Origin of the sequence: Arthrobacter zhaoxinii, assembly GCF_024385505.1 — a bacterium.
Classification (GTDB): domain Bacteria; phylum Actinomycetota; class Actinomycetes; order Actinomycetales; family Micrococcaceae; genus Arthrobacter_B; species Arthrobacter_B zhaoxinii.
Genome location: NZ_JANFLT010000002.1, coordinates 509,456 through 619,676 on the forward strand (window position 1 = coordinate 509,456; position 110,221 = coordinate 619,676).

At 66.5% G+C, this 110,221-nt stretch carries 119 protein-coding genes and 4 tRNA genes (1 of these 123 only partly in view); 78 read left to right on the forward strand and 45 right to left on the reverse strand.

Annotated features, from left to right (window positions below; translation table 11 throughout):
• Positions 1-17: 17 nt before the first annotated feature.
• Positions 18-1,091, reverse strand: a complete 1,074-nt coding sequence (locus NNX37_RS05955) for a diacylglycerol/lipid kinase family protein (protein ID WP_255791385.1) — start codon at positions 1,089-1,091, stop codon at positions 18-20.
• Positions 1,092-1,158: 67 nt separating this feature from the next.
• Here NNX37_RS05955 and serS point away from each other — a divergent pair, with 67 nt between their 5' ends.
• Complete coding sequence (gene serS, locus NNX37_RS05960) at positions 1,159-2,433, forward strand: serine--tRNA ligase (protein ID WP_255791386.1); 1,275 nt, start codon at positions 1,159-1,161, stop codon at positions 2,431-2,433.
• A gap of 120 nt (positions 2,434-2,553) precedes the next feature.
• Positions 2,554-3,402, forward strand: coding sequence for an HAD family hydrolase (locus NNX37_RS05965; protein WP_255791387.1), 849 nt, complete (start codon positions 2,554-2,556; stop codon positions 3,400-3,402).
• Position 3,403: 1 nt separating this feature from the next.
• On the opposite strand, the gene NNX37_RS05970 is transcribed toward NNX37_RS05965, so the two are convergent.
• Entirely contained in the window at positions 3,404-4,039 is a 636-nt protein-coding gene (locus NNX37_RS05970) for a hypothetical protein (RefSeq protein ID WP_255791388.1), read from the reverse strand.
• Positions 4,040-4,123: 84 nt separating this feature from the next.
• Between NNX37_RS05970 and NNX37_RS05975 the strand changes: the two genes are divergently transcribed.
• Positions 4,124-4,339 (forward strand): hypothetical protein, encoded by a 216-nt coding sequence (locus NNX37_RS05975; protein ID WP_255791389.1) that lies wholly within the window; start codon positions 4,124-4,126, stop codon positions 4,337-4,339.
• Positions 4,340-4,421: 82 nt separating this feature from the next.
• On the opposite strand, the gene NNX37_RS05980 is transcribed toward NNX37_RS05975, so the two are convergent.
• On the reverse strand, positions 4,422-4,967 hold the full coding sequence (locus NNX37_RS05980) for an inorganic diphosphatase (protein ID WP_255791532.1): 546 nt from the start codon (positions 4,965-4,967) through the stop codon (positions 4,422-4,424).
• Positions 4,968-5,185: 218 nt separating this feature from the next.
• On the opposite strand from NNX37_RS05980, the gene dacB reads away from it, so the two are divergent.
• From dacB to dhaM, 23 genes are all read left to right on the forward strand, one after another.
• A complete protein-coding gene (gene dacB / locus NNX37_RS05985; protein ID WP_255791390.1) occupies positions 5,186-6,613 on the forward strand; it encodes a D-alanyl-D-alanine carboxypeptidase/D-alanyl-D-alanine endopeptidase in 1,428 nt (475 codons plus the stop codon).
• Between the two features lie 81 nt (positions 6,614-6,694).
• The gene (locus NNX37_RS05990; RefSeq protein WP_255791391.1) at positions 6,695-7,879 is read left to right on the forward strand and encodes a zinc-dependent metalloprotease; all 1,185 of its coding nucleotides are present in this window, start codon (positions 6,695-6,697) and stop codon (positions 7,877-7,879) included.
• Positions 7,880-7,885: 6 nt separating this feature from the next.
• Positions 7,886-9,025: a tRNA lysidine(34) synthetase TilS gene (gene tilS, locus NNX37_RS05995; RefSeq protein WP_407079926.1), complete on the forward strand. Its 1,140-nt coding sequence runs from the start codon at positions 7,886-7,888 to the stop codon at positions 9,023-9,025.
• 37 nt (positions 9,026-9,062) lie between these two features.
• Positions 9,063-9,614, forward strand: coding sequence for a hypoxanthine phosphoribosyltransferase (hpt, locus tag NNX37_RS06000; RefSeq protein WP_227912540.1), 552 nt, complete (start codon positions 9,063-9,065; stop codon positions 9,612-9,614).
• 189 nt (positions 9,615-9,803) lie between these two features.
• Entirely contained in the window at positions 9,804-11,894 is a 2,091-nt protein-coding gene (gene ftsH / locus NNX37_RS06005) for an ATP-dependent zinc metalloprotease FtsH (protein WP_255791392.1), read from the forward strand.
• A 73-nt stretch (positions 11,895-11,967) separates the two neighbouring features.
• A complete protein-coding gene (gene folE / locus NNX37_RS06010; protein ID WP_255791393.1) occupies positions 11,968-12,582 on the forward strand; it encodes a GTP cyclohydrolase I FolE in 615 nt (204 codons plus the stop codon).
• 7 nt (positions 12,583-12,589) lie between these two features.
• A complete protein-coding gene (folP, locus tag NNX37_RS06015) occupies positions 12,590-13,495 on the forward strand; it encodes a dihydropteroate synthase (RefSeq protein ID WP_255791394.1) in 906 nt (301 codons plus the stop codon).
• Positions 13,496-13,499: 4 nt separating this feature from the next.
• Positions 13,500-13,910 carry a dihydroneopterin aldolase gene (folB, locus tag NNX37_RS06020; RefSeq protein ID WP_255791395.1) on the forward strand — a complete coding sequence of 137 codons (411 nt, stop codon included), beginning with the start codon at positions 13,500-13,502 and terminating at the stop codon, positions 13,908-13,910.
• Positions 13,907-14,398 (forward strand): 2-amino-4-hydroxy-6-hydroxymethyldihydropteridine diphosphokinase, encoded by a 492-nt coding sequence (gene folK / locus NNX37_RS06025; RefSeq protein WP_255791396.1) that lies wholly within the window; start codon positions 13,907-13,909, stop codon positions 14,396-14,398. Before folB ends, folK begins: the two co-directional genes overlap by 4 nt.
• Before the next feature lie 4 nt (positions 14,399-14,402).
• Positions 14,403-14,903: a DUF3180 domain-containing protein gene (locus NNX37_RS06030; protein WP_255791397.1), complete on the forward strand. Its 501-nt coding sequence runs from the start codon at positions 14,403-14,405 to the stop codon at positions 14,901-14,903.
• Positions 14,896-15,408: a PH domain-containing protein gene (locus NNX37_RS06035; RefSeq protein ID WP_255791398.1), complete on the forward strand. Its 513-nt coding sequence runs from the start codon at positions 14,896-14,898 to the stop codon at positions 15,406-15,408. Before NNX37_RS06030 ends, NNX37_RS06035 begins: the two co-directional genes overlap by 8 nt.
• Positions 15,405-17,036, forward strand: a complete 1,632-nt coding sequence (locus NNX37_RS06040) for a PH domain-containing protein (RefSeq protein WP_255791399.1) — start codon at positions 15,405-15,407, stop codon at positions 17,034-17,036. The genes NNX37_RS06035 and NNX37_RS06040 overlap by 4 nt, the downstream gene beginning before the upstream one ends.
• Positions 17,023-17,946, forward strand: a complete 924-nt coding sequence (locus tag NNX37_RS06045) for a Rossmann-like and DUF2520 domain-containing protein (protein WP_255791400.1) — start codon at positions 17,023-17,025, stop codon at positions 17,944-17,946. The genes NNX37_RS06040 and NNX37_RS06045 overlap by 14 nt, the downstream gene beginning before the upstream one ends.
• Positions 17,947-17,984: 38 nt before the next feature.
• Positions 17,985-18,884, forward strand: coding sequence for a pantoate--beta-alanine ligase (gene panC, locus NNX37_RS06050; protein WP_255791401.1), 900 nt, complete (start codon positions 17,985-17,987; stop codon positions 18,882-18,884).
• 138 nt (positions 18,885-19,022) lie between these two features.
• Positions 19,023-20,477: a lysine--tRNA ligase gene (gene lysS, locus NNX37_RS06055; protein WP_255791534.1), complete on the forward strand. Its 1,455-nt coding sequence runs from the start codon at positions 19,023-19,025 to the stop codon at positions 20,475-20,477.
• Between the two features lie 2 nt (positions 20,478-20,479).
• A complete protein-coding gene (locus tag NNX37_RS06060) occupies positions 20,480-20,662 on the forward strand; it encodes a hypothetical protein (protein WP_255791402.1) in 183 nt (60 codons plus the stop codon).
• Positions 20,663-20,753: 91 nt separating this feature from the next.
• The gene (locus tag NNX37_RS06065; protein WP_255765597.1) at positions 20,754-21,080 is read left to right on the forward strand and encodes a histone-like nucleoid-structuring protein Lsr2; all 327 of its coding nucleotides are present in this window, start codon (positions 20,754-20,756) and stop codon (positions 21,078-21,080) included.
• A 96-nt stretch (positions 21,081-21,176) separates the two neighbouring features.
• The gene (locus tag NNX37_RS06070; RefSeq protein ID WP_255791403.1) at positions 21,177-23,684 is read left to right on the forward strand and encodes an ATP-dependent Clp protease ATP-binding subunit; all 2,508 of its coding nucleotides are present in this window, start codon (positions 21,177-21,179) and stop codon (positions 23,682-23,684) included.
• 148 nt (positions 23,685-23,832) lie between these two features.
• A complete protein-coding gene (locus NNX37_RS06075) occupies positions 23,833-24,348 on the forward strand; it encodes an amino-acid N-acetyltransferase (protein WP_255791404.1) in 516 nt (171 codons plus the stop codon).
• 193 nt (positions 24,349-24,541) lie between these two features.
• A complete protein-coding gene (locus tag NNX37_RS06080) occupies positions 24,542-24,718 on the forward strand; it encodes a CsbD family protein (RefSeq protein WP_230025589.1) in 177 nt (58 codons plus the stop codon).
• Positions 24,719-24,914: 196 nt separating this feature from the next.
• Positions 24,915-25,916: a dihydroxyacetone kinase subunit DhaK gene (dhaK, locus tag NNX37_RS06085; protein WP_255791407.1), complete on the forward strand. Its 1,002-nt coding sequence runs from the start codon at positions 24,915-24,917 to the stop codon at positions 25,914-25,916.
• A 2-nt stretch (positions 25,917-25,918) separates the two neighbouring features.
• Positions 25,919-26,560, forward strand: a complete 642-nt coding sequence (gene dhaL, locus NNX37_RS06090; RefSeq protein WP_255791408.1) for a dihydroxyacetone kinase subunit DhaL — start codon at positions 25,919-25,921, stop codon at positions 26,558-26,560.
• On the forward strand, positions 26,557-27,300 hold the full coding sequence (dhaM, locus tag NNX37_RS06095) for a dihydroxyacetone kinase phosphoryl donor subunit DhaM (RefSeq protein WP_255791409.1): 744 nt from the start codon (positions 26,557-26,559) through the stop codon (positions 27,298-27,300). Before dhaL ends, dhaM begins: the two co-directional genes overlap by 4 nt.
• A 12-nt stretch (positions 27,301-27,312) precedes the next feature.
• Here dhaM and NNX37_RS06100 read toward each other — a convergent pair whose 3' ends face one another.
• On the reverse strand, positions 27,313-28,254 hold the full coding sequence (locus NNX37_RS06100) for an HhH-GPD family protein (protein WP_255791410.1): 942 nt from the start codon (positions 28,252-28,254) through the stop codon (positions 27,313-27,315).
• An 82-nt stretch (positions 28,255-28,336) separates the two neighbouring features.
• On the opposite strand from NNX37_RS06100, the gene NNX37_RS06105 reads away from it, so the two are divergent.
• A complete protein-coding gene (locus tag NNX37_RS06105; RefSeq protein WP_255791411.1) occupies positions 28,337-29,005 on the forward strand; it encodes a DUF4232 domain-containing protein in 669 nt (222 codons plus the stop codon).
• Between the two features lie 2 nt (positions 29,006-29,007).
• Here the strand turns inward: NNX37_RS06105 and disA are convergent, their stop codons facing one another.
• From disA to NNX37_RS06120, 3 genes are all read right to left on the reverse strand, one after another.
• Positions 29,008-30,084, reverse strand: a complete 1,077-nt coding sequence (disA, locus tag NNX37_RS06110) for a DNA integrity scanning diadenylate cyclase DisA (RefSeq protein WP_255791412.1) — start codon at positions 30,082-30,084, stop codon at positions 29,008-29,010.
• A 191-nt stretch (positions 30,085-30,275) separates the two neighbouring features.
• Entirely contained in the window at positions 30,276-31,643 is a 1,368-nt protein-coding gene (gene radA / locus NNX37_RS06115; RefSeq protein ID WP_255791413.1) for a DNA repair protein RadA, read from the reverse strand.
• 55 nt (positions 31,644-31,698) lie between these two features.
• Positions 31,699-32,829: an FUSC family protein gene (locus tag NNX37_RS06120; RefSeq protein WP_255791414.1), complete on the reverse strand. Its 1,131-nt coding sequence runs from the start codon at positions 32,827-32,829 to the stop codon at positions 31,699-31,701.
• A 218-nt stretch (positions 32,830-33,047) separates the two neighbouring features.
• Here NNX37_RS06120 and pstS point away from each other — a divergent pair, with 218 nt between their 5' ends.
• From pstS to pstB, 4 genes are all read left to right on the forward strand, one after another.
• Positions 33,048-34,169 (forward strand): phosphate ABC transporter substrate-binding protein PstS, encoded by a 1,122-nt coding sequence (gene pstS / locus NNX37_RS06125; RefSeq protein WP_255791415.1) that lies wholly within the window; start codon positions 33,048-33,050, stop codon positions 34,167-34,169.
• A gap of 116 nt (positions 34,170-34,285) precedes the next feature.
• A complete protein-coding gene (gene pstC / locus NNX37_RS06130) occupies positions 34,286-35,215 on the forward strand; it encodes a phosphate ABC transporter permease subunit PstC (protein ID WP_255791416.1) in 930 nt (309 codons plus the stop codon).
• The gene (gene pstA, locus NNX37_RS06135; RefSeq protein ID WP_255791417.1) at positions 35,215-36,324 is read left to right on the forward strand and encodes a phosphate ABC transporter permease PstA; all 1,110 of its coding nucleotides are present in this window, start codon (positions 35,215-35,217) and stop codon (positions 36,322-36,324) included. Before pstC ends, pstA begins: the two co-directional genes overlap by 1 nt.
• A 24-nt stretch (positions 36,325-36,348) precedes the next feature.
• Positions 36,349-37,128: a phosphate ABC transporter ATP-binding protein PstB gene (gene pstB, locus NNX37_RS06140; RefSeq protein WP_152270927.1), complete on the forward strand. Its 780-nt coding sequence runs from the start codon at positions 36,349-36,351 to the stop codon at positions 37,126-37,128.
• Between the two features lie 7 nt (positions 37,129-37,135).
• Here pstB and NNX37_RS06145 read toward each other — a convergent pair whose 3' ends face one another.
• The 3 genes from NNX37_RS06145 to NNX37_RS06155 form a co-directional block, all read right to left on the reverse strand.
• Positions 37,136-38,146 (reverse strand): inorganic phosphate transporter, encoded by a 1,011-nt coding sequence (locus NNX37_RS06145; RefSeq protein WP_255791418.1) that lies wholly within the window; start codon positions 38,144-38,146, stop codon positions 37,136-37,138.
• Between the two features lies 1 nt (position 38,147).
• The gene (locus tag NNX37_RS06150) at positions 38,148-38,765 is read right to left on the reverse strand and encodes a DUF47 domain-containing protein (RefSeq protein ID WP_255791419.1); all 618 of its coding nucleotides are present in this window, start codon (positions 38,763-38,765) and stop codon (positions 38,148-38,150) included.
• A gap of 320 nt (positions 38,766-39,085) precedes the next feature.
• Positions 39,086-39,727 (reverse strand): hypothetical protein, encoded by a 642-nt coding sequence (locus tag NNX37_RS06155; RefSeq protein ID WP_255791420.1) that lies wholly within the window; start codon positions 39,725-39,727, stop codon positions 39,086-39,088.
• A 143-nt stretch (positions 39,728-39,870) separates the two neighbouring features.
• Between NNX37_RS06155 and NNX37_RS06160 the strand changes: the two genes are divergently transcribed.
• Positions 39,871-39,943, forward strand: a tRNA-Lys gene (locus NNX37_RS06160).
• Positions 39,944-40,024: 81 nt separating this feature from the next.
• On the opposite strand, the gene NNX37_RS06165 is transcribed toward NNX37_RS06160, so the two are convergent.
• Both NNX37_RS06165 and NNX37_RS06170 read right to left on the reverse strand, forming a co-directional pair.
• Positions 40,025-40,375: a CDGSH iron-sulfur domain-containing protein gene (locus NNX37_RS06165; RefSeq protein WP_407079927.1), complete on the reverse strand. Its 351-nt coding sequence runs from the start codon at positions 40,373-40,375 to the stop codon at positions 40,025-40,027.
• 54 nt (positions 40,376-40,429) lie between these two features.
• Entirely contained in the window at positions 40,430-41,452 is a 1,023-nt protein-coding gene (locus NNX37_RS06170; protein ID WP_308206304.1) for an iron-containing redox enzyme family protein, read from the reverse strand.
• A gap of 187 nt (positions 41,453-41,639) precedes the next feature.
• Here NNX37_RS06170 and NNX37_RS06175 point away from each other — a divergent pair, with 187 nt between their 5' ends.
• The 4 genes from NNX37_RS06175 (at position 41,640) to NNX37_RS06190 (ending at position 44,201) form a co-directional block, all read left to right on the forward strand.
• Positions 41,640-42,212 (forward strand): hypothetical protein, encoded by a 573-nt coding sequence (locus tag NNX37_RS06175; protein WP_255791421.1) that lies wholly within the window; start codon positions 41,640-41,642, stop codon positions 42,210-42,212.
• Between the two features lie 18 nt (positions 42,213-42,230).
• The gene (locus NNX37_RS06180) at positions 42,231-42,569 is read left to right on the forward strand and encodes a GNAT family N-acetyltransferase (protein WP_255791422.1); all 339 of its coding nucleotides are present in this window, start codon (positions 42,231-42,233) and stop codon (positions 42,567-42,569) included.
• A 214-nt stretch (positions 42,570-42,783) separates the two neighbouring features.
• Entirely contained in the window at positions 42,784-43,467 is a 684-nt protein-coding gene (locus NNX37_RS06185; RefSeq protein WP_308206305.1) for a hypothetical protein, read from the forward strand.
• Positions 43,464-44,201: a hypothetical protein gene (locus tag NNX37_RS06190; protein WP_255791424.1), complete on the forward strand. Its 738-nt coding sequence runs from the start codon at positions 43,464-43,466 to the stop codon at positions 44,199-44,201. Before NNX37_RS06185 ends, NNX37_RS06190 begins: the two co-directional genes overlap by 4 nt.
• A 222-nt stretch (positions 44,202-44,423) precedes the next feature.
• On the opposite strand, the gene NNX37_RS06195 is transcribed toward NNX37_RS06190, so the two are convergent.
• The 4 genes from NNX37_RS06195 to NNX37_RS06210 are packed head-to-tail and all read right to left on the reverse strand — an operon-like array spanning position 44,424 to position 49,694.
• Positions 44,424-44,702, reverse strand: coding sequence for an HPr family phosphocarrier protein (locus tag NNX37_RS06195; protein WP_255791425.1), 279 nt, complete (start codon positions 44,700-44,702; stop codon positions 44,424-44,426).
• A 51-nt stretch (positions 44,703-44,753) separates the two neighbouring features.
• Positions 44,754-46,454: a phosphoenolpyruvate--protein phosphotransferase gene (gene ptsP / locus NNX37_RS06200; RefSeq protein WP_255791536.1), complete on the reverse strand. Its 1,701-nt coding sequence runs from the start codon at positions 46,452-46,454 to the stop codon at positions 44,754-44,756.
• Positions 46,455-46,485: 31 nt separating this feature from the next.
• Positions 46,486-48,684, reverse strand: a complete 2,199-nt coding sequence (locus NNX37_RS06205; protein ID WP_255791426.1) for a PTS fructose transporter subunit IIABC — start codon at positions 48,682-48,684, stop codon at positions 46,486-46,488.
• Positions 48,684-49,694 (reverse strand): 1-phosphofructokinase family hexose kinase, encoded by a 1,011-nt coding sequence (locus NNX37_RS06210; protein WP_255791427.1) that lies wholly within the window; start codon positions 49,692-49,694, stop codon positions 48,684-48,686. Before NNX37_RS06210 ends, NNX37_RS06205 begins: the two co-directional genes overlap by 1 nt.
• A 171-nt stretch (positions 49,695-49,865) precedes the next feature.
• Between NNX37_RS06210 and NNX37_RS06215 the strand changes: the two genes are divergently transcribed.
• The 3 genes from NNX37_RS06215 to NNX37_RS06225 all read left to right on the forward strand — a co-directional run bounded on the left by NNX37_RS06215 (position 49,866) and on the right by NNX37_RS06225 (position 51,904).
• Positions 49,866-50,573, forward strand: coding sequence for an alpha/beta hydrolase (locus NNX37_RS06215; RefSeq protein WP_308206306.1), 708 nt, complete (start codon positions 49,866-49,868; stop codon positions 50,571-50,573).
• A gap of 164 nt (positions 50,574-50,737) precedes the next feature.
• Positions 50,738-51,013 carry a GlsB/YeaQ/YmgE family stress response membrane protein gene (locus tag NNX37_RS06220; RefSeq protein WP_255791428.1) on the forward strand — a complete coding sequence of 92 codons (276 nt, stop codon included), beginning with the start codon at positions 50,738-50,740 and terminating at the stop codon, positions 51,011-51,013.
• A gap of 138 nt (positions 51,014-51,151) precedes the next feature.
• Complete coding sequence (locus tag NNX37_RS06225; protein ID WP_255791429.1) at positions 51,152-51,904, forward strand: hypothetical protein; 753 nt, start codon at positions 51,152-51,154, stop codon at positions 51,902-51,904.
• A 65-nt stretch (positions 51,905-51,969) separates the two neighbouring features.
• Here NNX37_RS06225 and NNX37_RS06230 read toward each other — a convergent pair whose 3' ends face one another.
• A complete protein-coding gene (locus NNX37_RS06230; protein WP_255791538.1) occupies positions 51,970-53,175 on the reverse strand; it encodes a DUF445 domain-containing protein in 1,206 nt (401 codons plus the stop codon).
• A gap of 221 nt (positions 53,176-53,396) precedes the next feature.
• Between NNX37_RS06230 and NNX37_RS06235 the strand changes: the two genes are divergently transcribed.
• Genes NNX37_RS06235 through NNX37_RS06245 form a run of 3 tightly spaced genes read left to right on the forward strand, consistent with a single transcriptional unit; the run spans position 53,397 to position 56,173 of the window.
• Positions 53,397-55,259 (forward strand): glycoside hydrolase family 15 protein, encoded by a 1,863-nt coding sequence (locus tag NNX37_RS06235; protein WP_255791430.1) that lies wholly within the window; start codon positions 53,397-53,399, stop codon positions 55,257-55,259.
• On the forward strand, positions 55,256-55,651 hold the full coding sequence (locus NNX37_RS06240; protein ID WP_255791431.1) for a DoxX family protein: 396 nt from the start codon (positions 55,256-55,258) through the stop codon (positions 55,649-55,651). The genes NNX37_RS06235 and NNX37_RS06240 overlap by 4 nt, the downstream gene beginning before the upstream one ends.
• A 3-nt stretch (positions 55,652-55,654) precedes the next feature.
• Positions 55,655-56,173 carry a metallophosphoesterase family protein gene (locus NNX37_RS06245; RefSeq protein WP_255791432.1) on the forward strand — a complete coding sequence of 173 codons (519 nt, stop codon included), beginning with the start codon at positions 55,655-55,657 and terminating at the stop codon, positions 56,171-56,173.
• A gap of 39 nt (positions 56,174-56,212) precedes the next feature.
• On the opposite strand, the gene NNX37_RS06250 is transcribed toward NNX37_RS06245, so the two are convergent.
• The 5 genes from NNX37_RS06250 to pta all read right to left on the reverse strand — a co-directional run bounded on the left by NNX37_RS06250 (position 56,213) and on the right by pta (position 62,942).
• Positions 56,213-57,559: an MFS transporter gene (locus tag NNX37_RS06250; protein ID WP_255791433.1), complete on the reverse strand. Its 1,347-nt coding sequence runs from the start codon at positions 57,557-57,559 to the stop codon at positions 56,213-56,215.
• A gap of 224 nt (positions 57,560-57,783) precedes the next feature.
• Positions 57,784-58,971, reverse strand: a complete 1,188-nt coding sequence (locus NNX37_RS06255) for a zinc-dependent alcohol dehydrogenase (RefSeq protein WP_255791434.1) — start codon at positions 58,969-58,971, stop codon at positions 57,784-57,786.
• A 133-nt stretch (positions 58,972-59,104) separates the two neighbouring features.
• Complete coding sequence (locus tag NNX37_RS06260; RefSeq protein WP_255791435.1) at positions 59,105-59,599, reverse strand: hypothetical protein; 495 nt, start codon at positions 59,597-59,599, stop codon at positions 59,105-59,107.
• A 121-nt stretch (positions 59,600-59,720) separates the two neighbouring features.
• On the reverse strand, positions 59,721-60,866 hold the full coding sequence (locus tag NNX37_RS06265) for an acetate/propionate family kinase (protein ID WP_255791436.1): 1,146 nt from the start codon (positions 60,864-60,866) through the stop codon (positions 59,721-59,723).
• A complete protein-coding gene (gene pta, locus NNX37_RS06270; RefSeq protein ID WP_255791438.1) occupies positions 60,867-62,942 on the reverse strand; it encodes a phosphate acetyltransferase in 2,076 nt (691 codons plus the stop codon). It lies immediately after the preceding gene.
• A 249-nt stretch (positions 62,943-63,191) separates the two neighbouring features.
• On the opposite strand from pta, the gene NNX37_RS06275 reads away from it, so the two are divergent.
• From NNX37_RS06275 to NNX37_RS06300, 6 genes are all read left to right on the forward strand, one after another.
• A complete protein-coding gene (locus NNX37_RS06275) occupies positions 63,192-64,706 on the forward strand; it encodes an amino acid permease (RefSeq protein ID WP_255791439.1) in 1,515 nt (504 codons plus the stop codon).
• 85 nt (positions 64,707-64,791) lie between these two features.
• On the forward strand, positions 64,792-65,133 hold the full coding sequence (locus NNX37_RS06280; RefSeq protein WP_255791440.1) for a thiamine-binding protein: 342 nt from the start codon (positions 64,792-64,794) through the stop codon (positions 65,131-65,133).
• A 33-nt stretch (positions 65,134-65,166) separates the two neighbouring features.
• Positions 65,167-65,820, forward strand: coding sequence for an O-methyltransferase (locus NNX37_RS06285; protein WP_255791441.1), 654 nt, complete (start codon positions 65,167-65,169; stop codon positions 65,818-65,820).
• A 46-nt stretch (positions 65,821-65,866) separates the two neighbouring features.
• A complete protein-coding gene (locus tag NNX37_RS06290; RefSeq protein ID WP_255791442.1) occupies positions 65,867-66,379 on the forward strand; it encodes a GNAT family N-acetyltransferase in 513 nt (170 codons plus the stop codon).
• Positions 66,379-67,272: a spermidine synthase gene (locus tag NNX37_RS06295; RefSeq protein WP_255791443.1), complete on the forward strand. Its 894-nt coding sequence runs from the start codon at positions 66,379-66,381 to the stop codon at positions 67,270-67,272. The genes NNX37_RS06290 and NNX37_RS06295 overlap by 1 nt, the downstream gene beginning before the upstream one ends.
• A gap of 129 nt (positions 67,273-67,401) precedes the next feature.
• Positions 67,402-69,615 (forward strand): catalase, encoded by a 2,214-nt coding sequence (locus NNX37_RS06300; RefSeq protein ID WP_255791444.1) that lies wholly within the window; start codon positions 67,402-67,404, stop codon positions 69,613-69,615.
• A gap of 109 nt (positions 69,616-69,724) precedes the next feature.
• Here the strand turns inward: NNX37_RS06300 and NNX37_RS06305 are convergent, their stop codons facing one another.
• Entirely contained in the window at positions 69,725-71,155 is a 1,431-nt protein-coding gene (locus NNX37_RS06305) for an NCS2 family permease (RefSeq protein ID WP_255791445.1), read from the reverse strand.
• A gap of 108 nt (positions 71,156-71,263) precedes the next feature.
• Between NNX37_RS06305 and NNX37_RS06310 the strand changes: the two genes are divergently transcribed.
• On the forward strand, positions 71,264-71,896 hold the full coding sequence (locus tag NNX37_RS06310; RefSeq protein WP_255791446.1) for a copper resistance CopC family protein: 633 nt from the start codon (positions 71,264-71,266) through the stop codon (positions 71,894-71,896).
• A gap of 3 nt (positions 71,897-71,899) precedes the next feature.
• On the opposite strand, the gene NNX37_RS06315 is transcribed toward NNX37_RS06310, so the two are convergent.
• Positions 71,900-72,541 (reverse strand): FAD-binding protein, encoded by a 642-nt coding sequence (locus tag NNX37_RS06315; protein ID WP_255791447.1) that lies wholly within the window; start codon positions 72,539-72,541, stop codon positions 71,900-71,902.
• Between the two features lie 172 nt (positions 72,542-72,713).
• Here NNX37_RS06315 and NNX37_RS06320 point away from each other — a divergent pair, with 172 nt between their 5' ends.
• Positions 72,714-73,715, forward strand: a complete 1,002-nt coding sequence (locus tag NNX37_RS06320; protein WP_255791448.1) for a universal stress protein — start codon at positions 72,714-72,716, stop codon at positions 73,713-73,715.
• Between the two features lie 12 nt (positions 73,716-73,727).
• On the opposite strand, the gene NNX37_RS06325 is transcribed toward NNX37_RS06320, so the two are convergent.
• Both NNX37_RS06325 and NNX37_RS06330 read right to left on the reverse strand, forming a co-directional pair.
• Positions 73,728-74,657 (reverse strand): cation diffusion facilitator family transporter, encoded by a 930-nt coding sequence (locus NNX37_RS06325; RefSeq protein WP_255791449.1) that lies wholly within the window; start codon positions 74,655-74,657, stop codon positions 73,728-73,730.
• 9 nt (positions 74,658-74,666) lie between these two features.
• Positions 74,667-75,026 (reverse strand): metallopeptidase family protein, encoded by a 360-nt coding sequence (locus NNX37_RS06330; RefSeq protein ID WP_255791539.1) that lies wholly within the window; start codon positions 75,024-75,026, stop codon positions 74,667-74,669.
• Positions 75,027-75,171: 145 nt separating this feature from the next.
• Between NNX37_RS06330 and NNX37_RS06335 the strand changes: the two genes are divergently transcribed.
• The 8 genes from NNX37_RS06335 (at position 75,172) to NNX37_RS06370 (ending at position 77,960) form a co-directional block, all read left to right on the forward strand.
• Positions 75,172-75,244 (forward strand) — tRNA-Glu (locus NNX37_RS06335).
• A 59-nt stretch (positions 75,245-75,303) separates the two neighbouring features.
• A tRNA-Asp gene (locus NNX37_RS06340) sits at positions 75,304-75,377 on the forward strand.
• Between the two features lie 56 nt (positions 75,378-75,433).
• Positions 75,434-75,509 (forward strand) — tRNA-Phe (locus NNX37_RS06345).
• A 110-nt stretch (positions 75,510-75,619) separates the two neighbouring features.
• The gene (locus NNX37_RS06350) at positions 75,620-76,120 is read left to right on the forward strand and encodes an Asp23/Gls24 family envelope stress response protein (protein ID WP_255791450.1); all 501 of its coding nucleotides are present in this window, start codon (positions 75,620-75,622) and stop codon (positions 76,118-76,120) included.
• A gap of 76 nt (positions 76,121-76,196) precedes the next feature.
• Complete coding sequence (locus NNX37_RS06355; protein ID WP_255791451.1) at positions 76,197-76,388, forward strand: DUF2273 domain-containing protein; 192 nt, start codon at positions 76,197-76,199, stop codon at positions 76,386-76,388.
• An 11-nt stretch (positions 76,389-76,399) separates the two neighbouring features.
• The gene (locus tag NNX37_RS06360; protein WP_255791540.1) at positions 76,400-76,768 is read left to right on the forward strand and encodes a hypothetical protein; all 369 of its coding nucleotides are present in this window, start codon (positions 76,400-76,402) and stop codon (positions 76,766-76,768) included.
• On the forward strand, positions 76,765-77,352 hold the full coding sequence (locus NNX37_RS16485; RefSeq protein WP_255791452.1) for a DUF6286 domain-containing protein: 588 nt from the start codon (positions 76,765-76,767) through the stop codon (positions 77,350-77,352). The genes NNX37_RS06360 and NNX37_RS16485 overlap by 4 nt, the downstream gene beginning before the upstream one ends.
• The gene (locus NNX37_RS06370; protein WP_255791453.1) at positions 77,349-77,960 is read left to right on the forward strand and encodes a hypothetical protein; all 612 of its coding nucleotides are present in this window, start codon (positions 77,349-77,351) and stop codon (positions 77,958-77,960) included. Before NNX37_RS16485 ends, NNX37_RS06370 begins: the two co-directional genes overlap by 4 nt.
• Before the next feature lie 6 nt (positions 77,961-77,966).
• On the opposite strand, the gene NNX37_RS06375 is transcribed toward NNX37_RS06370, so the two are convergent.
• The 3 genes from NNX37_RS06375 to nadE form a co-directional block, all read right to left on the reverse strand.
• The gene (locus NNX37_RS06375) at positions 77,967-78,821 is read right to left on the reverse strand and encodes a hypothetical protein (protein WP_227920746.1); all 855 of its coding nucleotides are present in this window, start codon (positions 78,819-78,821) and stop codon (positions 77,967-77,969) included.
• A gap of 2 nt (positions 78,822-78,823) precedes the next feature.
• Positions 78,824-79,627 carry an exodeoxyribonuclease III gene (locus tag NNX37_RS06380; protein WP_255791454.1) on the reverse strand — a complete coding sequence of 268 codons (804 nt, stop codon included), beginning with the start codon at positions 79,625-79,627 and terminating at the stop codon, positions 78,824-78,826.
• 110 nt (positions 79,628-79,737) lie between these two features.
• Positions 79,738-80,559 (reverse strand): ammonia-dependent NAD(+) synthetase, encoded by an 822-nt coding sequence (nadE, locus tag NNX37_RS06385; protein ID WP_255791455.1) that lies wholly within the window; start codon positions 80,557-80,559, stop codon positions 79,738-79,740.
• 141 nt (positions 80,560-80,700) lie between these two features.
• Between nadE and NNX37_RS06390 the strand changes: the two genes are divergently transcribed.
• Positions 80,701-81,498, forward strand: a complete 798-nt coding sequence (locus NNX37_RS06390; protein ID WP_255791456.1) for a DeoR/GlpR family DNA-binding transcription regulator — start codon at positions 80,701-80,703, stop codon at positions 81,496-81,498.
• A 75-nt stretch (positions 81,499-81,573) separates the two neighbouring features.
• On the opposite strand, the gene NNX37_RS06395 is transcribed toward NNX37_RS06390, so the two are convergent.
• The 3 genes from NNX37_RS06395 to NNX37_RS06405 are packed head-to-tail and all read right to left on the reverse strand — an operon-like array spanning position 81,574 to position 84,544.
• Positions 81,574-82,035 (reverse strand): PTS sugar transporter subunit IIA, encoded by a 462-nt coding sequence (locus tag NNX37_RS06395; protein ID WP_255791457.1) that lies wholly within the window; start codon positions 82,033-82,035, stop codon positions 81,574-81,576.
• Positions 82,032-83,510, reverse strand: a complete 1,479-nt coding sequence (locus NNX37_RS06400; protein WP_255791458.1) for a PTS fructose transporter subunit IIC — start codon at positions 83,508-83,510, stop codon at positions 82,032-82,034. Before NNX37_RS06400 ends, NNX37_RS06395 begins: the two co-directional genes overlap by 4 nt.
• Before the next feature lie 8 nt (positions 83,511-83,518).
• Positions 83,519-84,544 carry a 1-phosphofructokinase family hexose kinase gene (locus NNX37_RS06405; protein ID WP_255791459.1) on the reverse strand — a complete coding sequence of 342 codons (1,026 nt, stop codon included), beginning with the start codon at positions 84,542-84,544 and terminating at the stop codon, positions 83,519-83,521.
• Positions 84,545-84,673: 129 nt separating this feature from the next.
• Here NNX37_RS06405 and NNX37_RS06410 point away from each other — a divergent pair, with 129 nt between their 5' ends.
• From NNX37_RS06410 to NNX37_RS06430, 5 genes are all read left to right on the forward strand, one after another.
• Entirely contained in the window at positions 84,674-85,525 is an 852-nt protein-coding gene (locus NNX37_RS06410) for a class II fructose-bisphosphate aldolase (RefSeq protein ID WP_255791460.1), read from the forward strand.
• A gap of 38 nt (positions 85,526-85,563) precedes the next feature.
• A complete protein-coding gene (gene ptsP, locus NNX37_RS06415; RefSeq protein WP_255791461.1) occupies positions 85,564-87,324 on the forward strand; it encodes a phosphoenolpyruvate--protein phosphotransferase in 1,761 nt (586 codons plus the stop codon).
• Between the two features lie 28 nt (positions 87,325-87,352).
• Positions 87,353-87,631, forward strand: coding sequence for an HPr family phosphocarrier protein (locus NNX37_RS06420; protein WP_255791463.1), 279 nt, complete (start codon positions 87,353-87,355; stop codon positions 87,629-87,631).
• 65 nt (positions 87,632-87,696) lie between these two features.
• The gene (gene pyrE / locus NNX37_RS06425) at positions 87,697-88,266 is read left to right on the forward strand and encodes an orotate phosphoribosyltransferase (protein WP_255791464.1); all 570 of its coding nucleotides are present in this window, start codon (positions 87,697-87,699) and stop codon (positions 88,264-88,266) included.
• Between the two features lie 67 nt (positions 88,267-88,333).
• Positions 88,334-89,302, forward strand: a complete 969-nt coding sequence (locus NNX37_RS06430; RefSeq protein WP_255791465.1) for an alpha/beta fold hydrolase — start codon at positions 88,334-88,336, stop codon at positions 89,300-89,302.
• 27 nt (positions 89,303-89,329) lie between these two features.
• Here NNX37_RS06430 and NNX37_RS06435 read toward each other — a convergent pair whose 3' ends face one another.
• Positions 89,330-90,082 (reverse strand): HAD-IIA family hydrolase, encoded by a 753-nt coding sequence (locus tag NNX37_RS06435; RefSeq protein WP_230025572.1) that lies wholly within the window; start codon positions 90,080-90,082, stop codon positions 89,330-89,332.
• A 159-nt stretch (positions 90,083-90,241) separates the two neighbouring features.
• Here NNX37_RS06435 and NNX37_RS06440 point away from each other — a divergent pair, with 159 nt between their 5' ends.
• From NNX37_RS06440 to NNX37_RS06455, 4 genes are all read left to right on the forward strand, one after another.
• Complete coding sequence (locus NNX37_RS06440) at positions 90,242-90,910, forward strand: TrmH family RNA methyltransferase (protein ID WP_255791541.1); 669 nt, start codon at positions 90,242-90,244, stop codon at positions 90,908-90,910.
• A 126-nt stretch (positions 90,911-91,036) separates the two neighbouring features.
• On the forward strand, positions 91,037-92,056 hold the full coding sequence (gene fbaA, locus NNX37_RS06445; protein WP_255791466.1) for a class II fructose-bisphosphate aldolase: 1,020 nt from the start codon (positions 91,037-91,039) through the stop codon (positions 92,054-92,056).
• Positions 92,056-92,478 carry a DUF3151 domain-containing protein gene (locus NNX37_RS06450; protein ID WP_255791467.1) on the forward strand — a complete coding sequence of 141 codons (423 nt, stop codon included), beginning with the start codon at positions 92,056-92,058 and terminating at the stop codon, positions 92,476-92,478. The genes fbaA and NNX37_RS06450 overlap by 1 nt, the downstream gene beginning before the upstream one ends.
• A gap of 170 nt (positions 92,479-92,648) precedes the next feature.
• Positions 92,649-93,272, forward strand: coding sequence for a GyrI-like domain-containing protein (locus NNX37_RS06455; RefSeq protein WP_255791468.1), 624 nt, complete (start codon positions 92,649-92,651; stop codon positions 93,270-93,272).
• A 36-nt stretch (positions 93,273-93,308) separates the two neighbouring features.
• Here NNX37_RS06455 and NNX37_RS06460 read toward each other — a convergent pair whose 3' ends face one another.
• The 3 genes from NNX37_RS06460 to NNX37_RS06470 all read right to left on the reverse strand — a co-directional run bounded on the left by NNX37_RS06460 (position 93,309) and on the right by NNX37_RS06470 (position 95,280).
• A complete protein-coding gene (locus NNX37_RS06460; protein WP_255791469.1) occupies positions 93,309-94,028 on the reverse strand; it encodes a class F sortase in 720 nt (239 codons plus the stop codon).
• Between the two features lie 15 nt (positions 94,029-94,043).
• Positions 94,044-94,523, reverse strand: coding sequence for an excalibur calcium-binding domain-containing protein (locus tag NNX37_RS06465; protein ID WP_255791470.1), 480 nt, complete (start codon positions 94,521-94,523; stop codon positions 94,044-94,046).
• Positions 94,524-94,686: 163 nt separating this feature from the next.
• Complete coding sequence (locus NNX37_RS06470; RefSeq protein ID WP_255791471.1) at positions 94,687-95,280, reverse strand: hypothetical protein; 594 nt, start codon at positions 95,278-95,280, stop codon at positions 94,687-94,689.
• Positions 95,281-95,497: 217 nt separating this feature from the next.
• Here NNX37_RS06470 and NNX37_RS06475 point away from each other — a divergent pair, with 217 nt between their 5' ends.
• Positions 95,498-96,787 (forward strand): adenylosuccinate synthase, encoded by a 1,290-nt coding sequence (locus NNX37_RS06475; protein ID WP_227920787.1) that lies wholly within the window; start codon positions 95,498-95,500, stop codon positions 96,785-96,787.
• 54 nt (positions 96,788-96,841) lie between these two features.
• On the opposite strand, the gene NNX37_RS06480 is transcribed toward NNX37_RS06475, so the two are convergent.
• The 3 genes from NNX37_RS06480 to NNX37_RS06490 form a co-directional block, all read right to left on the reverse strand.
• Complete coding sequence (locus NNX37_RS06480) at positions 96,842-97,237, reverse strand: VOC family protein (protein WP_255791472.1); 396 nt, start codon at positions 97,235-97,237, stop codon at positions 96,842-96,844.
• Between the two features lie 107 nt (positions 97,238-97,344).
• Positions 97,345-98,340: a DUF2804 domain-containing protein gene (locus NNX37_RS06485; RefSeq protein ID WP_255791473.1), complete on the reverse strand. Its 996-nt coding sequence runs from the start codon at positions 98,338-98,340 to the stop codon at positions 97,345-97,347.
• Between the two features lie 54 nt (positions 98,341-98,394).
• A complete protein-coding gene (locus NNX37_RS06490; protein ID WP_255791474.1) occupies positions 98,395-98,880 on the reverse strand; it encodes a MarR family winged helix-turn-helix transcriptional regulator in 486 nt (161 codons plus the stop codon).
• A 67-nt stretch (positions 98,881-98,947) separates the two neighbouring features.
• Between NNX37_RS06490 and NNX37_RS06495 the strand changes: the two genes are divergently transcribed.
• The 5 genes from NNX37_RS06495 (at position 98,948) to NNX37_RS06515 (ending at position 102,630) form a co-directional block, all read left to right on the forward strand.
• Entirely contained in the window at positions 98,948-99,769 is an 822-nt protein-coding gene (locus tag NNX37_RS06495) for an alpha/beta fold hydrolase (protein ID WP_255791475.1), read from the forward strand.
• Positions 99,770-99,916: 147 nt separating this feature from the next.
• Positions 99,917-100,723, forward strand: a complete 807-nt coding sequence (locus NNX37_RS06500; protein ID WP_255791476.1) for a carbon-nitrogen hydrolase family protein — start codon at positions 99,917-99,919, stop codon at positions 100,721-100,723.
• 194 nt (positions 100,724-100,917) lie between these two features.
• Positions 100,918-101,478: an RNA polymerase sigma factor gene (locus tag NNX37_RS06505; RefSeq protein ID WP_255791477.1), complete on the forward strand. Its 561-nt coding sequence runs from the start codon at positions 100,918-100,920 to the stop codon at positions 101,476-101,478.
• Positions 101,462-102,235, forward strand: coding sequence for a hypothetical protein (locus NNX37_RS06510; protein ID WP_255791478.1), 774 nt, complete (start codon positions 101,462-101,464; stop codon positions 102,233-102,235). Before NNX37_RS06505 ends, NNX37_RS06510 begins: the two co-directional genes overlap by 17 nt.
• Positions 102,236-102,369: 134 nt before the next feature.
• Entirely contained in the window at positions 102,370-102,630 is a 261-nt protein-coding gene (locus tag NNX37_RS06515; protein ID WP_255791479.1) for a hypothetical protein, read from the forward strand.
• Between the two features lie 24 nt (positions 102,631-102,654).
• Here NNX37_RS06515 and NNX37_RS06520 read toward each other — a convergent pair whose 3' ends face one another.
• From NNX37_RS06520 to NNX37_RS06530, 3 genes are all read right to left on the reverse strand, one after another.
• Positions 102,655-103,488, reverse strand: coding sequence for an ABC transporter permease (locus NNX37_RS06520; protein ID WP_255791480.1), 834 nt, complete (start codon positions 103,486-103,488; stop codon positions 102,655-102,657).
• Positions 103,485-104,534 carry an aliphatic sulfonate ABC transporter substrate-binding protein gene (locus NNX37_RS06525; protein WP_255791481.1) on the reverse strand — a complete coding sequence of 350 codons (1,050 nt, stop codon included), beginning with the start codon at positions 104,532-104,534 and terminating at the stop codon, positions 103,485-103,487. The genes NNX37_RS06520 and NNX37_RS06525 overlap by 4 nt, the downstream gene beginning before the upstream one ends.
• 110 nt (positions 104,535-104,644) lie before the next feature.
• Positions 104,645-105,469, reverse strand: a complete 825-nt coding sequence (locus NNX37_RS06530) for an ABC transporter ATP-binding protein (protein WP_255791482.1) — start codon at positions 105,467-105,469, stop codon at positions 104,645-104,647.
• Between the two features lie 389 nt (positions 105,470-105,858).
• Between NNX37_RS06530 and NNX37_RS06535 the strand changes: the two genes are divergently transcribed.
• Together NNX37_RS06535 and NNX37_RS06540 are read left to right on the forward strand one after the other, a co-directional pair.
• On the forward strand, positions 105,859-106,464 hold the full coding sequence (locus tag NNX37_RS06535; RefSeq protein WP_255791483.1) for an alpha/beta fold hydrolase: 606 nt from the start codon (positions 105,859-105,861) through the stop codon (positions 106,462-106,464).
• Positions 106,465-106,561: 97 nt separating this feature from the next.
• A complete protein-coding gene (locus NNX37_RS06540) occupies positions 106,562-106,981 on the forward strand; it encodes a CoA-binding protein (protein ID WP_255791484.1) in 420 nt (139 codons plus the stop codon).
• On the opposite strand, the gene NNX37_RS06545 is transcribed toward NNX37_RS06540, so the two are convergent.
• Entirely contained in the window at positions 106,978-107,811 is an 834-nt protein-coding gene (locus tag NNX37_RS06545; protein ID WP_255791485.1) for a DUF1206 domain-containing protein, read from the reverse strand. The two genes, NNX37_RS06540 and NNX37_RS06545, sit on opposite strands and share 4 nt — an antisense overlap.
• Positions 107,812-107,931: 120 nt before the next feature.
• On the opposite strand from NNX37_RS06545, the gene NNX37_RS06550 reads away from it, so the two are divergent.
• Both NNX37_RS06550 and NNX37_RS06555 read left to right on the forward strand, forming a co-directional pair.
• Positions 107,932-108,318 (forward strand): MmcQ/YjbR family DNA-binding protein, encoded by a 387-nt coding sequence (locus tag NNX37_RS06550; protein WP_255791486.1) that lies wholly within the window; start codon positions 107,932-107,934, stop codon positions 108,316-108,318.
• Complete coding sequence (locus NNX37_RS06555; protein ID WP_255791487.1) at positions 108,315-108,890, forward strand: DUF1990 family protein; 576 nt, start codon at positions 108,315-108,317, stop codon at positions 108,888-108,890. Before NNX37_RS06550 ends, NNX37_RS06555 begins: the two co-directional genes overlap by 4 nt.
• On the opposite strand, the gene NNX37_RS06560 is transcribed toward NNX37_RS06555, so the two are convergent.
• Complete coding sequence (locus tag NNX37_RS06560) at positions 108,866-109,402, reverse strand: GNAT family N-acetyltransferase (protein WP_255791488.1); 537 nt, start codon at positions 109,400-109,402, stop codon at positions 108,866-108,868. The two genes, NNX37_RS06555 and NNX37_RS06560, sit on opposite strands and share 25 nt — an antisense overlap.
• 140 nt (positions 109,403-109,542) lie before the next feature.
• On the reverse strand, positions 109,543-110,221 hold the 3' end of the coding sequence (gene purL, locus NNX37_RS06565; protein WP_255791489.1) for a phosphoribosylformylglycinamidine synthase subunit PurL. It continues 1,625 nt past the right edge of the window; 679 of the gene's 2,304 nt are visible here — the last part of the coding sequence; the start codon falls outside the window, past its right edge — the gene reads right to left on this strand; its stop codon occupies positions 109,543-109,545.

The following is a 110,221-nucleotide window of genomic DNA, read 5'->3' on the forward strand; positions in this document are numbered from 1 at the left end:
TCCGGTGCGGGGCCGTTCTACTTTCCGCGCGGCAGTACGGGAGAGGGCGGCACCCGGACCAGCAGGGCGCCGGTGTCCACCTCGACCGTGATGGCGGTGGCGGGACCGGTGAGGTCGCCGTCGAGCTGGGTCTGCGTGGGCTCCGCAACGGTAACCGTGACTTTCCGGACCCGGTGGTGCCGGATCACCGGAAGGTCTTTGGGGTAGCGGGTCATCACCTTGCCGGCCACCCAGGCCCAGCCCAGGACGCTGCGAGGGCTCATGATGATGACGTCCAGCAGCCCGTCATCCACCACGGCGTCGGGAATGAAATCGATCCCTGCCGGCAGGCGGCCGGTGTTGGCCACCAGCACGCTGTGGACCTTCTGCGACACCGCCGGCCCGTCATCCAGGCTGACCGTCATCCGGGTCCTGCGCCCCGGCAGCAGGCGGACGCCCGCTTCGCTGTAGGCCAGCCAGCCCACCCGCTTTTTCAGCTCATCCCGGGTGGCTGCGATGACCTGGGCGTCCAGGCCGATCCCGCCCATCACCAGGAATGCGTTGTGGGAGGTGCGGCCGGTGGCTGAATCCTCCAGCAGGATGGTTGCCATATCGATCTGCCGCACATCCCCGTGCAGGGAATTGCGGATGTTTCCGGCCAGGTCCGCCACGGAAATGTCCAGGTTCCGGGCCAGCAGGTTGCCGGTACCCAGCGGGATCAGTCCCAGTGCGGCTCCGGAATGCGCCACGGCCCGCGAGACTTCGCGGATGGTGCCGTCGCCGCCCGCAGCGAGGACGACGTCGGCCCCGGACTCCAGTGCCTGCAGTGCCTGGAGGTAGCCGGGGCTGTCCACGGTGGTTTCCAGGATCAGCGGCGGATCCCAGCCTGCAAGCTCGCAGGAGGTCCGCAGCAGCGCCTCGGCGTCGGGTGCCAGTGCCTTGACCGGGTTGATGACCATGGCGACCCGCTGGTGCGCCGCGCCCCGCGGGGCGAAGACCGCCGCGTCCGCAGCCGCCCGCCGCCGTCCTCGGGTACCGATAAGAACCCATGTTGCCGCGGAGGCTAACAGGGCGGCGCAGAGGACCAGGATGAGCGTAATTTCAACGGGCATGATGCCTCTCAGAATAGCCGCCGCACGGCAAACCAAAGGCCCGGCGGGTTTTCGGTACTCTTGAGACGTGATCGATGTAAATGAGCTCCGCGAAAATCCTGAAAAATTCCGAGCCTCGCAGCGCGCCCGGCTGGCCGACGAGAGCATTGTGGACGCGATCATTTCCGCCGACGCTGCCCGCCGCGATGCCCGGACCCGCTATGAGACCCTGCGTGCCGAGCAGAATGCCTTCGGCAAGCGCGTTGCCGCCGCGAAGGGCGAAGAGAAGCAGGCCCTCCTAGCCGAGGTGAAGGAACTGGCCGCCTCGGTCAAGGCCGCCGGCGCCGAGGCTGACGCCATCCAGGCCGAATCCGATGCGCTGCTGCGCCGGATTCCGAACCTGATCTCCGACGGCGTTCCCACCGGCGGCGAGGACGACTTCGAGGTCATTAAGACCGTCGGCAAGCCCCGCGACTTCGAGGCCGAGGGCTTTGCGCCCCGCGACCACCTGGAAATCGGCGAGCTGCTCGGCGCCATCGACATGGAACGCGGCGCCAAGGTCTCCGGCTCCCGTTTCTACTTCCTGCGCGGCGTCGGCGCCCGGCTGGAACTGGCACTGCTGAACATGGCCATGGACCAGGCCGTGAAGGCCGGGTTCGTCCCGATGATCACCCCCACCCTGGTCCGCCCGGAGACGATGCAGGGCACCGGCTTCGACGTGGCCCACGACGCCGAGATCTACCGCCTGGCCGAAGACGACCTGTATCTGGTCGGCACGTCCGAGGTGCCGCTGGCCGGTTACCACTCCGACGAGATCCTCGAGCTCGACGGCGGTCCCGTCCGCTACGCCGGCTGGTCTTCCTGCTACCGCCGCGAAGCAGGCTCGCACGGCAAGGACACCCGCGGCATCATCCGCGTCCACCAGTTCAACAAGGTGGAAATGTTTGTCTACACCCGGCCCGAGGACGCCGCCGAGGAGCACCGCCGGCTGCTGGCCTGGGAAGAGGAAATGCTGGCCAAGGTCGAGCTGCCCTACCGGGTCATCGACACCGCCGCCGGCGATCTGGGCATGTCCGCCGCACGGAAGTTCGACTGCGAGGCCTGGGTTCCCACCCAGAACGCCTACCGCGAGCTGACTTCCACCTCCAACTGCACCACCTTCCAGGCCCGGCGCCTGAACATCCGCGAACGCCAGGGCGGGGGCAAGGGCACCCGCGCGGTCGCCACCCTGAACGGAACGCTGGCCACCACCCGGTGGATCGTCGCCATCCTGGAGCACCACCAGAACCCGGACGGCTCGGTAAACGTTCCCGCTGCCCTTCAGCCGTACCTGGGCGGACTGGAAGTCCTGCCGGTCCTCTAGCGACGGCAGGCACGCACGACGGCGGGACCTGCCGGGTTCCGCCGTCGTGGATCTCCCGTCCGCCGCATTCCTGCGGCACCGGTCCTACCGTCTTTCCGGGGAGGATGTTTAGATAAAGCGATGACAACTTTGAGTACTGCTGGCATCGAAGACCAGCAAACACCTGACAAGCAGCACCTCGTAGCGCTGGACGTGGACGGAACCCTCGTGGACCATGACGGCCACATGTCCCCGGGCGTACGCAGCGCCGCACGCGCCGCCGCCGAGGCAGGACACCATCTGGTGGTGGCCACCGGCCGGTCCTTCGGGGCCGCGCTGCCCATCCTTGAACTCCTGGGACTGACCACGGGATACTGCGTCTGCTCCAACGGCGCCGTGACCCTGCGCCTGGATCCCTCCCTGGAAGACGGCTACGAAGTGCTGGACCGTGTGGTCTTTGATCCCAAGCCGGCCCTGGCAGCGCTGCGGGCAAAGCTGCCGACGGCCAAATTCGCCCTCGAAGACGCTGAAGGACGGTTCCTGTCCACGGAACGTTTCCAGGACGCCAGCTTCGGTGCCGAAGCCCTCGCCGTGGACTTTGAAACCCTGCTGGACGCGCAGGCCGTACGCGTAGTGGTCTTCAGCACCGACAGCACGGCGGAGGAATTCGGCTCAGCCGTGGAAGCAATCGGCCTGCACGGCGTGACATATTCCGTGGGCTGGACCGCTTGGCTGGATATCGCCGCTTCGGGGGTCACCAAGGCCAGCGCGCTGGAGCAGGTCCGGCGCCGGCTGGAGGTTGATCCCACACTGACCGTCGCCCTGGGCGACGGCCGGAACGACATTGAAATGCTGGACTGGGCGGCCCGCGGCGTGGCCATGGGGCAGGCGCCGGACGAGGTGCTGGCCGCAGCCTCCGAGGTCACCGGCACGGTCTATGAAGACGGCGCCGTGGGTGTCCTGGCCAGCGTGCTGGACGGCGCGGCCTAGCTCACACCCGGTAGGGGAGCGCTGCGGGCGGCAGCGACGCCGGACCGTAGACCAGGCCCAGCAGCCGTGCAGCGGCGGGGCGGGTGGCCCATTCCTCGCTCCAGTGGGACCGGACCACTGCCTTGCTCACGGCCTGGGCGGTGATCCCCAGTTCCTGGGCAACAAACTTCTGCTGCCCGCGCGCACCGGGAGTCATCAGGTCCAGCACCTTCCACTCTGCCTCGGTCCGGGCTGCCACAATCAGGCCGAGCAGCCGCAGCACCGCTTCGGCCTCCGCCGCCAGCTCCCCGTCCGGCCCGTCCACGGCGAGCGGGACCCGGTCGCCGGTGCGCTGGGCGCGTTCCACTGCGCGCCGGGAATAGACCAGCCCGTAGCCGCGTGCGTCCGCCAGGTTGTCCGGCAGCGGGACCTCTAGTTCTCCGACTCCCACGCCTACATGCCAGCGGCGCTGCCGCACCGCGATGAGGGCCGCCTCAACCGCAGTGGCGGCATCCGTCAGCACCACCTGGGCTTCATCACCGATGGTTCGCTGGAAGGGAACCGCGGCAGGCAGATGCCGCAGGGACCGGATCAGGTCCGGCACCAGGTCCCCGACGTCGCGGGAATCCCGTTGGTTGATGGTCAGCACAAAATGCATGGCACCAGCATGTCAGACCCCCGGGAAAACAACCGATTGCGGTTGCGGCGCGTCCCGGGTGCCGCTGCGGGTAGAGTCTGGCGCATGACCAGCCAGAAGCACGCGCCTCGCCCGGACCGCCGCCCGCTTCTTCCCCTGCTGTTTTCTGCGGGGGTCCTTCTCCTGGGGCTGTGGGCCGCCTGGCTGACCCACAGCTGGATTGTGCTCGGGGTTGCCGTTTTTGTGGCGCTCTTTCCGGCCCGGACCCATGCCGGGGATGTGCGTGCCTGGGCCTGGGGCAGAACCCGCGGCGGCCACTGAGTGCCTGAGGGCCGGCAACGGGCGTTAAACGCCGACGGCGGCCGGGCCCCGCAGGAGCCGGCCGCCGTCGTGACGTGGAACTTTAGTTGTTGATGGGGTTGGCGTCGACGTCGCGGCCCTGGGCCTGGTCGTCTTCGTGGCCTTCGCCTTGTGCGGAGAAGCGCTCCAGGGAGGCCAACACTTCAGCTTCGGCAGCTTCGCGGCCGGCCCAGTCAGCGGCTTCAACCCACTTGCCCGGCTCCAGGTCCTTGTACTTGGTGAAGAAGTGCTTGATTTCATCCAACAGGAAGTCGGACACGTCCGAGAGGTCCTGGATGTGGTCGAAGCGCGGATCCACCGGAACGCACAGGACCTTGGCGTCTCCGCCGCCGTCGTCCACCATGTTGAACACGCCGATGGGGCGGGATTCGACCAGCACGCCGGGCATCAGGTCGAAGTCCTGGAGCATCACCAGGGCGTCCAGCGGATCGCCGTCCTCACCCAGGGTGTTTTCGAAGTAGCCGTAGTGGGTGGGGTAGGCCATGGCGGTGAACAGGACCCGGTCCAGGCGCAGGCGGTGCGTTTCGTGGTCGATTTCGTACTTGACCCGGGATCCCTTGGGGATCTCGATGGTGACGTCGAGCGTCAGGGGCTTTTCAGGCATTGCGACTCCTCACTGGGGTGGCCCGCAGGGGGAGCCACTGGAAAGACTGCATAACGGATCTTGCGCGGTCGTGTCCCGGGTCCGGTTAGGTTCGGGACGGTGCCGGCATCGGTCTAGTCTTAAAGATATATGTCCCGTGCCGTGTTCGACGCACAGGACCCGTTGGCCGGGCTTGCCGGCGAGAATGAAAGAGTCGGTGGGACATGTCTCGGATGTTCTCCGCTGTGCTGCTGGCGCTGGCCTTTGCAGTGCTGCTGGTTCCGCTGGCCTGCTACGTCGTCCCGCCCCTCGCCGCATCCCTGGACGGTGAGCGGCTGCAGCGTGCCGAAGTTGTCCCGGACTACCAGGAGCCGCCCGAAAAGCTCACGGAGGACGGACCGGTGTCCGCCCCGCAGGCAACAGACCCGATGCCCGGCACTGCCGAGCTGGCCCGGCTGCTGGATGCCAGGCTGGCCGTGGAGGGCGGCGCCGCAATCTCCGCCGTCGTGCAGGACGCGCTGACCGGCACCGTGCTTTATGAGCGCGCCGGCTCCACCGGGCTGGCCCCGGCTTCCACCCTCAAGATCCTGACCGCTGCCGCATCGCTGTCCGCGATGGACGGGGACACCCGCTTTCCCACCACTGCGCTGCCGGGCAAGGACCCCGGAACAGTGGTCCTGCGCGGCGGGGGAGACGTGCTGCTGACCGCGGGAGCGTCGGACCCGGACTCGGTGGCCGGCCGTGCCGGACTGGCCACCCTGGCGGAGCAGACCGCCGCGGCGCTTGCCGCCGACGGGGCTGCCGGACCGGTTAAGGTCCTGGTGGACGATTCGCTGTTCAGCGGCCCGGCGCTCTCCGACGCCTGGGGGCAGGCCGACGTCGAGGCCGGCGAGATTGCGCCGGTCCACGCCCTGGCAGTGAGCTCGGCCTGGGAGCAGGAGGGCACCGGTCCGGGACCGCGGGTCGACGACGCCGCCCTGTCCGCCGGGGAGTCCTACCGCGCCGCCCTTGCTGGGGCCCTGGCCGCCAGGGGCATCGACGTGGACCCGTCCGTGGAGCGCGGCACCGCGGCAGCCGGAGCCGTTGCCCTGGCCGAAGTCCGTTCGGCGCCGCTGACCGAACAGGTCGAGTACATGCTGCTGAATTCGGACAACTACCTGGCCGAAGCGCTGGCCCGGCTCAGTGCAGCCGCCGCCGGCCGTGAGGCGTCCTTCGCCGGGGGGATCGAGACGGTTGAGGCGGAGGTGGCCGCCCTGGGCGTGGACACGGGCTCGATGGTGCTGGGGGACGCCAGCGGGCTGTCCGGCGAAACCTCCGTGTCCGCCGCGCAGCTCACCTCGCTGATGCAGATCCTGCTGACCAGCACGGACCCCGATCTGCGGTCCGTGGCGGGCGGCCTGCCCGTCGCGGCACTCAGCGGAACACTGGCCGGACGCTACGACGAAAGCGCCGATTCCGCCGCCGCGGGCATTGTGCGGGCCAAAACAGGCACCCTGCTGGCCGTCACCGCGCTGAGCGGGTACGCCACCGACGCGGACGGCCGGGTACTTGCCTTCACCTTCATTGCCGGCGGGCTGGATGGAAACACCCGGCAGGCACGCGACGCCGTGGACGCCGCCGCCGCGGTGCTGGCCGGATGCGGGTGCCGGTAACCCTGCACGGACCCGGCGGGCGGCAGCTCACTAAAGCCCGGGGTGGTGTGGCGCCGGAACCCGATGTGGTCGAATGGAGCCATGGAGAGCAACGAGCGAAGCCGTCCCAGCCCTGTCCCCGCGCCGTCCGGCCCTGCAGGGCAGAACAGTGACGTCCACCCGTCCTCCGGCGCAGCGCCGGCACTGGTGAACTGGGACCTGGCAGCTTCCACAGCCGGGGCCATGGTGGCGCCCGGACCGAAGATGTCCGCCCGCGAGATCCGCGATGCCGTGGCGGGCCTGCGTGCCGCCGCCGACGCCTCAGTGGCCCACGTGCACCGCATCACCGGTCTGGAAGCCGCCCGCGACCTGCGGGATTCGGACGTGCTGATTGTGGACCGCGCATCCTGGGCCCGCGCGAACTCCCAGAGCTTCTCCGTGCTGATGGGACCGGCCCTGCAGCACCTGGCGGATACCCGGCCCGAACAGCTGGCCGCCGCCAACACGGCGCTGGGCGGAACCATGACCGGCGCGCAGCTGGGAACGATCCTGGCGTTCCTGTCCAGCAAAGTGCTGGGCCAGTATGATCCCTTCGCCGCCCTGGGCGGGGTGGGCAAACCCGGCGGACGGCTGCTGCTCGTGGCGCCGAACATTGTGACGCTGGAACGTGAGCTGAACGTGGAACCGGCCGACTTCCGCCTCTGGGTCTGCCTGCACGAGCAGACCCACCGGGTGCAGTTTGCCGCCGCCCCGTGGCTGCGCGGGCACATGCTGGAGCAGATCAGCCAGCTCTCCAACGGCATGATGGACAAGGCGCAGACCATCTCCGAGCGGCTGGGCTCCGCCGTAAAGGCGCTGAAAGCACCCAAGGGCGGCCTGGACGAAAACGGCGTGCCGACCAAGTCCGTGGACCTGTTGTCCCTGCTGCAGGATCCCGAGGACAAGGAACGCCTCTCCCACCTGACCGCCGTCATGTCGCTCCTTGAGGGCCATGCCAACGTGGTGATGGACGCCGTGGACGCGAGCATTGTGCCCAGCGTCAAAACCATCCGGCAGCGGTTCAACAACCGCGGCGCCAAGCGCGGCTGGATTGACCGGTTCTTCCGCCAGATCATGGGCCTGGACGCCAAGATGCGCCAGTACAGCGACGGCGCCCGCTTTGTCCGCGCCGTCACGGACCAGGTGGGCATGGAGGGATTCAACCGGGTGTGGGAACGCCCCGAAAACCTCCCGACCGAAGCGGAGATCCACTCCGCGGACCTATGGATTACCCGGATGGGACTGTAACCGAACGTGCTCGACGAAAACCCGAACAACTCAAGCTCCAACCCTGCGGCAGACACGACCTCCCGCCCCGCCCCGCGGGTACGCAAACGGCTCCTTCCCACGCTGGGCGACGCACGCAACAGCATCCGGGACACCCTGCGCGACGCCGGCCTGGTTCCGGGCGGGGACACTCCGCCCCTGATCCTGGTGGCCTGCAGCGGCGGCCCCGACTCCCTGGCCCTGGCCCTCGCGGCGTCGTTCTTCTCCCGGCGCGGAGACTACCGGGTGGGTGCCGTCGTGGTGGACCATCGCCTGCAGCCGGGCAGCGCCGAGGTGGCCGCCTCTGCGCGGGACAAGCTGGAACAGATGGGGCTGGATCCCGTCCTCGTCCGGCAGGTCTCGGTGCCGGAGTCCGGTATGGGCCCGGAAGCTGCCGCACGGACCGTCCGCTACGCGGCGCTGGACGCCGCAGTGGAGGAACTGGAAGCCGACGCCGTCCTGCTGGGGCACACCCTCGATGACCAGGCCGAGCAGGTCCTCCTGGGCCTGATGCGTGGTTCCGGCACCCGCTCCCTGGCCGGCATGCCCGCCGTCCGCGGCAAATACCTGCGGCCGTTCCTGAGCCTGCGCCGGGAACAGACGCTGGAGATCTGCGCGCACGCCGCACTGGAGCCCTGGCACGATCCCAGCAACCGGGATCCGGCCTACGCCCGGTCCCGGGTCCGCACCGAGGTGCTGCCGTTCCTGGAGGACATGCTGGGACCCGGCATCGCCGAAGCGCTGTTCCGTTCCTCACGTATCCTCTCCGCCGATGCCGACTATCTGGACGCCGTGGCAGCGCAGGCCTTCGAGGAACTTCGGGCAGCCGCACCGGCTGGCAGCGCCCCGGATTCCGAAGAGCTGCTGCTGCCGGAAGCGCAGCTGCGGGAGCTTGCCCCCGCCGTCCGCCAGCGGGTCCTGGCCCTCGCGGCACTCGCCCTGGGCGGGGCGCAGCCGAGCTATGAACGCCTCGCTGCGGTCCAGTCGCTGCTGCGGCGCACCGGGTCCGCAGGACCGGTCCAGCTGGTGGGGAAAGTCAGCGTGTACCGCCAGCCGCGCGCCAAATCCGTTCACCACGGTGCCGCAAGCTATGGCAATCTTGTGTTTAGGAAAAAGAGCAGCACCTAACATCCAAGCTGCAACACTTCGCACCCGGGAGTCATTCGTGGATTCACACGACGTCCAGTCAGATCTCAAGCACGTTCTCTACACCAAGGAACAGATCCAAACCCGGATCACGGAACTGGCGGCCGAAATTGACCGCGACTACGCCGGCCGCGACGTCCTGCTGGTCGGGGTGCTCAAGGGTGCCGTCATGGTGATGGCCGACCTGTCCCGCGCCCTGCACAGCCACGTCACCATGGACTGGATGGCGGTGTCCTCCTACGGCTCCGGCACGCAGTCCTCCGGCGTCGTCCGTATCCTCAAGGACCTTGAGACGGACCTCCTGGGCAAGCACGTGCTGATTGTCGAGGACATTATCGATTCCGGCCTGACGCTTTCCTGGCTGCGCACCAACTTGGAATCCCGCGGCCCGGCCAGCGTGGAAATCTGCACCCTGCTGCGCAAACCCGATGCCGCCAAGGTGGAAATCGACGTTAAGTACGTCGGTTACGAAATCCCCAACGAGTTTGTGGTCGGCTTCGGCCTGGACTTTGCCGAGCGTTACCGCAACTTGGACTTCATCGGCACCCTGGCGCCGCACGTTTACGAATAACAGTTCCGGCCCCGTTCCTCCCCGTCCCCTATGCGGGGACCGTCATGAACGCCACGCTCTACGCCCTGAGGGAACTAATCCCCTCCCCGGACCGTGTTCTTCTGGGGAACCGTGTATAGCTAGTAGGTAAATTCCGCGCACACCAGCGTTGTTGACCAGGAGGGACGGGGCAGATAGCCCTGACGACGAATGAAATCCAAGAACTTCTTCAAGGGCCCGCTCATTTGGATTGCGCTGGCAGTGGCCGCCCTTTTGATCCTTGTCCCGAGCCTTTCCTTCAGCGGCGCCAAGCAGGTGGACACCAAGGAAGGCCTGGAGCTTCTTAACGGCTCCGATGTGACCCAGGCCAAGATTTACGACGGCGAGCAGCGGGTCGACCTGACCCTGGAAGGCAATGCCGCCAAGGATCAGGGCACCAGCGACGTGCAGTTCTACTTCAGCACGGCGCGCGGCGAGGAAATCGTCCAGGCGGTCAACGATTCCGGGGCCAACTACACGGACCAGCCGGTGCAGACCAACTGGTTCACCAGCTTCCTGGGACTGTTCCTGCCGTTCATCATCATCGGCCTGATCTTCTGGTTCCTGATGTCCCGCATGCAGGGCGGCGGTTCGCAGGTCATGAAGTTCGGCAAGTCCAAGGCCAAGCTGACCAACAAGGACATGCCGCAGGTAACCTTCGACGACGTCGCCGGCGCGGACGAGGCCGTCGAGGAGCTCCACGAAATCAAGGAATTCCTGCAGGACCCGGGCAAGTTCCAGGCCGTAGGCGCCAAGATCCCCAAGGGTGTGCTGCTGTACGGCCCTCCCGGCACCGGTAAGACCCTGCTGGCCCGCGCCGTTGCCGGCGAGGCCGGCGTGCCGTTCTACTCCATCTCCGGTTCGGACTTCGTGGAAATGTTCGTCGGCGTGGGCGCCTCCCGCGTCCGCGACCTCTTCGAGCAGGCCAAGGCCAACTCCCCGGCCATCATCTTCGTGGACGAGATTGACGCCGTCGGACGCCACCGCGGTGCCGGCGTGGGCGGCGGCAACGACGAACGCGAGCAGACGCTGAACCAGCTGCTGGTGGAAATGGACGGCTTTGACGGCAACACCAACGTCATCCTGATTGCTGCCACCAACCGGCCCGACGTCCTGGACCCGGCACTGCTGCGTCCGGGCCGCTTCGACCGCCAGATCGGCGTGGAAGCCCCCGACATGCAGGGCCGGCTGCACATCCTCCAGGTCCACGCCAAGGGCAAGCCGATGGCACCCGGCGTCGACCTCGAGACCGTGGCCCGCAAGACTCCGGGCTTCACCGGTGCGGACCTCGCCAACGTGCTCAACGAAGCAGCGCTGCTGACCGCGCGTTCCAACGCTGACCTGATTGACGACCGCGCCCTGGACGAAGCCATCGACCGCGTGATCGCCGGCCCGCAGAAGCGCAGCCGCGTCATGAAGGAACTCGAACGCAAGATCACCGCCTACCACGAAGGCGGACACGCCCTCGTGGCTGCCGCCCTGCGGAACACGGACCCGGTCACCAAGGTGACCATCCTGCCGCGCGGCCGCGCCCTAGGCTACACCATGGTCCTGCCGCAGGATGACAAGTACTCCATCACCCGCAACGAACTGCTGGACCAGCTGGCCTACGCCATGGGCGGCCGTGTTGCCGAGGAGATCGTGTTCCACGACCCGTCCACCGGTGCCTCGAACGACATCGAAAAGGCCACGTCCACGGCCCGCAAGATGGTCACCCAGTACGGCATGAGCGAGCGGATCGGTTCGGTCAAGCTGGGCTCGGGCGGCGGCGAGCCGTTCCTGGGCCGCGACATGAGCCAGGAACGCAACTACTCCGACCAGGTGGCCTACGTGGTTGATGAGGAAGTCCGGCGCCTGCTGGACAACGCGCATGACGAGGCGTACCAGATCCTCACCGAAAACCGCGATGTCCTGGACCGGCTGGCCCTGGAGCTGCTGGAACGCGAAACGCTGAACCAGGCCGAGATCGCCGAAGTCTTCTCGGACGTGCGCAAGCGCGACGTCCGGGAGGTGTGGCTGTCCAAGCCCACCCGCCCGGTCCACAGCATGCCGCCCGTGGTGTCCCGGAAGGAACGGCGCGAGGCAAAGGAAATCGGTGCCCCGGATCCGGCCTCGGTTGCTCCCCAGGACCAGATTGCCGACGCCGACCTGCCGAAGGACTTCGACGTTTCCGGCAACGGGCTGCCCCAAAGCAGCGGGAACGGCACCCACCCCGGCCGGAACGGAACGTCCGGCAGCGGCAACACAGCGCCCGAGGCGTAGTCAGGCAGCGGGCGGCCCGGACGGCCGCCCGCTGCAGCCGGGGAACAAAGTCCCGGCGCGGTAGGATCGACCAGTGACGGATTTCGATGACGACCTATTGACCCGCGCCGCAGCAGCGGATTCACCGGTGGATCAGCCAAGGATTGAACGTGCGGTCCGGGAGATCCTCCTCGCTATCGGGGAGGACCCGGACCGCGACGGTTTAAAGGAAACCCCCGGTCGGGTGGCCAAGTCCTACACGGAGATCTTTGCCGGGTTGCACCAGAGCCCCTCGGACCTGCTGGCCACCACCTTCGACCTGGACCACGAGGAAATGGTCCTGGTGAAGGACATTCCCTTCTACTCCACCTGCGAACACCACCTGGTACCGTTCCACGGCAGTGCGCACATTGGCTATATCCCCTCCCACGAGGGGAAGGTAACCGGCCTTTCGAAGCTCGCCCGGCTGGTGGACGTCTACGCCCGCCGGCCCCAGGTGCAGGAACGGCTGACCACGCAGATCGTGGACGCACTGATGACGAATCTTTCCCCCCGCGGTGCCATAGTTGTAATTGAATGCGAGCACCTGTGCATGTCGATGCGCGGGGTCCGCAAGCCGGGCGCCAAGACCGTGACCTCGGCGGTGCGCGGCCAGCTACGCGAGACCGCGACCCGCGCAGAAGCAATGAGCCTGATACTCGGACGATAGGACCACCATGGATTCACTCGCTGCCGCACCCGGCACCGGACCGGCAACGTCACCGCTTCCGGTGGTGCGCCCGGCCCGCAGGGCACGCAGGCTCTCCGACCTTCCCGCCGACCGCACCCTGGTTATGGGCGTCCTCAATGTCACGCCCGATTCCTTCAGTGACGGCGGGCAGTTCGCAGACACCGACGCTGCTATCCGCGCGGGCCTGAAGATGCATTACGAAGGTGCGGACATCATCGACGTCGGCGGCGAGTCCACGCGGCCCGACTCCGTGCGGATCTCCCCGGAGGAGGAACAGGCACGGGTTCTGCCCGTGGTTGAGGCGATGGTCCGCGCCGGCGCCCTGGTCAGCATCGACACCATGAACGCAGCCACGGCGGAAAAGGCCATTGCCGCCGGCGCCGCGGTCATCAACGACGTTTCCGGCACGGAAACCGATCCGGACATGCCCGGCCTCGTTGCACGTACGGGCGTTTCCTACATCCTGATGCACAGCCGCGGCAACGTCCGCAGCAATGACCCCAATGCCAGCTACGCCGACGTCGTCGAAGAAGTGGCCGCGGAACTGGTGAAGATCCGCGACCGGTTCTATGCTGCCGCCGTCGCCCCGGAACAGATCATCCTTGATCCGGGGCTGGGTTTCTCCAAGGATGCCGAACAGAACTGGGAGCTGCTGCGCGGACTCGACCGCCTCGGCGCCCTGGGTCACCGCGTACTTGTCGGGGCATCCCGCAAGCGCTTCCTCGGCTCCCTGCTCACCAGCTACGGGAAGGCGGCCCAGCCGCTGGAACGGGACAACGCAACCGCCGCCGTGTCCGCGCTGGCGGCAGCGGCAGGCGTCTGGGCGGTCCGCGTGCACAACGTTCCGGCCAGCCTCGATGCCGTCAAAGTCACCGCGGCCTGGAAAGGGTAGGCAGATGCTGAGTTCCTTGGTTTCCGGCACAGCCCCCGGCGGGGCGGCGCAGCGGGACCGGATCACCCTGACCGGCATCACTGCCACGGGTTTCCACGGCGTTTTCCCCGAGGAACGCCGGGACGGCCAGCCCTTCATCGTGGATCTGGTCCTCTACACCGATCTGGGCCCGGCGGCCGCCACGGATGACCTGACGCTGACCGCGCATTACGGCGAAGTGGCCGAGCAGGTGGTGCAGGTCATCACCGGCGAACCGCTGAATCTCATCGAAGCGCTGGCGGGTCGGATTGCCGACGCCGTCCTGGCCGGCTTTTCCGTCCTGGGCGCCGTGGAGGTCACGGTGCACAAGCCGAAAGCGCCGATCACGGTGGAATTCGGCGACGTAGCAGTCACCATCCACCGGGAGCGCGCATGAGCGCCGTGCATTCCATCCTTGCCCTCGGGAGCAACCTGGGCGAAAGCCGGGACACCCTCTCCACGGCGGTAGCTGACCTGGCCGACCATCCCCAGGTGCGGCTGAGCGCGGTTTCCCCCGTGGTCCGCACCCGTCCGGTCGGCGGACCCGAGCAGCCCGACTACCTCAACCTGGTGGTGGCGATCGAAACCGACCTGGAACCGCACGCCCTGCTGGCGCACTGCCAGGCAGTCGAAGCCCGGCACCACCGCGAACGCATTGTCCGCTGGGGACCGCGGACCCTCGACGTCGACATCATCACCTACGGCGATCTCCGCCTGGACGATGAGGACCTCACCATTCCGCACCCCCGTGCAGCGGAACGGGCGTTCGTCCTGCAGCCCTGGGCCTGGATGGAACCGGACGCGCGCCTGGGTTCGGAGCCCGTGGCCGACCTCGCTGCCCGCGCCGAGGACCTTCCCGGACTCGAAGTCTTCGAAGGAGAATGAGGCCGTGAGCACCATCCGCTATCGGTGGCTGGCCGTCATCGGCCTCGCCGCCGGACTGGTGGGCTGGGCCGCAAACTCGTTCCTGACGGCAAACGGCTACCCCGCACCCGTGCTGAGCCCCGTGGCGCTGGTGGCCATCATCCTGGTGACCGGTGCAACCCTCTTCCTCGGACTGCGGGTGCGCAGCTGGCGCAACGGCCGGCGGGACCGGGAGCTGGACCCCATCGCCGCCGCCCGCACCGTCGTCCTGGCACAGGCCCTCGCCTACGCCGGTGCCCTGCTGCTCGGCTGGCATGCCGCCGTCTTCCTCACCCAGCTGCCCCTGTGGTCGCTGCGCCCCGGCCATCCGGCCACCTGGTCCTCCCTGGCCGTCAGTGCCGGCGGAATACTGATGATTGCCGCGGGACTCACCGTGGAGCGGTTCTGTAAACTGCCGCCCGAGGACAAGGACGGCACCGGGCCCGGCTCGGGAGACGGAGCCGGAGATGGAGGAGAATATGCCTAGCGAGGCACTCGACCCGGCAGCAGTGCAGTGGCAGCGTGTCTCCCCGAAGTACCTGAGGCTGCGCCTGCTGAGCTGGGGCATCGAAACAGCCATCACGCTGCTGATCACCGGCCTTCCGCTGGTCCTGCGCCTCACCGGAATCTGGCCCGGGTATCCGGCCTGGCTGGCCTGGGGGCTGCCGGTCTTCTTTGCCGTCACCCTGCTGTGGCGCGGGCTGCTGCTTCCCCGGCAGGTCCGGGCCATCGGATATGCCGAGCGCAACGAGGACCTGCTGCTTCGCCGGGGCATCTTCTTCCAGCGCACCCTCGTGGTCCCCTACGGCCGAATGCAGTACGTGGACGTCGCGGTAGGCCCACTGGAACGGGCTTTCGGGCTGTGCACCCTGAAACTCCATACCGCCGCCCCCGGCACCAACGCAGGCATCGCCGGACTGCCGAGCGACGAGGGTGCCCGCCTGCGGGAGCACTTGTCCGCACGCGGCGAAGCGCAGCTGGCCGGACTGTGACCGCCGGCGCCCCCCGGGGTCCGGGAGAGGAACCCGCAACCGCCGGCCCGGATCCGGCAGCAAAGACCGAACCCGAATGGAAACGGGTGCATCCGGTCTCTCCGCTGGTCCGCGGCTGGATAGCCCTGGCGGCCCTCGCCTATTTTGTCGGCAGGGACCAGGTGGAATCGGGGTTCGCCGGCGGCGGCATGGACCTCCCGGCAGGCTCCGCACTCTACTGGACCCTCCTGGCTCTGGGAATGGCCCTGGTGGTTATTGCCGGCGCCTTCTTCCTGTCCTGGTGGTTTACCCGTTACCAGCTCACCCATGACCATATCCGGGTGCATTCAGGCGTGGTGGTACGCCGGCAGCGCCAGGCCCGGCTGGACCGGGTGCAGGCCATCGACATTGTTCAACCCCTGCTTGCCCGGATCTTCGGGCTGGCGGAACTTCGCTTTGAAGTGGCCGACGCCGGCGAGTCGGCGGTGCGCCTGGCCTTCCTCCGGCTCCGCGACGCACAGCAGCTGCGCGCACAGATCCTCGAGGACGCTTCCGGTGCCGGGGAAACACACGCCGACGGCGACGGCGACGCCGGCGACGCGACCGTGCCGGGCGAACAGCAGGTGCTGGCACTGTCACCCGGACGCGTGATCGCTTCCGTCCTGCTGTCCGGAACCACCGTCCTCCTGGTGCTGGCAGTGGCCGGCGTGATTGTCCTGACGGCGCTCACCGGCGAGGCCGCCTCCATCGCCGCCATGGTGCCCATCATCTTTGGATTCGGCAGTGCGTACTGGAACCTGTTCAGTTCCGGCTTCAACTTCCGTGCCTCCGTGTCGCGGGAGGGGATCCGACTCCGCTCCGGGCTGCTGGACACCCGTGCCTCCACCGTGCCGCCGGGCCGGATCCAGGCACTGGTTGTCCGGCAGCCACCCCTGTGGCGGATCCCAGGGTGGTATTCGATTTCCGTGAACGTTGCCGGATACGGCGCCGGCTCCGACAACGCGTCATCCGCCCGCACCCGGCTGCTGCCCGCCGGAACATCGGAGGAGGTCCTCCGGATGCTGGCACTGGTCCTGCCGGTTGCCGGAACCGCGGACCCGGTGGGAGTGTTCACCGCCGGGATGGATGGGACCGGCCCGGCCGCGGGCTTCACAATTACGCCGCGGCGGGCGCGCTGGCGCGCCCCGCTGGCCTGGCGGCGGAACGGTTTCCTGGTCACGGACAGCGCGCTCCTCGCCCGGCACGGATATCTGTGGCGGTCGCTTCAGGTGGTTCCGCACAGCAGGACCCAGTCCCTCGCCCTGGAACAGGGGCCGCTGCAGCGGCTGCAGCGGCTGGCGGATCTGGTCCTGCACTCCACGCCCGGGCCGGTGTCCCCCCGCGTCGTGGAAATCGATGCAGACACCGCCCGGCAGCTGCTCGACGACCAGTCGCTGCGGGCACGGACCGCCCGCCGCCGCGACCTCCCGGAACAGTGGCTGCGCGGGACCGGGCCTTCCCTGGCCAAGTCCGCATCTTTCCCTGCACCGCCGCAATCCCAGGCGCCGCCGCCCGCGCCGGTTCTCCCGCCGCCAGCCCCGGTTTCCCCACCACCCACCCCAGTTTCCCCACCCGTCTCCAAGGAGGAGCCTCCCCATGAACACCGCTGAGTCTGCCAGCGTCGAAGAACGCCGCCGCCGCGGCCGCCTGGGGGTCGGCGTCATAGGTGCGGGCCGGGTCGGCGCCGTCCTGGGTGCTGCCCTGCGCGCGGCCGAACACGCCGTCGTCGGAGTGTCCGCGGTGTCCGACGCCAGCCGCGAACGGGCCGAAAACCTCCTTCCCGGAGTTCCGATCCTTGAGATCCCCGACATTGTGGAGCGTTCCGAACTGGTCCTTCTCGCTGTCCCGGATGATGCCCTGGAACCGCTGGTCTCCGGACTCGCCAAGACGGGTGCCTGGCAGGCCGGCCAGCTCGTGGCCCACACCTCCGGACGGTTCGGCACCGAGGTCCTCGCCCCGGCCCGGGCCGCGGGCGCCATTCCGCTGGCACTGCACCCGGCCATGACCTTCACCGGGATGAGCCTGGACCTGACCCGGCTGGCGGACTGCTCCTTCGGCATCAGCGCCCCCGCCGCCGTCCTGCCGATCGCCCAGGCGCTCGTGGTGGAAATGGGCGCCGAACCGGTGGTCATCGACGAAGCGGACCGGGTGCTCTACCACGCGGCCCTCGCCCACGCCTCCAACCACCTGGTCACGCTCGCCTCCCAGTCGACGCAGCTGCTGGCGGGCCTTGGCGTCGAACATCCGGACCGGCTCCTGGGTCCGCTGATGCGGGCGTCGCTGGAAAACGCGCTTGCCTCCGGCGAAGGGGCCCTCACCGGACCGGTGGCCCGCGGCGACGTCGGCACCGTCTGGGCCCATACCCGTGCCCTTGCCGAAGCCGGGACCGAAGACCTCCGCGCCGCCTACGCTGCGCTGTCCGCCGCCACCGCCTCCCGCGCGGTGGACCGCGGACTGCTCACCCAGCAGCAGGGTGACGCCATCCTGGCCGCCCTGCGGCAGGATCCCGAAAACCCCTGAGAACCCCGAACAACCCCGATAACAGTAGAAGGACAGCGTTGAACACCCCCCGCCTCGTCACCACAGCCGCCGAACTGCGCGCCGCCACTACGGAACTGCTGCATAAAGCCGCAGCCGCGAACCCCTCCCGCCCGCCCTCCCTCGCGTTGGTCCCCACCATGGGGGCCCTGCACGAAGGGCACGCCTCCCTGATGGGCGCCGCCCGGGCGGACAACGACGTCGTCACCGCATCGGTGTTCGTCAACCCCCTGCAGTTCGACGATCCCGCGGACCTGGAGCGGTACCCCCGCACCCTCGACGCGGACCTGGAGCTCCTGGGCCGGGCGGGGGTGGATCTGGTCTTCGCCCCGTTCGAGGAGGAAATGTACCCCGGCGGTGCTCCGCTGGTGCGCCTGAGCGCCGGCACCATGGGCACCCGATGGGAGGGTGCAGTCAGGCCGGGACACTTCGACGGCGTACTCACCGTGGTCGCCAAGCTTTTCCACCTCGCTGCCCCGCCGGTGCCGGCACGTTTCCGGGCCTACTTCGGGCAGAAGGACGCCCAGCAGGTGGCCCTCATCCGGCGGATGGTTGCCGACCTCAACTTCGACGTCGAGGTCACCGGCGTGCCGATTGTCCGTGCAGCGGACGGACTCGCCGAATCCAGCCGGAACCGTTTCCTCGACGCCGGCCAGCGGCAGGCGGCACTCGTGCTGTCCCGCGCGCTGCACCTGCTGAAGGAACGCGCTGCGGCGGGCAAACCGCTGGACCTGCCCGCCGCCGTCGAACTCGTTTCCGCGCAGCCCGGTGTGGAACTGGATTACTTCGAGGTGGTGGACCCGCAGACCCTCGAACCGCTTCCCGCACCTGCCGGCGAACCGCTGGCCGGAACGGCGCTGGCACTGCTCGCCGCACGGGTGGGTCCGGTCCGCCTGATCGACAACGCCCTCCTGCCGTAGCGAAAGTACCTGCGCTCCCTGCGTCCTGTGGGCAGGGCGCATGGAGCGCAGGAACCGGGAGCGGTGCTTTGCTCTGTAAACTTAACAACCGTGACCACATCTAACCCCGTTCCCGAAGCCGCAGACACCTCCGAACAAATGCGCATCCGTGCCGAGAAGCGTGCGCGGCTGATTGACCGCGGGGACGAGGCCTACCCGGTAGGGGTGGAACGCACCGCCTCGCTGAAGGAAGTCCGCGAGAAATTCGGCCACCTGCAGGCCGACGAAGCCAGCGGCGAGACCGTCGGTGTGACCGGCCGCGTGGTGTTCATCCGCAACACCGGAAAGCTTTGCTTCGCCACGCTGCAGGAAGGCAACGGAACCCGGCTGCAGGCGATGCTCAGCCTCGCCGTCGTCGGCGAGGAATCCCTCGCGGACTGGAAATCCCTCGTGGACCTGGGCGACATTGTCTTCATCCGCGGCGAGGTCATCTCTTCCCGCCGCGGTGAACTCTCCGTGATGGCCCAGTCCTGGTCCATGGCGTCCAAGGCCCTGCGGCCGCTGCCGGTGCTGCACGCCGGACTGAGCGAGGAAACCCGTGTCCGCCAGCGCTACGTGGACCTGATGGTGCGCGACGAAGCCCGCGACATGGTCTACAAGCGTGCGGCAGTCATCCGCGGGGTCCGCGACACCCTGCACGGCCACGGCTACGTGGAGGTGGAAACCCCCATGCTGCAGCTGGTGCACGGCGGTGCCGCAGCCCGTCCGTTCGAAACACACCTGAATGCCTTCGACCAGAAGATGACCCTGCGCATCGCCACCGAGCTGTATCTCAAGCGGGCGGTAGTGGGCGGAATCGAGCGGGTCTTCGAGATCGGCCGCATTTTCCGCAACGAGGGTGTGGACTCCACGCATTCCCCCGAATTCACCACGCTGGAATGCTACGAGGCCTACGCGGACCAGTTTGTAATGGCCGACCGGATGAAGGAAATCATCCTGCACTGCGCTGACCTCATGGGCAGCCGGAAGATTGAAACCGCCGCCGGCACCATTGACCTCGACGGCGAGTGGCGCTGGCTGAGCGTGTACCCCGGCCTGTCCGAGGCAGTCGGTACGGAGATCACCCCCGAAACCGACGCCGCAGCGCTCCGGGACATTGCAGAAAAGCACGGCGTAAAGGTGGACCCGAAGTGGGACGCGGAAAAACTCGTGATTGAGCTGTTCGGCGAAATTGTGGAGCCGACGCTGCTGCAGCCCACCTTTGTCTACGACTATCCGCCCTCGGCGCAGCCGCTCGCCCGCCCGAACCGCGAGGATCCCCGCCTGATTGAAGCCTGGGACCTCATTATCGGCGGCATGGAACGCGGCACGGCCTTCTCGGAGCTGATTGACCCGGTCATCCAGCGTGAACGCCTCACCGAGCAGTCCCTTCTGGCCGCCGGCGGCGACGACGAGGCCATGGCCCTGGACGAGGACTTCCTGCGGGCGCTCGAATACGGCGCCCCTCCCATGGGTGGCATCGGCCTCGGAATTGACCGCCTTGTGATGCTTTTCACGAATACAGGAATCAGGGAAACAATTCTGTTTCCCCTCCTAAAGCCGGAAATGGGTTAAGCATGGAATATGTAGAAGTCCTCCTGCCGTCAGTTTGTGTTGCAGCTCTCTTTTATTTCGTGATGCGGGCCCTGCTTAACTCGGATCGGTCGGAACGGCAGGCGCTGGCTGAGGCCGAGAGGGAAGCTGACCAGAGTGTAGCCCATGAAGCTTTGAAAAAACCGGGTGAAGAAGACAATAAATAGCCAAGTACTTTGACGGGGCTTTACTAATTGCGCCATACTCTAAGTGGTCTCATAATTAGTCTTCCCATATTTAGCTGCTTAGGAGCCTGTCATGGCGCAAAAAGTAAAAATCATTCTCGTGGATGACGTCGACGGCGGAAGTGCGGATGAGACCGTACGGTTTGCCCTGGACGGGTCACAGTACGAGATTGATCTGTCAAAGGACAATGCCAAAACTCTCCGTGATGCACTGAAGCCCTATGTTGATGCCGGCCGCAAGGTTGGCGGCCGCACCGGCCGTCCGCGCGGCACCGGATCCGCCCGCAGTAATGAAGCAGCACAGATCCGCGAATGGGCCCGTAAGAACGGCTACACGGTTTCCGAGCGGGGCCGCGTCAACAGCGAGATCATCGATGCCTACCGGGCAGCGCAGAGCTAGGCATACCGCTTAGGTCTCACGCCGATGGCGAACAAGCTCCTATTGCACCCCTGGGGCACGTAGCATCGAATTACGCGTTAGCTAGGAGTGTGCCTCATGTTTGAAAGATTTACCGACCGTGCCCGTCGCGTTGTCGTGCTTGCCCAAGAAGAGGCCCGCATGCTCAACCACAACTACATCGGCACCGAGCATATTTTGCTTGGGCTCATTCATGAGGGTGAAGGTGTCGCTGCTAAGGCCCTTGAATCCCTGGGCATCTCGCTTGGTGCTGTCCGCGAGCAGGTGCAGGAGATCATCGGTCAGGGCCAGCAGGCCCCGACCGGTCACATCCCCTTCACCCCGCGGGCCAAGAAGGTGCTGGAGCTCTCGCTCCGTGAAGCCCTGCAGCTCGGCCATAACTACATCGGCACCGAACACATCCTGCTCGGCCTGATCCGTGAAGGTGAAGGCGTCGCCGCGCAGGTACTGGTCAAGCTTGGTGCTGACCTGAACCGCGTCCGCCAGCAGGTCATCCAGCTGCTTTCCGGCTACCAGGGCAAGGAGCCCGTCTCCACCGGTGGCCAGCAGCAGGAAGGCCAGCCCGCCGGATCCGTGGTGCTGGACCAGTTCGGCCGCAACCTGACCCAGGCCGCGCGTGAATCCAAGCTCGACCCGGTAATCGGGCGCGAGCATGAAATGGAACGCGTGATGCAGGTGCTTTCACGCAGGACCAAGAACAACCCCGTCCTGATCGGCGAGCCCGGCGTCGGCAAGACCGCCGTCGTCGAGGGCCTGGCCCAGGCAATCGTGCGCGGCGACGTGCCCGAGACCCTCAAGGACAAGCAGCTCTACACCTTGGACCTGGGTTCGCTTGTTGCCGGTTCGCGCTACCGCGGCGACTTTGAGGAACGCCTGAAGAAGGTCCTCAAGGAAATCCGCACCCGCGGCGACATCATCCTGTTCATCGACGAGATCCACACCCTCGTGGGTGCAGGTGCCGCCGAAGGCGCCATCGACGCCGCATCGATCCTGAAGCCGATGCTGGCCCGGGGCGAGCTGCAGACCATCGGTGCCACCACGCTGGACGAGTACCGCAAGCACATCGAAAAGGATGCCGCGCTGGAGCGCCGCTTCCAGCCGATCCAGGTTGCCGAGCCGTCGGTGGCGCACGCCATCGAGATCCTCAAGGGCCTGCGTGACCGCTACGAAGCGCACCACCGGGTTTCCATTACCGATGCCGCACTGGCTTCCGCGGCAACGCTGGCCGAGCGGTACATCAGTGACCGGTTCCTGCCGGACAAGGCAATCGACCTGATTGACGAGGCCGGCGCCCGGCTGCGGATCCGCCGGATGACGGCTCCGCCGGAGCTGAAGGAAATCGACGAGCGGATCTCGGCGCTGAAGATGGAGAAGGAGTCCGCAATTGACTCCCAGGACTTCGAAGGTGCCGCCTCCCTGCGCGACAAGGAGCAGAAGCTCCAGGACCAGCGCGCGGAGAAGGAACGCCAGTGGAAGTCCGGCGGCCTGGATGACATTGCCGAGGTGGATGAGGAACTCATCGCCGAGGTGCTTGCCAACTCCACCGGCATCCCCGTGGTCAAGCTGAACGAGGAAGAATCCACCCGCCTGCTGCGGATGGAGGACGAACTCCACAAGCGCGTCATCGGCCAGGACCAGGCCATCAAGTCCATCTCGCAGGCCATGCGCCGTACGCGGGCCGGACTGAAGGACCCCAAGCGTCCCGGCGGCTCCTTCATCTTCGCCGGTCCCACCGGCGTCGGTAAGACCGAGCTGGCCAAGGCACTTGCCGAGTTCCTGTTCGGCGACGAAGATGCCCTCATCACCCTGGATATGTCCGAATACGCAGAGAAGCACACTGTCTCGCGCCTGTTCGGTGCTCCTCCCGGATACGTGGGCTACGAAGAGGGCGGGCAGCTGACCGAAAAGGTCCGCCGCCGTCCGTTCTCCGTGGTGCTGTTCGACGAAGTGGAGAAGGCCCACTCGGACCTCTTCAACTCGCTGCTGCAGATCCTGGAAGACGGCCGCCTGACCGACGCCCAGGGCCGGATGGTGGACTTCAAGAACACCATCATCATCATGACGACCAACCTGGGTACCCGGGACATCTCCAAGGGCGTTATGACGGGCTTCCAGTCCGGTACGGACACCAAGACCGGTTACGACCGGATGCGGGCACGGGTCACGGAAGAACTGAAGCAGCACTTCCGCCCCGAGTTCCTCAACCGTGTTGATGACACCGTGGTCTTCCCGCAGCTGACCCAGGAAGAGATTGTCCAGATTGTGGACCTGTTCCTGAACCGCCTGAGCCAGCGCCTGGCCGAGAAGGGCATGAGCATCGAGCTCACCCCGGCCGCCAAGGTACTGCTGGCAACCCGCGGCTACGATCCCGCGATGGGTGCCCGGCCGCTGCGCCGGACCATCCAGCGCGAAATCGAGGACCAGCTGTCCGAGAAGATCCTCTTCGGCGAGCTGAAGCCCGGCGAGGTCATCTCGGTGGACGTCGAGGGCGAAGGCGACGAAGCGAAGTTCACCTTCGTCGGCAGCGGTGTCCCAAAGGCCATTGAGGAAGCTACCCCGGCAATCGAAGCCGGCGTCACCGACTAACAACCGGATAGCAGAACCAATTGCACGGTAAGGACCCGGCGGGCAGACAGCCCGCCGGGTCCTTCCGCGTTAACCGGCTCCCGGTTCGGTGGCGCTGACCTGCGGAAGCATTTGGGCGGACCCGCCCCGGCAGCCCTAGACTGGGCCGGTGACCTCCGTACCCGCCATCACTATCCGCCGCGCCCGCACTTCTGACGTGCCGAGGATCCGCGCCCTTGTTGCACCCCTTGCCGAGGAACGGATCCTGGTGGCCAAGGAAGCTGTGGCCTACTACGAGGCGCTGCAAGAATTCCGGGTCGCCGAGGACGCTGACGGGCGGATTGTCGGGTGCGGTGCCCTGCACGTGATGTGGGAAGACCTCGCCGAGGTGCGGACGCTGGCCGCCGATCCGGCCCTGCGCGGCAGCGGCATCGGCCATCGCCTGCTGGAACAGCTGCTGGCCGATGCCGTCGAAATCGGCGTCACCCGGGTGTTCTGCCTGACCTTTGAAGTGGATTTCTTCCGCCGGCACGGATTTGCCGTGATGGCCAATCAATCCGCGGTTGATCCCGAGGTCTACTCCGAACTGCTGCGCTCCTCCGATGAGGGCGTCGCTGAATTCCTGGACCTCGCGCGGGTAAAGCCGAACACCCTTGGAAATACGCGGATGATCCGCTCGTTTTAGCCGGCGGACGCCCGCAGCGCGTTCGCAGAGAGAGGAACCGGCCGGTCTGCGCTGGCCTTTTCCTTTCGATACTGGATAAGCTCAGGCTACTTAGCATCATCAACGGCCCCTATGAAGCGCGGCGAAAAAACGGCTGCGAACCAGCAGCGGTTTCGCGTTTGGGACGGGCCACGATCAGAAAGCGGGTTCAGTAATGGGCGCAGATGACAAGATGCAGAACAAGGCCGAAAACCTTGGCGGCAAGGTCAAGGAAGGCGTAGGCAAGGCTACCGGCAACGAGAGCATGGAAGCCGAAGGCCACGGCGACCAGGCCAAGTCGAGCCTGAAGGACGCCGGAGAAAACGTCAAGGACGCTTTCAAGGGCAAGTAAGGTTTTAGGAAAAAGCGGGAGGGGTTCACCCCTCCCGCTTTTTTGTGCCGCAAACCGTTTCCAGAGCCTCTATCAGTGTTGGCTGGACACCCCGCTGCCCTGTTGCACTGCTTCACGCGCAGGTAGGGTCGTTGGGGTGAGGGAGCCTTGGCGTGCCCGCAGGGCTCAAAGTCCGTCCACTAAGGAGCCCGGCGTCATGAAGAAACTCATCAACAACCCCCGCTCGGTGGTGGCCGAATCGCTCGAAGGCTTCGGGCTGGCCCACCACGAGCTGGTCCAGATCCATCTGGACCCGGACTACGTGCTTCGGCGCGATGTTCCGGTCGAGGGCAAGGTAGGCCTGGTCTCCGGCGGCGGCAGCGGACACGAGCCCCTGCACGGCGGCTATGTGGGCCGCGGAATGCTCACCGCCGCTGTCCCCGGTCCGGTGTTCACCTCGCCTACCCCGGACCAGATCCTCCCGGCCATCGTTAAGAGCGATTCCGGGTCGGGCGTCCTGCTTGTCGTGAAGAACTACACCGGAGACGTCCTGAACTTTGAGACCGCCGCCGAGCTTGCCGGCGTCGAAGGCATCGACGTCCGCACAGTGGTGGTGAACGACGACGTCGCGGTGGAGGACTCGCTCTACACAGCGGGCAGGCGCGGCGTGGCCGGTACCGTGCTGCTGGAGCGGATCGCCGGCGGTGCCGCGGACCGGGGCGACGATCTCGGCAAGGTGGCGGAGATCGCCGAGCGGGTGAACGCCAACGTGCGGTCCATGGGCGTGGCCCTGGCACCCTGTACCGTGCCGCATGCCGGCGAGCCGAGCTTCACCCTCGCTGAAGACGAGATTGAAATGGGCGTGGGAATCCACGGCGAGCCCGGCCGGCACCGGGTGCCGATGACCAACGCAGATTCCATCACGGACCAGCTGATGGAACCGGTGCTGAGCGACCTCGGCGTCGCCTCCGGGGACCGGGTGCTGCTGTTTGTGAACGGAATGGGCGGAACCCCGCTGAGCGAGCTGTACATCGTGTACCGCCGCGCGGCTAAGATCCTTGAAGAGCGCGGCGCCCGGGTGGAACGTTCCCTGGTGGGCAACTACATCACCGCCCTCGAAATGGAGGGTGCGTCGGTGACCGTCCTGAGACTGGACGATGAGCTGACGGACCTGTGGGACTCGCCGGTGAACACCCCGGCACTGCGGTGGGGAGTGTAGGAATGGCACTGGATGCAGCCTGGGCAGATCAGTGGATGCGCCTCAGCGCCGCCGCCCTCAATGAGAACCGGCAGCGGCTGACCACCCTGGACCGGGAGATCGGCGACGCGGACCACGGCGAAAACATGGAACGCGGATTCGGCGCGGTGGTGGAGAAGCTGGATGCCGACGGCGTTCCGGAAACTCCCGCAGCGGTCTTCAAGACCACGGCCATGACCCTGATGTCGAAGGTTGGAGGTGCCGCCGGTCCGCTGTACGGGACGGCGTTCCTGCGTGCCTCCACCGCGGCGGGTGCGGCGCCGGCTCTCGGCCCGGCCGAACTGGTGGCTGTCCTGGCGGCCGCCCGGGACGGCATAGTTGCCCGCGGCAAGGCCGAACCGGGCGACAAGACCATGATCGATGCCTGGACCCCCGCCGTCGATGCCGCCGTGACGGCCGAGTCTGCCGGCTCCGGGCCGGTGGAGATCCTCACTGCGGCCGCGAACGCCGCCGAGGCGGGATTGGCCGGGACCGAGCCGCTCGTCGCCCGCAAGGGCCGGGCCAGCTATCTCGGGGAACGCAGTGCCGGACATCTGGATCCCGGGGCCGCCTCCACGGCGCTGATCCTGCATGCGGCGGTTTCGGCGGCGGAGGCGGCAGCGTGAGTGTCGGCCTGGTGGTTGTCTCCCACAGCGCGAAGCTGGCCGAAGGCGTCTGCGAGCTTGCCGCCCAGATGGCCGCCGATGTTTCCATTGCTGCGGCCGGCGGGACAGACGACGGCGGCATCGGCACCAGCCTGGAGAAAATCATGGCCGGTATTGCCGCTACGGACTCCGGCGAGGGCACGGTGCTGCTGACCGATCTGGGATCCGCGGTGATGACCGCGGAATCAGCCCTGGAGTTCCTCGAACCCGAGCAGCAGCAGCGGGTCCGGATGGCGGATGCGCCGCTGGTGGAGGGTACGGTGGCCGCCGCCGTAGCGGCGCAGACCGGCAGGAGCGTCGCTGACGTTGCGGCGGCGGCGGAGTCCGCCGGAGCATCCTATGCACCGGACGGTGAAACGCCCGGTAAAGCGTCCGGCGCAGCCGGCGACGCTGGTGCGCCTGCGCCTGCGCCTGCGGAACCGGAGCAGGAGCCGGCTGCCGGTGACACCGCCAGCGGCGCCTGGACGCTGGTAAACCCGATGGGCCTGCACGCCCGTCCGGCTGCGGTGGTGGCCCAACTGCTGGCGGACCTGGATGCGGAGATCACCATCAACGGGGTGGACGGCAAGTCGGTCATGATGCTGATGACGCTGGGCCTGCGGCCGGGGGCGACCCTCAGCGCCACTGCCACCGGACCCGATGCGGCCCGGGCCGTGGAACTCCTGGCGGAGCAGGTGCGGAACGGGTTCGGGGAAATCTGAGTCCTTCGCCGGTCAAAGCGGCAGTGACACTCCGCTGGCGTCTTCCGCGGCCAGCCGGTCCGCCAGAAGACCGGTCAGCGCCCGCTCCATCTGCTCCTGCGGTGCCTGCAGCCGGTGCAGGGCGGCCAAGGGGCCGAGTTCGGCCGCCAGGGGCGGAGCGCCCAGATCAACCGGCGCGTGCAGCAGCAGTTCCCGGCGGACCGGGCCGTCAGCCGAGCGCAGCACCGCCATCATGGCCCCGCGGACCTGACGGTCCGTTCCCGCCCAGGCCTGGCCCCTGGCGGTGTAGTGCGGTTCCGGCCTGCCCGCGGCCACCCAGGCGCAGCGGTCCAGTATCGGACACTGATCGCACTTAGGGCTGCGGGCCGTGCACACCACCGCGCCGAGTTCCATGACGGAAGCATTCCAGGCCACGGAATCCGAGGTGTCGGCGGGCAGCAGTGAAGCAGCGAGCCGCATTTCCGCAGCGGTCAGCGCGGGTGAGGGCAGGGCATTGCCGGTCACTGCGCGGGCATGTACCCGCCGGATGTTGGTGTCCACCACTGTTTCCCGCCGGCCGAAGGCAAACGCCGCCACGGCTGCGGCCGTATAGTCGCCGACGCCGGGCAGCCGCAGCAGTTCCGGATAAGTCGAGGGAACCTCGCCGCCGAACTCCTCCACGATGGCTTTCGCAGCGGCGTGCAGCCGCAGCGCCCGGCGGGGATAACCGAGCCTGCCCCAGGCCCGGACCGCCTCGCCGCTGGATTCGGAGGCCAGCCCGGCCGGCGTCGGCCACCGCTGCAGCCACGAAACCCAGACCGGCAGGACGCGGACGACGGGTGTCTGCTGGAGCATGATTTCACTGACCAGCACACCCCAGGGCGTGCGGTCGGAATCCCGCCAGGGGAGGTCGCGGGCATTGCCGGCGAACCATCCGGTGATACGACGGTGCAGTTCTTCCGCCTGTGAATCCATCTACCACTCCCTTGACCAGCAATACTCTACTAACCGGCGTGGTGCGCCTCGTAATCGAGGTACCGGTCCCTAGCCTTGAACCATGAAGGGGACCCGAACACAGCAGCCGGCCGGAGACCGCACCGCACCGCGGCGGCCGAGCCCCGCCGTCTACCGTCGCCGGCGGCTCGTTGCCGCCGTCCTTGCCGTGCTGCTCCTCGTGGGGCTCGGCTTCGCAGTTGCCGCCGTGGTTGGCGTCCTGACCCCGGAAAAACAGCCCGTAGCCGACGCGACCGTCCCGGCTCCGACCCTCACCTCGCCGGCCGCCACCGCGGCCGCGGCCAAAACACCGAAACCACCGAAACCGGCGGCAAGCCCGTCGGAATCCGCCTGCCGGCCGGACGCAGTTTCGGTGACGGCGGCCACTGATGCCGGGACCTACCCGGCCGGAGCCGCGCCTATCCTGACCCTCACCGTCACCAACACCGGGGAATCAGCCTGCGAGATCAACGTGGGCACTTCCCAGATGGAATTCCTGGTGGCCAGCGGATCGGACCGGATTTTCTCCTCCGTGGACTGCCAGGACGGCGGCAAGGACTACCTCCGGAAGGTGGAGCCCGGAGCGTCGGAGACGGCCAACTTCACCTGGGAACGGAACCGGTCAGCACCGGGCTGCGCTGCCGTGGCTTCCAACCCCAACCCCGGCTACTACGTGTTCACTGCCCGGCTTGGAGAAGCCAGCAGTGAAGCGGCCGTCTTCGAACTGGAATAGTCCTACATAAACCGGTCAAGAAGGCTGGTTTCAGCGATCCGGGAGAGACCCTCACGGACAGTGCGGGCCCGCTGCTCCCCGATGCCGTCCACCGTCATCAGATCATCGATGTTTGCCGCCATGAGGTTCTGCAGGCCGCCGAAGTGGTCCACCAGCCGGTTCGACACCGCCGGGGGAACGGATTTGATGTTGCTCAGGAGCCGGTAGCCGCGCGGCTGCACCACTGCTTCAAGGGAATCCTGGCCCGGCTGGAAGCCCACCACCGCGGCGATCTTGCTGAGGTCCACCATTTCGGACGAACTCATGTTCTGCAAGGTGGCGATCTGTTCCTCGACATTGCGTTTGCCGTCATTCAGGTCGGCGTAGTCACGCAGGATCATTTCGCTGCCCGGTCCAAGGCCGGTGGTCAGTTCCTCCAGCTGCAGGGACAGCAAACGGCCGTCCACTCCAAGTTCGAGGACATACTGGGAGATTTCCTCGGAAATCCGGCGGACCATTTCCTGGCGCTGCAGCGTGACCGCTACGTCGCGGACCGTCACCATCGCTTCGATTTCCAGTGCGGAGAGGGAATTCGTGACCTGGTCCAGCCGGGCGCGGTACCGCTCGAGGGTCGCCAGTGCCTGGTTGGCGCGGGCCAGCACCGGCTCGGATCCTTCCAGGACATGGCGGAGTCCGCCGACGTAGAGCTGGATGATCCGCATGGACTGGCTGACCGAAATCACCGGGAAGCCGGTCTGGATGGCAACCCGCTCGGCCGTCCGGTGCCGGGTGCCGGATTCATGCGTTTCGATGGTGTGGTCGGGGACCAGCTGCACGGCCGCCCGCAGGATGTTCCTGGCGTCGCGGTCACAGACAATCGCGCCGTCCATTTTCGCCAGCTCCCGCAGCCTGGTGGGAGAGAAGTCAATGCCGATGTCGAACCCGCCGGAACAAATGGCGTCCACCGCGCGGTCAAAGCCGAGGACGATCAGGGCGCCGGTGCGGCCCCGCAGGATGCGCTCGAGTCCGTCACGGAGCTCGGTCCCCGGTGCTACCCGCGCCAGGGTTGCTTTCAGCGCGTCTTCGGGACTGCGGGCCATGGTCACTTCCTTCCGGCCCGGGGGCCTGGACGATCTGGGCTGAGGCTTGCCCGTCCCTATACTAGTTGGAGATTCCGGTACACTCTCCACCGCGTGAACCACGGCACGTCCCTGCCCGGGCGCAGCACGCTTCCGTTCCGCACGGCCCCGTGGCGCGGGCGCTGCGGCCGCCGGCGCCGGAGCCGGCTGCGTTAGAAGAGCAGCTCGAGCGCCTCGGCCAGGGTGGAGACTTCGCGGACCTTGAAGCCGGCCGGGACGTTTCCCGGTCCGTTGGGGGAGGCCGGAACCACCGCGTGGGTGAAGCCCAGCCGTTCCGCCTCGGTGATCCGGCGGCCGATACCGGGCACCGGACGCACCTCCCCGGCCAGTCCCACCTCGCCGAAGGCAATGAGCTGGGCCGGCAGCGGTTTGTTCATTTTCGCCGATGCCACAGCCAGCGCCACCGCAAGGTCCGTGGCAGGCTCGCTCAGCTTCACGCCGCCCACGGTGGAGACGTAGCTGTCATCCTTGGCCAGGCTCATGGAGGCCCGCTGCTGCAGGACCGCCAGCAGCATGGCCACACGGGAGGCGTCCACACCGCTCGTGGCGCGGCGTGCCTGGGCATTACCGGTTTCCGCGACCAGGGACTGCACCTCGGCCACCAGTGGACGCTTGCCCTCCAGCGTCACGGTGATGCAGGTGCCCGACACCGGGTCCTTGGTGCGCGAGACGAAAAGCCCGCTGGGGTCGGCGAGTCCTTCGATGCCGTCTTCGGTCAGGTCGAAGCAGCCCACCTCGTCCGTCGGCCCGTACCGGTTCTTGACCGCGCGCAGCAGCCGCAGCCTCGAATGCCTGTCGCCGTCGAACTGGCACACCACATCCACCAGGTGCTCCAGCAGCCGCGGGCCGGCGATGGACCCGTCCTTGGTGACGTGGCCGACCAGGAGGGTGGTCATGTTCCGGGTCTTGGCAGCGTTGATCAGGGAGGCCGCCACCTCACGGACCTGGCTCACTCCGCCGGCGCTGCCGTCCACGGCGGTGCTGCTCAGGGTCTGGACCGAATCCACTATCAACAGTCCGGGGGAGACCTGCTCCACCTGGCCGAGGGCCTGGCCCAGGTCCGTTTCCGCGCTGAGATAGAGGTTCTCCGACACGGCGCCGATGCGCTCGGCCCGCAGTTTCACCTGCGCCGTGGATTCCTCGCCCGTAACGTAGAGAACGTCACGGCCCGCTCCTGCCACACGGGCGGCGACGTCGAGGAGCAGGGTGGACTTGCCTACACCGGGCTCGCCGGCCAGCAGGATCACCGCACCCGGAACCAGGCCGCCGCCCAGGACGCGGTCCAGTTCACCGACTCCTGTGGCCTGATAGGCGGCAGTAGTGGCGTCCACCTCACCGATCCGCAGCGCCGGGCGGGCAACTACCGTGGCGGCGGTGGTGCGGGCAAGGACTTCACCGGATTCCTCCACTGTTCCCCAGGCCTGGCATTCGCCGCAGCGTCCCACCCATTTGGCCGTTGTCCAACCGCATTCCGAGCAGCGGAAGTTGGCGGTCTTGGGCCGTGCAGTCTTTGTTGCCATGGAAACAGGCTATCCCGCGGCACTGACACTGCTTTTCGTGTCTGTCCGTCCGGCCTCAGACCTCAGACAGGTAGGTCACTGCCTCTTCATGGGTCAGCCCCGTGGATTCCAGCAGGTCCACCACCAGCGGGCGGAAGAGCATAATCAGCGCATCCCCCTGCAGGTCCGTAATGCCCAGTGACTTCGGATGCAGGCGCGTTCCCACGGCCGCCAGCTCATTGCGGGCCTGGCGCAGGTGCCGCAGCCGGGTGTCCGGTCCTTCACCGCCGCCCAGGGCGCGGGCGAGGATGTCTACGGCGTCGGCGGTTTCGTTGAGCACTTCCGAGACACTCTCGATGGCCTCGTCGCCCAGCGATGCATGGTTGATGACCGACGTCGTGCGGCGCGCGAAGACCCGGCTGTTGCGGACCGCGAGGTCCAGATAGCCGATGGAGCCGCGCAGATCCCCCAGTTCCGCCAGATAGCGGCGGTAGGCAGGGGAAATCCGGGCAACCTCCCGTGCGTCCCGGACGCTGCGGGCGAGGGTGTCCAGCTGGGGCTGGGTGTTCCGTGCCCGCACCAGTGCATGCCAGGCAATGGTGGAATCACTCTTCTCAATGGCTTCGGAACACTGGCGCAGCACGGCGGAGAGTTCGTGCAGGAGCTCGCGGATATTGGACTTCGGCTCCCGGCGCGGATCGCGCGGCGCCAGCATGGTCACCACCAGGGCAAAAACACCGCCGACGATGGCATCCAGACTGCGGGTAAAGGCACCGCCGTCCGGAGCGGGAAGAAGGACCACCAGTAGGGACTGCAGCCCCAGCTGCGTGGTGAAGATGACGCCGCGGTCCAGGAACCGTGCCAGCATCACTGAGACAAAGAGGACGACGGCGGCCTGGGCCAGGCCGTTGCCCAGCAGGGTGAGCAGGATTTCGCCGATGGTGATGCCCAGCGTGCAGCCGATCCCCACCTCCAGCACCCGGCGGGTGCGCGGTTCCCGGGAGAACCCGAGCGAAATCAGGGCGGCAGTGGCGGCGAACAGCGGACCCTCATGTCCGAGCACGTACTCCGCGAATGCGTAGGCTCCGACGGCGCAGACGGTCATCTGCAGGGCCGGCACCACCGAATTGCGGCTGCGCTGCAGCCCCACGCGGGCCCGGTTCAACAGGAAACCCCGGCTTTTGGCGAAGGAGCTGCGTTGGGGCATGAAACCAGTCTAGGGGGCGCCTCAGCCATCCTGTATCCGAGGTTACATTCGGCGGTCACGGATGTTCCCCCGCCGCCCGGCGGCCGTTAACTTTCCGTTCACCTTGCTCCGCCAATCTTGGACAGGAACGTGTTGGAGGTTCCACCTGCTCGACTGCTTTTCCGCATTCAGCTTCCCGGCGCACCAGCGCCGAACAACCCCTTGAAAGGGATCCGATGGTGAAGGTTTCGAATTTCGGCCGCACTGCATCCGTTCTGACCGTCTCGGCTGCAGCTGCCCTGGGCCTTGCCGCCTGCGGCACCGACAGCGCTGCACCGGCCGGAGCTCCGGCGAGTACCGAAAGCTCCGTCACCGGTACGCTTTCCGGTGCCGGTGCCTCCTCCCAGGACGCGGCCATGCAGGCCTGGATTGCCGGCTTCGGGTCAGCGAACCCGCAGGCGTCCATCCAGTACTCACCGGACGGCTCCGGTGCCGGCCGGGAAGCTCTATTGGCCGGCGGGGTGCAGTTTGCCGGGTCCGACGCCTACCTTGATGAGGAGGAGACCGCGGGAGCCGCAGAGGTCTGCGGTCCCGACGGCGCCATCCATGTTCCCGTGTACATTTCACCGATCGCCGTTGCCTTCAACCTCCCCGGCATAACGGAGCTGAACCTGGACGCAGAGACCATCGCAGGCATTTTCCGCGGCGAGATCACGGCGTGGAATGATCAGGCCATCGCGGCCCAGAACGAGGCAGCAAAGTTGCCGGACACCCCCATCACGGCGGTGCACCGCGGCGACGAATCCGGCACCACGAAGAACTTCACCGAATATCTGGCCGAGGCCGCTCCCGACAAATGGACCGATCCGGCAGCGGGCGAATGGCCTGCCGGTCTGCCGAACGGCGAAAGTGCTTCCGGCACCGGCGGTGTCATCTCCACGGTGAGCTCCACCGAGGGTGGCATCACCTATGCCGACGCCTCCGCGGCCGGTTCCCTGGGCAAGGTCAGCGTCAAGGTGGGCGATGCCTACGTGCCGTTCAGCGCCGACGCCGCTGCACTCGCCGTCGAATCCTCCACTCCGGCGGCCGGGGAGGGCCGTCCCGAAGCGGACATGGCCATGGACCTGGACCGCGATACGGCGGAATCCGGTGCTTATCCCGTGGTGCTGGTGAGCTACCACGTCTTCTGCACCAGCTACGAGGACCAGCAGACGGTGGACCTGGTCCGGGCGTTCGGCAACTACGTGGTCAGCGACGAAGGCCAGTCGGCCGCGTCGGACGCCGCGGGCAGTGCGCCGCTCTCGGATGCCCTGCGCGGCAAGGCGGAAACCGCGCTGGAAACGATCAAGGTGCGTTCATAACGTGCCCGTCCTGCCCTCTCCCGCCGCTGAGGCAGGGGAGGGCAGGGTCCGCTCCAAGGCGGAGTACCTACACTGATAAGAAGAGTCTGCACCAACGCATTTCGAAGGGTTGAGCAGTGTCCAGCAAGTCCATATCGGGAGAAAGCGGCACCGGCCGCGCCGGAGACAAGGTTTTCTCCGGCATTGCGGTGACAGCCGGGTGCCTGATTCTCTTCGTCCTGTTCTGCGTGGCGGTTTTCCTCATGTGGCAGGCGCTGCCGACGTTTATGGCAGACCCTGCGGACATCTCCGGCGGCGGGTTCGGGCAGTACATCCTGCCCCTGGTCATTGGAACGGTGATTGCCGCCATCATCGCGCTTTTGATCGCCACACCGGTGGGCATCGGCGTCGCCCTGTTTATCTCGCACTATGCCCCGCGCCGGCTAGCGCAGGGACTGGGATACCTGGTGGACCTGCTGGCGGCTATTCCGTCAGTGGTCTACGGTGCCTGGGGCATGACGGTGCTGGCCCCGGCCCTGGTGGCCCCGTACAGCTGGCTGGCTGAAAACGCCGGCTGGATTCCGATTTTTGCCGGTCCGGCCAGCCAGACCGGCAAGACCATGCTCACCGCCGGCATTGTGCTCTCCGTGATGGTGCTGCCGATCATCACCTCCCTGACCCGGGAGATCTTCCTGCAGACACCCAAACTGCATGAGGAAGCAGCACTGGCCATGGGCGCCACCCGCTGGGAAATGATCCGGATGGCGGTTTTCCCCTTCGCCCGGCCCGGCGTCGTCAGCGCCGTCATGCTGGGGCTTGGCCGTGCCCTGGGCGAAACCATGGCGGTCGCGCTGGTGCTTTCCTCGGGCGGCCTGATCGCCAGCCTGATCCGGCCGGGCAACCAGACCATCGCCGCCGAGATCGCCCTGAACTTCCCTGAAGCGTTCGGACTCCGGCTCTCGGAACTGATTGCCGCAGGACTCGTGCTGTTCCTGATCACGCTGGCGGTCAACGTGATTGCCCGCTGGATCATCAGCCGCCATAAAGAATTCTCGGGAGCCAACTGATGCTCGATACAACCTCCGCCCTTACCCGTCCCGGATCCATGCTGAGCAAGAATCGCCTGCCCCGCTATACACCGTGGATCGTCCTGGCTGCGGCGCTGGTCCTGGGTGCGGCACTGTCCGCCCTGATCGGGTTTTCCGTGGCGGCCTTCGCCATCTTCACCGCCGTACTTTTCGTCATCGGCGGCACCGTGACGACCTGGATTGTCGAAGGCAGGCGGCACGCGGTGGACCGTCTGGCCACGAACCTGGTCTGCGGGGCGTTCCTGCTGGCCCTGCTTCCCCTGGTATCGGTGATCTTCACCGTCCTGGTCCGCGGCCTGCCCGGCCTCAGCCCGGACTTCCTGCTGACCTCCATGGGCGGCATGACCGGTGCCGTGGACAACGCCACGGCGGAGAACGGAACGGAGGTGCTCGGCGGCGCCTACCACGGCATTGTGGGCACCCTGCTGATCACCTTCTGGGCCACTGTCATCTCGGTGCCGGTGGGCCTGCTGGCCGCCGTCTACCTGGTGGAATACAGCCGCGGCGGAACGCTTTCGCGGGCCATCACGTTCTTCGTTGACGTGATGACCGGCATTCCGTCGATCGTGGCCGGGCTGTTCGCTGCGGCGTTCTTCGGGCTGGTTTTCGGGCCGGGTACGCGGACCGGCTTCGTTGCCGCCGTGGCCCTGTCTGTCCTGATGATCCCGGTGGTGGTCCGTTCCACCGAGGAAATGCTGAAGATTGTGCCCAACGAACTCCGGGAGGCGTCCTATGCCCTGGGCGTGCGTAAGTGGCGGACCATCTTGAAGGTCGTGGTCCCCACGGCAATTTCCGGCATCGCCTCCGGCGTGACCCTGGCCATCGCGCGCGTGATCGGCGAAACGGCTCCGCTGCTGGTCACCGCCGGCTTCGTCAACACCATCAACTTCAATGCCTTTGCGGGCTGGATGAGCACGCTGCCCACTTTCATCTACCGGCAGCTGATGAGCCCCACCTCCCCGACCAACACGGATCCCAGTACCCAGCGGGCCTGGGCGGCGGCCCTGATCCTGATCATCATGGTGATGCTGCTGAACCTCGGCGCCCGCCTGATAGCCCGGATCTTCGCCCCCCGGACCTCCCGCTAACCCCAGCTTCGATTGAAGGAACCTATGTCCAAGCGCATCGACGTCAAAGACCTGAACGTCTACTACGGAAATTTCCTCGCCGTCCAGGACGTCAACATCAACATTGAGCCCCGCTCCGTGACTGCTTTCATCGGCCCGTCCGGCTGCGGCAAGTCCACCTTCCTGCGCACCCTGAACCGGATGCACGAAGTCCTTCCCGGAGCCCGCGTGGAGGGAGAAGTGCTGCTGGACGGAGAGAACCTCTACGGCCCCGGCGTCGATCCCGTGACTGTCCGCAGCCACGTAGGCATGGTGTTCCAGCGGCCCAACCCGTTCCCCACCATGTCCATCCGGGACAACGTCCTGGCCGGCGTGAAGCTGAACAACAAGCGGATCTCCAAGTCCGATGCGGATGCCCTTGTGGAAAAATCCCTCACCGGCGCCAACCTCTGGAAGGAGGTCCGGGACCGCCTGGATAAGCCCGGCTCCGGACTATCGGGCGGACAGCAGCAGCGCCTGTGCATAGCCCGCGCCATCGCGGTCTCGCCGGAGGTAATCCTCATGGATGAGCCCTGCTCCGCCCTGGATCCCATCTCGACCCTGGCCATCGAGGACCTCATCGAGGAACTGAAGAGCGAATACACGGTGGTGATCGTTACGCACAACATGCAGCAGGCGGCTCGCGTCTCGGATAAGACCGCGTTCTTCAACATTGCCGGCACCGGCAAGCCCGGCCGGCTGATCGAATACGCCGACACCCCGGTCATTTTCAGCAATCCCGCAGAACAGGCCACGGAAGACTACGTCTCCGGCCGTTTCGGGTAGGCGGCGCCTATAGGAGCGGGCTGAGGGCCAGCAGCAGGATTCCGCCGAGCACCGCCGTCACCGGGGCGGTGACCAGCCAGGTGACGAGGATTTCCCGCAGCGGGATCAAACGGACGGTGGAAAAACGCTGGTTGGTGCCCGCGCCCACGATGGCCGAGGTCATGGTCTGCGTACTGGACAGCGGGATGTGCAGCCAGAGGGCACCCAGGAAGAGCATGGTGGAACTGACTGCCTGGGCGCTCATGCCCCGCAGCGGATCCATCCGCACGAGCCGGTAGCCCAGCGTATGGGTGATCCGCCAGCCGCCGAAGAGGGTGCCGCCGGCCAGGGCAAGGGCTGCGAACAGCTGCACCCAGAGGGGGATGTCGGTTTCCAGCGTCTGACCGGCCGCCAGCAGGGCGAGCACCACAACGGCCATGGTCCGCTGCCCGTCCTGGATGCCGTGGCCCAGGGAGAAGGCGGAGGTGAACACTGACTGCGCTATCCGGTTTCCGGCGTCGCCGCGGCGCGGAGAGCTGTAACGCATGAGCCAGGTGGCCGGAAAAACCAGCAGGTACGCCAGTGCAAAGGCAACTACGGGCGAGACCAGCAGCGGCAGGGCCAGCTGCTCCCAGATCAGCCGGTTGGACTCCGCGATGTTCTGACCGCCCACCAGGGTCGAGGCCGCACCGGAGCCCACCAGTCCGCCCACCAGCGCATGGGTGGATGAAGACGGCATCCGCCGCCACCAGGTCCACACGCCCCAGCCGCACGCAGCCAGCAGTGCGGCTAACAGGATGCCCAGCCCTTCGGGACCCGCCGGAAGGTCCACAAACCGTACCGTCAGGGCAACAGCCAGGGCCGTGCTGACCAGGGCGCCCAAAAGATTGAAGGCGGCGGCCAGGATGATGGCGACGGTGGGCGTCAGGGCCCGCGTGCGGACGGAGGTGGCCACCGAGTTGGAGGCGTCATGGAAGCCGTTGAGGAAGGCATAGGCTCCGGCGAGCAGGACGACGCCGGCCAGGAGGACGGTGGCCACCCTAGGATTCCCGGACGAGGATGCCGCCCACAAACGTGGCAGCGCGGCGGAGCTGGGCGGTGGTTCCCGAAAGCTGGTCGGCCAGATCCCGGTGCCTGGCATAGGCCATCGGCTTGTGCTCGCGCATCAGCTCCGCCACCCAGATCCGGCGGGACCGCTCGGCCCGCCGGGCCAGCCGGAGCATCTCGATCCAGTACTCTTCCAGATCCTCGAGCGAGGCGAGCCGGCGCATGGCGGAGGCGGTGAGCTCAGCCTGCCTGCCGATGACTTCCAGCTGCTCTGAAGCGCGGCGGGACACGCCGGTGAGCTTGTAGAGGGAGATGGTTTCCGCGGAAGCATCTAGGCATTCCATGGCGGACATCAAGAGCAGGGACAGCTCATACAGGTCTTCACGGGGAAGGGGATTGATGAAGCTGGTCCGCATCTGCGTCATCAGGGCGAAGTGCAGATCGGTGGTTTCAGCATCAATCTGATGCAGCTGCTCGGTGAGCCGGTCGAATTCCTCCGGGTCCGCACCGAGGATTTCGGCCAGCACCCCGGTGCCGCGCAAGAGCTGCGACGCCATGCGGGAGAGCAGCTCAAGGCCGGCGTTCTCTTGGGGAAACAGCTGAAGTTTCACGCTGAACGCAGCACGTGGGCTGGGGGAGCGGCAAAGGTTCTCACAGCGCCAGAATATCCGATGGCTGCAGCTGCAGGGCGGTCGAGTCCGCGAAACGCTCCCGCTGCAGAGCAGTCGGGGAAAAGTAACGGTGCCGGACCGGGAGCGCCTCTCGGCGGAAGGCCGCTCGAAGCGGCTCAGAGTTGAAGCCCGGGGGTTCCGCAGTCCGACACCAATTTCAGTTTTCTACGCTCAGCCGATGATGTCAACACGGCCATGCGGGCAACGGCGGCACTGTGAGGAGCGCCATGGTGGTTCCCGTCACTGGCCTCGTCCCACGCCTAGTCGAGTTCTCCCCGCCGCCAGGCTGCTGCGGAGTGCTCCAGGTCCTCGGCCGTGTGTACCAGCTGGCGTGCGTTGCGGGTCAGTGCGGTGGCGCGGTCCCCGTTGGAGGCCTCGGAGGAATCCGCGTGGTTGGCCTGGCCCAGGGCAACCACCCGGCAGAACGCGGCGAAGCGCTCCAGTGCGACGTCGAAATCACCCTCAAAGGCGCCGGAAAGGATGGTGTCTGCCATGGTCCGCACCTCCTCGGCGCCCAGCGGTTCGGCTACTCCGGCAACGACTTTGGAGACCTGCGCAACATCCTTGCCTGCGGCATAGAAGGATGCGATTCGTTCAGGGTTCCGCTGGATGGAGGCACGGAGCGCATAAAGGCGCCAGAGCGCGCCCGGGAGGGACCGGGCGGGGCTTTCGGCCCACATCTCGGCCACCGCTTCCACGCCCTGCTGGTCGGTCAGTTCAACCAGGCGGCGGGTGACCTCCGGATCGGTGCTCCTGCGGCCGTGGTGGACGAGTGCCTGGGCTGCCAGATGGGCCGCTTCCGAAACGCGTGCCGGATCGGCACCGCCGGGGAAGTTGGCGAAGTCCACAGGTGCAAGAGGCTTTGGCTTGTGATGGCGCGGCGTTGAATTGGACTCACTCATATTCGAAGAATACTCCGGGATCTGCACGGAATCGAGGCGGTCTTCCCGGCGCCGCGAAGCGTCCGGAACCCTTGTTTTCCACGATCTGTGTGGTGTGCGATAAAGTGGGACAGTCGGTCCGGAGAATGCTGCGGACCGGTGGAGCGCCTATAGCTCAGTTGGTAGAGCAACGTCCTTTTAAGTCGTGGGTCGCAGGTTCGAGCCCTGCTGGGCGCACTGTACGGAAATGGCTTGCCTTCATTGAAGGCAAGCCATTCTTTTTTGTCCCGGTGCTTCGCTGTTGGAGCGCCGCTCCGGTTATCCCGCGGCTTCTTCCGCAGCCCGGCGCGCAGGTTCCGGCACCGGACGACGGCGGGTGGTATCGAACTTCATCAGCTTGTGGGTGCCGTCGCAGTAGGGTTTGATCGCCGAACCGCCGCAGCGGCACAAAGCCACGGTTTCCCGGTCCCGCGGCACGGGAATCCCGTCCGGCGTCACAATCTCAAAGTCTCCGCGGATCAGCAGGGGGCCGTTGGGGCAGGCCACGATGGAGGCAGGGGCGGAGCCTTCACGCTTCTGCCAGGCAGGGGTGTCGGCGTCGGCCTGGACAGCCCCCGGCTCCGGCATGGCGTCGCCGTGCTCAGCAGGACCGGCTGCGGGGACGCTCACGCTGTTGCTCCGCCGGCCGCTGCCGAAGCGGCCGGCGCTGCGTCTGCAGTGCCGTCACAGTTCGGCAGGGGTGCCAGCAAAGCTGATTCGCCTGCCTGCCAGGCTTTCAGCTGGTCTTCGCCGAGCAGGGCATCGATGGCCAGGACGGTCGCGGCGCCGAAGCAGATCGGGTTCCGCCTCGGCCAGGCCGCCGGCCAGGTCGCGGGCGGCAATCTGTTCGTGCACCGCATCCGCTTCGACGTGTTCGTCGAAGTAGTAGGTGACGTCGTCGCTGAAGCCGTGCCTGCGAAAACCGCGGGCGTAGAACGCGTTGGGGATCGAGGACGTCATCTCGAACGCCGCCAGGTGCCCGGAGATGGCCCCGCGCAGGCGGCGGTTCAGGCCAAAGAGTGACATCGCGTTGGAGGAGGCCAGGGTCAGGGCGGGAACCTGGTCAATGTAGTACCCGTAGCTGGAATCCAGGCCCAGGCCTTCCATGGTGGTGCCGAACAGCTTCGAGTGCATCCGTTCGACTCGTCCGCCGCCGTACTCATCGGCCTGGATTTCGATCAACGCTGCCTTTGCGCGGCCCACCGGCAGGCGAGGAATGGCCCAGCTGTGCGGATCCGCTTCCTTCAGCTGGTACACCGAGCGCAGGATCAGGAACTCTCGAAGCTGCTCCACGCTGGCCTTGCTGGCGACGAAACGGGAGACGCTGGGACCGTCGTCGTCGGCTGCCATGTCAAAGAGCGTCTTGGCCACGGCTTCGCTTTCCGGGGACGGCAGCTCGGGGACAGGCACCGTACGGCGCAGCACATCCTCGAGGGCTGCCTCCAGCCGTGCCCGCACGCGGATCAGCTCGGGATCCCATTCCGCTGCGTCCTCAACTCCGTCCAGTCCGCTGTAATGCAGCTCATACAGGCAGAAAAGGGCCAGCTGGAGGTCTTCGTCGCGGAGCAGGTCCGCAGTGGCGGCAAGCGCTTCGTCCACCAGCAGGTTCAGGGACCCGTAGGCGTTGGCGTGGCCTGTGCCGCCGCGGTTCTGCAGAAGGTCGATCAGGGTGGCGCTGACGCGCCCTCTCGGGGCGGGAATCTTCATTGCTTTCCTTACAGGGGGCGCGTTGTCCGGCGGGCAGGTGGAACAAATCCACACGTCAGCATATCTGCTGTGCACGTGACGGGCTGTCTGCCGGGTGGGGTGCCGGCATTGACCTTTGCGGCACGGTTCGGTGCAATGGAGGCAAAGAGCAGCAGGCAGGCGAGTCATCAGGGGGAGGAGAGCGGCTATGGCCGAGGCGGGTTTTTCGATGGTTCTTCCGCTGCTGCTGTTGGTGTCTGTGCTTGCCGGCGCTGCTGCGGGGATTGACCGGAGGCTTCGGGCCCGGGACGGGGAAGGCCTGTTTTGGACCGGGTTGACCGCTTTCCTGGCCGTCCTCCTGACAGCCGCCTGGGCAGTGACTGCCACGTCCGCCGGTTCCGCCGCAGTGGGAATCGTTGTGGTGGCCGGCGGTATCGGGGCGTCGTTCTGGACTTTGAGACGGGACCGCCGCCGCCGCCGGAACCGCGAGACCCGGCAGGTTGAGGCAGCAGTCACTGCCGCAGCAACCCGCCACCGGGAGGTCCTGGCCCGCTGGAGTGCCTACGAACTGGATCCCTGGCTCGCTGCCGAGCATCCGCAGCTGCTTGACGTCCGCACGCCGGAAACGCGGACTTTCATCCGGGCCTTGAAGGCTGCTGAACAACTGCGCCCGGAAGCAGCGACTGCCGCACAGGCGGCGGCCTACACCGAGGCGGTCACAACACTGGAAGACTCGCTTCGCCGTGCAGAAGAGGCGGCCGGCGGCGGGCGGGCAGCGTAGACGCTACGGACCGCAGGGGTGGACCGCCATGGGAATGCATGGCAGTCTCTGCCCATGACTACCAAAGACATCGCCATCTCGCGCAATGACGGGCTGGGGCGGTACGAATTGCTGCTGGACGGTGACCTCGTGGGGATTGCCGAATACGAGGTGGAGCCGGACGACTCTGTAGCGTTGACCCATACGCAGATGGAACCGGACTACCGGCACCAGGGCTACTCATCCCGGCTGGCGAAATACGCGGTGGATGACATCATCAGCGGCGGAGGCCGGATCAAGCCGTACTGCACCTACATGGCTGCCTACCTACGCAAGCACCCGGAATACAGCCATCATGTTTCGTGGCCGCAGGACTGACGACACAGGCGGGCAGGGTCCGAAAGAGGGCCAAGGTGCGGCTTACCGGTGGAACCGTGCCTTAATTGAAGCTGGCTTCCCGCTCTGCATATGGGGGGAACGCAGAAGGGGAAGCCAGTTTCATTAGTATAATTCCATTTGTCCGGGTAAATCCAATCGAGGGGGCCAAAAGATGGCGGTGTCTGCCAGGTCTTTCCAAAATTGGCGCACCGCGGTGGCTCCCGGAGAATCCAATGCAGACCTCTGCCGCAGGACCGGCATCAAGCGTTCCACCCTCGGCCAGCAGATTGTCCGGGGAAAAGTTGCGGAGATTACCGTTGTCCGGGTGGCCCGGGCGTACGGAAAAAACCCGGTGGAAGCGCTGTCGGATTTCGAGGAGTATTCGGATCTGCTCGGCGGACCCTGGCGTCCCGCCCCGGCAGAGCTGATCAGCCAGGTCTCCTACATCTGCATTCTGCAGATGGTCCTGGACAGGGCTACTTCCAGTGGCGCCCCGCAATGTCCGGACCTGGATAAGCATCCGCACCGGAATGCGATCCGCTCCTGGTTCGAAGCCGTGGACCCCGGCGACCTGAGACAACGTCTGAGTGCCGCAACCGGCGTCGCACCCCAGAATATTTCGGCGCAGCTTTCAGCCGGACGCCTGGCTCCCGAACTGGCCGTGGAGGCCGCTCGGATTGCGGGCGCCTCGCTGCCGGGCGGCCTGGTGGCCACGGGCCTGGTCACGCCGGGCGAAGCAGGCTGGCCGCAGAACGGCCTGCAGCAAGCCTTGGATGCGCTCACCGATTCCGAGCTTCTGTTTCTTGCCCGGGACCGCCTGGACGGAGTTGGAAAGCAACTGAGGAAGCTTGAAAATGATGTGGAAAATGATCTAGCGCTATTGGAGAACCTGGGATGAGCGTGACATTGGCTTTCCAATACGCGGCACTGATAGTTTCGGCCATCTTTGCCCTCCTGCGGCTCCCGCTGGCCCTCAAGGGCCGGAATCCGATGCTCTTCTGGGCGCTGGCGCTGGCCGCCATTGGGGTGGGACTCAGTATCCCCGCAATCTACCTGCCGGTGGATGCACTTCTGGGCGGCGTTAATTACGCCAACCTGATTCTCCGCTTTGCGGTGTACGGGGTGGTTCTGCTCATCGGAAGTATTAGCGCGGCTGCCTTCCGCTCCGTACAGGCCCGCCGCCTAATACTCGGACGCGCCGGGCTCGTTGTCCTGGCCGTGGCCGTATTTGTCACCACCGTGCTGTTCTTCATCAGTGATGTGCCGGTCTCATCGCCCGGACTCCACGGGTACCCGGACGAATATACGGTCCATGTGTACGGCGTGGTGGGGCGGATCTACCCCGCGTATGTGGCGGCCTGCCTGATTGCACCTGCTTTCCGGGCAGCGGCGCACGCCCGCAGACCGGTTCTCCTGCGGCTGGGCTCCGGCCTCATCGGTATTGCCCTGACCGAGGTGGTCATCTGGTCCATACTCGGTGCCACGCGGCTGCCGATTGGCGTGTGGGACTACATCCTGCCCCATTCGGCGGTCATTGTGCTCGTAGCAGGGCTCGGGGCCGTGGCCTTCTACGGGATCGCCTTAAAGCAGCGGGAAAAGCAAAGCCTGCTGACTTCCGGCTACATAAGGTGACAATTCGATAAACTTGTTCACATTTTCATGCGCGTGTGCCAGAATAATGAATATGTAGCATCCGCTGCCTGTGGGGGGTCAGCGTGAGGTTGCAATGAAGCCAGCGGCATTTGCCGCTGGCTTCATCATTTTAAGCCGCTCCTTCGCTTTGTCCGGGCTAAAGGCGGAAGCGGGACATTCATTTGAACTGCTGAGCGTTCCGCCGCAGTCCGCCCGACCGTCCTAGGGGGCATCCAGATCCGTTTCGAGGATCTTCGCAAGGTCCTCCAGGGCAGTTTCCGCCCCCTCACCGTCCGCACGCAGCACCACTACATCGCCGTGTGACGCGCCCAGGCTCATCAGGGACAGCATGCTGGAGGCGTCCATCGCCTCCTCCGCCGGGTCCCCTTCCATCCCTATGGTCACTTCAACGGGCTGGGCGGCTGCCGCTTCAGCGAAGATCGATGCCGGCCGGGCGTGGAGTCCAACTCGACTCGCCACTGTGGCTTTGCGTTCTGCCATTTTCGGTTCCTTCCGTGGTTTGCGGTGCCGGCGTCGTCCGGCCGCCTTCGGTCACAGGCCGAGCTGTTCAAGGATGGGAAGGCGGCTGCGCACAATCGTCCGTGCTTCAGCTGCAGAGTGTGCTGCCAGTGCCCGTGCGGCCAGTTCCTTCGCCTCTTCCAGGGTCACGGATCCCAGGACGACGCCGACGCCGGACAGTGCCCGGGGAGTCATGGAAAGTGTATTCACGCCCATACCTGCGAGAACGACGGCGAGTGCCGGGTCCGCAGCCGCCTCACCGCAGACCCCCACTGTCCTGGTTCCGGCCGCCGGCTCCAGGGCCGTGGCACGCGCCGCGCCGGCAACGGTGGCGGAAATCAGCTGCAGGACGGCCGGCTGCCACGGGTCGTTCAGGGACGCCAGTGAACCCAGTTGCCGGTCCGAAGCCATGGTGTACTGCGTGAGGTCATTCGTGCCCAGACTGGCGAACCGCACCCGCGACAGGATGGCTTCGGACATAAGGGCCGCGGCCGGCACCTCCACCATCACTCCGGGCATGCCGAGCCCGGCTCCGGCGCACATTACGGCGAAGTCTGCGGCCTCCTCGGCGGTGGAAATCATGGGTGCCATCACCCAGACATCGGCAGTGTGCGCGCCTGCAGCCGCGGCGATGGCTTCCAGCTGGCGGGCGAGGACGCCGGGGGAGACGTAATCCGTCCGGTAGCCGCGGACGCCCAGGGCCGGGTTGGGCTCCGTGGCATCCGTCAGGAACGGCAGCGGCTTGTCCGCGCCGGCGTCGAGGGTCCGGATGACGACCTTCCGGCCGGGAAATGCTTCGAAGACCGCCCCGTAGGCGGCCACCTGTTCCTCGATGGTGGGTTCCGTATCGCGGCCAAGGAAGCAGAATTCCGTGCGGAGCAGGCCGATCCCCTCGGCCCCGGCTTCCGCGGCGGCACGCGCGTCCTTTCCGGAACCGACATTGGCCAGCAGGGGCACCTGATGGCCGTCGGAAGTTGCCCCCGTGCCGTTGAATACCGGCAGCGACGAGCGGGAAGCGTATTTCTGCGCCGCTGCGCGTTCCTCGTCACCGGGTTCCACCACCACGGTGCCCGACGTGCCGTCGAGGTAGATTTCCGCCCCATCGGCCACCTCGTCCGCGCCGGGCGCACCCACCACGGCGGGCAGCCCCAGGGAGCGGGCAAGGATCGCGGTGTGGGACTGCGGCCCGCCCTCGCTGGTCACCAGCCCGATCACCATTGCCGGATCCAGTGTTGCGGTGTCGGCCGGGGCCAGTTCCACCGCCGTGAGGATAAAGGGAACATCGGAGGCCGGTATCCCGGGAGCCGGCAGTCCGTTCAGCTCGGCGACAATCCGGGAGCGGACGTCGAGCACGTCCTGCGTCCGTTCCGCCATGTAGCCGCCCAGGCTTTGGAGCATTGCTGCTACCTCCATGCCTGCTTCCCAGATGGCCCGGTCCGTTGCCATGCCCGCGTTGATGTGTTTTCCCGCGGCTTTGAGCAGCATCGGATCGGAGGCCATCATGGCCGTGGCATCCAGGACCGCCTTGGCGTCTCCGGAGGCAGTTTCCGCCCGGTGCAGCAGATCACCCCGGACTGCTTCAGCGGCCTCCTTGAGGCGGGCTTTCTCACCGTCGACGGTACTGCCCGGCCCGGGTTTCGCCTCGGCGTCGGGCTCGGGTACCGGAGGCGGCATCCGGTGCGACGGGCCGAGGACACGTCCGGCGCTGACTCCGATTCCCTGGATGGTCCGCATCATCTAAGCCTTCCTCTTTGTCGGCAGTGCCTTACGCAATGGCAGGTTCCTCCGCCTTCTTCCGGGGCTTCACATACCGTTTCAGGGCCACGTAGACGAAGCCGGTAACTGCTGCCCCCGCCAGGATGGCCACAATGAACATCAGGAGGTTTCCGATGGCGAAGAACACGAAGATTCCTCCGTGCGGTGCCTGTGAGGTTACCCCGGTTCCCAGGCAGATGGCACCGGCAACGGCGCCGCCCAGCATGGTGGAGGGAATCACCCGGAAGAAGTCGGCGGCGGCAAACGGGATGGCTCCTTCGGAAATGAAGGCGGCACCCAGCAGCCACGCCGCCTTGCCGTTCTCGCGCAGGGCCATGCTGAACTGGTTCTTAGCCAGCACCGTGGAGGCGAATGCCATGCCCAGCGGCGGGACCATCCCGGCGGCCATGACCGCTGCCATGATCTCCCAGGGCACCTGGTTGTCGAAGCTGCCTTCCCCGAGGCCGGCCACCGCAAACGCGTAGGCCACCTTGTTGATCGGGCCGCCCAGGTCCGAGCCCATCATCAGGCCCAGGATGATGCCCAGCCCGATGGCCGCGACTCCTGTGAGGCCGGTCAGCCAGTTGTTCAGCCCCTGTGTCAGGGCGGCAATAGGACCGCCCAGAACCAGCATCATCAGTCCGGAGGCGATGATGGAGGCTAGGAGGGGGATGATGACCACGGGCATCAGCCCGCGCATCCACGAGGGAACGTTCCAGCCGCCGATCCACCGGGCCGCGTAGCCGGCCAGCAGGCCGCCGATGATGCCGCCGATAAAGCCGGCGTCCATGAACACTGCCACGGCCCCTGCGGTGAAGCCCGGTGCTATGCCGGGCCGGTCGGCCAGGGCATAGGCAATGTAGCCGGCCAGCGCCGGTACGAGGAAGCCCATGGACAGGGAGCCGATCTTCCAGAACACGGCACCGAGATAGGCGATGATCCCTTCAGGCGGCGGACTCAGGAGCGATGTGCCGTCCAGCATCCGGTCGCCGTTGGCGACGTCGTCGACCGACAGGGCGAGCTCGTAGCCGCCCAGCAGGAAGCCGAGGGCAATCAGCAGGCCGCCGCCGGCGACGAACGGAATCATGTAGCTGACACCGGTCAGCAGTGCCCGCTTGAGCTGTCCGCCGAACCCTTCCCCGCCGGACCCGGAGCCGCCTTCGTCCTCATTGCCGCCGCCCCCGCCTCCGGACACGCGCCGGGCGTTGGGGTCATTGACCGCATTGAGGGCTTCGTCGATCATGACTCCCGGCTCGTCGATCCCGCGTTTCACGGGCCCGCTGATCACAGGTTTTCCAGCGAATCGTGCCTTGTCCCGGACGTCAACGTCGACGGCGAAAATCACCGCTTCCGCGTTGCGGATCACCGACGGGTCCAGGGGAGTGGACTTGGCTGATCCCTGCGTTTCCACCTGCAGGTCGACACCGCGCTCGGCTGCTGCAGCGGCGAGGGAATCCGCCGCCATGTAGGTGTGCGCAATGCCGGTGGGGCAGGCCGTGACGGCAACGAGGTGGCGGGACCTTGAGGTGTCCGTTTCGGTGGCCCCGGTGCCTCCGGCGGAGGCGGGGGCATTTGCTCCGTGTCCGCCGTCGTCCGTTCCGTCCGGCTGCAGGCCGCCGCGGGAGCCGACGTCGCTGCCCGCGGCTGTGGCTCCGCTGGCTCCGCTGGCGGCCCCGGCCGCGGTGGCGGCCCCGGCCGCTCCGGCCGCGGTGGCCCCGGTGCCGCCCCCTGCGGTCCCGGCACTGGGCTGTGCGGGACCAAGCCCGAGGGCTCCGTCAACAAGTTCCACAATCTGCGCCGGGGAAGTGGCGGTTCGCAGGGAGGCGGTGAAGTCCTTTCGGATGAGGGACCGTGCCAGCTTGGCGAGCAGCTGGAGGTGCTCCTGGTCTGCGCCCTCCGGGGCGGCGATGAAGAAGACAATGTCGGCGGGACCGTCCTTGGCGCCCCAGTCCACGCTCGGGCGGATCCGGGCCATGGCGAGCGTCGGTTGAGTGACGGCCGCGGACCGGCAGTGTGGAATCGCAATGCCTCCCGGCACCCCGGTGGCGGTTTTCGACTCGCGGGCCATGGCATCCGCGTAGAGGTCCTCGTAGCTGCTCGCCCGGCCGGCAGCCACCACCCCCCGGGCCAGGTGGCCGATGATATCCCCTTTGTCCTTGCCCAAATTCTCATCCAACGTAACCAGATCGGGCGTAATGAGGTCCGACATCAGCTTTCCTCCTTCGATGACGACGACGGCGTTCGGCCTGCGCCGTTAAGGGTGGTGATCGTGACCGCTCCCGGATCTGTTGCTGACAGGGCGGGAACGGTGGTTCCGGGCAGTGACGCTGCAGCGGCCCCATGGGCCACGGCCTGCCGGAGGCAGTCCGGCGGCGCTGCACCGGCAACCTCGGCCAGCAGGTATCCGGCCAGGGCCGAATCTCCGGCGCCGACCGTCGACCGGGCCCGCACCGGTGGGCGGGAGGCCAGCCAGCTTCCGTTTTGGGTTACCAGGAGTGCGCCCTTGGCTCCGAGGGTGGCAAGCACGGCGCCGACGCCGCGTTCAATCAGCATTCCCGCTGCCCGCGCCGCCAGCAGGGGATCTGCTTCGAGGGCCGCTTCGGAGGAGAACCCCGTGGCCTCGGCGAGTTCCTCGGCGTTGGGTTTGAGCAGGTCCGGTGCCGCTCCGTGCAGCAGTGCCCCCATCAGGGGCGGGCCGGAGGAATCGATGGCGATGCGCGGCGATGCAGCCCCGAGCCGCTCCCGCACCGCATGCGCAACGGAGGCGTAAAAGTCCGGCGGCACCTCAGGCGGCAGCGAGCCTGCCAGCACCAGCCAGGCCCCTGGTCCGGCGCCGCCTGCGGTGCAGGCCCCCACCAGCAGGGTGATGAGGGCTTCCTGCTCCGCCGGCTTCAGCGGCGGGCCGGGCGCATTGATCTTGGTGGTGGTACCGTCCGGCTCCGTGAGCGTGATGTTGCTGCGCAGCGGTGCCTCGATGGGCAGGTTCAGGTACTCAACCGAGGCGAGCCGCAGTCCGGCCATGACCGGATCGGAGTCGGCGCCGGGAAGCACGGCAATGGACCGGACGCCGGAGACTGTGAGTGCCCGGGACACATTCACGCCCTTGCCGCCGGGTTCTTCCCCGGCTGACACGGCACGCTGCACCGCGCCCCGCTCCAGCTCGCCGGGGAGCTGAACGGTTCGGTCCAGACTGGGGTTGGCAGTGAGGGTAAGGATCATGAAGGGGATCCGTCCAGGCCGGGCCTGCCGGGTCCGGCCGGTGTTGGGGGGAGAACGGCTTGCCGGCGCGGTTTCCGGTTCTCTTGGTGGCTTCTGTTCGCATACATGCACACCCGCGATCTGTGGCGGCAGCCACTGTTTATGCGTTGAAGCGACTCTACTTTTGGTGCCGTGCCCGTGGCAATGGCCGCCGGGCGGGGCACCATCGGCCGCCTGCAAACGGCGGTGCACCGCTACGCTGAACCGATGGAAAACGTGACGTGGTCAGAGCCCGCAGACCGGCGGCGGGGACGTGAACTGGTGGTCCTGCTGCACGGCTACGGATCAGGGGAGCAGGCAATGGAACGGCTCTTCACCGCGCTGCCGGCTTCTGCCGTGGGGGCTGCGGTGCGGGGACCGCTGGACGTGGGCGGAACCAGCGGATGGTTCCTGCTGGACCCGCTGCTGAACTCCGACACCAGCGAGGTCCTGGAATCGGCTCTCCGGCTGCTGGCCTGGCTGGACCGGATCCGGGCGGAGGAAGAATTCACCGGAATCTCCCTCGTCGGGTTCTCCCAGGGGATGGCCATGGCCGGCACGCTCCTGCGGCTGCGGCCGCGGGATTTCCGGGCCGTTGTAGGGCTGTCCGGCTGGATTGCCCGCAATGAGCTCCTGGCCGCCGCGGAACCTCTGCCGGCCCGGGTTCCGTTCTTTTGGGGACGTGACCGGCAGGACTGGGTCATCAATGCCGACGCGGTGGCTTACACCCGGGAATGGCTGGAGGAAAACGCAGCCCTCACCGCCCGGACCTATTCCGGAATGGGGCACACCATCGGTGCAGGGGAAGTCTCCGATGTCGCGGTGTTCCTTCGCCGGTACCTTGCTTTCGACACGCCGTAGGGACGGAATGGCCACGCGCGCCCGCGATATCTAACATAGGTACGGCCAGATGGAAACTCCCCGCAAACTACTAGCTAAGCATGCTGATCAAGTAAGCTGGAACAAAGCCCGGCCCACAAGGCCGTGCACTAAATCACTGTCACTCACATAGCAAGGAGAATCTCATGGGTTTCATTGCGTTCCTTATTCTTGGTCTTATCGCAGGTGCAATTGCAAAGATGATCCTCCCGGGTCGTCAGGGCGGCGGCTGGATCGCCACTCTGGTTCTGGGTGTCATCGGCGCCCTCCTGGGTAGCTGGCTCGGTGGCCTCCTCTTCAACAACGGCGGCGAGCTCTTCAGCCTGACGAACCTGTGGACCTGGGTCCTGGCTATCGTCGGCGCCCTCATCGTTCTGGTGATCTACGGCTTCGTAACCCGCAAGAGCGGCAACCGCGCCTAGTATGTTCAGACGCTGCTGACGCAGCGTTGATTCGAGGGGCGGGGCCCGGACGGAATATTCCGCCGGACCCCGCCCTTTGCTTTAAGCAAGCCCCCGTAGAGTTGAAGCCGGCATCGGATTTCCCCAAGGAGAGTTCTTGTGAAGCGACGTAAGTTCAATCCCGCAGCTCGACTGGCTGAACGCGCCACCTTCGGCGCGGACGGCAAGCCCAAGCCGCATGTAGTGCAAGCCATCGAGCGTGCCGTGGAAGTCCAGCGGCCGCTGGTGCTGGCGAACATCCGCAGGATGCAGCGCAAGAACCCGTCCGCCAACGCTGCCGAACTGATCAGGATCCTGGACCGGCACTACCTCAACGCGGTGACGGGAGGCGGTGCAGCCATCGGCGCCACCGCCGTGGTTCCGGGCGTGGGTACGGTCGCGGCACTTGGCCTGTCAGCGGCAGCAACGGTCGGGTTCCTTGAGGCCACTGCCCTGTACGCACAGTCGGTGGCTGAACTGCACGGGGTGCGCCTGGCTGATCCGGAGAAGTCCCGCACCATGGTCATGGCCGTCATGCTCGGCGAGGAGGGCACCTTGATGATGCAGTCCCTCTCCGGACGCGGGACCGCACAGGCATGGGGCAGCACCGTGGGCAGCATGCCCTCGGGCCTGATGGGCACCGTGGGCAGCAGTATCCGCAAGCAGTTCCTCAAGCGGTTCATGGCCCGCCAGGGTACCGCCATGCTGGGACGTGCCCTGCCGCTGGGCGTCGGCGCCGTCGTCGGCGGGGCCGGGAACCATGCCATGGGCAAGGGTGTCATCAAGGCAACGCGGGCCGCGTTCGGCGAGCCGCCGACGTCGATCCCCGGACAGCTGGCCGGAGAACTGGACCAGATGGAGAAATCCGCCTAGGAATCCGCACCTGATCCGAAAAGGCCCGCCGGCAGTGAAGCCGGCGGGCCTTTTGTCTAGCCTTCCTACCCGAAGATCGCCGTTGCGACGGTGAAGATCGCCAGCCCGGCCAGCGAACCGACCACCGTGCCGTTGATCCGGATGAACTGCAGGTCCTTGCCGACCTGCAGCTCGATCTTCTCCGAGGTTTCCTTCGCGTCCCAGCGCTCCACCGTCTCCGTGATGACGGCGGCAATGTCGTTGCTGTAGGTGCGGACCAGATACCCCGCCGCGTCCGCCACGTAGCCGTTCACCTTGGCCGCGAGTTCCGGCTCGTTGATCAGGCGCGTGCCGAAGTCCTGCAGCGCGGACTTGAAGTTGCGGGTGAGTTCGCTGTCCGGATCATCCGCGGCCGTCATCAGGGCGTTCTTGATGGTGGTCCAGGTGGAGGTCATCAGCTCGCGCACACGCGGGTCATCCAGCACCTGCTCTTTCACTGCGTCGGCCTTGGCCATGGTCTTGGGATCCTCCTGCAGGTCCCGGGCCACTCCGGTGAGGTAGTTGTCCAACGCCACGCGCAGCTGGTGGTTGGGGTTTTCCTGCACATCGATCAGGAAACGTTCGGCCTGGATCTGCACGCGCTCGCCCACAATGTCGTCCAGGAAGGCGGGAACCCACGACGGCGATCGCTCGGTAACCAGCCGGCCGATGACTTCCGGGTTGGCCAGCACCCAGTCGGCCAGGCTGTCCACCACCAGGTTCACCAGCTGGTGGTGGTGGCCCTCCTCGAAGATCCGCTGGGCCATTTTGCCGGCCGGCGGTCCCCACTGCGGGTCCACCACATGGCGGCGGAACATTGATTCCAGGACATCCCGGACGGCGTCGTCGTCAAGCACCCTCAGGGCCCCGCGGATGGCTGCGGCGCCCTCGGTGGCCACGCGTTCGGCCCCCTCGGGGCGGGCCAGCCAGGTGCCTGCCTTCGCAGCGACCTGCATGGAGTCGAGCTTGGTCCGGATGATGTCCTCGGCCAGGAAGTTCTCTTCCACGAACTGGCCCAGGGACGCCCCGATCTGGTCCTTCTTTTCCGGGATGATGGCCGTGTGCGGGATTTTCACGCCCATCGGATGCTTGAACAGGGCGGTCACCGCGAACCAGTCGGCAAGGGCGCCGACCATACCGCCCTCCGCAGCGGCGCGGACGTACTCCAGCCACGGGTACCTGTCCTGCAGGGCGAAGGAGAAGAGGAAGATGACCGCCAGGAGGATCAGGAGGCCCGTGGCCAGCATCTTCATGCGCCGCAGGGCATAGGCGCGCTGCTCGTCGGTAGGCGGGGCAACCACGCTCACGCGTGCACCTCCTTCGCGGACATGGACATCTTCGAGGTTGACGCGTGTTTCAATACCGCTCCCTAATCCAGTTCGCATCCCGCTGCGGAAACTTCTGCGCGGGACCACCCCAATCTAATCAGTGATTGCCGCGGCTGCGCTATGAGCCCGGCATCCGGTGTGGTCCCGTGTGGTTGAGTAGTGCCATGGCATCCCCCATTGAGGATTATGCGCTGGTTTCCGATCTGCACACAGGAGCCCTGATTTCGCGGAACGGCAGCATGGACTGGCTTTGCCTGCCGAGGTTCGATTCGCCGTCGGTGTTCGGCGCGCTGCTCGGGAGCAGCGACCACGGGCGGTGGCTGCTGGCCCCGGAAGACAGTGCTGCGAAGGTGACGCACCGCGGTTACGTGGAATCCACCTTTGTGCTGCGCACACACTGGCAGACTCCCACCGGCGCGGTCCGGGTCACGGATTTCATGCCGGTAAAGGACCGGCGGGCGTCCCTTATCCGGCGGATCGAAGGCATGAGCGGCAGTGTGGTCATGCGGCAGGAACTGGAAATCCGCTTTGATTACGGCATGGTCATCCCCTGGGTTTTCCGGGGGCGGGACGACGACGGGGAACACCTTTCCGCCATTGCGGGCCCGGGTGCCCTGGTCCTGCGCGGGCCGAGCCTGCCGGTAGCGGAGAATCACCGGCACGTGGGGCGCTTCGACGTCCGGGCCGGGGAGTGCGTTGACCTGGAGCTCACGTGGTATCCCTCGCACCGGCCGGTACCGCCCCGGCAGAGCGTTGACGCCGCCTTGGAGAGGACCATTGCCTACTGGCAGGACTGGGGCCGGCAGTGCCCTCAAAACGTCCCCTATGAACACGCTGTGCGGCGCTCCCTGCTGGTCCTGCGTGCCCTGACCCATGAGGACACCGGCGGGATTGTCGCGGCCCCCACCACCTCACTGCCCGAAGCGGCCGGAGGGGACCGGAACTGGGACTATCGGTACTGCTGGCTGCGGGACGCTGCCCTGACGCTCGAAGCGATGATGACCCACGGCTACGAGGAGGAGGCCCTGCAATGGCGCAGCTGGCTCCTGCGCGCCGTCGCCGGAGATCCGGAGGACCTGCAGATCATGTACGCCGTGGACGGCGGGCGGGAACTTCCCGAGCAGATCCTTCCGCAGTTTCCCGGCTACGGTTCAGCGGCGCCCGTGCGGATCGGCAACGGTGCGGTAGGGCAGTATCAGGCGGACGTCGTGGGCGAAGTGATGGTGGCCCTGGACCGGCTGCGGGACCGGGGCGTGCCGGAGGACCACTTTTCCTGGCCCCTGCAGCGGGCTCTGCTGACCTTCCTGGAAAAGCACCTGGAGGAGCCTGACCGGGGCATCTGGGAGATGCGCGGGACGCCCCGGCACTTCACCCACTCGCGGGTGATGATGTGGGCCGCCTTCGACCGTGCAGCCAACGCCGCCAGGACCTACGGGCTCGATGGGCCGGTGGAGGTCTGGGAAGGCCTGCGGGACGGGCTGCGCGACGAGGTCATGGAACGCGGCTGGGATCCCGCCCTGAACTCCTTCACCCAGTTCTACGGCAGCGGCACCGTTGATGCTTCCCTGCTCCAGCTGCCGCACGTGGGTTTTGTTGCCTACGACGACGAAAAAATGCTGGCTACGGTTTCCCGGATGGAGTCGGAGCTGCTCGACGGTTCCGAACTCCTGCTGCGCTATGACACCGATACCGGGGTGGATGGACTGGCGGCGGGGGAGAACCCCTTCCTGGCGTGCAGCTTCTGGCTGGTGGAACAGTACGCCCACACCGGCCGGCTGCCCGAGGCCCGGCAGCTGATGGACCAGCTGGTGGGGTACGCCAACGAGCTTGGCCTGCTCAGCGAGGAATATGATGCAGAAAACGGAACCATGGCCGGAAACTTCCCGCAGGCGTTTTCCCACCTGACTCTGGTCCGTGCAGCCGATGCGATCGCCGTCGCCGTCGCTGCGCAACGGCCGCCTCAGCCATCCCGGCAGGCGCCGGTCCCCACTACCGAAGGAACCCGATGAACCGACAGACGCTCTCAGCGGTGGCCATGGCGGCCCTGCTGGCCACCAGCGCCGTCAACCACTTCCGCAACCCGCGCTTTTACAACGCGGTGGTTCCGCGCAGCATCAGCACTGATACCGAAGGGAAATACGGTGTGCTGACCCGGCGGCAGTGGACGCACGTCAGCGGAGTCATTGAGGTTGCGGCCGCGGCCGGACTGCTACTGCCGGCCACCCGCCGGCTGGCGGCAATGGGTACCGCGGCCATGTACGTGGCTTTCATCTCGGGGCACATTACTGCACTGCAGCGCGCCTTCGGTCCCCGCGGCGGGAACAAGGAGAAGCTGATCCACAGCCTGCGGCTGCCGCTTCAGCTGCCGCTGATCCTCTGGGCGTGGAACCTGCGGAAATAGCGGATGGCCACTCAGCTCCTGCTGCTCTCGGACACCCACCTGCCCAAGCGGGCCAAGGTGCTGCCCGAGGTCCTGTGGGCGGACATCGAAGCCGCCGACATTGTGGTGCATGCCGGCGACTGGGTGAATGAGGAACTGCTGGACGAGCTCCGGTCCCGCTCGCGGCAGCTGATTGCCTGTTACGGCAACAACGACGGCGCGGCGCTGCGGTCCCGGCTGCCACTGGTGGCCCGGGCCGTGGTCGAGGAGGTGCGGCTCGCCGTCGTGCATGAGACCGGTTCGGCGCTGAAACGTGAAGCACGCATGGATGTCCAGTTCCCGGACACGGACCTGCTGGTCTTCGGGCACAGCCACATCCCCTGGGATTCCGTCACACCGGCCGGAATGCGGCTGCTGAACCCCGGGTCCCCCACGGACCGCCGGCGCCAGCCGTTCTGCACCTACCTGCGCCTGGAGATTGACGGGAAAACAGTAACGCCCGATCTCCGGCGGCTTCCACCGCGGGAGAACGGGCGTTCCTGAACGTTCCTGGGCAGCACCGGTCCACCGGCGCTGGCCGGGTCAGGCCGGGACAGTGTCCCTGTGCAGAACCGTTCCGGCCGCCTTCCGGCGTTCATTGCCGCGCAGGCAGGCAATAGCTGCGCCGCCCACGAGCATCGGGACGATGAACAGGAAGTAGAGGTTGCCCGGTTCCCAGCCGCCGTCGATCAGCGAGCCGGCCACGATCGGGGAGATGATGGCACCCACCCGTCCCATGCCGGTGATGAACCCGACCGCCGTGGCGCGGACGTCGGAGGAGTAATACACGGGGCCGATGGAGAACATGCCGGCGATGCCTGCGTTCACCAGGAAGCCCAGCAGGGCCGCCGCGAACAGGGCCGTGGGCAGCGCGCCGGTGGAGACCGCGTACACGCCGAATCCGCCGGCCGCGAGGACGAAGAACGTCACCAGGACCCACTTGACGGCGAAGCGGGCGGCGATCAGGCCGAAGACGATGGAACCGATGATCGCGCCCAGGCTGAAGAGCACACCGGCGTCGATGCCGTCCTGCGCCGTGAAGCCGCTGGCAGCGACGAGCTTGGGCGTCCAGGAATTCGCGAAATAGAAGCTGGCCATCAGCATCATGAAGGCGATGGAAAGGAAGACGGTGGTCGACGCGTACCTGCCGGAGAACAGTGCCTTCCAGCGGGAGCCGACAGTCAGTGCCGTGCCTGTGGGAATGAGGGGCAGTTCGGTGATCTGCGGCTGGTCCAGCCGGGCCAGGATGCGGTTGGTCTTGTCCAGGGCGCCGGCCGGGCGCCGGGTCATGAGGTAGTCCAGGGATTCGGGCAGCAGCTTCAGGATGAACGGGATCATGGCCAGCGTGATGATGCCGCCGAAAATGAACGCCGCGTGCCAGCTGTACGCCGCGATGAGGATGCCCGCAATGATGCCGCCCAGCATGCCGCCGATGGGCTGCCCGGCGCTGTAGAAGCTGATTGCAGTGGAACGCCGTTTGGCCGAGGAGTACTCGGAGACGAAGACGTTGAGGCTTGCCTGCATGGTGCCGATGGCGAGCCCGGTGATGAAGCGCAGAACAAAGAGGACTGTATAGGTCGGAGCAAAAGCGGAGGCGAACATCCCCGCGGAAATGACGAGGGCACAGATCAGGATGGTCTTCTGCCGGCCGATGATGTCTGCCACCTGGGCCACCAGGATGGATCCCACTGCCATGCCGAAGAGGGCCGCCGACAGCAGCATGCCGAGCTGGGCACCGCTGAGGTCCCAGTACTCGCTGATCGAATTGGCGCTGAAAGCCATGACCAGGACGTCAAAACCGTCGATCATGTTCAAGGCGACGCAGATGGCGACAATGCCGACCTGCATGCGCTTCATGGGCGCCGCCTCGATGCGTTCCTTGATTTCCATGGCACTACCTAACTTGCTGCGGGATGGGGGGGGTGCCCGCCGCTGTGCGCATGGCGAACGAGTGTTCGTTGAAAGAACCTCAATGAGTCTAGGGCCACAGGGCGGTGTGGCGCTAATTACACCAGTCGGGTCTGGGTCTGGTCGGGAAGCGATGCGGTTAAAGCGAAAAAGCCAGGACCCGCACCTTGGGGCGGGTCCTGGCTTTTGGGCAGTTCCGGTATCAGTTAGTTCTGGATGCCGGGCTGGAACACGACCTTGATGCAGCCGTCTTCCTTCTTCTGGAACTTCCGGTACAGCTCCGGTGCGTCCTCAAGGCCGGCCTGGTGGGTCACCAGGTTGGTCACGCCCAGCGGATCGGCGGAATCCTCGACCAGCGGCATCAGGTCATCGGTCCAACGCTTGACGTTGCACTGGCCCATGCGCAGGTTCAGCTGCTTGTCGAACATGGCCATCAGGTTCATCGGGTCGGCCGTGCCGCCGTACACGCCGCTCAGGGACACGGTGCCGCCGCGGCGGACGGCGTCGAGTGCTCCGTGCAGGGCGGAAAGGCGGTCCGTGCCGGCGGTTTCCATGGCCTTCTGGGCCAGCTTGTCCGGGAGCAGGCCGACGACGGTCTGGGCGGCCTTGCCGGCGGGGGAGCCATGGGCTTCCATGCCGACGGCGTCCACGACCGAGTCCGGGCCGCGGCCGTCGGTCATTTCACGCAGCTCGTCCGCGACGTCCTTGTGCAGGTCCAGTACCTCGACGCCGTACTGCGCAGCGAGGGCCCGGCGCTCCGGAACCGGCTCCACGCCGATCACGCGGTAACCGAGGTGGGTGCCGATGCGGGCAGCGAACTGGCCCACCGGTCCCAGGCCGTAGACGGCGAGTGTGCCGCCGTCGGGCACGTTGGCGTACTGCACGCCCTGCCAGGCGGTGGGCAGGATGTCGGAGAGGAACAGGTAGCGGTGATCCGGGAGTTCGGAGCCAACCTTGATGGGGTTGTAGTCGGCCAGCGGAACCCGCAGGTACTCGGCCTGGCCGCCGGGAACCGAGCCGTACAGCTCGGAGAAGCCGAAGAGCGCGGCGCCGGAGCCCTTTTCGCGGACCTGGGTGACCTCGCACTGGGTCTGCAGGCCCTGGCGGCACATGTAGCAGCTGCCGCAGGCAATCTGGAAGGGAATGACCACGCGGTCACCCTTCTTCAGGCTGGTGACGGCCGAGCCGACCTCTTCGACGATGCCCATGGTCTCGTGGCCGAGGATGTCGCCTTCCTTCATGTACGGCATCAGGACGCCGTAAAGGTGAAGGTCCGAGCCGCAGACGGCCGTGGAGGTGACGCGGATGATGGCGTCGGTGGGTTCCTGGATGGTGGGATCAGGTACTTGCTCCACGCTTACGGAGTTTTTTCCCTGCCATGTAACTGCTTTCACGTGCGATCCTCCTGCTGGTTGCATTCTGAGTGCGTTGAAAGAACTACTACCCATAGTGTCAATTCATAAGCGTACTGACAAAACGGTGCTTTCTGGTGAATGCGCGTCAGGAATAGCGGAGAGGTGCGGGTGGTCAGGAGGTCCGGCCCGGAAGGACGGGCCACGGCGGTGCGCTGCCGCCGGCCGCGGGGGTGTCCCGGGGGCCGGTTTTCCGGAGCCGGGCAAGGACGCGGCTGTCCCGGCGCAGGATCATGTCCAGTGCGGTCCGGTTATCCAGTGCCGTTGTGCCGTCCTGTGTTTCCTTGCTGCCGGTCCGGCCGGAGCCGGCCGGATTCCCGGACAGGGAACCCGGCATCGGGGGGAGCTGGATGTGCACCCGCAGCGGCAGGCCCGCGGGTGCGGAGCGCTCGACGTCGTCCGCAACACCGGCGAGAACCTCCAGGGCGGTGGCCTCGATCCGGGCGGCACGCGAGAGGTTCACGCAGATGTCTGCGCCGAGGGTGGCGGTGTGATGGAGGATGTTCAGCAGGGCATCGCAGCTGGTGCCCGTGAGGGCTCCGCGGACTTCGATTGAGGCGGCTGCATTCCGCGTATCTACCTGGACCAGAACACGCAGCGGATTTTCCATGTCTTCTCCACGCTGACAGGTATTCCCCGGCCGCTGCTTGACCGGGTATGCAACCGTATCAACGCGGATGTCCTGCTGTCTGCCGTTCTTTCCTTTTCCGGCCGTCTGCGGGTGCAGCCGGTCAGAGGCTTGCCGCGGATTCCTTGTTTCCAGCGACGACGGCGGCCGTCGCCTCCGCGATGGCTTCCTCCTCGTCAGTGGGCACCACCAGCACCGGAATGCTGGAATCCGCCGAACTGATCCGGCGGGCCTGCTTGCCGGGTGCCAGGTTGGCATCCGTGTCCAGCCGGATGCCGAGCGGACCGAGCTGGTCCACCACCAGCTGGCGGAACTTCCACCCGTTCTCGCCGATGCCTGCTGTGAAGACCACTGCCTGCGCACCGCCTACGGCCACGTGGTAGGCGCCGATGTACTTGGCCAGCCGGTAGGCGGCAACGGTCAGAGCCAGCCGGGCCTGCTCATTGCCGTGGTCGGCTGCTTCCTCGATGCCGCGCATGTCCGACTCGCCGGCCAGGGCACGCAGCCCCGACTCCCGGTTGAGCAGGTCATCGAGGGCATCGGCGTCGTACCCCTGCCGGGCCAGGAAAATGAGGATGGACGGATCAACGTCTCCGCTGCGGGTGCCCATCACCAGCCCCTCAAGGGGCGTGAACCCCATGGACGTGTCGATGCTCCTGCCGCCGCTGATGGCCGCCACCGAGGCGCCGTTGCCCAGATGCGCGATCACGGCGTTGAACTCCCCGGGGTCGATGCCCAGGAAACGCGCCGCCGCGGGAGCGACGTAGGCGTAGCTGGTGCCGTGGAAACCGTAGCGGCGGATGCCGTGCCGCCGGTACAGGCTGTCCGGCAGGGCATAGCGCCAGGCATGTTCGGGCAGGGTGCGGTGGAAGGCGGTGTCGAAGACGGCCACCTGTGGGATTTTCGGCCATTTGTCGTGCACGGCACGGATACCCATGGCGCTGGCCGGGTTGTGCAGGGGAGCCAGCGGGCTGAGCCGTTCAATCGAGCGGACAATCTCGTTGTTGACCAGCACCGGCTCGCTGAAGCGCTCGCCGCCGTGCACCACCCGGTGCCCGACGGCGTCGATGGAGCGTCCCTGCAGCTCGTCCCGCAGCCGGCTGCTGAGTTCTTCCAGTGCCGCGGCGTGGTCGGGGACCACATCGCCGATCCGGTCGATGATCCCCTTCGCCAGCAGCTCCTGGGTGTCCGTCTCGCGGACCTGGTACTTCAGCGACGACGAACCGGAATTGATGACCAGAACCAGCATTTAATCCTCCTGAGCCTGCACCGCGGTGATGGCCACGGTGTTCACGATGTCTTCAACGGTGCAGCCGCGGCTGAGATCGTTGACAGGTTTGCGCAGGCCTTGCAGGATCGGGCCCACGGCCACTGCTCCGGCGGACTGCTGCACGGCCTTGTAGGTGTTGTTGCCGGTATTCAGGTCCGGGAAGATGAACACCGTGGCCTGCCCCGCTACGGAGGAGCCGGGCGCCTTGGAGGCGGCCACGGAGGCGTCGACGGCGGCGTCGTACTGGATGGGTCCTTCCACCGGAAGATCCGGGCGGGCACGGCGGACCAGATCGGTGGCCTTCCGCACGCGCTCCACGGAACCGCCCGTCCCCGAGGAGCCCGTGGAGTAGGACAGCATGGCGACCCGCGGCGTGACGCCGAACTGCTGCGCAGTGGCGGCGGAGGCCAGGGCAATGTCGGCGAGCTGCTCGGCGTCCGGGTCCGGGTTCACCGCGCAGTCGCCGTAGACCAGGACGCGGTCCTCCAGCAGCATCAGGAACACCGAGGAGACGATCTTGACGCCCTCCTTCGTCCGGATGAACTCCAGTGCGGGCCGGATGGTGTTCGCCGTGGTGTGGGCAGCCCCGGACACCATGCCGTCCATCCGGCCCAGCTTAACCATCATGGTGCCGAAGTATGCGCCGTGAAGCATACGTTCGTGGGCGTCCTCCAGGGACACGCCCTTGTGCTTACGCAGGGTGGCGTACTCGCGGGCGAACTCCTCCCGCAGCCCGCTGGTGGCCGGGTTGATGAGGTTGATGTTGGACAGGTCGATGCCTTCGCTGGCTGCCAGCTCACGGATCTGGCCCTCGGGTCCCAGTACCGTGAGGGCGCAGACATCGCGGCGGCTCAGGATCTCCGCCGCCTGCAGCACCCGCAGGTCCAGTCCTTCCGGAAGCACAATCCGCTGCCGGCTGGCGCGGGCCCGCACAATGAGCTCGTTGAGGAACCGCAGCGGAGTGGTGGTGGCCGGGCGGGGGAGGACCAGACGTTCCAGCAGTTCGGCCTCGTCGACGTGCCGGGACCAGGTGCCCAGGGCAGCTGCCACCTTCCGCCGGTTGCCGCTGGAAATCTCGCCGCGGACCCGGCTGACCCGGCGCGCGGTGGTATAGGTGTCCGTCCCGACTTCGAAGACGGGAAAGGGCGCCGACGCCAGCAGTCCCAGGATGGCCGGTTCCACGTCAATACCGCCGGTGAGGATCATGCCGCTGGCGACGGGAAAGTCGGAGGAGAAGGAGGACGCCAGGGTGGCAACCATAACGTCGGCGCGGTCGGCAGGGACGATCACCAGGGTTCCGTCCGAGAGCTGCGGGATGAAGTTTCCCACCGTCATGGCGGCCACCTTGACCTCGGCGACATCGCGTTCCAGGGAGGAACTGCCCGCAATCTGCCGGGCCTGCAGGGCATTCTGCACCTCGGCGATGGACGGCTGGGAAATTTCGCTCTGCTCGGGAATGACGTAGACGGGCCGCCCGCTGTGGCCGGGGCGGATGGCTGCGGTGACGGGCTCGACGTCGGCCGGTGCCGCACGGTTGACCATCACTGCCAGCAGGTCACACTTGGCGTCGGCGAGCTGGCGGCGGGCCACGTCCACCGCGTCAGCGGTTTCCGCCGCGCTGCTTTCCTGGGCGTTCACGACTGCCAGCACCATGGTGCCGAGGTCATTGGCCAGCCGGGCGTTGAGATCGAACTCCAGGGCGACGTCGTGCCCGGACAGATCGGTGCCTTCGACAATGACGACGTCGCAGTTCGCGGCGATCTCGCTGTAGACGGCCAGACACCGGGCATCAACCTCCCCGCGCTCCCCGGCGACCAGCAGTGCCCGCAGCTGTGCACGGGTCAGGCCTCCCCGGCATGTCGCAGGACCCAGATTGAAGCGGCGCTGCATCAGCTCCACCATGGGATCCTGTGCCGGATCCTCCCCCTCCACGATGGGCCGGAAGAAGCCCACACGGTCTGCGTGCCGGCCCAGCATGTCGGCCAGTCCAAGGCTGATCAGGGATTTGCCGGATCCGGGCGTCATGGCGCTTACATAGATTCCGCGGGCGGCCATAGCTGCTTGTCCGTTCGTAGCCGGGATGGAAAACCCGGGCTCCGCCACTAAAAGAGCCGCGAAGTGGCCCAGGTCATATTCATCTTCCCAAAAGGCTGCGGCACTTGCCAGCAGGGACGCCGCGGCCGGTCCGGCAGGCGGCGCTTCGTCGATTCTCCTGTCTCAGCATGTGAGACTAAAATAAGTGGGGCCAAGCGCCAAGCCTAAGATTGATCGGTTAGATTTCCCTCAGATAAGGCGAGGATCCACGTGAGTCTCTTCCGTACAAAACCCATCGAGAGTTCCCTTGCGGACGCCGACGAGCCCGGCCGCCGGCTAAAGCGCTCACTCACCACCTGGGACCTCATGATCATGGGCGTCGCGGTGGCCGTAGGCGCCGGTATCTTCTCGGTAGGCGCCCGGGCGGCGGGGCAGTTCTCCGGCCCGGCCGTAACCCTTTCGTTCGTGCTGGCGGCGATCACCTGCGCGCTCGCCATCATGTGTTACGCCGAGTTCGCCACGGCCATCCCGGTGGCAGGCTCCGCCTACGTGTTCACCTACGCCACGATGGGTGAGTTGGCGGCTTGGATTATCGGCTGGAACCTCATCCTGGAGCTGTTCACCGCAGCAGCGGTTATTGCGAAGTACTGGGGCATCTACCTCAGCGAAGTCTTTGCACTTATCGGCTGGGACGTGCCGGCAACGCTGGAACTTGGTGTGATTTCGCTGACCTGGGGGCCGTTCCTGATCGTTGCAGTCTTTACCTTCCTGCTGGTCATGGGTACAAAGCTTTCCGCCCAGGTGAGCAACGTTTTCACCATCATCAAGGTGGGCGTGGTGCTCTTCGTGATCGTCGCCGGATTCTTCTACGTCAAGGCGGAGAACTACACGCCGTTTATTCCGGATCCGGTCCCCACTGCCACTGATGGAAGCTCGGGGGTCCTGCAGCAGTCCCTGTTCTCCTTCCTGACCGGTGCCGCCCCTGCGCAGTACGGCCTGTTCGGTGTCTTTGCCGGCGCCGCCATCGTGTTCTTCGCCTTCATCGGATTCGACGTGGTGGCTACCTCTGCCGAAGAGGTCAAGGATCCGGGCAAGACGCTGCCGCGCGGCATCTTCGCCGGCCTGGCCGTGGTCACGCTGCTTTACATCGGCGTCTCCCTGGCCCTGACCGGCATGGTTCCGTACACCGCCCTGGCCGCAGCCGAAGATCCCAACCTCGCCACGGCCTTTGCCCTCGTGGGAAATACCGGAGCGGCATCGGTCATCGCCGTCGGATCCCTGATTGGCCTGACCACGGTGATCATGGTGCTGCTGATGGGCTTGGCCCGCGTGGTGCTGGCGATGTCCCGGGACGGCCTGCTGCCCCGATCGCTCTCACGGACCAGCGACAAGCACGCCACACCGGCCCGGCTGCAAATCCTCCTCGGTGTCCTGGTTGCCGTGGTGGCTGGGTTCACGAGGGTGGACGTGCTCGAGGAAATGATCAACATCGGCACTCTTTCCGCCTTCGTGGTGGTCAGCCTGGGCATTCTGGTGCTGCGGAAGAAGCGTCCGGACCTGCGCCCGGCCTTCCGGGTGCCCTTCGGCCCGGTGATCCCGGTCCTTTCCGCGGTGCTGTGCCTGTACCTGATGACCAACCTGGCCGTTGAAACCTGGATCTACTTCGCAGGCTGGCTCCTCATTGGTTTCCTGCTGTACTTCGCCTACGGCCAGCGGCATTCGCGCTTGAACGAGAAGTTCCATGACGTCGCCGCCGCCGGCGCAGGCCGGGACACGGCAGTCTAAGCGCCGCAATTCACCGACAAGGCCCGTGCACATTGCCCCGCAGCGTGCGCGGGCCTTTTCGTGCCCGCAGTGGCACACTGGGCAGATGCTTGCAGCCTTCTCTGTCGCCCCCTCCGGCACCGGGCCCGCCGGTGGACCGTCCGCCGAAGCCTCCGTGCATGACGCCGTGGCGGCCGCCGTTCGAATCGTCCGTGAATCCGGCCTGCCGAATTCCACCGATGCCATGTTCACCACCCTCGAGGGCGAGTGGGACGAGGTGATGGACGTGATCCGCCGGGCCACGGAGGCCGTCGGCCAGTACGGCAGCCGCGTTTCGCTGGTACTCAAGGCGGACATCCGGCCCGGGCACACCGGCGAGCTGACCGGCAAGGTGGAACGGCTGGAAAAGGCACTGGGCGACCTCGACGAGTACAGCGGGCACGCTTAGCAGCCGGACGCACCGGCGGAACGGGAGCCGAAGATGACGGCGCAGTGGGAACGGGTCGAAGAGTACCTGGGGAACCGGCTGGTGCAGCCGGATGACGACCTGAAAGCCATCGTGGCCGCGACCGTCGCCGCAGGCCTGCCGGCCATCGAAGTATCCGCGGCGCAGGGGAAGTTCCTGATGCTCCTTGCCCGCATCGCCGGTGCGCGGCGCATCCTGGAGATCGGCACCCTGGGCGGATTCAGTACGGCCTGGCTGGCCCGGGCCCTGCCCGACGACGGCGAGCTGGTGACCTGCGAATACGAGCCGCGCCATGCGGAGGTGGCCAGGGCCAACCTGGCTGCGGCCGGGCTCCTGGACCGCGTCAGCATCCGGGTGGGCGCGGCGCTGGACACCTTGCCGGACCTCATGGACGCGGAACCGTTCGACCTGTTTTTCATCGACGCGGATAAGGTCAACAACCCGGCCTACCTGGACTGGGCGGTGAAGCTCTCCCGGCCGGGGAGTGTGATTGTGGTGGACAACGTGGTCCGCGGCGGCAGCATCCTGGACCCGGACGGCGACGAGGCGGTGCAGGGCACCCGTGCCGCCGTGGATATCCTGGGCTCACATCCGCGCCTGGACGCCACGGCGCTCCAGACCGTGGGGGCCAAGGGATGGGACGGGTTCGCGCTCGCACTAGTGCTGTGACTGTCCGCTGTCCGGGCCGCAGCCGGCGCCGACTTAAGCTGGAGGTATGAGCTTTAGCATCCGGCGCGCTTCCCCCGGCGACGCCGAGGATTTTGTGTCCGTCCACCTGCAGTCCTGGCGGGAGAGTTACGCCCACGTGCTGGGCGAGGACGTGTTCCAGCGCCGGGAAGCGGACCGCAGCGCCGCCGTCGAACACCGGCGGGCCGCCCTGGCCGAACAGGCAGCGGACCCGGCCATCCGGAACTGGCTGGCCCACTCAGAGGACGGCCGGCTTCTTGGGTTCGCCTCCGCCGGCCCGGCACGGGACAGCGACGTGGACGTGGCGCTGGAACTTTGGTCCATCTACATCCTGGCCGAAGCGTATGGGAAGGGAGTTGGCCAGGCGCTCCTGGAGCATGCCGTGGAGACGGAACCCGCGTACGTCTGGGTGCTGGAGGACAACGCCCGCGCCCAGTCCTTCTACCGCCGCAACGGTTTCGTTGCCGACGGGACGTCCAAGGACCTGCCGCAGGTCTGGGCCGGCACCGGCATGGTCGAAATCCGGATGGTGAGGCACTGATGGGACGCAAGCGCCCCGGCAAGGACCCGGTGGAAGCGGTTGCCGGCACCGGCCCGGTGGCCGGCACCTATCCCATTGACACGGGAACCTGCGAACTGGTTCCGGACTCGTTCAACCCGGACGGCTGGATCCTGATGATCAACGGGGTGCACAGCTCGCATATCGATCTGGCCGACCCCCGCCATCTGGACTTTGAATACATGCGCTGGATCGCTGCCCTGGTGGAATCGCGCTGGCGTCCGGACGCGTCGCTGCGTGCCCTGCACCTGGGGGCCGCAGCGTGTTCGCTGGCCCGTTACCTCGCGGCCGTCTATCCCGGTGCCCGCCAGGTGGCCGTCGAACTGGACGGCCGGCTCGCCGAACTGGTCCGCGGCTGGTTTGACCTGCCCCGGGCACCCCTGCTGCGGCTGCGGGTGGGGGAGGCGCGTGCCGTCACCGAAACCCTGCACGAGGACAGCCGCGATCTGGTGATCCGTGACGTCTTCGCCGGCGCCAAGACACCCGTCCCCCTGACGACGGCGGAATTCACCGCCCACGTGATCCGCGTGCTGGCACCGGGCGGCATTTACGTGGTCAACTGCGGTGACACTCCGGACCTGCGCGGTGCGCGGGCCGAAGCGGCAACCATCTGTGCGGCGTTCGAGTACACCGCCGCGATCGCCGATCCCGCGATGCTCAAGGGCCGCCGTTACGGCAACATCATCCTGGCCGGCAGTGACACCCCGTTCGCGGAGGATCCGTCCCTGCCCCGCACCTTGCTGGGGGGAGCGGTGCCTGCACACCTGTGGGCGGATGAAAAAGTCCGGAGCTTCGCCGCCGGCTCCCGTCCCCTGCATGACGACCCTGTCCAGGAAGTGCCCGCGGAACAGGCGGTCCCTGCCCCCCGCGACTAGCGCGCCGGGGAATGCCTGCCCAAGTGGCCGTCCGGCAGCTTCGTTGACAGTCAGCATGCTTACTTCAGTAGGCTAGTGGGACGGCTGCCGCCTCCGGGCGGTGGCTGGACCAACCACGATGGAGGCTACATGTTCAGCAAGAGCACACCCGAAACCGACCCGCCCGTCCCCGGCGCCCCGGCGCCGCAGGCCCCGGAACTGGCCGAACCGACGCAGCCGCGCGAACCGCTGCCGCCCAAGCCGGACCAGGATGGACCGGAGACCGTTTCTGCCACAGGTGTGGCCACCGGGGCGCCGAAGGCCTCCACCGCGCAGAGCGGACAATTCCTCACAACTGCCCAGGGTGCGCGGTTGCGGGACACTGATCACTCCCTCAAGGCCGGTCCCCGCGGCCCGGTGCTGCTGCAGGACCACCACCTGCGGGAAAAGATCACCCACTTCGACCATGAGCGCATTCCCGAGCGTGTGGTCCACGCCCGCGGCGCTGCCGCGCACGGCGTGTTTACCGCCAACGGCACCGCTGAAGGTGTCACGCAGGCAGGCTTCCTCGCCAAGGGTGTGGAAACCCCCGTCTTTGTTCGGTTTTCCACCGTGCTTGGCTCCCGCGGCTCCGCGGACACCGTCCGGGACACCCGCGGTTTCAGCACCAAGTTCTACACGGCCGAGGGCAACTATGACCTGGTCGGCAACAACATTCCGGTGTTCTTTATCCAGGACGCCATCAAATTCCCCGACGTTATCCATGCGGGCAAGCCACACCCGGACCGGGAAATCCCGCAGGCCCAGAGCGCCCATGACACGTTCTGGGACTTCGTCTCGCTCCACACCGAAGCCCAGCATCACACCATGTGGAACATGTCGGACCGGGGCATCCCCCGCTCCTACCGCACCATGGAAGGCTTCGGAGTCCACACCTTCCGGCTGATCAACGCCGCCGGTCAAACCACGCTGGTGAAGTTCCACTGGAAGCCCCGCCAGGGCGTGCACTCCCTGGTCTGGGAAGAAGCGCAGATCATTAACGGCATGGATCCGGACTTCCACCGCCGCGACCTTGCCGACGCCATTGAGGCGGGCGCGTTCCCGCAGTGGGACCTGGGCATTCAGGTTTTCCCGGACACCGAGGACGAAATGTTCGAGGGCATCGACCTGCTGGATCCGACCAAGCTAGTCCCCGAGGAACTGGCGCCGGTGCAGATCATCGGCACCATGACCCTGAACGCCAACGTCACGAACTACTTCGCCGAAACCGAGCAGGTGGCCTTCCACCCCGGACACCTGGTGCCGGGCATCGACGTCACCAATGACCCGCTGCTGCAGGGCCGGCTGTTCTCCTACATCGATACGCAGCTGACCCGGCTGGGCGGCCCGAACTTCAGCCAGATTCCCATCAACCGCCCGCATGCACCCGTGAATGACATGCTCCGGGACGGGTTCCACCAGAGTGCGGACCATTCCGGTGTGGCTCCGTACCAGCCCAACTCCCTCGACGGCGGCTGCCCCTTTATGGCCGGAGCGGACATGGGTGCCTTCATCGACGTTCCCGTCGAGGTGCCCGCGGCCCGTAAAGTGCGCGAGAACCCGGCGACCTTTGATGACCACTACAGCCAGGCGCGGATGTTCTTCCGTTCCCTGACTCCGGTGGAGCAGGACCATGTGGTTCAGGCCTACACGTTTGAACTGGGCAAGTGCTACGAGGAGAACATCCGGCTGCGCCAGCTCCAGTCGCTTGCGAATATCGACAAGCGCCTTGCCGACGATGTGGCCGCCGGCCTGGGCCTTACGGCCCCGTCTCCCGACCTCGCCGTTGCCGACACCGCCCCCAGCCCTGCCCTCAGCCAGCTCGGCGGCTCCTGGCCGGTGGCAGGTCGGGTGGTCGGCGTTGTCGCCGATGAAGCATCCGACCTGGCCTCGGTTTCCGAGGTCCTGGCAGCACTCCATGCAGAGGGCATGGTCCCGCTGGTCATTGCCCCGCACGGCGGCAAGCTGGGCGGTGCGATCACTGTCCAGCGGACCTATCTGACGGCCCGGTCCACCGAATTCGACGCCGTGATCGTGGCCGCCTCGGGGGCCGCGGCACCGGATGCGGCGGACAGCCTGGATGCCAAGGCGGGCAACCCGGGCGGGCACCCCTCGCTTGACCCGAGGGTCACCCTGCTCCTGGCCGAAGCCTTCCGCCACGCCAAGGCCCTTGGGGCCTGGGGCGACGGCGGTTCCGTCCTTGCGGCGGCCGGCATCCCCGCGGAAACGCCCGGCGTTATTGTGGGCGGAGCCGCCGAGGTTGCGTCCGGCGTTACCGCGCTCCTGGCGAACCACCGGGTGTGGGAGCGTTTCCCAACTGCCTAGCTGACGCGGTTGCCGGTGCCGAAACCGGATAAAACAAGAAGGGATCCGCGGCCGCGGATCCCTTCTTGTTTAGCAGTCTTGTTGAGCAGTGCAGGGCGGAGCTCCCCGCCTAGATTCCCGCAATCTCCCTGATGGGACCGATGCCGAAGAACAGGGCGAATGCCGCTGCCACCGCGTACATCAGGGGATGGACCTCCCGGCCCCGGCCCTGGAAGACGCGGATGATGGTGAAGGAGATGAACCCGGCACCCAGACCGTCAGCAATCGAGTAGGTGAACGGCATCAGTGTGAAGGTGAGGAAGGACGGCAGCGCCAGCCCGATGTCGCTCCAGTCGATCTTGCCGACCTGGGAGACCATCAGGTAGCCCACGACCACCAGGGCAGGGGCCACGGCCTCGAACGGCACCAGGTAGATCAGCGGCGTCAGGAACATGGCCACAATGAACAGCAGGCCGGTCACCACGGAGGCGAGCCCGGTGCGCGCTCCCTCGCCGATGCCGGCGCCGGACTCCACGAAAATCTGGTTGGCGGAAACGCCGGCGCCGCCGCCGGCCACCGCACCCGCGGCATCCACCAGGAGGACGCGCTCCACACGGGGGATGTTGCCGTCCTTGTCGATGCTGCCGGCCTCGGTGGCCAGGCCCACCATGGTTCCCATCGCATCGAAGAAGATGCTGAGCAGGATCACGAAGACCAGCAGCGAGGCGGCAACTCCGCCCAGGGTCTGGAACGAGCCTAGGAGGCTGACATCGCCGATCAGGGAGAGGTCCGGAGCCGCCCATTGGGGCATACTCGGGGTCACCAGCGACCAGCCGGTAGCCACTCCGGCCCCCTGGCTGCCCGGATCGGCCAGCCATTCGACAATGACGGCGAAAACGGTAGAGGCGACAATGCCGATGAGGATCGCACCCCGGACCTTACGGGACATCAGCACAATGGTCAGCAGCAGGCCGAAGACAAACACCAGCGTGGGCCACCCCAGCAACTGGCCGCCGTTGCCCAGGCCCAGCGGCACAGTGGTGCCGGCCGCATCCGGGTTACGCCGTACAAACCCGGCATTGACCAGTCCCACCAGCGCCACGAACAAGCCGATGCCGACCACGATTGCGGTCTTCAGGCTGGGCGGCACGGCGCGGAAGACCGCTGTGCGGAATCCGGTGAGGACCAGGATCACCATCGCCAGGCCTGCGATCACCACCAGGCCCATCACATCCGGCCAGGTCAATCCGTCATTTGAGGCAACAGTGACGGCCACGAAGGCGTTGACTCCCAAACCGGTGGCGATCGCGAACGGGTGCTTGGCCCAGATGCCCATGATGAGGGTCAGAATGCCCGCCACCAGGGCGGTGCCCGCGGCGATTGCCGGGCCGGGCATGGTGTTGCCCATCGAATCCTCGCCGCCGAGAATCAGCGGGTTGAGGACCACGATGTAACTCATCGCGAAGAAAGTGGCCAGACCGCCGCGTATTTCAGCTGATACGGAGGAGCCACGCTTGGTGATCTCGAAGTAGCGGTCCAGCTTTGAACCTTGTTTGAGCATGATGCGTCCTCTGAACTGACCTGCGGGGGATGGTGAGGGAATCCTGCTCTTAGATCTTATCGCGGAGCCGGGTCAGCGCCCCGGACCGTGGGCGGTTAGGCTGAAACGGTGATAAATTTCGTCCGCAATAACCGCACGGCATCGGGTTTCGCTGCCGCGGCCGCCGCGTTCCTGCTGGCGCTGTGCGCCGGACTGCTGGTCTGGGCCCCGCCTGCTGCCGCGCATGATGAACTAACCGGCAGCAGCCCGGCCGACGGTGCCGTGTTGGAGGCACCCCCGGAGTCCGTTGAGTTGGTCTTCTCAAATAATCCGGCCGCCATCGGCTCCCGGGTGCAGGTCCTGGATGCTGCCGGAACCGACTGGGCCGACGGGGATGTGCGGATCCTGGATAACACCGCCACCCAGCCGCTGCGCTCTTCCATGCCGGCCGGAACGTACACGGTGAACTGGAGGGTGGTGTCCTCCGACGCCCACCCGATCGGGGATGGGGAGTCGTTCACGTTCACCGTCAGGGGCGGGACCTCCGCCGGAACCTCCGCTCCGGCCACTGCCGTCCCGTCCGCGGGAGCCTCAGCCCCGTCCACTGCTGCACCGCTGCCCGACGCAACCCAAAGTCCGGTGCTGAACCGGTCCGACGACCCCGGGTCCCCGTGGCCGGTGATCGTTCCGGCCGCCGTGGTGCTGGCCGCCGTGGCAGTACTGATTGCCCTGAGCGTCCGCCGGCGGCTGCGCGAGGACTGACGCTTACGTCCGTAGGAGGCACTGCGGGGCGGGAAGTCCGGCGTCTGCAATAGCTTCACCGGCAGCCTTGGCCTGCCTGACCAGTCCCCGGAGGGACGGCAGCAGGTTTTCACCAACGCCCACAAGGTAGACGCCCGCGCTCCGCAGGGTGGCCGCCGCTTCGGGCCCTGAGCCCACCCCCACGGCGCGGGCCAGCCTGCGCAGATCCGATCTGGAACAGCTGGTGAGCACCACATAGTCGGCCAGCAGCAGTTCCCTGCCTGTGCGTACGGCCCATTTGCCGGAGCCCGCCACCGGCGAGGGCAGCAGGCCCGCGGAAACCGCGAGGGTCATCTCCTGCGCGGCGGAATCCTCCCGGATGTCCAGCCGGTGGCTGGCAACGTAGGCGTGCAGCACGCGCAGCAGCTCCGCCCGCTCCGGGAGTACCTCCGGCTCCGCCGCTGCCTCCCTTATGGTGGCTGCTGCCGGGGCCGGACCTTGGACCACTATCGAGTCCACCCCCTGCCGGCAGAGCTCGGTGGCCACCGCCAAACCGCTGAGCCCGCAGCCAATGACGATGGCGCAGGTCAACTCCGTCGCCGTTTCCCCGTGTGTGGTTTCCGCATGCCCGGAGGCACCGGTGCGGGCGTCCCTACGAGAATCCACGCAGGTGTTCCTTCCGACGGTTTTGGACACCTCCCCACAGGCTTCGGTTCTGGGGCGGAACCATATAGGCACTTGGGCTGGGACGGTAGCGTAGCCGGGCACCCGGCGGGGTACGCTACTGCCAAGGACAGCCGGAAGGTGAAGCGCCGGTTGGGGACCGGAAGGAACGGACATGACTGATTCGACCTGGGGTGCAGGCAGCGCGGACGGGCCTGCGGGCATCGTCGTGGGCGTGGACGGATCGGACCAGAGCATCTGCGCCCTGTTCTGGGCCGCCCGGGAGGCGCAGCGGCGGCGCTGCCCCCTTCACGTTGTGACGGCGTACACGGTACCCATATTCGCTGCCTCCTCAATGGATGCCGGGTACACCACTGTGGATGACGCAATCATCCGGGACGGCGCCCGGCAGGTGCTGGATGAGGCAGTGGAGCGGATCAGCCATTACGGGCTCGAAGTGGTTCCCCGCGTGGAGAGCGGAGATGCGGCAGCCGTCCTGCTGGAGCTCTCTGAAGATGCCGACCTCATGGTGGTGGGATCGCGCGGCCGCGGCGGATTTGTCGGGCGCCTGCTGGGGTCCGTTTCCAGCGCCCTGCCGGCACACGCCAAGTGCCCCACGGTCGTGGTGCCGCTGCGGACCGCCGGCCGGCTGCCCGACTCGGGCGTGCGGCCACCGGCGAACTCTCCGGACCCGGACGCGGTGCACCGCGCCGTCGTCGTTGGCGTGGACGGTTCGGAACAGGGCCGGGCCGCGTCGCTGGTTGCGGCCGAACAGGCGCAGAGCATGAACCTTCCGCTGCGCATCCTCTGTGCATTGCCGCCGTTCACCGGCTCACTCGCCTGGGTGCCCGCACCGCTGGATATCGAGGCGCTGCATTCGGAGCTGCAGGAACAGCTCGACGCCGGCCGCGACTGGCTGCAGAGCCACTTCCCGGGACTGGAAATGACCGTGGAACTGGTGGACGGCAGCCCGGGGGAGATCCTGATCCAACGCACCGCGAAGGTCGAGCTGCTGGTGATGGGCACCCGCGGCCGGGGCGGCTTCGCCGGCATGCTGATGGGATCCACCAGCCAGAGCGTGCTGCACCACGCCAAGGGCCCGCTGATGGTGGTGCCGGACCACGACGATCCCCGGCTGCTGGACCGGCCGAACTTCGGCCCGATGATTGCTGAATAGCCCGCCGGGCACTTAGGCGTGCTGCTGGCCCTCATGGACGGCGTGGCTGGCCGGCTCCAGCTGGAAGGTGCAGTGTTCGGTGTCGAAGTGGCTGCTGAGGCACCGGGTCAGTCGGTCCAGCACCCGGTCCAGGCCGTCCGGGGTGAGGTGCTCTTCCTCCACCACCACGTGGGCGGAGAACACCGGCACCCCTGAGGTGATGGTCCAGATGTGGATGTCGTGTGCGTCTGACACTCCGTCCACGGAGACAATGTGGTCACGGATCATGCCCACGTCCACACCCTGCGGGGTGGCTTCAAGCAGCACGTCGATGACCTCCCGCAGCAGCGACCATGCCCGCGGGGCGATCATCAGGGCAATCAGGAACGAGGCCCAGGTATCCGCCTGCTGGTATCCGGTGGTCATGATGACGACGGCGGAAACCACCACTGCAGCCGAGCCCAGCAGGTCGCCCAGCACCTCCAGGTAGGCGCCGCGGACATTCAGGGACTCTTTCCGGCCTGCGTGGAGCACCAGCAGGGAGATCAGGTTCGCGAGGCCGCCCACAATGGCGAACGGCAGCATCAGCGATGTGTCGACGTCGGGTTCGCTGCCCAGCCTGCCGACGGCCTCGACGAAGATCACCACGGCAATAACAATCAGCAGCACGGCGTTGGCCAGGGCGGCCAGTACTTCGGCGCGCTGGTAGCCGTAGGTCCGCCGCGACGTCGCCGGGCGGGCGGCAATCCAGGCCGCGACCAGGGCAATCGAGACTCCGGCTGCGTCCGAGAGCATGTGGCCGGCGTCGGCCAGCAGGGCCAGCGACCCTGAGAGCAGGGCACCGGCAACCTGGATGATGACCACCGAAAGGGTGATGAGGAAAACGATGAGCAGCCGCCGCCGGTGCTTCCCGGTGGCGGTGACTGTGCCCAGCCCGTGGCTGTGGCCGTGATTCCCACTCATGCTTAAAGGCTAGCCCCAGCCCAGTTCGTGCAGCCGTTCGTCGTTGATGCCGAAGTGATGGGCCACCTCATGGATGACGGTGATACGGACCTCGTCCACCACTTCCTCCCGGCTGGAGCACATCCGCAGCAGCGGTCCGCGGAACACCACAATCCGGTCCGGCAGTGAACCGGCGTCCCACCAGGAATCCCGTTCGGTCAGCGGGGTGCCCTCGTAGACCCCCAGCAGCTCGGTGTCCGGATCTTCGTGCGGACCCGGCACATACTCATCCTCGATGAAGACCGCCACGTTGTTCATGGCACGGGACAGATCCGCCGGAATGGAGTCGAGGGCTGCTTCCACGCAGGCGTCGAACTCGTCCGGACTCATCTCAATTGGCACCCCTCCACTGTAGTGGCGCAGCCCTCACCGAAGGCGTTTTGGATATTCCGGAAATAAGCCCTATAGTTTTAGAGTCCACAACGGAGCGAAACGACTGGTTCACCAGCCGCTTCAATCCATGTGTGTTCTGTTGGCCCCCATCGTCTAGCGGCCTAGGACACCGCCCTTTCACGGCGGCGGCACGGGTTCGAATCCCGTTGGGGGTACTCAGGAGTGGTAAATGAGCCGGTGAGAATCTGGTAGAGTTTACACTCGTGAAATGCAAGGCCCTGTAGCGCAGCTGGTTAGCGCGCCGCCCTGTCACGGCGGAGGTCGCGGGTTCAAGTCCCGTCAGGGTCGCTCAGATTTTCTGAAGCGATTTGGAAGATCTCGGTGATCATCGGTTGATGATGCCAGGCTCTGTAGCTCAGTTGGTAGAGCGTTCGACTGAAAATCGAAAGGTCACCGGATCGACGCCGGTCGGAGCCACCAGCTAAAACCCCGTAGCTGTCTCGCAGGAGACAGGACGGGGTTTTTCTTTTTGCCCGGACAGCCTTAACGGGAGGCTCCGCAACATGCCGCCCCCGGGATACGCTGAACCCATGGATGAGCTCCGGAACACATCAGCGGCAACCGCAGCCGCCACTACCGCTCCAGTTACCCCCGCCCCCGCATCTCCGCCGCATGCCGGAGCCGGGTCCGGCGTCCCGGCGACCGTCGGCGGCCGCACGTCCATCAGCGAGCAGGCCGTGGCGAAGGTCGCCGCGATTGCCGTCCGGGCAGTTCCCGGTGTCTTCAACCTGGGCAACACCCCCGGACGGGCCCTTGGCGCGGTGCGCGACGCCGTCGGCGGAACAACCAACGCCACCTCCGGCGTGCACGTGGAAGTCGGTGAACGCGAGGTAGCCGTCGATGTCAGCCTTGTAGCCGTCTACGGCAATGCCCTGACCGTGGTTGCGAACAATGTCCGCGCCGCCGTTTACGGTGCGGTGGAGGAATTGGTTGGCCTCAGCGTCGTCGAGGTCAACGTGGAGATCACCGATGTACACCTTCCCGCGGAACCGGCCGGTGCCGCACCGGTCGGCGGCGCCAAAGCGGTATAGGCTTCGAGACACGTTCCCCGCGGGACGCACAGGTTACGGGCAGGGAAGCTACGGGGCAGGGAATAAGGCAGGGGAAATGAAACCAACAGTGGTGGGAATGGCAATCGGAGCCGTACTGGCTTTCGCCGCACTGATATTCGACTTCTGGGGCTTTCTGCTGACCGCCCTGTTCATTGCAGTTGGAGCGCTGCTGGGCCGCGCTGCGGAGGGCAAGATCGACTTCCGCACCGTTTCCGATGCGCTGACCGGCCGCCGCTCCTCTTCGTGAGCACCGCTTCAATGGCCAAGGCGGCGGTGGTCCGTGCGGACCTGGCCGGACACAACCGGATCAGCACCCAGGCGCTGACCAGCACCGCCAAGGCCGCCGCGTCCGAATACTTCGGTGTCCCCGCCGCCCAGGTGCGCGTCCAATGGACCGATGACCACGGGCTGCTGGCACTCTCGGTATCCCTGCCCATCGCCCTGCCGCCGCTGCAGGCACTCACCGAGGCCATGCTGCACCGCGCCGGGGGCAGTGTCTGGGACCGGGCGCATGCGGCCAAACCGGTGCTGCTCGAGCGGGTCGCCGAGCTTACCGGCTCCCGGCTGTCCCGCGTGGATATCCGCATTACCGGCGCCCTGCCGGCCGAGGGCAGGCGGGTGCAGTGAAGCAGGCGGACCAGGAGGTAACCGGCAGGATTGTCCGACGCGAAACCCATTCGGCCCGCACTGCCGCCGCGGCCGTCGCCGCCGTTTTCGGTATCCTCTTTTTTGCCTACGTCCTGCTGGAATCCGTGCTGCAGGCGCTGGGGGAGAAGCCGTGGCTGATTGATCCGCCGACCTTCGGCCGGTGGCTTGCCGATCTGCCGGCGGACGTGGATCCCGTGATTCTGGGGCTGTCCGGGACGCTGATCTTCCTCGCCGGGCTGCTGTTCTTCCTGCCCGCAGTGCTGCCGGGCCGCCGCGCCCGCTACTCGCTGCCCAACCCGCGTGCCGCCGTCGTTGTGGACGGCGAGGTGCTCGCGGCGTCGCTGGCCCGGTGCGCCCGGATGCGGGCCGGCGTCACACCGCAGCAGGTGCTGGTGACAGTGGGGCGAACCGTGGTGGAGGTGCAGATCCGCCCGACGTCGGGCACTCCGGTGGACGCCGAGGCCGTACGGTCCGCTGTGGAGGACGAGCTGCTGCTGACCAGCCTGGACCCGCAGCCGGCCGTCCGGGTGCGGGTTGCCGAAGCCGGGGTGATTGGACAGTGAATGCCACCCCGCGGGCACTGAACCGCTTCCTGCTGGGCCTGCTCGGGCTGGTGCTGATGTGCATCGGCGCCGGGCTGGCGCTCATTTCCGCCTGGCCCGCTGCCGCGCGGACCTGGAACGGGATCGCCGCCGACGCCGGGAGCGGCGTCGCCTCTGCCCTGTCCGCCTCGGCACTGCCCGGCGGCAGCGGCAGCTGGATCTGGGTGGGGCTTGCCCTGCTCAGTTTCCTGGGCATTGTGCTGATGGCAGTGTGGATGGCGGGCCAGGGCGGTGGCCGGACGGGAACACTTGTCTCCGAATACGACGACGACGGCGCTCCCGGCCGGGTGGCGATCAGCGGAACCGTGGCCGAGCAGGCCCTGCGCAATGCCCTCCGCGAGAACCCGGATGTGGCGGCCTCTGCCGTGAGCACCTACTCCGTGAAGGGGCGCAGCGCCCTGCGGGTGCGGATCACCCCGCGCCAGGGTGCTGCTCCGCATCTGGTTGCCGCCGACGCCACCGCCCTGGTGGAAACCCTGGACGCCGTGCTCGGGCACCAGATCCCGGTGCTGCTGAGCCTGGAGGCCGGACGGCGGCTGCGCTTCAACCGGGAGGACCGGGTCCGCTAGCTCTGCCTAGGAGGCCCGGGCCAGCTGCCGGATCGGAATCCAGCGCGAGGCCAGCCGCCGGTACGCGGCGGCAGCGCCGGTCATGTCGCCGTCGGCCAGCGACTCGATGCCCAGCCGCACATCGGAGGGGGAGTCGTCCGGGAACACCAGGTCCGCCACCGGGCCGTAGTCCAGTTCCAGCACGGCATCCGGATCGAAAACTTCCAGCCAGGCGGTCAGTTCGGCCAGCTCATCCAGCAGGTCCAGCTCGGGGGCGGCCATCGCCAGGGCAGCCGAGGCGGCACGGGCGCGGTCGATGCACTGCAGCACCGGGGCGGACAGCCGCACGGTCTGGACATGGCCGTCGTCCTCCACCACCTCGGTATGGTCCTCCTCATGCAGCAGGACGAACCAGCCGAAGGGCACGCCCCAGGTGGCGGAGCGGGTGTGCAGCTTCGCCAGCGAATCCGCAAAGGAATCCGGATCCAGCCGTGCGGCGTGCGCTTCGCGGGCTACTTCCGGAACCAGCACGTCCACCAGCGGACCGCGGATGGACTCGCCCAGGGATTCCGCCGCCAGGGAGGTGCGCACCGCCAGCTGGTTCGGGCAGTACAGCCGGTTGGTGACCCCTTCCTGCGCGGGGTAATGCAGCACGCGGACCAGGTCCGTGGCATTGTGCGGGAACGGGTCCGACACCACCCGGACCAGCCGGCGGACGGCGTCGGTGCGTTCCAGGACCTCGGTTTCGTGGCGTCCGCGGGCGCGCTGCTCCATGATGGCCAGCTGCTGGTGATCATCAAAGGCGTCCAGCGGCTCGTAGACGCGCAGGTAGGAGACAAACGGAAAGGTGCGGTACAGCGACTGCTGCGGATGCCGCGCCACGGCTAGTCCAGTTCCACAATCACGGGGGCATGGTCCGAAGCGCCCTTGCCCTTGCGCTCTTCCCGGTCGATCACGGCGCCGGTGACCCGCTGGGCCAGGGCGGGGGAGCCCAGGACAAAGTCGATGCGCATGCCCTGGCGCTTCGGGAACCGCAGCTGCGTGTAGTCCCAGTACGTGTAGACGCCGGGGCCGGGATGGAACGGGCGGACGACGTCGACGAATCCGGCGTCGAGGAATTCCGAGAATGCCTGGCGCTCGGGATCGGTGACATGCGTGGCGTTCTGGGCGCGGAACCAGTCGATGTCCCACACATCGTCATCCTGCGGGGCGATGTTCCAGTCACCCATCAGGGCCAGTTCCAGGGACGGGTTCTCGGTGATCCACTCGGCGGCGTGGTTCTTGAGCGTCTTGAGCCACTGCAGCTTGTACGGCATGTGCGGATCATCCACGGCACGGCCGTTGGGCACGTACAGGCTCCACACGCGGACGCCGCCGCAGGTGGCACCGATGGCACGGGCCTCGGCCACGGTGGTGTCCTCGGTCTTGCCGAACATCGGCTGGTCCGGGAAGGTGCGTTCGACGTCGTCGAGCCCCACGCGGGAGGCAATCGCCACGCCGTTCCACTGGCTCAGCCCGAAGTGCGCCACCTCGTAGCCGTTCTTCTCGAACAGTTCCCAAGGGAAATTGTCGTCCTTCGCCTTGGTTTCCTGAATGGCCAGGACGTCGACGTCGGAGCGCTGCAGCCAGGCCTCAATGCGGTCGGCTCGGGCGCGGATGGAGTTCACGTTCCAGGTAGCTATCTTCACACTGCTACGTTACCGAATCCGGTCCGCCTCCACACTGCGCACTGCCGCGGCGGCGCTGCGGACGGTCACGGCGGGCCGTCCGCAGCGGGGCAGCCGATCAGCGACCGGCGCTATTTCCACCAGGTGTCGGAAACAGTGACCGGTATGGTGCGCTTGTGCCGGGTCATCACAAAGCGGGCCTCGATCTTTTCGGCGTCTTCGGCGGGGGTGTCCTCGCCTTCCAGATAGCCGTCGATGGTGTCGTAGCTCAGGCCCAGCTCGGTTTCGTCGGTCTGGCCGGGCCTGTCATCGAGCAGATCGGCGGTGGGGGCCTTGGCGATGAGCTTTTCGGGGGCGCCGAGTTCGGCCAGCAGTGCCCGGTTCTGGCGTTTGTCCAGACCGGAGAGGGGCAGGAGGTCCGCGCCGCCGTCGCCGAACTTCGTAAAGAAACCCGTGACGGATTCCGCGGCGTGATCGGTGCCGATCACCAGCAGGTTGTGCTGGCCGGCCACCGCGTACTGTGCGGTCATGCGCACCCGGGCCTTGATGTTGCCCTTGTTGAAGTCGGTGATCTTCTCGCCGGTCATCTTTACGTATTCGGCCTCGAAGCCGTCCACTGCCGGGCCGACGTTGTAGACCAGGGACTCGGACGGGGCAATGAACTCGAGGGCGGCCTGGGCGTCCGCTTCGTCGTGCTGGACGTTGTAGGGCAGCCGCAGGGCAATGAACTGCGCCTGGGTACCTTCGGCCTTCAGCTCGTCCACGGCGAGCTGGGCAAGCTTGCCCGCGAGCGTGGAATCCACTCCGCCGCTGATGCCCAGAACATAACCCCCGGCATGCGAAGCGTGCAGATAGTCCTTGAGGAAGTCCACCCGGCGGCGGATTTCCGCTGCCGCATCAATAGTGGGCTGAACTCCCAGTTCGGCAATGATTTCCTCTTGTAGTTTCCGCATGGACCACAGCCTATATCCGTCTGCTGCGCCGTGCCTGGCATGCTATACAAGACGAAGGGCAGGTAATTCCCGGGAAAGGCGGCCGCCGGAGCCGTGGATGACCGTCCGGCAGTAGCACGTCCGGTATGAAGGAGTACGAAAATGGCCACGGCCTCTGATGAAGATGCGGTGGCACGCGCAGCTTACGCCGTTCAGCGGCACCAGCAGATCCTGCTCAAGCTGCGTGCCGAACAGCGCGTCGATACCGCGGAGCTTGCCGCAGCCTTTGGTGTCAGCGGCGAAAGTATCCGCAAGGATCTGATTCACCTTGAGCGTCACGGACAGCTCAAGCGGGTCCACGGCGGAGCCATTCCAGCCGACACCCTGTCTTTCGAGCCTGCCGTTTCGGCACGCACGGAGTATTCAACCGAGAAGGGCAGAATTGCCCGGGCGGCCCTGGAGTACCTTCCGCATCAAGGGGCGGTGCTTATTGAAGCGGGATCCACGACCGAAAAACTGGCCGAGACCTTTCCCGGCGACCGGGAACTGACGGTTTTCACCAATGCCCTGCCCATTGCCTTGGCTCTCGTGAACCGGCCGCTGCTGACGGTGTTCACCCTCGGGGGCAGGCTGCGGAGCCGGACGCTCGCCGAAGTTGACGAATGGGCGCTGCGGTCGCTGGCCGAGATGAACGCCGATGTGGCCTTCCTGGGGACCAACGGCATCAGTATCGAGCGCGGACTCACGACGCCGGACGCTGCCGAGGCCCATATCAAGCGGGCCATGCTCTCAAGCGCCCGCCGCCGCATCTTCCTGTCCGACCACAGCAAAATCAATGTCGTTAGTACGGTCCAGCATGCAACCTTGTCCAGCATCGACGTGCTCATCACCGACACCGGCATTGCCAACAAGGATCTCAAGGCCCTGCGGGCCGCAGGCGTGCAGGTCGAGTGCGTGTAACGCCTGATAACACGCAGAAGGGGCGCCCCGCTGGTTGCGGAGCGCCCCTTCTGTGTTCAGCTGTCCGTGCCGGATTTAGCTTCCGGCCAGGACATGCTGGCTGAGCAGGTCGATCACGGCATCCGGGGTGGCGGCGGCCAGGAGCTCAGCCCGAACCGCGGGTTTGATGAGCGTGCGGGCAACCTGTGAGAGGAGCGTCAGGTGGGTGGTGCCGGCCTCGCCCTCCGGAATGAGGAGCGCAATTGCCATAATGATGGGCTTTTCGTCCAGGCTTTCCCATTCGACGCTGTCGCGCAGACGCACCACAATCAAAGCTGCATTATCGATGGCTGAAGACTTGGCGTGGGGGATGGCGATGCCGTCCATCAGTCCGGTGGTGCCCTGCTGTTCGCGGGCCTCCAGGCCGGCCACCACGGCCGCGGCGTCGGCCGTCACGCCGAGTTCCACTGCCTTCGCCGCGATGAGGCTGAACACCTCCGCCCGGGAGGCTGCTGCGGCGTCGAGGGTGACGTTTTCGGGAGCGAGAATGGTGCTCATACAAGAACTTCCTTTTCGTTTTCTACAGAGGGCTGCAGTTGCTGTTTTTCGGTCCGGCGCTGCATCGCGTACCCGTAGGCGAGTCCGCCCAGGACGGAGCCGACCAGGATGGCCCCGACCCACTGCAGGCCGTTGGTCACCACCGGAAGCACGAGGAATCCGCCGTGCGGTGCCGGGACCTGGACCTGGAACAGGAACGTCAGGATGGCGGATACCGCGGAGGAGGCCATCAGGATCGGGATGACGAGCAGCGGGTTGCGTGCCGCGAACGGAATGGCGCCTTCGGTGATGTGGGTGGCGCCGAGGGCGAAGTTCACATAGGCAGCGTCGCGGGTTTTCGGGTCAAAGGCCTTGCGGAAGAAGAGTGCTGCGAAGCCGGTGACCAGCGGAGGGGTGATGCAGGCAGCGGAGACGGCGGCCATAAAGAAGAAGTTGCCGTCGCCGAGGAGTGCGACGCCGGTGACGTAGGCGGCTTTGTTGACGGGACCGCCCATGTCGAAGGCGCACATGGCACCGATGATCAGGCCCAGAAGGATCGGGTTCGAGTCCTGGAAGCCGGAAAGGAAATCCTGGAGGGAAGTGTTGATGCCCTTCATCGGCGACGCGATCAGGTAGGTAATGGACCCGAAGATGAACGTCCCCAGTACGGGGAAGATGAAGATGGCCTTCAGTCCGGCCAGCGCCCGCGGAAGCCTGTCGAGCAGTTTTGCCAGCAGCAGCATGCCGTAACCGGAGAGGAAGCCGGTGACAATGCCGCCGAGGAAGCCGGTGCCGCCGTTTGAGGCAATCAGGCCGGTGATCAGGCCCACCACCAGGGCAGGGCGCTTGCCGATGGAATCAGCGATGAAGGCGGAGAGGACCGGCACCATCAGGCCCATGGCGGTTCCGCCGATGGTCTTGAGCATGGCGGCAAATTCGTTGTACTGCTCGGGGTGCTCGGGATCTGCCGAGTAGATTCCCCAGAGGAAGGAAAGCGCTACCAGTACGCCGCCGCCGACGACAAACGGCAGCATGTAGGAAACACCGTTCATCAGGTGCTTGTAGAGATCCCGGGCCTGGAACTTCCCGCCGCTCGCCACACGGGTGTCGCCGAAGAGGCCGTTGTCCTCGGTTTCTTCGGGCTCCACGGGAGTGGCGGGTGCGGCCTGCTTCCCGCGGACGGGAGCGGTGCCGTTGATGATTTCCTGGATCAGCGCGTCCGGCCTGCTGATGCCGGCCTTGACGCCGACGTCGACCACGCGTTTCCCGTCAAAACGTGAGGGGTTCACGTCCTTGTCGGCTGCGATGATCACGCCGTCTGCGGCTGCAATTTCCGCTGCGGTCAGGGCATTTTCAATTCCCACCTGACCGTGGGTCTCAACTTTGATGCTGACCCCGAGGCGTTCGGCGGCCTGCATGAGGGCCTCTTGGGCCATGAACGTGTGCGCGATACCAGTGGGGCAACCGGTGGCGGCAACGATGGAGATGGGTGCCATGTCTTTCCTTAAATGTTGGCCGCGACGGTGCGGTGGGTCGGTTGGATAGGTGAAGTGTCTGTGCCCAGGGAAGGTTCCGTGAGCCGGGTAGCGGAGTCGAAATCTGCACTGACGGTGATTTTTCCAGCAATGGAAGGATCTACTTCGAAAAGTGTCGTTTCATGTCCGACGGCGGAGGAGGAATAGACGAGCGCGCTGCGCAGGCAGGCTTCACGGTCGCCGCCGGCTGCCCGGCCGGCGAGGTATCCGGCCAGTGCCGCATCCCCCGCCCCCACGGTGTTGACTGCAGTGATGCCATCGGCTCGGCCGTAAAGGGCGCCGTCGCGGTCAACCAGCATCATCCCGTCGGCTCCAAGACTTGCGAGGACCGTAGGGAGCCCCCGTTCCCGCAGATCCTGCGCCGCGGCAGCAACGTCGCCCAGGGTTACGATGCTGCGGCCCGCTTCATGGGCCAGTTCATGCACATTGGGTTTGATGAGGTCGGGATGTTCGGTGATGGCCGCGCTGAGGACCGCGCCGGAGGCGTCCACGATGGTGGGCACCCCCAGCTCCCGTCCCAGCCGGATCAAGTCCCGGTGGAAGTGGTCCGGGGTGCCCGGTGGAAGGCTGCCGCAAATGGCCATCATGACGGTCCCGCCCTCACTCAGTGCCTGTTCCAGGGTGGTCCTGCAGGTGGAGAGGACCTGGTCAAGGATGTTGCCGGGAAGCTCAATGCCGGTTTCGTTGATCTTGGTTCCGGAATGTCCCGGCACGAGCAGGGTGATATTCGTCCGGACGTCGCGGCCCGAATCCACGCTGGCAATCCGGATATCCTGCGCCTGGAGTTCGGCCACCATGAAGCGGCCGGTTTCCTTTCCTGCCGGAAACACCGCCACGGTGTCCACCCCGTTCCGGTGAAGGGCAACGGAGACATTGATTCCCTTGCCGCTGGCCTCCCGGGTTTTGGACGCCACTATGTTGACCGCGGCGAATTCAAACGAATTCACGTTGACGGTCCAGTCAATCGAGGGGCTGGGGGTAACCGTTACTATCACGCTGGCTCCACTTCAATTGGTCGGAGTCCTGAAGGAAAGATGTTGGCATTGCATGGACATACTTGCGCTTTCTTGGATTTGTGTCAACATCTTAGGTGAGTTGGATCACCGCTTGCCTAGGAGGCCGCAATGCCGCTTGTCCCCACCGGAGACCTCGTCGAACAGGCGCGGCTCGCCGGCCGCGCGGTCGCCGCATTTAACGTCATTACGCTCGAGCACGCCGAAGGCATCGCTCTGGGAGCGGAGCGTGCCGGGCTGCCGGTCATCCTGCAGCTGAGCGAGAACGCGGTGCGGTTCCACGGTTCCCCCCATGCCATCGCGGCGGCGAGCGCTGCCGTGGCCCGGAATTCCACGTCGGACATTTCGCTGCACCTGGACCACATCACGGACATGTCGCTTCTGCAGATGGCTCCGGAGCTGGACGTCAGTTCCGTGATGTATGACGGCTCCGACTTCGGCTATGCCGAGAACGTCCGCCACACACGCGAGGCTGCCGACTGGGGACGGGCGCGGGGCATCTGGATTGAGGCGGAACTGGGCAAGGTGGGGGGAAAGGACGGTGCGCATGCCCCCGGCGTCCGGACGGACCCCGAGGAAGCCCTGCAGTTCGTCGACGCCACGGGAGTAGCCGCCCTGGCGGTGGCCGTAGGTTCGAGCCACGCCATGACTTCCAAATCCGCGTCCCTGGACCATGCCCTGATCCGGGAGCTGAGCTCTACGCTGCCCGTACCCCTGGTCCTTCACGGCTCCTCAGGCGTGCCGGACGGAGAACTGACCCTGGCTGCCCAGGCGGGCATGGTCAAGATCAATGTCGGCACTGCGCTGAATATCGCCTATACCTCAGCCACCCGCCGGTTCCTGGACGAAAACCCCTCCATCGTCGATCCCCGGAAATACATCGCCCCTTCCCGCGACGCCGTGGCCGACACCGTGGAACGCACCCTGCAGATCCTTGCCGGCGCGGCAGCCATCACTCTCTAGACCTCCGCCCGGCGTGGCACCTCACCAAAGGACATCCTGTGCTTGAAACCAGTTCGTACCCCACCGTCCCGGCCGACACTTCGCGGGAACCAACCTATGCGGGGGTCGGCGTCGTCCCCGGGCGCATCCTTGGGCGCGTCCGCAAGATGCCGAAAGCGGTGCAGGAACCGGCCGCCGACGGGCAGTCACCTGCCGGGGAAACCCTGGAATCACAGGGGCAGCGCATCAAGGACGCAACGAAGGCCGTTCAGGCCCAACTGCGCGCCCGGGCCGCAGCTGCCAGCGGTGAAGCGAAGGAAATCCTGGAAGCAACCGCACTGATGGCCACCGATCCCATGCTGGTCAAATCGGCCATCAAGCTGCTTTCCCCCGCGGCTCAGGGCGGCGCGCGCACGCCTGAGCGTGCCGTCTGGGAAGCCGGCACCGGGGTTGCGCAGACACTTGAGGCACTGGGCGGTTATATGGCTGAACGCGTCTCCGACATCCTGGACGTGCGCGCCCGGATCGTCTGTGAACTGCGCGGCCTGCCGGCCCCGGGGATACCGCACTCGGAGGAGCCGTTCATCCTGGTCGCCGAGGATCTGGCGCCGGCCGATACCGCCACGCTGGACCCGGAGAAGGTCATTGCGCTCGTGACCTCGAGCGGCGGCCCCCAGTCGCACACCGCAATCCTGGCGCGCGCCCTCGGCCTTCCGGCCGTCGTGGCGGCTTCCGGCGTCCACAACATTGCCGACGGCACGGAGATCTACGTCGACGGCGCTGCCGGTACGGTCACCATTGCTCCCGGTGACGAACTCAGGAACGCGGCAAAAGCCTGGGCCGCCTCAGCCACTTCGCTGGCGGTATTCAGCGGAAACAACACCATGGCCGACGGCTTCCATCTTCCACTGCTGGCCAATGTGGGCACCGCTGCCGATGCGGTCCAGGCAGCCGCGGCGGGGGCGGAAGGGGTGGGCCTGCTCCGTACCGAGTTCTGTTTCCTGAACCGGGACACCGAACCCACGGTCGAGGAGCAGATAGAGGCATACGGCGGAGTATTTGCCGCCTTCCCCGGCAGGAAAGTCGTGGTCCGCACGCTGGATGCGGGCGCAGATAAGCCGTTGCCGTTCCTGACCAACCTGGAGGAACCCAACCCTGCACTGGGCGTCCGCGGCTACCGCACCAATTCGGCTTCACCGGGGGTTCTGGAGCGCCAGCTGCAGGCCATTGCCTCGGCCGCGGCAGTTCACAGCAGCGACGTCTGGGTGATGGCGCCCATGGTTTCAACGGCGGAAGAAGCGGCGGTCTTCGCTTCCCTCTGTTCCGCTGCCGGACTCCGGACGCCGGGCATCATGGTGGAGGTCCCGTCGGCTGCACTGATGGCCTCTACGGTCCTGCGCGAGGTGGACTTTGCCTCCATCGGCACCAACGACCTCACCCAATACGCCATGGCGGCGGACCGGCAGCTTGGTCCCCTCGCTCTGCTCAACGATCCGTGGCAGCCGGCAGTGCTGCAGCTCGTCCGCCTCACCGTCGAAGGAGCGGCAGCGGCCGGAGGTGCCGCCGGAACACCTAAAAGCGTGGGAGTCTGCGGCGAGGCCGCCGCGGACCCCGCCCTCGCCGTCGTACTGGTCGGGCTGGGTGTCACCAGCCTTTCCATGAGCCCGCGGGCACTGGGACCCGTCGGCGCCGTGCTGGGCAGTGTGTCCATGGCCCGGACCCGGGAACTGGCGGCAGCGGCGCTGGCGGCACCCAGCGCTGCGGCTGCCCGGGAGGCGGTCCGTGCCGCCCTGCCGCTCCTGGCTGAGCTAGGTTTGTAGATTCAGCTTTACCGATTCAAGGAGAACCATGTCTGAACGTATTGTCACCGTTGCCAGCCGTGCAGGCCTGCACGCCCGCCCCGCAGCCATTTTCACCGAGGCCGCGCAGAACACCGGAATCGAGGTCACGGTGGGGCGGCAGGGCGAGCCGGCGGAGGAGGCCATGGACGCGTCGAGCATCCTGTCCCTCATGGCCTTGGGTGCAGCCCACGGCGAGGTGCTCGTACTACGTGCCGAGGGCGTAGGCGCCGACGAAGCCCTGGACCTGCTGGCCAAGATCGTCGAAACCGATCACGACGCCGGATAGCCGCCCCGGCGTCGCAAACGGTCCCAAAGAGCTGTCCGTCATGGCTCCGTCGCTAGGATTGAGCCATGACATCGCCCGCGATTGCCCCGTCCCGCGCCCGGCTGCTCGAACTGATCATGGAGCTGGCGGTGGTGCGCGGCAACGTGGTGCTTTCCTCCGGCGCCGAGGCGGACTACTACATTGACCTGCGCCGCGTCACGCTGCAGCACGAAGCGTCGGTGCTGGTCGGCGACGTGATGCTGGACCTGCTGGACGGTGCGGGCATTGAGTTCACCAACGCGGGCGGACTGACCATGGGTGCGGACCCGGTGGGCACTGCCGTGATGCATGCGGCCACCCGTACCGACCGCGCCGTGGACGCCTTTGTGGTGCGCAAGGCGCAGAAGTCCTACGGCATGGGCCGGCAGGTGGAAGGCCCCGACGTTGCCGGGCGCAACGTAGTGGTCCTGGAAGACACCTCCACCACCGGCGGATCGGCGCTGGCCGCCGTCGAGGGTGTGCGCCAAGCGGGAGGCAACGTGGTGGCCGTGGCAGTGATTGTGGACCGGGACACCGGCGCCAAGGAGCGGATCGAGGCCGAGGCCGGCGTTCCCTACCTGTTCGCGTTTGGCAAGGATGAACTCGGCCTCGAATAGCCGTAGCTACGGCGGCACCGGCCCGGCGGGACCGGAAGCACCTGATCCGCGGGAACTCCTTCGGACCGTGTCAGACCTGCGCCGGGTATCCCGGCGCCGCTTCCTGGCCGGCTCACTCGCCGGAATCGTGCTCAGCACCGACCTGGTGGCAACCGACCGGATCCAGCGCTACCGGGAGGAGCTGGAGGTCCTCCAAGTGCCGGACGACGACGCCGACCGCCGGTTCCCGCATGCCATGTGGTTCCTGTTCCCCGGTTACAAAACCAGCTGGGAGGAAACCCGCTGGCTGCTGCGCTCCCTGCGCCCGGCACTGGCCACGCGGGGGCGGCTGGCCGGAATCGGATATTCGAACCGAGGCCTGAACGTTCCGGAAATTCTCGATGCGGTGCACGCAGCCATCCGGGAACACTCCCTGAAGCGCGTCTACTTTTACGGGCACAGCTTTGGCGGGATGCTGGCGGTACAGGTGGCCGCCGGATTGGCCAGCCGGGGCGTCGCCGTCGACCTGATTGTCCTGGACTCCAGCCCGTCCGGGCGGAAGGCTGTACGCGACCAGGCCATGTTCAAGGGTGCGGTGTTCCTGTTCGACAACGGCTACCGGATCACCACCGGGCTGCGCGGCGGCTACGAACTGGGCGAACGCGTGCTGCATAAGAACGAACGGTCCTGGCGGACGGTCGCGGAACAGACCCTGGAACAGCTGTCCCCCCTGGCCCCGTCCAGCCGGCTCATCCAGTCCCAGGCGTCCTACATCTATCACTTCACGGCACCGCGCTTTTCGGGAACGCTGGGCCGGACAAAGATGGCGTTCATCGGGAACCCTGCGGACACAACGGTGGACTATGCCACCGCCCGGGCCGGCTGGGAAGCGGCGTTCGGGGACATCCTGCTGACGAGTTCACTGGTCACCGAGGGTGCCCTTCCGGCCCACGCCAGCCCGCAGTGGAACCCGGCCGTCTATGAGGACGTGGTGCTGGAGGTGCTGCGGCTCTTCGACCCGCCCGGATCCGCAGGCGGACTCCGGCCGGAGGAATGACCCTTCCGGCCGGGACGCCGCGAGGGATCAGATGGTGTTGATCAGGTCCGCCACCGAGTTCATGATCTGCGTGGGCCGGAAGGGATACCGGTTGATGTCCTCCCGCTGGGTGATCCCGCTGAGGACCAGCACGGTATGCAGTCCCGCCTCAATGCCGGCCACAATGTCGGTGTCCATCCGGTCACCGATCATGGCGGTGGTTTCCGAGTGGGCGTCGATCTTGCGCATGGCGGAGCGGAACATCATCGGGTTCGGCTTGCCCACGATGTAGGGCTCCATTTTGGTGGCCGCGGTGATCAGTGCCGCAATGGCGCCGGTGGCCGGGAGCGGGCCCTCCTGCGAGGGACCCGTGACGTCCGGGTTGGTGGCGATGAAGCGGGCGCCGTCCAGGATCAGGCGGATGGCCTTGGTGATGGTGCCGAAGGAATAGGTGCGGGTTTCGCCCAGCACCACGTAGTCCGGCGTGGTGTCGGTGAGGATCATGCCGGCCTCGTGCAGCGCCGTCGTCAGGCCGGCCTCGCCCACGACGAAACAGCGGCCGGGGGTGCCGGAGTTCTTTACCTGGTCCTTGAGGAACTCGGCCGTAGCCAGCGCCGAGGTCCACAGGTTTTCCTCCGGCACTTCCAGTCCCGAGGCGCGCAGCCGCGCGGCCAGGTCCCGCGGGGTGTAAATGGAATTGTTGGTCAGCACCAGGAAGCGCTTGGACGTGGACACCCAGCGGTCAATAAGCTCCGCCGCACCGGGGATGGGATGGTTTTCGTGGACCAGCACCCCGTCCATGTCCGTCAGCCAGCATTCAATGTTTTCGTTTTCGCCCACGGTCTCTCATCTCTCGCGTACTTTGCTGCCCTGACGGTCGGTGCCCCGCCGCGGCCCGGACCCGGGCCGGAGGGGCCCGAAGCGGGCGCTGCCAGTCTTTCACCTTAGGCTGGAAGGGTGATAGACAGCCCCTCAGAACTCAGTGATGACACCGCCGATGAAACCACCGCCCCGACGCACCAGGTAGGCGTGGGCCCCTGGGAGGGGCCGCTGCCGGAAGGGGATCACTGGGACCCGGAACTGCTGGCCAACGGCGATGCCCGCAACGTAGTGGATGAGTACCGGTACTGGAAGCATGACGCGATTGTGGCGGACCTGGACACCCGCCGGCATCCGTTCCACGTGGCCATCGAGAACTGGCAGCACGATTTCAACATCGGCACCGTGGTGCGCACCGCCAATGCCTTCATGGCGAAGGAAGTGCACATCATCGGACGACGACGGTGGAACCGCCGCGGCGCCATGGTCACCGACCGCTACCAGCACGTACGCCACCACCCCACGGTGGAGGACTTCGTTCAGTGGGCGCGCAGCGAGGAGCTGCACATCATCGGAATCGACAACTTCCCCGACTCGGTGCCGCTGGAAACCTACGAGCTGCCGGAAAACTGCGTGCTGGTCTTCGGGCAGGAGGGCCCCGGCCTGAGCCCTGAGGTCCACGCCGCCGCGGACGCCACCCTGTCCATTGCCCAGTTCGGTTCCACCCGGTCCATCAATGCCGGTTCCGCTGCGGCCATCGCGATGCACGGCTGGATCCGCCGGCACGTGTTCGGCCAGAAGGTGACCTGAAAAGCGGCTGCCGGAAGCCGCCGTCGTAATCCAGCGGAACCACCTGATGCGGCAGGGACACTTGTGGCTAGGATGTAAGGAGCCAACGAGGGCTGAAGGCCCTGCCGTAACGACCTTGGAGTCAGCATGCCTATTGCAACCCCGGAGATTTATGCCGAGATGATCGACCGTGCCAAGGCAGGGGGCTTCGCGTATCCGGCAGTCAACGTCACTTCCTCGCAGACGCTCAACGCCGCGCTGGCAGGTTTCGCCGAAGCGGGTTCGGACGGGATCGTGCAGGTATCCACCGGCGGCTCCGCCTACTGGTCCGGTGCCTCCGTAAAGAACATGGTCGCCGGCTCCCTCGCGTTCGCTGCATATGCCAAGGAAGTAGCCAAGAGCTACAACGTGAACATTGCGCTGCACACCGACCACTGCCCCAAGGACAAGCTGGACGACTTCGTCCTGCCGCTGCTGGCCGCCTCCGAAGCCGCCGTGAAGCGCGGCGAGGACCCGATCTTCAACTCGCACATGTGGGACGGCTCGGCCGAAACCCTCGAAGACAACCTGCGCATCGCCCAGGAACTGCTGGCCCGCACGGCAGCGGCGAAGATCATCCTCGAGGTGGAAATCGGCACCGTGGGCGGTGAAGAGGACGGCGTGGAAAACGCCATCAACGACAAGCTTTACACCACCGTCCAGGACGGCATGGCCACCATCGAAGCCCTCGGCGACGGCAGCAAGGGCCGCTACATCACCGCCCTGACCTTCGGCAACGTGCACGGCGTGTACAAGCCGGGCGGCGTGAAGCTGCGTCCGGAAATCCTCAAGGAAATCCAGGACGCGGTGGGCGGGTCCATCGGCAAGGACCGCCCGTTCGACCTCGTCTTCCACGGCGGCTCGGGTTCCTCCGCCCAGGAGATCGCCGACGCCGTCTCCTACGGCGTCGTCAAGATGAACATCGACACCGACACCCAGTACGCCTACACGCGTCCGGTGGCGGACCACATGCTGCGCAATTACGACGGCGTACTGAAGGTGGACGGCGAAGTGGGCAACAAGAAGCAGTACGATCCGCGCGTCTGGGGTGCAGCCGCTGAAAAGGGCATGGCCGCCCGCGTGGTGGAAGCAGCACAGAACCTTGGATCGGCAGGTAAGGCACTCTAATGTCAGACGAATTCCGCAAGAACCTCCTCGGCCCCGACGCCACCTACCTGCCGGAGGAGACCGACGTCGTCGCCCGCCTGGAGGCAGGCGACGAACCGGTGGATCTCGCCGCGCAGTTCCCCACCTCCTCGCAGGTGTGGGCGGCGCTCGCGGACGAAGCGTTCGAGGAGGGCCGGAACGTCGAGTCCTACGCCTACGCCCGGGTGGGCTACCACCGCGGACTGGATTCCCTGCGCCGTGCCGGCTGGCGCGGCATCGGCCCCATCCCGTGGTCGCACGTGCCCAACCGCGGCTTCCTGCGCTCGCTGTACGCCCTCGGCCGGGCCGCAGCGGCGATCGGCGAGACCGAGGAAGTGGACCGGATCCGCAAATTCCTCGACGATTCCGATCCCCAGGCCAAGGCAGCCATCGAAGGCCTGTAGGGTCGCAGGTTTACTGACGACGACGGCGGTCCCCGGTTTTGCGGGGGCCGCCGTCGTCTTTTGGCTACCAGGGTTCTTTTCGCTCTTTCGGGCCGTCCGGCGGGACCACACCTCCCCTGGCAGCCCGCCGGCGCCTACGCTGGAAAGCCGGTTGGAAGGGTAGACAGCGCATGGAAAAGTTCGACCTTCAGCGGTCCTATCCGGAACTGTATTCGCCCCGCACCGGCGACTTCACCCTGGTGGATGTGCCGATCATGCATTACCTGGCCGTCGACGGGCACGGCGACCCGAACACTTCTGCCGAATACGGCCATGCTCTCGAGTGCCTGTATCCGGTCGCGTATTCCGTGAAGTTTGCTTCCAAACGCGGGCTGGATGCGGACTTCAAGGTCGGCCCGCTGGAAGGTTTGTGGCGGGCCGAGGACCCGGACGCTTTTATCAGCGGCGACAAAAGCACCTGGGACTGGACCCTGCTCATCGCCCAGCCGGAATGGATCACCTCGGACATGGTGGACACGGCCGTGGCTTCCGTTGCGGCAAAGAAGGAGCTTCCCGGCGTGGAACGGGTGCGGCTGCAGACACTCACGGAGGGTCTTGCGGCGCAGATCCTCTTTGTGGGCCCCTACGACGACGAGGGTCCGGTCCTGGCCCGCCTTCACTCCACGTGGATGCCTGAGCGGCGGCTGACCTTCAACGGCGACCACCACGAGGTGTACCTCAGCGACCCGCGGCGGACGGCTCCGGAGAAACTGCGGACGGTGCTGCGGCAGCCGGTCCGTCCCGAGATTGGTTAAGCGTCATCCCGTGTGCGCAGGGGAAGACCTCGTGATTTACGCCCCGCCGTCCGGAACGAGCTCGGCGTAGACCACGTAATTGTCATCAAAGTGCCCGGTCTTCGGGTCGTAGCCGTCGCAGGTAATCAGGCGCAGTTCCGGGCCGGCGGTATTTCCATACACCTTCTGGGTGGGAAATTCGTCCTTGGGATACTGCTCGCCTCGCAGCACCGCAAAGACCGCTGTGCTGCCGTCCTTCCGGTCAACTTCGATCCGGTCGCCGGGGGAGAGGCGGCGCAGGTCGGCAAAGATCCCCGGGCCGCCGCCTTCGGCATTGACATGGCCCAGCAGCACGGCAGGACCCGTCTCGCCCGGGGTCGGCGAGTGCTCATACCAGCCGGCCGGCGACCCCGGAGCACCGGACGGAACCGTCAAGGCCCCCTGCTCGTCCAGACCCAGCCGGACCAGCTTCGATTGCGCCCCTACGGAGGGGATGTGTAAGGTCTCCGGCACGGATTCCGGCATTCCCGCGGGCTGGTCGTTCGGTGCCGCGGAACCCGCGGCCGGCAGCGAGGACGACGGCGACGGGGCGGGTACCGGCGCGGCGGTTTCGGGGCCGGTTAGTGCGGCGGAATCCGGAACCGAGACGGAGGGGACAGGGGCCGGGGTCAGCGTTGTTGCTGCCGGCCCAATGCTGCTGCCGCCGGCGAGCAGGAGAAATGCGGCCGCCGCAGCCGCACCGAGGCGTCTACGGCGGCCGCTGGGAGTGTTCTTCACGCGGATCCGTATCTGTTATTCCTGGCTGGCCAGGCGGCGCCGCACCACGAACGTTCCACCGGCAGCGGCTGCCAGCACCAGACCGCCGCCGAGGGCCAGGACTCCCGCATTGGACTCCTCCGGCTCCTGGGCGATGCCCGTGTTGGCTCCGCCGGACGGCATCCGGTCCACTTGCCCGCCACCGCCTCCGGCTGGAGGCGCCATGGTTTCACTAGGACTCGGGCTGGGAGTGGGCGGTGTGGTGGGGTCAACCATGGTCATATCGTTGTCGGCATCGCAGCCGAAGCCGTCTTTGTCCCGGTCCAGTGCCGAGGTGTATTCCGGGTCACCGGCAGGAATATTGGTCCTGCCGGCGGCCCTCGCCTCGGCACAGGTGGCGTACCCGGGAACGGATACGGATGGTGCGGCCGGTTCCGCGGCCAGAGCCGGCGTCGCCGCGAAGAGTCCGAAACCGGTGATGGCCGTCAGAGTGAGGCCGGCTGTTGTCTTCTTCATGTGATTCCCTGCTTCCTGAGTAAAGGAGAGCATCCGGGTGTTGGATGACTCTGAAAGCGTAGGGATCCAGGTAATTGGTGCGCTCCCCCTAAGTACGAAATTGGGTCCGGGAGCACCGAAATAGTTCAGCAAGGCAAAGGTTGCCCCCGCGCAACGGCTTGCTTCAGGGCAGGATCGTGGTGGTGACGGCGACAATCTGCGGGGCGGCCGGAACGGAGCTGAACCCGAACTTCACCGGCGGTTCGACCGGACGCAGCCCGCCCAGGTCCCTGCCGTCCCACGTGGCCGTTGCACCCGCCAGCGTGCGGATGGACCGGACACCGTAGAACTCGCGCCGCCCGCCACCGGCAGATCCAGCGGTCTGCACGCCCGGAACCAGCAGCCCGGCCACGGGATTAACCAGCTTCGACCACCACGGTGCAACGGCGAGAGGCGCCGGCACACGTTCCAGGACCCGGCCCAGGAGGGTCACCGGACCCAACAGTGCTTCCAGCCGCAGCGGCCCCGCGGCCACCCGGAGCGCTTCCGGGGAAAGGACCGCGTCCACCGGGGCCACCACGGTCCGGTCGAACCGGTAGGTTTCGCCGACATACTGCGCTGCGGCGTCGGACGGGGCCAGCAGTGTCCGCACACCGGCGTCGTCCTCCGCCATCACATCCGTGAACGCGCCCAGCGGAGACTCGAGCCAGTGCCCAACCACCAGCCTCGTGCCGGAGGAGGTGCCAAGACCTGCAATGTAGCCGCGGAACCGGTCCATGCGCCTTACGCTACCTGCGAAGCACAGCAGATAGTTCCCTCGACAGCGGATTACCGAGTGAGCAACGGCATGATCGGCTAAACTTGGCAGGTAAGAGCCCCGCAAACTTGCGCCGAGGTACGCCGTGAGGCAGGAGGCGCAGGTTCAGGGGCGTTCTCATGCACGGAAGCGGATCTGCAACAGCAGCTCCGGCCCGTATCTAATGGGGGAGGATCCCATGCCCGCTATTGTCATCGTCGGCGCCCAGTGGGGCGACGAAGGTAAAGGTAAGGCCACCGACCTGCTCGGCGGCCGCGTCGATTACGTCGTCAAACCCAACGGCGGAAACAATGCCGGCCACACCGTCGTCGTCGGCGGTGAAAAATACGAACTCAAGCTGCTGCCCGCCGGCATCCTCAGCCCCAACGCGATTCCGGTGATCGGCAACGGCTGCGTAGTGAACCTTGAGGCTCTCTTCGCCGAGATCGACGGCCTCGAATCCCGCGGCGCGGACACCTCGAAGCTGCGGATTTCCGCCAACGCGCACCTGGTGGCCCCGTTCCACCAGGTGATGGACAAGGTCACCGAACGCTTCCTGGGCAAGCGTGCCATCGGCACCACCGGCCGCGGCATCGGCCCGGCGTACATGGACAAGGTCGCCCGGCTGGGCATCCGTGTACAGGACATCTTCGACGAGTCCATCCTGCGCCAGAAGGTCGAAGGCTCCCTGAAGCAGAAGAACCAGCTGCTGCTGAAGGTCTACAACCGCCGCGACATCGACGCCGAAGAGGTCGTGCAGTACTTCCTCTCCTACGCGGACCGGCTGCGGCCCATGGTCATCGATTCCACCTACGAGCTGAACTCCGCGCTGGACGAGGGCAAGGTCATCCTCATGGAGGGCGGCCAGGCCACCTTCCTGGACGTGGACCACGGCACCTACCCGTTTGTCACCTCCTCCAACCCGACCGCCGGCGGCGCATCCGTGGGCTCGGGCATCGGCCCCACCCGGATCACTCGCTCCGTGGGCATCATCAAGGCGTACACCACCCGCGTCGGTGCCGGTCCGTTCCCCACCGAACTGTTCGACGACATGGGCCTGTACCTGCAGAAGACCGGCGGCGAGTTCGGTGTGAACACCGGCCGGCCGCGCCGCTGCGGCTGGTACGACGCCGTCCTGGCCCGCCACGCTTCCCGCGTCAACGGCTTCACGGACTACTTCGTGACGAAGCTGGACGTACTCACCGGCATCGAAAAGATTCCGGTGTGCGTGGCATACGACGTCGACGGCGTGCGGTTCGACGAGATGCCGATGACGCAGACCGATTTCCACCACGCCAAGCCGATCTTCGAGTACTTCGACGGCTGGACCGAGGACATCACCGGCGCCAAGACCCTTGAGGATCTGCCGGACAATGCCCGGAACTACGTGCTGGCGCTGGAGAAGATGTCCGGCACCCGGTTCTCCGCTATCGGCGTCGGCCCGGACCGGGACCAGACCATCGTGGTGCGGGACCTCATCAACGAGTAAATCCACAACGTACGGAAGGCCCGCAGCCCTTGAGGCTGGGGGCCTTCTGCGCGTTTACCGGACGGCCTGCCTATCCGGGGCCGCTTCGGAGCGGCTCAGCACGCAGAACTCGTTGCCCTCCGGATCGGCCAGCACCACCCAGTCCACCTCGGTGCCCTGCCCGACGTCGGCCCGGACCGCGCCCAGCGCGAGCAGCCGTTCCACTTCCTGATGCTGAGTACTGCCGTGCGCTGCCCGCAGGTCCAGGTGCAGCCGGTTCTTGAGGGTCTTACTCTCGGGTACGGGGATGATGTCGATGTCCGGACCTGCCCTGCCGTCAGCCCGAACCAGCGAAATGACGTCGGCGTCGTTGGTTTCCGCAATCCGGTAGCCCAGCGCCTGGGTCCAGAATTCCGCCAGCCGCGGCGGATCTGCCGCATCGAGGGCAATGGATGAGATGACAAGGGTCATGGAACTCTCCTGTCCGGCGGGGGAAATGATTCCCGAAGCTAACAGGGGCCGGGACGCCGGTCAACGGGCGGGTTCCGCTCCCGGAACCGGTGCCGTCGGCGCCCGGCTCACCAGCGGTTCCGGGCCTCCTCGATCCAGCCGCCCAGACCGTCCAGGGAGTACCCGGTGCCGTCCGGGGTGCGCGCCGTTCCGGTCCAGGTGCCGAACGCCTGCCAGGTCCGGGCGCTGATCACGACGGCGTTCGTCGCCGCCACCCGCCGGTGGAACGGGGTGAGCACGGCATCGATCCAGGGTCCATGCACGCGCCAGGTCGACGCCGGATCGGCGAGGTCGTACTCGAACTCCAGTTCGCCGTCGTAATGGTGCAGCTGGCCGTCCACGATCAAGGCGTTTTCCGTGGCCGGTGTTCCGGCGGTCCACTTGCCGCCGATCTGCAGCCCGAGCCGGGTGCCGTCCACCGTGCCCGAGCCGACGCCCCAATTCCAGCGCTGCGAATACGGCCAGCGGCCGCGGCCACGGTCCAGCACCGCGAAGGATTCCTGCCCGCCCACCGCATACTCGCGCCCGTCCACGGTCACCGTGCCCGACACCCGGCGGGCCACATCCTTGAGCGTGTACTGGTAACGGCTAGCTGACCACGGCACCACCACCCCGAGGACATCTCCGTCCGCTTCAGCGAACAGGTCCGCCGAGATCCGGGAAGATGACGCCTGCAGGCGGGTGCCGCCGTCGGCGTCGTGGAAGCGCAGGCTCGCCCCGCCGAAGGCGCCGAACGCCGTCAACGGCGGCAGCGCATCCGGCAGGGAGACATCCGCGTAGGAGGGCAGGATCTTCAGCGGCTCCAGGCTGGTCTCCTTCCCGGTGCTGCGTTCGAACACGTACAGCTGCAGGGTGGAGGCGTAGTCCAGATGGGCAATGGTCAGGCCGACGGCAAGCTCGGGGGTGAGGATGCCCCAGTACTCCCAGCGCTTGGTCCGCCAGCCGCCCTTGGCGCCCGAGGGAACCACGGGACGGTGCAGTGCGCTGCGGGCAAATCCGACGGCAGCCGGATTCAGCACGCCGGCGACAGAGCCAAGGTCAACGGGGGCAGTGATTTCATCCATGCGGCCCAAGTCTAAGGGAGCGCGAGGGATGGAACTTGCCGCCTCCGCCTCGGTCTATCCGTTGCCGGTGGGCCGCCGAGTTGCCTCCAGAATGTTCTGGAGGGTCCACATTGCTGCTTCGAAGTGTTGCTCTCCCGCGTATGTTCCCCACAGTTGTTCCAGTTCACGAACCTTCTCCGAGGCGTCCCGGAGCATCTGCAGACCCCGCGGGGTTGGCAGGATCAGTTTTGCCCGGGCGTCAGCGGGGTCGGGAACGCGCATCAGGTATCCCAGAGTCTGCAGCTCATTCACCAGTTCCGATGTGGCGGCGAGGCTGAGCTGTGCCCTTGCGGCGAGGGCCGTCAGACGGATGCCCTTCGTGCCGATATTGCCGGTGATCTGCAGGTGGGCGGGGCGGAGATCCCCGTATCCGCGCAGGTCTGCCTCTTCCAGCAGTTCACGCCGGAATTCGGCCAGGAGCCGGACCAGGAGCTGACCGACGGGGAGCCGCCTCCGATCGGAATTTTCGGTAGCGGAATCTCTTGACGGCGGCAGTGACATGGTGGAGAGTCTATGCCATAGCTTCGGAATCCGAAGCATTCCAAGCATCCGTTCTTAGGAGGCGGGCGTGGATACGAAAACAACGTCGACGGTGGTCCCCACAGCCGTCGGACCCCTCAGAATCCGCCGGATCGGCGCGGGTCCACCGACGTTCCTTTGGCACAGCATGTTCGTTGATTCGGAGACTTTTGCCTCCGTCACGCAGGAGCTCGGACGCGGGCGTGAGCTCTTCCTGGTGGACGGTCCAGGGCACGGAGACAGTCCAGGCCCCCGGCGGCTCTATTCATTGCAGGACTGCGCGGCGGCAGCGGTGCAGGTGATGGATGCCCTTCAGGTTGCCGCCCCGGTCGATTGGGTGGGTAACGCGTGGGGCGGACACGTGGGCATACTCCTGGCGGATAGCTCTCCGGCCCGCATCAGGACCTTGGTGACCATCGGAACGCCGGCCTATCCGTTGTCCGGGGCGGATCGCCGAAAGACCGCACTCCTGGTCCCGCTGTACCGTATTCTGGGCCCGCGGCCACTCAGCAAAGTTGTGGTGGACGCGCTGGTAGGGCAAGGAGCCGCCAAGAGCGCACCTTCGGCTGCCTCCGTTGTTGCCGCCGCCTTCCAACGCGGCGACCGGCGGGGAAAATACTGGGCCATGCGCTCGTTGATGCTCCGCCGTCCGGACCTCCGCCCGGTCCTGCCGCGGCTGCAGGTGCCAACACTTATGATGGCCGGCCGGGATGATCCCATGAACGACGTCGGTGAGGCGGAACGGGCGGCCCGTTCAATGCCTGCCGGTCAATTCGTTCCTGTGGAAGGTGGTGGACACGTCGCGCCGCTGCTCGTGGCTCCGGATGAGGTCACCCGGACCATTCTGGAGTTCTGGACCGCCCACGGATAGCGCCGCCAGGGTCGGCGCTGCTGCGGCACTGGCTCGTTCACCGATCTACCGCTTTCACGGAGGATCCTGCGAAAAACGAATCCTGCAGAACAACGCCTGCCTGCTCTAGGCTGGAAGAAATTCCGGTCCGGTCGAAGGTGGTCGAAAGTGTTAGTCAGCGTAGGTCAGTTCAGCCCGTCCGGTGAGGTCCGGCAGAATCTCGCCACCATGCGGTCCCTCGCCGGCAAGGCCAGGGCCGAGGGGTCCGAGCTGATCATCTTCCCCGAAGAGTCCATGTTCAGCATCGGCAAGGTGGAAGGATCCCTGGCCGCCGCCGTCGATGCCTCCTGGACCACTTTTGTCTCCCAGCTGTCCCTGCTGGCCGCCGAACTGGAGATCGCGGTCATTGCCGGCGGCTACGAGTCCAGCGGTGAGGACCGGCCCTTCAACACCCTGGTCCTGATAGACGCCACCGGACGGATCGTGGACACCTACCGCAAACTGCACCTGTATGACGCCTTCAGCTATGCGGAATCCACCCGGATCAAACCGGGCGACGGCGGCGTGAAGGTTCTGCAGGTGGGCGACCTCCGGGTAGGGGTCATGACCTGCTATGACCTGCGCTTCCCGGAACTGGCCCGGGCGCTCGCCGATCTCGACGCCGACCTACTGGCGGTCCCGGCGGCCTGGTTCAAGGGTGAGCACAAGATTGACCACTGGGAAACCCTGCTCAAGGCCCGCGCCATCGAGAACACTGTGTGGGTGGCGGCTGCGGGAACGTCCAGCTCGCACACCGTGGGCCACTCCGCCATCCTGGACCCGATGGGGGTGCCGCAGGCTGCACTGGAGGATGAACGCGAGGCCGTGGTGACGGCGGACGTCACCCGCCGGCGGATCGACGACGTACGCCAGTTCCTTCCGGTGCTCAAGAACCGCCGCTTCGCGGAAAACACGCAGATCGTGGAGGCGCACTAGGGTCGGAAAATCCGGCTCCGAAAAACTTGGCGGCGGCGTAACCTTTCCGCACCCGCCGTCGATTACCTGTGTGTAACGGCCGCGCCGAGGCTCATCCCCCCAACGAGCATCGGTGCGGCCGTTGCGCGCATGACTGTGGCGGCGGACACGGTAGCATTTGGACCACTCCCGCATCCTAGGAAAGTGAATCCGCCGTGCCTGCACCGCTTACTGAGCAGACGCTCCGTGATGCGCGTGCCCGAAAGCCCGCGGCGCTGCGGGAGATCTACGACGACTTCGCGCCGGGGATCCTCGGTTACCTCCGCTCCAAGGGGTGTGACGACCCTGAAGCACTCACGCAGGAAGTCTTCCTGACGCTGTTCGCCAAAATGGACACGCTCAAGGGCGGACTCAGAGGTGCCCGCACCTTCGCCTTCTCCGTTGCACACGCCCGCATGGTGGATGACGTCCGACGGCGCGAGCGCGAGCCGGCGACCGCCGTGTTCGATCCGGAGCTGGACCGCCGTGCCACGGAATCCGCCGAGGAAAGCGTGCTGGGTGCCGGTGCCGGAGTTGCCGCCCTCCTGGCGGGTCTGGCACCCCAGCAGCAGGAAGTCCTGCTGCTGCGCGTGGTGGCCGATCTTTCCGTTGACGAATCGGCGAAGATCATGGGACGCAGCGCCGGAGCCGTGAAGCAGCTCCAGCGCCGCGCCCTCGGGGTACTGAGAAAACAACTGGAACGGAAGGAGGCACCGGACAATGAGCGAGCATCCTGATGCGCAGGACCGACTCTATGTCCGCAGCCTCCTGGCGGAAGCAGGCGTCGAGGAAACCCCGGAGCTGGTAGAGGCGCTGTTGGCTTTGCGCAGTGAGTCCCGTGTCCCCGTACCGGAGCCCGAAGGGGAGCTGGCTGCCCTGTTTGAAGGCGCCCCCATGCCCCTTCGCCCCCGGCGCAAGGGCGGCCGCGGCATCATCCTCGGTACAGCCCTGATCGGGGCGATGGCGGTCGGCGCCGGCGGCGTGGCGGCCAACCCGGATTTCCTGGTTCGGGCGGATCCGACTCCCATAGTCAGCTTTACGCCGGAGGTGCCCACAGCGGAGGTGCCTCCGCTGGAACGGGTCGAACCCGCTGAACCGGCCGAACCCGAGGTGGCCGCAGATCCGGTGGCCCCTGCCGCGGTCACCGAGCCCGAGCCGAATGCGGTGGTAGAAGACAGCCCCGCCCTCGAGCCGGAGCCCAAACCGGACATAGTCGTTGTTCCTGCTCCGGTGGTGGAGCCGGGCGGCAGTCCGCTGCCGGGAGCCGGTGACCGGGACGGTAACGGACCCGTCCCGGACCCGCAGCCGGGCCGGAACCGGCACGACGGCGGGCACCCCGGGCATTCCGGGGACCGCGGGCAGAATTCCGGGCATGCCGGTGCCGGTATGCCCGATAGGCATGGATCCGCACACGAGGACTCCGGGCGGGGTAACGGCCGGGGCAACGACGGCGCACACCCCCACGGCCGCGGGCCGTCCGGCCCCGGCCGGTAGACCCCGTCGGCGTCCCGGGCTCCTTCCTCGGGTGAAGCCGGGTGGATCGGGGAGCTTCCCGTTGTGGTTTGGTGCGGGTGTGGGCTTAGGTAGCAGGTAGGGACGCGTGCGCCGCGGGCAGCCAGGAGGCCGGAGTGGACGAATACGTGATTGTTGTCGAGACGGGCTACAAGATGGCTTCGGCTGCCCACCGGGTGACGTTCACCGAGCCGATGGGCCGGCGGGAGGCCACCCAGATATTCCTCGACCTGATGGACGGCCAGCGGGAGGACCTGCTGCCGTCCCGGACGAACAGTTTGATCCTGGAGGTCTCGCCCATTGAATTCCTGCAGGTCCACCGGGCCATGGGCGGTTCCATGGTGCTGGACCGGGTGACGCTGACGCGCCGGCATTAGCCGTCGCCCCGGGACGCGATGCCGTCAGGTCCATTTCCTCACCGCCCGTTTCTCCGCGATGCCCAGCAGGGCATCCGTGGCCTTACCGATGACGGCCAGGGTGATGATGGCCAGGAACATCCGGTCCGTCCGTCCATTGTTCTGCGAATCCGTCAACAGGAACCCCAGTCCCATGGAGGAGGCGATCAGTTCGGCCGCGACCAGGAACAGCCAGGACTGGGCCAGGGCGAGCCGGAGCCCGGAGAAGACGGCCGGCACCACGGCCGGCAGCTGCACGGTGGTCAGCAGCTTCATCCCGCGCAGACCGAAGGCCCGGGCAGCCTCCACCAGATTGCGGTCCACATGCCGCAGGGCCAGGGCCACCGTGGTGAAGACGGGGAAGAACGCACCGATGGCGATCAGCGTGATTTTGGAGTCTTCACCGATCTTCATCCACAGGATCAGCAGCGGCACCCAGGCCAGGGACGGAACCGCCCGCAGCGCTCCGATGGCCGGTCCCAGCAAGGCATCGGCCAGCCGGGACAGGCCCAGCAGGGCGCCCAGGACCAGGCCCAGCGCGGAGCCGATGACGAAACCGGCCAGTACCCGCTGGGTGGAGATGGCAATGTGGGTGCCCAGTTGGCCGCGCTGCGCCAGGTCCGCCGCGGCGTCGTAAACCGCACCGGGAGGCGGGAGCTGGATGGCGCTGAAGATCCCGGCGGCGGCGGCGAGCTGCCAGGCCCCAAGCAGTGTGAGGGGAACCAGAAGACCCAGGCCGAGCCGGAAAAACCGGTTGTTCACGCTGAAGCCGGCCTTCGGGGCAGGATGTGCGAGAACCGAGGCGTCCTGCTCAGAAGTATGGAGGGAGGGAGTGCTCATGCTCCCGCGTCCTCTGCATTCCTGACGTAGGAGTCGTCCAGCAGGCTGTCGAGGGCCTCGTCAATCTGCTCCTGGCTGGCCACGTCTCCGGTCTCCACCAGGGTGGGACCGATCTTCGCCAGGACGCTGCGCTGCGCCTCGCCGGGGGCGGGGTCCACGTCCAGGTTGCTGCGCTCCGCGATCACTGTCTTGGCGACGGCGGGGTCCAGTCCGGCGACGTCGGCGAGGATCTGGGCGGTGTCGTCCGGATTGGCTGCAGCCCAGGCGCGGGCCTTTTCGTACGCATTGACTACTGCCTGCGCCTGCTCGGGATCTTCTGACAGGAAGGATTCGTTGGCGGCCAGGAGGCCGTAGGTGTTGAAGTCCAGGTTGCGGTAGGCCAGCCGGGCACCGTACTGTTCGGCGTCGGCCATGATCGGGTCCAGCCCGGCCCAGGCATCCACGGAACCGTTCTCGAGGGCGGTCCGGCCGTCCGCGTGCTGCAGCTGTTCCACGGTGACATCGGAAAGGCTCAGTCCGGCTTCATCCAGGGCCTGGACCAGGAAGAAGTACGGATCCGTGCCCTTGGTTGCGGCCACCGACTTGCCCGCAAGATCTGCCACCGATTCGATCCCGGAATCGGCGCCGACCACCAGGGCCGACCATTCGGGCTGGGAGAACACATCGATGGCCTTGATCGGTGAGCCGTTGGCCCGGTTGAGCAGTGCGGCGGAACCCGCGGTGGAGCCGACGTCGATGGCGCCGGACCGCAGGTTTTCATTGGCCTTGTTGGAGCCGGCGGACTGGACCCATTCCACTGTGACGCCGTCAGCGGCCAGCTCTTCCTCCAGCCAGCCCTGGTCCTTGATGATGAGGCTCAACGGGTTATAGGTGGCGAAGTCGAGCGTCAGGGTTCCGCCGTCGGCCTCCTGGACCGCGGAGGCCTCGGTGGGATCCTCCCCGGCAACGCAGCCGGCGAGGGCTAGGCCGGCCACAGCGGCGACGGCGGCAAAAGTGCTGCGGGGCTTGCGGGGCTGGGAATGAGGCTGGAACGAACGGCTGTTCATGAGGTGTCCTTAGGGAAACAGGGCGCGTAAGGGCGCAGGCTGATGGCGGTAAGTCGGAGGCAGCACGGCGCTGCTGAGGGGAGCGCAGTGCCGGGAGGTAAGGGGAGGAGCTAGTGGCGCTCGACGCCGAGCAGGGCGAGGAGGTCGCCGCGCATTCGGGCCAGCTCCGCCGAGGCGCGGTCCCGCGGGCGGCGGCCTGGAACGGTGACGACCTCGGTGATGGTGGCACCGGGGGTGCCGTCCTCCCCGCCGAGGACAATGATGCGGTCCGCCAGCTGCAGGGCCTCATCCACGTCATGGGTGACCAGCAGAACGGTGGCGGGCGCCGCCCGGTGCAGGGAAAGCAATAGGTCCTGCATCTTGAGCCGCGTCAGCGCATCCAGGGCGCCGAAGGGTTCATCCAGCAGCAGGACACCCGGTTCCCGCGCGAGTGCCCGGGCAAGGGAGGTCCGCTGGGCCATGCCTCCGGACACGGCCCGCGGCCGGTGCTTGGCAAAGGCTGCGAGCCCCACCAGATCCAGGAGCTCGGCAACCTTGGCCTTTCCCCGGCTGGCGCTCGCGGACTTCGGCAACCCGATGGCTATGTTGGCCTGCAGGGTCTGCCACGGCAGCAGCCGGGGTTCCTGGAAGGCAACGGCACAGCGGTCATCGATGCCGGACACCGGTTTGCCGTCAATCAGGATGTTTCCGGCGGTGGGAAGGTCCAATCCGGCAGCGGCCCGCAGCAAGGTGGATTTGCCGCAGCCGCTCGCACCCAGGATGGCCAGCACCTCGCCTGGACGGATGTCGAAGGTGATGTCCCGAAGGACTACGTGTTCGTCCGGACCGGAACCGAAACTCCGGCCGAGCCCGGCGAATTGAACAGGCAGGGCAGCACCCGGGCGTGCCGTGCCGGAACCGGGTGAGGACGTGGAAGAAGGCAGGACTGCAGTCATAGAAAACTCTCCATCGATCCTGGCAGTAGCACCCTACGGAAGGTGTCCTGAGCCGGGGTAACGGCTTCCTGCGACACCAGCCTCGTTATTGCCGCACCTCAAGGAGGAAATGCGGCAACCAGGGTTGCTGCGGCTTCATCGATCCAGGTCTCTCAGCCGCTCGGGATGGTCAGGCACTACTAAACCCCGGAAGAGCAGCTCCAACAAGGCCTTCACGTAATATTTCGACGCCGGACCGTTCGCCGTCCGGTTAGCTCCGGAGCCTCTGCATTCGGGGATGTCCGTTGACCCCCGCGGCGGGGCACTTCTAACCTGCCTTAAGGGCCTTGTGATGTCGGGTCCGGCCGGTTTCATCGATCACACCGATTTGAGGGGTTGCTATGGCCGCCATGTCCGCATCAGGGAAGGCGATATCCGCCGATGGAACACCCATCGCGTGGTCCCGGCAGGGCAGCGGCCCGCCGCTGGCAATCGTGGGCCCGCTGCTGGCGCACCGCAGCAGCCCTGCGACGGTGGTGCTCGCGGACGCCCTGGCGCAGAACCACACCGTCTACACCTATGACCGGAGAGGGATCGGTGAAAGCGGGATGGGCGAGGAATATACGGCGGAATCCGATGTGGATGACCTGCTGGCGGTCCTTCAGGTCGTCGGCGGATCGACGGACCTTTACGGCTTCGACGAAGGGGCGTTCCTGGCGCTGAGGGCAGCGGAGGAATCCACGGTGGTCAGCCGGGTGGTGGCCCTGGAACCCACCCTTTCCCTCGCCGACGGCGAGGACGAACTGATGGTCCTGCAGAGCGAGATCGAGGGCTTGGCCGGGGTTCGCATTCCGGTGCTGGTCATGGCGGGGAGCAGCAGCGGTGACGACACTCAAGACCTGGCGCGGCAGACCGCCGACGCCCTGGAAACCGGTGAGTTCCTGCTGGTGGAATCGGATACCCGCGGCATTCCGGATGCGGCGCTGACGGATGCCATCGAGTCTTTCCTGGCCTAGGCACCCGTTCCGGGTGCCGTCGGCAGCAGTCCTGCCGGCGTGCCGGGACGGGCGCGTAAGCTGGATTCCAATCACCGGCTCAGGCAAAGGAAAAACTGTGGTACACGTCAATGACCCTGCAGTAATCGAACGGCTGCTCCGGAACAAAGCGGCACGGTGGGCGGTAGTGGGCCTGTCGAACAACCCGCTGCGCCCCGCCGTCGGCGTCTCACGCTTTGTCCAGGACCATCTGGGCATGGAGATCATCCCGGTAAGCCTGAAGGGCGACGACGTCCACGGCAACAAGGGTTACCGGAAGCTGGGTGACATTCCGGGAAGCATCGATGTGGTGGACTGCTTCGTGAACTCCGCCCGCGTGGGTGACATTGTGGACCAGGCCATCGATGCGGGGGCCAAGGCCGTTTGGCTGCAGCTCGGCGTGGTGGACGAAGCCGCCGCTGCCCGCGCCGCGGCGGCAGGGCTCGACGTCGTGATGGACGCCTGCCCGGTGATCGAAGCTCCGCGCTTCGGTCTCTAAAGCTTGGCGAACCGGGCGCGGATAATCCCTATGTAGAGCCCGTAGAGCATCAGACCCACTCCCACCGCGGCCAGCGCCACCACGCCGTAGGGCTGGTCGCGCAGAGTGTGCAGCGCGCCGTCGAGGCCGGTGGACTCCTCCGGGTCCGCCTGCACCGCGGCCACTGTGAGCAGCACCCCCAGGATGACAAGCGACACTCCCTTGGCAATAAAGCCGGCCACGCCGGTGATGTCCACGGCCTTTGACCATAGCCCGCCGGGGACGCCGGTGAGGTTCCGGCGGAAGCGGCGGGTGGCTCCCTTGAAGATGAAGTAGCCGCCGATCCCCACCACAACCAGCCCGGCGAGGCCCAGAATCCATTGGCCCGCCGGTACCGCCAGCAGGCGGGCGGTCCAGCTGACCGAGGAAGAGCTGCCGTCGTTGCTGCCGCGGCCCAGGGCGAACGAAGCGAAAATGGTTCCGATACCCCCGTAAACGAGCACCTGTCCGGCATTGCTGGCCCGGTCCTTCCAGAGCTCCTTGTCCTTCAGCCGCTGTCCGGCAAGGAAGATGCGGCTGAGTTGGAACAGCGCCAGGGCGTAACAGCCGAGGAAGCAGAACCAGAGGAGTACGTACCCGGCGGGCTGTTTGGCCACAGCGGCTACGGCTCCGCTGGTGTCCGCGTTGCCGGATCCTCCGGCGTTGATCTGCAGGGCGATCGCGCCGATGACAATGTGCACGATCCCGCTCGCCATGTAGCCCACCCGGGCGAACCGCTCAAAGGCCGTGGAATCGGCGGCGCGCTCGGCGGCCTGGCTGACGGGGCCGGTACTGCGGTTGTTCTGCTTCAAACCGTTTTGTCCTTCGCTCCGCTGCCGGCATGCCCGCAGCTTTCCTACCTGTTCCTCCCATCCTGCCACCCATGGGCTGCGTCAGTGCCACCGCACGGACGGCAGCGTTAGGCTTTCCCCATGGATGCGGGTGAGCTTAAGCGATTGTGCCTGTCCCTGCCCGGAGCGTTTGAAGATTTCCCCTTTGGACCGGAGTCCTCGGTCTTCAAGGTGCGGGCCGCCGGCGGCAAAGCGAAAATGTTCGCGCTGGCGGCGCTTGAAGGCGAGCCCCTGATGACCAGCCTGAAGTGCGAACCGGAGCTGGCGCTCCAGCTGCGCGCCGCGCATCCGGAGATCACCGGCGCCTGGCACATGAACAAAACGCACTGGAACCAGGTGGAAGTTGCCTCCGGCCTGCCGCACGGCATGATCCGGGACCTGGTGGAGGACTCCTATGACCTAGTGGTGGCCTCGCTGCCGCGCAAGGACCGGGAATCACTCGAGTGGAAGGGCCTGGCGGGCGGATGAGGGGGCGCGCTGACTTTACCTATGCGGAGCAGGGGAAGACCGAGCGGCCCTATCCGGCGCCGATGACAGACCGTTGGCCGGACGGCTACCGGCTGGTGCTGCGCAAGGAAGAACTCAAGGTGGACGATACCCGGGCCGGGTTCCTCCGCCTGACCAACGGGCTGCTGAACTGGGACCTGCACCGCCGGGCGGGGCTGTCCGTGGCCCCCGGCACTCCGCGCGCCGCCCCCGGTGCCGACATGGCGTCCGGCGTCGGGTTTTGGCGGGTGCGCTACTACGCGCCGTGCCGGGTCATCTGGGTCTCGGACGCAGTGCTGGACGACGACGGCGCTGCGGTCCGCGGGCAGCGCAGCGGTTTTGGCTACGGCACCCTCCCCGGACACCCGGAGCGCGGCGAAGAAGGCTTTTATGCCGAACTGGACGAGGACGGCCGGCTCTACTTCCGGATCGCCGCGTACAGCCGCCCGGCCAACCGGGTGGTCGCTGCTGTGAACCCGGTCAACGTGCGCGTCCAGCAGTTCTACACCAACCGGTACTTCGCGGCAGCCTACCGGCTGGCCTCCGGAAGCTGATCCCGCCGCAGGCTGAACCGCAGCACGATTGTGCTTTCCTCCACCGGCAGGAATCCTGCAGTGAGCAGCACGGACTGGGACGCCTCGTTGGCGGGTTCGGTGTACGCCGTGACCTCGTCCACCCCGGGCTGGTCCAGGATGAAGCGTGTCAGGGCAATGAGCGCCTCGGTGGCGTAGCCCTGCCCCCGGCGGGACGGGACAACGTTATAGGTGACCTCCACGGCGTTCTCCAGCGGGACCCCGTCAAAACCAATGGTCCCCACCACCAGGGAGGTGGAGCTCTCACGGATCAGCCGCATGCCGAAGGCGGCCGCCGCCGGGGTCAGGAGGCCCGCTTCAAAAGCCCGCCGGGCGGCGTCGTGATCCGCCGGCTGGGGGAAATCCTCGCTCCAGTCCGGTCCCCGCGTCTTGATGATGAGGGCGTCCACCTCGGCGACCGTCATCAGCTCCAGGGACAGGCGCTGGGTGGGGATGCCTGCGTCCGCTGCCAGGCTCTCGGGGATTATGCTCACGAGCTAATTTTGCACGTACTTTCGGGTTTCGCTTCATTCCGCGCTCCGGACGCGCAGGCACTACCGGTTCCCGTCGTCTTCGCCGGCGAAAAGCCGCACGGACCCGGCAGGCGATGCCGGGCCCGTGCAGACAGGTATTGCTAGCCGAAGTGCTTCGGCAGGGTCCCTTCGTGGGCCGCCTTCAGCTCATCCAGCGGCAGGACGAAGTTGCTCTGGAAGTCCAGGGCGCCGATCTCGGTGTCCACCACGCCGATCCGGGCATGGGCGAAACCGCGCGCCGAGCACATGTCCTTGAACCGGACTTCCTCGCTGCGGGCGACCGCGACGACGGCGCGGGCCTGGGACTCGGAGAACAGCAGGGTGAACAGGTCCACACCGTCGCGTTCACACACCTCGCCGAGGCCGATCCGCGCACCGACCCCGAAGCGCAGGGCCATCTCGGACAGTGCGGCGGCGAGGCCGCCCTCGGAGAGGTCGTGCGCGGCGTCGATCATGCCGTCGCGGGAGGCATTGACCAGCAGTTCGCCGAGCAGCTTCTCGGCCTGCAGGTCCACCTTCGGCGGCTGCCCGCCCAGGTGTCCGCGCAGGTTCGCATATTCTGAGCCGTCCAGCTCGTCCTGCGTGGTGCCCATCAGGTAAATGGCCTGCCCGTCCTGCCGCCAGCCCGACGGCGTGCGGCGGGCGACGTCGTCGAACACGCCCAGCACACCCACCACGGGGGTGGGATGGATGGCGACGCCGCCGGTCTGGTTGTAGAGCGAGACGTTGCCGCCGGTGACGGGCACACCGAGTTCGCGGCAGCCGTCGGCCAGCCCGCGG

Bases quoted from the DNA above. Each gene is read 5' to 3' on its own strand.
- NNX37_RS05955 (WP_255791385.1), bottom strand. From the start codon at position 1,091: ATGCCCGTTGAAATTACGCTCATCCTGGTCCTCTGCGCCGCCCTGTTA.
- NNX37_RS05965 (WP_255791387.1), top strand. From the start codon at position 2,554: ATGACAACTTTGAGTACTGCTGGCATCGAAGACCAGCAAACACCTGAC.
- NNX37_RS05970 (WP_255791388.1), bottom strand. From the start codon at position 4,039: ATGCATTTTGTGCTGACCATCAACCAACGGGATTCCCGCGACGTCGGG.
- NNX37_RS05975 (WP_255791389.1), top strand. From the start codon at position 4,124: ATGACCAGCCAGAAGCACGCGCCTCGCCCGGACCGCCGCCCGCTTCTT.
- dacB (WP_255791390.1), top strand. From the start codon at position 5,186: ATGTCTCGGATGTTCTCCGCTGTGCTGCTGGCGCTGGCCTTTGCAGTG.
- NNX37_RS05990 (WP_255791391.1), top strand. From the start codon at position 6,695: ATGGAGAGCAACGAGCGAAGCCGTCCCAGCCCTGTCCCCGCGCCGTCC.
- ftsH (WP_255791392.1), top strand. From the start codon at position 9,804: ATGAAATCCAAGAACTTCTTCAAGGGCCCGCTCATTTGGATTGCGCTG.
- folP (WP_255791394.1), top strand. From the start codon at position 12,590: ATGGATTCACTCGCTGCCGCACCCGGCACCGGACCGGCAACGTCACCG.
- folB (WP_255791395.1), top strand. From the start codon at position 13,500: ATGCTGAGTTCCTTGGTTTCCGGCACAGCCCCCGGCGGGGCGGCGCAG.
- folK (WP_255791396.1), top strand. From the start codon at position 13,907: ATGAGCGCCGTGCATTCCATCCTTGCCCTCGGGAGCAACCTGGGCGAA.
- NNX37_RS06035 (WP_255791398.1), top strand. From the start codon at position 14,896: ATGCCTAGCGAGGCACTCGACCCGGCAGCAGTGCAGTGGCAGCGTGTC.
- NNX37_RS06045 (WP_255791400.1), top strand. From the start codon at position 17,023: ATGAACACCGCTGAGTCTGCCAGCGTCGAAGAACGCCGCCGCCGCGGC.
- lysS (WP_255791534.1), top strand. From the start codon at position 19,023: ATGCGCATCCGTGCCGAGAAGCGTGCGCGGCTGATTGACCGCGGGGAC.
- NNX37_RS06060 (WP_255791402.1), top strand. From the start codon at position 20,480: ATGGAATATGTAGAAGTCCTCCTGCCGTCAGTTTGTGTTGCAGCTCTC.
- NNX37_RS06065 (WP_255765597.1), top strand. From the start codon at position 20,754: ATGGCGCAAAAAGTAAAAATCATTCTCGTGGATGACGTCGACGGCGGA.
- NNX37_RS06070 (WP_255791403.1), top strand. From the start codon at position 21,177: ATGTTTGAAAGATTTACCGACCGTGCCCGTCGCGTTGTCGTGCTTGCC.
- NNX37_RS06080 (WP_230025589.1), top strand. From the start codon at position 24,542: ATGGGCGCAGATGACAAGATGCAGAACAAGGCCGAAAACCTTGGCGGC.
- dhaK (WP_255791407.1), top strand. From the start codon at position 24,915: ATGAAGAAACTCATCAACAACCCCCGCTCGGTGGTGGCCGAATCGCTC.
- dhaL (WP_255791408.1), top strand. From the start codon at position 25,919: ATGGCACTGGATGCAGCCTGGGCAGATCAGTGGATGCGCCTCAGCGCC.
- NNX37_RS06100 (WP_255791410.1), bottom strand. From the start codon at position 28,254: ATGGATTCACAGGCGGAAGAACTGCACCGTCGTATCACCGGATGGTTC.
- NNX37_RS06105 (WP_255791411.1), top strand. From the start codon at position 28,337: ATGAAGGGGACCCGAACACAGCAGCCGGCCGGAGACCGCACCGCACCG.
- disA (WP_255791412.1), bottom strand. From the start codon at position 30,084: ATGGCCCGCAGTCCCGAAGACGCGCTGAAAGCAACCCTGGCGCGGGTA.
- radA (WP_255791413.1), bottom strand. From the start codon at position 31,643: ATGGCAACAAAGACTGCACGGCCCAAGACCGCCAACTTCCGCTGCTCG.
- NNX37_RS06120 (WP_255791414.1), bottom strand. From the start codon at position 32,829: ATGCCCCAACGCAGCTCCTTCGCCAAAAGCCGGGGTTTCCTGTTGAAC.
- pstA (WP_255791417.1), top strand. From the start codon at position 35,215: ATGCTCGATACAACCTCCGCCCTTACCCGTCCCGGATCCATGCTGAGC.
- pstB (WP_152270927.1), top strand. From the start codon at position 36,349: ATGTCCAAGCGCATCGACGTCAAAGACCTGAACGTCTACTACGGAAAT.
- NNX37_RS06155 (WP_255791420.1), bottom strand. From the start codon at position 39,727: ATGAGTGAGTCCAATTCAACGCCGCGCCATCACAAGCCAAAGCCTCTT.
- NNX37_RS06170 (WP_308206304.1), bottom strand. From the start codon at position 41,452: ATGAAGATTCCCGCCCCGAGAGGGCGCGTCAGCGCCACCCTGATCGAC.
- NNX37_RS06175 (WP_255791421.1), top strand. From the start codon at position 41,640: ATGGCCGAGGCGGGTTTTTCGATGGTTCTTCCGCTGCTGCTGTTGGTG.
- NNX37_RS06190 (WP_255791424.1), top strand. From the start codon at position 43,464: ATGAGCGTGACATTGGCTTTCCAATACGCGGCACTGATAGTTTCGGCC.
- NNX37_RS06195 (WP_255791425.1), bottom strand. From the start codon at position 44,702: ATGGCAGAACGCAAAGCCACAGTGGCGAGTCGAGTTGGACTCCACGCC.
- ptsP (WP_255791536.1), bottom strand. From the start codon at position 46,454: ATGCGGACCATCCAGGGAATCGGAGTCAGCGCCGGACGTGTCCTCGGC.
- NNX37_RS06205 (WP_255791426.1), bottom strand. From the start codon at position 48,684: ATGTCGGACCTCATTACGCCCGATCTGGTTACGTTGGATGAGAATTTG.
- NNX37_RS06210 (WP_255791427.1), bottom strand. From the start codon at position 49,694: ATGATCCTTACCCTCACTGCCAACCCCAGTCTGGACCGAACCGTTCAG.
- NNX37_RS06220 (WP_255791428.1), top strand. From the start codon at position 50,738: ATGGGTTTCATTGCGTTCCTTATTCTTGGTCTTATCGCAGGTGCAATT.
- NNX37_RS06230 (WP_255791538.1), bottom strand. From the start codon at position 53,175: ATGAAGATGCTGGCCACGGGCCTCCTGATCCTCCTGGCGGTCATCTTC.
- NNX37_RS06240 (WP_255791431.1), top strand. From the start codon at position 55,256: ATGAACCGACAGACGCTCTCAGCGGTGGCCATGGCGGCCCTGCTGGCC.
- NNX37_RS06245 (WP_255791432.1), top strand. From the start codon at position 55,655: ATGGCCACTCAGCTCCTGCTGCTCTCGGACACCCACCTGCCCAAGCGG.
- NNX37_RS06250 (WP_255791433.1), bottom strand. From the start codon at position 57,559: ATGGAAATCAAGGAACGCATCGAGGCGGCGCCCATGAAGCGCATGCAG.
- NNX37_RS06260 (WP_255791435.1), bottom strand. From the start codon at position 59,599: ATGGAAAATCCGCTGCGTGTTCTGGTCCAGGTAGATACGCGGAATGCA.
- NNX37_RS06265 (WP_255791436.1), bottom strand. From the start codon at position 60,866: ATGCTGGTTCTGGTCATCAATTCCGGTTCGTCGTCGCTGAAGTACCAG.
- pta (WP_255791438.1), bottom strand. From the start codon at position 62,942: ATGGCCGCCCGCGGAATCTATGTAAGCGCCATGACGCCCGGATCCGGC.
- NNX37_RS06280 (WP_255791440.1), top strand. From the start codon at position 64,792: ATGCTTGCAGCCTTCTCTGTCGCCCCCTCCGGCACCGGGCCCGCCGGT.
- NNX37_RS06285 (WP_255791441.1), top strand. From the start codon at position 65,167: ATGACGGCGCAGTGGGAACGGGTCGAAGAGTACCTGGGGAACCGGCTG.
- NNX37_RS06290 (WP_255791442.1), top strand. From the start codon at position 65,867: ATGAGCTTTAGCATCCGGCGCGCTTCCCCCGGCGACGCCGAGGATTTT.
- NNX37_RS06295 (WP_255791443.1), top strand. From the start codon at position 66,379: ATGGGACGCAAGCGCCCCGGCAAGGACCCGGTGGAAGCGGTTGCCGGC.
- NNX37_RS06300 (WP_255791444.1), top strand. From the start codon at position 67,402: ATGTTCAGCAAGAGCACACCCGAAACCGACCCGCCCGTCCCCGGCGCC.
- NNX37_RS06305 (WP_255791445.1), bottom strand. From the start codon at position 71,155: ATGCTCAAACAAGGTTCAAAGCTGGACCGCTACTTCGAGATCACCAAG.
- NNX37_RS06320 (WP_255791448.1), top strand. From the start codon at position 72,714: ATGACTGATTCGACCTGGGGTGCAGGCAGCGCGGACGGGCCTGCGGGC.
- NNX37_RS06325 (WP_255791449.1), bottom strand. From the start codon at position 74,657: ATGAGTGGGAATCACGGCCACAGCCACGGGCTGGGCACAGTCACCGCC.
- NNX37_RS06330 (WP_255791539.1), bottom strand. From the start codon at position 75,026: ATGAGTCCGGACGAGTTCGACGCCTGCGTGGAAGCAGCCCTCGACTCC.
- NNX37_RS06350 (WP_255791450.1), top strand. From the start codon at position 75,620: ATGGATGAGCTCCGGAACACATCAGCGGCAACCGCAGCCGCCACTACC.
- NNX37_RS06355 (WP_255791451.1), top strand. From the start codon at position 76,197: ATGAAACCAACAGTGGTGGGAATGGCAATCGGAGCCGTACTGGCTTTC.
- NNX37_RS06360 (WP_255791540.1), top strand. From the start codon at position 76,400: ATGGCCAAGGCGGCGGTGGTCCGTGCGGACCTGGCCGGACACAACCGG.
- nadE (WP_255791455.1), bottom strand. From the start codon at position 80,559: ATGCGGAAACTACAAGAGGAAATCATTGCCGAACTGGGAGTTCAGCCC.
- NNX37_RS06390 (WP_255791456.1), top strand. From the start codon at position 80,701: ATGGCCACGGCCTCTGATGAAGATGCGGTGGCACGCGCAGCTTACGCC.
- NNX37_RS06395 (WP_255791457.1), bottom strand. From the start codon at position 82,035: ATGAGCACCATTCTCGCTCCCGAAAACGTCACCCTCGACGCCGCAGCA.
- NNX37_RS06400 (WP_255791458.1), bottom strand. From the start codon at position 83,510: ATGGCACCCATCTCCATCGTTGCCGCCACCGGTTGCCCCACTGGTATC.
- NNX37_RS06410 (WP_255791460.1), top strand. From the start codon at position 84,674: ATGCCGCTTGTCCCCACCGGAGACCTCGTCGAACAGGCGCGGCTCGCC.
- NNX37_RS06420 (WP_255791463.1), top strand. From the start codon at position 87,353: ATGTCTGAACGTATTGTCACCGTTGCCAGCCGTGCAGGCCTGCACGCC.
- pyrE (WP_255791464.1), top strand. From the start codon at position 87,697: ATGACATCGCCCGCGATTGCCCCGTCCCGCGCCCGGCTGCTCGAACTG.
- NNX37_RS06435 (WP_230025572.1), bottom strand. From the start codon at position 90,082: ATGGACGGGGTGCTGGTCCACGAAAACCATCCCATCCCCGGTGCGGCG.
- fbaA (WP_255791466.1), top strand. From the start codon at position 91,037: ATGCCTATTGCAACCCCGGAGATTTATGCCGAGATGATCGACCGTGCC.
- NNX37_RS06450 (WP_255791467.1), top strand. From the start codon at position 92,056: ATGTCAGACGAATTCCGCAAGAACCTCCTCGGCCCCGACGCCACCTAC.
- NNX37_RS06455 (WP_255791468.1), top strand. From the start codon at position 92,649: ATGGAAAAGTTCGACCTTCAGCGGTCCTATCCGGAACTGTATTCGCCC.
- NNX37_RS06465 (WP_255791470.1), bottom strand. From the start codon at position 94,523: ATGAAGAAGACAACAGCCGGCCTCACTCTGACGGCCATCACCGGTTTC.
- NNX37_RS06470 (WP_255791471.1), bottom strand. From the start codon at position 95,280: ATGGACCGGTTCCGCGGCTACATTGCAGGTCTTGGCACCTCCTCCGGC.
- NNX37_RS06475 (WP_227920787.1), top strand. From the start codon at position 95,498: ATGCCCGCTATTGTCATCGTCGGCGCCCAGTGGGGCGACGAAGGTAAA.
- NNX37_RS06480 (WP_255791472.1), bottom strand. From the start codon at position 97,237: ATGACCCTTGTCATCTCATCCATTGCCCTCGATGCGGCAGATCCGCCG.
- NNX37_RS06485 (WP_255791473.1), bottom strand. From the start codon at position 98,340: ATGGATGAAATCACTGCCCCCGTTGACCTTGGCTCTGTCGCCGGCGTG.
- NNX37_RS06490 (WP_255791474.1), bottom strand. From the start codon at position 98,880: ATGTCACTGCCGCCGTCAAGAGATTCCGCTACCGAAAATTCCGATCGG.
- NNX37_RS06510 (WP_255791478.1), top strand. From the start codon at position 101,462: ATGAGCGAGCATCCTGATGCGCAGGACCGACTCTATGTCCGCAGCCTC.
- NNX37_RS06520 (WP_255791480.1), bottom strand. From the start codon at position 103,488: ATGAGCACTCCCTCCCTCCATACTTCTGAGCAGGACGCCTCGGTTCTC.
- NNX37_RS06525 (WP_255791481.1), bottom strand. From the start codon at position 104,534: ATGAACAGCCGTTCGTTCCAGCCTCATTCCCAGCCCCGCAAGCCCCGC.
- NNX37_RS06530 (WP_255791482.1), bottom strand. From the start codon at position 105,469: ATGACTGCAGTCCTGCCTTCTTCCACGTCCTCACCCGGTTCCGGCACG.
- NNX37_RS06535 (WP_255791483.1), top strand. From the start codon at position 105,859: ATGTCCGCATCAGGGAAGGCGATATCCGCCGATGGAACACCCATCGCG.
- NNX37_RS06550 (WP_255791486.1), top strand. From the start codon at position 107,932: ATGGATGCGGGTGAGCTTAAGCGATTGTGCCTGTCCCTGCCCGGAGCG.
- NNX37_RS06555 (WP_255791487.1), top strand. From the start codon at position 108,315: ATGAGGGGGCGCGCTGACTTTACCTATGCGGAGCAGGGGAAGACCGAG.